The organism is Candidatus Woesearchaeota archaeon (genome assembly GCA_016187565.1).
Taxonomy (GTDB): domain Archaea; phylum Nanobdellota; class Nanobdellia; order Woesearchaeales; family JACPJR01; genus JACPJR01.
On record JACPJR010000014.1, the window covers coordinates 1 to 115,343 of the forward strand.

The following is a 115,343-nucleotide window of genomic DNA, read 5'->3' on the forward strand; positions in this document are numbered from 1 at the left end:
AACAACATTGGTGCAGGACGAGGGAGGGTTCCTTAGGGGAAACCCGAGTAGCACAAAATTTCTGCTGAAATTTTGGGCGTCTGCACCTCTATTGTTGTTATTTTCAATTCAGGCGTTAGAAACAATTTTTGGATGAAGCCGGCGCCATCCAAACTCTTTTAAAGATCTCCCTTCTCCTTTATGATGATGGATTACAAAGAAGCTTTAGATTATCTTACGTTCCTAGAAAAAGAACGACGGATAAAATTAGGCCTTGATAATGTTCGCGCATTACTTGCTTCGCTGGGCAATCCCCAAACAAAGTTCAAATCTGTTCATGTTGGTGGGACAAATGGCAAGGGATCGGTCTGTGCGATGCTTGATGCGGTTTTGCAGCAAAGTGGCTATAAGGTAGGCAGGTACACCTCTCCTCACCTCGTTCAGGTTAATGAACGGTTTACCATCAATGGCATGACTATTTCGAATGATGATTTTGCCCATCATCTGAGCATGGTTAAGGCAGAAGTAACAACCCAAACCTATTTTGAGGTGACAACTGCTCTCGCGTTTCTTTACTTTGCTGACAAAGGTGTTGACATTGCTTGTATTGAAGTTGGTCTTGGGGGAAGATTAGATGCAACTAATGTGGTCACTCCGCAAGTTTCAGTGATTACCACTATTGCGTTAGAGCATACAGAGTGGCTGGGAAATTCTGTCGAAGCAATTGCAGGGGAAAAAGCAGGGATTATTAAGCCTCATGTCCCTGTTGTTACGGCTACAAGCGGTAGAGCTTTGAAGGTCATCACCCAAAAAGCACAGGAACAACAGGCACCCTTACAGGTTGTTTCTTCACGCCGTGCAAGGGGATACAAAACCAGTCTTATCGGCAGATTTCAGCGTCAGAATCTTGCGGTTGTGCTTGAAGTCATTGACTGTTTACGTGGACAAGGATTTACGCTTCCTGAAACAGACGTCCGTAAGGGCCTTCTGCAAACAACCTGGCCAGGTCGCTTCCAGTTTTTGCAAGAAAATCTTCTGGTTGATTGTGCCCATAATCCCGCAGGTATTGCTGTTCTTGTTTCTGCATTAAGAGAGCTTCAACGCAAAAAGTCATTTGCAAACGTTTTTCTCATCTTTGGCGTGCTCAAGGATAAGGATTATAGCTCCATGATCAAACCACTTCTTCCGCTTGTTACTACCATGATCCTTGTCCGGCCAAATACTGAACGAGCCCTTGATCCTGAAGAACTTAAGGCACATATCCAATCTTTAGGGCTTGGGCCCACCCCTATGCTTCTGGTCATACCTTATCTCAAAGAAGCGATGGCATATGTGCAACAACAGACGACATCGAAAGATCTTGTTATTATTACTGGCTCGATTTATTTAGTGGGAGAGATATTTTCGTTGTTTGATACCAAGCACCACGTTTTCTGTTAAACGAAACTTTTATATATAAATTGTTATATCTATTGATATAACATGAATAATGGGTCAATTTTAATGGGGAAGGAGAATATTTTGAGATACCCAAGGTTGGATACTGTTCTCATGGTAGAGGAATTTATAAAGCACCATGATGGCGAATTCAAAAAAAGAAAATTATGGGAATCCTTGCCCAAAAAAATGATGTATCAAACATTCTGCGTTGTTATTGATTACTTATTCTATTCAAGAAAGATTTCAATTGATGCAGAGGGGAAACTAGGATGGATCTATTATCCTGAAATTGCCAAAGAATACTACGTTAAATTTGGTTTGGGACGAAACAAATGAAATTACCTTCAACAACAAGATTCTTTGATGATGCTATCAAGGAAGCATTTTACAAGCTGGAAAAAGGCGATGACTCAGAACGCGAATTATTTCGACTACTGAATCAGGCAATGGACAATATCGAGCAAAATGCTTTCTGTGGGATTCAAATACCTAAACGACTTATTCCTAGACAATATTTTGATAAGGGGATAAAGAATTTATGGAAGTATGATCTGCCTCGTGGCTGGAGATTGATGTACTCAATTGTGAACGAGGAAGTTGTTGTGGTTAGTATTATTCTCGAATGGTTTGACCATAAGGAGTATGAGAGAAAATTCAACTACTAATTTGAACTATCAAACCGAAAACTGTCCTTATTTGCGGGCTTTAATTAATTGAGTTTAATATTCTATCCGCGAAGCAACTCTTCAATGGACTTGATCACTTCCTCTTCTTCAGGTTTTCGTTGTTTTTTATTCTTTTTTTCCTCAACGTCCATTGGTTCTTGTTGCTTTTCTGCAAACGGTCGTGGCTCTTCAACGTTCAGTGAAGAAGGAAGCGTCCATTCATCCTCGTCTTTTTTTTCCTTTTCTTTAGGAAGATGTTGATTTATCTTATGCTCAAATTCTGATTCCTTTTCTTTCTTCTGTTCTTCTGGCAGTTTATTGTCCTGCTGATACCCTGATTTGAGTGGGTCATTTGATGCCTCTATATTCTGATAACGTTGCTGGGATTGGTATCCTGAGCTGATTTCATTCTCCTGGTGAGCATAGTGGCTACCCATGCCAGGTCCATGATCTTCCATAATGGCTCTGACACCAGCTGAAGCTCCATAATGTCGCTGCATCCAGGGTTCATCATCGTGATGGCTGTGGTAAACCATGACGGAGAACAAACAAGAAAGGGCATATAAATCTTTGGATTAAGAAATCAAAAAGCTAAAAAGAAAAAATAAAGAAAATGTTTAATTGTTTACTTATCCTTGAACTCTTCCTTTGACATCAACGGTTGCAGTTTTGGTGAATTCTGCACCGCTTGCGGTTTTATAATACACAATGTCAAACACCAGAGTTTCGGATGTTCCTTCAGTATATCCAACCCCTAATGCACTAAAGACTGCTTCATTCAAGGTTAATGTTGCACCGTCATTATATGCTTGGTCGACCAGTAATGTCGCAGTATGTACAGATCCATTAGCAAGTGTGACATTGATCTCGGTAATGTTAATTGGTACACCACCTGCATATCGAAGATTTACGGTAAAGTCACCTGTTTTGATAATAGAATCAGTACATCCAAAGGGTGCAGCAACCGTACATTGATCACCTTGGAATCTTCCGGGATTCAACACACCAAAATAGGCAAGGGCTGCAATCACAATCAGCACAACTAAAATTGCCCAGCCATACGTCATTAAGAACTCCATAGCAGCTTGAGCTCGTCTTCTCATAATTCCTACCTCCTTTTTTCTCTTGCTATCGTTATCTTTTTAGATCTCTCGGGATAAACAGACAGTCCTTATTTGTATTCTATCTCGTCCTCCTATATAAACCTTTCGTAAATAAAAACATTTAAAAACTTGAAAGGATGCATGAAAAAAGACAATAAAAAACAGGTGGGATATGAGAACAAGAGGTATGAGAACTGCACAGGCCGCTGTAGAATTAATCGTTGTCCTAGGAATTGGTCTCATTGTCTTTCTGAGTATTCTTTCACTGAGTTATGAAACTTCAAATCGTGTTGGCGGAGCATTTCAAAGCACAAAGGCCTCTACGGTTGTTGATGATCTCGCAGATGCTGCTACTCTTGTCTACCAGCAAGGTAGTGGTTCAAAAACCACGGTTTTTGTGACTATTCCTTCAGATGTTTCTTCTATTGTTGTGGAGGGAAAAACCATTACCATGACGCTCATCGTGGCAGGAGAAGAACGAGTTGTCTACCGCAGTACTGACTTTAATGTTTCTGGTTCTGTTCCTACTACGGCTGGAAATCATTGGATAGCTATTGAAGCCCAATCAGCACAGGTTGTTATTGGGGATCTCATGCCTCCTACGGTTATTGATACTGCTCCTTCTGGTTTTATAGCGGTTACTAGTACAACGCTGAGTGCAACAACCGATAAGCGGGCAGCCTGTAAGTATAGTTTGCTTGATGAAAACTACAGCAGTATGCCGACAACCTTCAATGGTCAGGAAACAACCCATACTGCTTCAATAGGACCGCTCGGAGAGGGAGCTTACACCTACTATGTACGATGCGCTGATATCAGCGGAAATGTTATGAACTCCTCAGCCCTCATTCAGTTTACGGTTGATGTAACTCCTGACACGGTAAAGCCAGTTATTAACAACCTCCAAGCATTACCAAACCCTGTTGCTCCTGGTCAAACCATTACCATTACGGCAAATGTTACTGACAATAACAACGCAGTCCATACGGTTCTGATCCAACTGAATGGAATAAATCATACCATGACCATGGCAGGAGATCTTTACTCTTATGCTGGTTTCAATACTACGGAGGTGGTTGGAACATACAATTATACTATTTATGCGAATGATACGTCAAACAACACCGCTATTCCTGTCACTGGAAATTTTAGTGTGGCATGGGTTCCCCAAAAAGTACTGCTTACGTATTTTGATGCTACCACACCGAACTACCCCAAATCTCGTTTATGGAACGGCTCAGCGATCTCAGCAGAGCAATTCGCTTTATCAGTTGGCAGTACGAACAGTGGCTGGCATATCCTTAAAGCAGCCAGAACACGGCAGGAACAGATCTTGGTTACCAAAGATACGAACGATGACATCAATGTCCAAGTTTGGAATGGTTCTCTCTGGCATAATCTTTCAGAGATCTCTACTGATAGTGGGAGTACAAGCTATCGAAGTTTTGACGTTGCCTATGAACAGCAATCTGACCGTGCCATGATTGTTTTTCGTGATAATACGAATGGAAACGTTCCCCATTATGTATTGTGGAATGGTAGCTCGTATAGCTCCGAAGGAACAGCCCTTGACGGAGGGAATAATGTCCAATGGATTCGTTTAGCAGCAAAACCTGAAACCAATGAGATTCTACTTGTTACGTTAGATAGTGCTGGCGATCTCAATGTTCAACAGTGGGATGGTACTGCGTGGGGAGACCTTACTGAAATTGAAACTGATGCGGAAACAACAGATTTTCAGAGTTTTGATGTTGCCTATGAACAAGTAAGTGGCCGTGCGCTTCTTGCCTGGATGCCTCTTGATGAAAGCCAACCCCATTATCGTCTCTGGAATGGCTCGACATGGACACCGGAAACCATAGCAAATGATATGGGTTCTTCAGATGTACGGTGGGTTAGCCTGGTAGCAAAGCCCGCAAGCAATGAATTAGCACTTGCAACCGTCGATGCTGGAAATGATCTGAATGTGCAGCTGTGGAACGGCAATGTTTTTGGCACGGTTACTGAGCTCGATAATAGCATTGAATCTTCCGCACAACGTTCCTTTGCGCTTGCCTACCAACAGAACAAGACCGATCTCATGGTCGTTTATGGTGATAGCAGTGATAATGTTCCTGTGTATTATAGGTACAATGGGTCTTGGTTTGGTCCGTTTGATGCGCTCAATATCGGAGCATCTCCTCGTTGGCTGACCATGGATGCAAACCCTCATACCGATGAGATGGGTCTTCTCGTCCTTGATAGCGCGAATGATGTCAGTATCCAACGCTGGAATGGATCTGGATGGATAGATTATGCTGAACTCGAAACGTCTTCAGAGAATCAGTATGGCATGCCTATTGCTTTAGTTTACTCTGGTTTTGATGAAGGTTTTATTGTTGATCAAACACCACCATTACTCCTGAATCTCGCTGCTCAGTTTATTACCAGCTCTTCTGCAGTTATTTCTTGGGAGACTGATGAAGCAGCAAATGCAATCCTCGCGTATGGAACATCCGTGAGCTTGGACACTGTTGTTACGAATAGCAGTTTAGGATTCAATCATAGCTTTGCCCTCTCGGGATTACTTGAGAATACGCTCTATTACTACCAAGTCACGAGTTGTGATGCGAACAATAACTGCAATCAATCGTCCGTATACAACTTCACCACGCTTTCAGTTTACCGTGCCATGGTTACCTACTTTGATAGTGTGAATACCACTACTCCACGCTATCGTCTCTGGAATAGCAGTTTGGGTGCTGAACAATCTGCCTCTAGTGTTACAGGAACACCGATCTGGCATCTTCTTCGTTCAAATCCAATGATTAACGAAAAGATCTTGGGTGTGCTTGATACAACAAATAGTATCGCTGCCCAAATCTGGAATGGTAGTGCATGGAGCTCTGCGCAACAACTTTCTGCTAATGGAGGAGGAACCAGCACTCGTTCCTTTGACATTGCGTATGAACAGGATACTGGCAGAGCACTGGTTGTCTATCCACAGGGAAGTCAGCCAGCCATTCCTAAATACCGTCTTTGGAATGGAACTTCTTGGCTACCAGAAGCAAGTACCGGAGTTGTGGGAACAGGAATCTTGCGCTGGGTACGATTAATAGAAAAGCCAGCTTCTTCAGAACTCATCTTAATGACCCTGGACAGTAATAGCGACCTCTATGCTCAGGTATGGAATGGTTCTCTGTGGAGTTTTGTAACCCTTCTTGAATCGACTATTGAATCACCATCTTACCAGGCATTTGATGGAGCTTATGAACAACAATCAGGAAATGCATTACTCGTGTGGGCAGAGAAGGATAGTGCTACACCAAAATATTCCACATGGAATGGAACTGCTTTCTCGAATGAGGCAGCTGGCAAGAGTACGGGGTCGACAGACCTTTTCTGGCTCAAGCTTGCTCCTGACTCTCAATCAGATACCATGCTCTTGGGTATTCTTGACGGCGGAAGGGATATGAATGTTCAGATATGGAACAGCAGTGGTTTTAGCACCGATGTTGAGCTTGATAGTGATATTGAAACCTTTAGCCAGCGTGCCTTTGACGTGGTCTATGAATACAATACCTCACGAGCAGTGCTTGTATACGGCGATCGTAATGATGATGTCCCGGTGTATTACCTCTATAATGGTACGCTTGCTGGCCCTTACGATGCTCTCGACGTAGGTGGCGATCCTGCATGGGTACACCTTGCATCAAGTCCTTACACTAATGAAATCCTTATGCTTACTCTTGAGAATCAAAACGATGATGTTTCATTCCAGCGATGGAATTCAAGCACGTGGAGTGATTACACTGAAATAGAAACTTCCTCTTCACTTACTGGAGAACAGATGGCATTGAGTTATGATCGCTATTCATAATTGTTATTACGAGCGAGCATCTATTTGCTCAATAAATTATGCGAGTGAGTATATCATGACGATTCCTCAAACCATAATGATAAAAAATACAGACAAGCGATCACAGATCAGTTTGGACCTTCTCATTGTCTTGGGAGTTTCCCTGATTGTTTTTCTTATTATTCTCTCTCTTGTTTTCCAACGCAATATAACGGTAGAGGCAGGAAAGACACGGCTTTATGCAAAAGCTGTTGCAGATCGTGTTGCCCATGCCATTACTGCTGTTGCACGTGCAGGCCATGGAACCGAGATGATTCTTTCGTTATCTCCAACATTAGGAGACAGCACTCCTTATGAGATTCAGGTTTATCCCTCAGCTCATCGCGTGCAGATTTCATGGTACTCACATGGTGAGCAACAGACATACAGTGCACCACTTACGACTGCAAATATCACCGGTACTGTCAATACGTCTCGTGATCTGATCATAACCAATAATGCTGGAGGAGTCTCTCTGACTTGGTAAATATCATGGTAAAATCAGCATCAAATAGGCTCTTGAGAAGATTAAGAAAAAAGGGACAACTTTTTTCTCTTGATATGGTGATCTCTTTTCTTATCTTTATCTCCCTTCTGTTGAGCGGTGCCTGGTTATGGGATCAGCAGCGAGAAACGATTACTTTACGAGAGCTTCACTATGACCTTGCCTTCCAAGCCAATAATGCACTGGCGAGTTTAGTAGAAACGCCGGGAAACCCTCAAAACTGGAGTGCTCTTGATCCAGCAGTTGTAAACAGCTCGACAGTTCTTTCTCTTGGTCTTGCACCATCCCCAAGTTTTCATGATCTTCCCAATAAACCAGGAAGGGTTATGGCAGGTACTTTAGGAGGATCATGGGTCATAGACCCTGCAAAACTTGAGTCTCTTACTACCATCAATTCCTCTACTACCAAAAAGATACTTGGTATTCTGGGACCAAACTATGATTATTTTCTTCAGATTAAGGTATGGAATGGAACAACGTATACAGAAAACACGACCTTAGGGACAGTACCTGAATCAACTGCAACAGAGGTTGTTATGGTTGATCGTTTTGCATTACTCAATAATAACTGGGCGCAGCTTACCATGACCCTTTGGAAGGGTTGTGAGGGGGTTGTATGTCCATGATACAAAAGAATCGTGGCATCATCTTTACGTTAGACAGTATTCTCGCCCTGACGCTTGCCCTGAGCATGATTACCGCTTCACTTTTCTACCTAGGAAAAACAGATGACTCTTCCTTTGATGAGCAGGGCTTACGTCAGTTGTCTCTTGATAGTTTGGCAGTTCTGGAAAAAAGTGGTACTTTGCTCTTGGCGATGACAACCTCCCAAGAATCTCTCGAGTCTTTTGTTGATGCGCTTCCTCAGCAGGTGTGTGCAAACATTACACTTTTCGATGCCGAAAGCATTGCACAACACTCAGTTCAAAAAAAGGACTGCCAAGAGCAGGAAACAACAACAAAGAAGAGTGTTACTCGTCGTGTCTTTATTGTTAACCATGAGGTGTACTATGCTGAGATGCGTGCCTGGTATGAGTAAGAATGATGGTATGAACAACCAGAGTAAACCTACGCTGATGTACAACAAGCGTGGCGTTCTTTTTACGGTCATTACTCTTTTCTTGTTTTCTACTATTTTTTGGTTGGCAAAGGCGTCTTTGGACCGTTACAAGACATTGGAAAGTGATAGTATTGCCTTTCAAGGAGTTTCAGAAATGTTGTATTTTGAAGATGATCTCGTTAGTAATCTCTATCCTGATCTCTTGGGAACTCATGTCATTAATCTTAGCCGAGAAGATACCTTTCGGGTAAGCCTCCAACAGTATGACTTGTCGCCAAACATTAATCACACCGCATTGCTGCAAAATTACACTGCCTTTGTACAGACATCCTATGCGCAATTAAATAATCTTAATATAACGCTTTCTGGATTAACACCTGCATTTACGCTGCTACCCTTTGGAGCAGCTTATGAACTCAATGGCGGTACACTTTTACTTTCTCATCAAAACATCTCTCCATTGAACAATATTACCCTTGCTCTTCAGGTTGATACCCCTTATTATGTTGCCGTTAATAGTTCCCCTTCCAGTGACGGGGGTGTTGGTTTCCATGTTACCATTACCTCTCCGAAAGGAAGTTATGTCACAACCCCCCTCTTGGATCCAAGCATTGTCCATAATCCGATTACCGTGAATTTTACCAATGGAGCAGGCATCCAAATCTTCTTTGGTCCTTACAATGGCCAAAATGGTACAGTCCGTATCATTGCAACAGATCTCCAGGCAAATATTACTCAGTTCGATCTCGATTATGATCTGCCTATGGAGAAGGTTTATATCCTCAGCGGCAATATGACGTTGCAACGAGTTGGACAAAACGTTAGTAAACATTCTTCCATTATCGTAGCACAGGAATAGCTCTCCAAAAGAGTAAAATACTTATAGGAGGAGGTCTGATATATAAATAACTGAGGCACAGCAATGGAAAAGAGGACGCAGGTGCTGTTTCGGCACTTCTTGGGTGCAATGGTAGCGCTCTTTTTAGTTCTCTTCGTCTATCTCAAAGTTAGGTATAATGATGCGTCGAGCTCATTTATCCTTGTTCTTATCCTTTCTTCTGCATTTCTTATGCTCGGTCTTTTATTGTTCCATCTCCGCTATCAGTACTATGTCGGAATGACCTTTATGGTCTTTGGTATTATCTTGGTGAGCAATACGCTTTTATTCAGCATCATCTCTCGTAGCTTTGATCTCTTTATGGCTGCAGAGCTTACTATTGGCATATTACTTCTTGTCGATGGAAGAAATCTTTCCGCAGGGAATCCTTGCGTCTTTAGTATCCAATGTCTATAAATATGCTCCTTAAATCAGTCTGAGTATGACTTTTTTGCCTTTTTAAGCCTTATGAATTTAGAGTCTAGATCCACCCTTCATAAGCTATTAATAAATGGGTGCGCTTATTCTTTTGAGAAAGCACACACCAACCCCCACATTACGGTGATGCTGGCTTCATGGTTTTAGCCGCCTCTTTTTCCATGGAGCCAGTTGCTTTCTTTTTATCTTTTCTCGCTTACTGTCTTTGATAGTCCATTTTGGTTAATCAGTTGCGAAAGTACTGTGCTAACATTTTAACTTCTGCGTTTGGTACCTTTCTTAGAGATACGCTTATTGGTCGAAAAATGACCATAGTCCCCCCAGTTATTCCTACACACAACCTATTTTTTAGATGATTCCAAGCCACACTTGATCTTTTGCAATAGTCTTCATAACTTCTCCACGGTCTTAAGAATCTATCCCCAGGAATATAGGGGATTAACATATATTCCTTTCTTCCATCTGTTCGAATTACTACGTTTGGTGAACTGATTTCTACCTCTGGACCAAAGAATTCTCTTAATTCACCACCAGGATCTCTTTTATCTCTTGTTAACTCGTAGCTTAATCCCACTTTCGGATTATAATCCCCAGATATTCTTAAAATATCATAGTATCCATTATATCTACTAATGTGATGAGTCCATGCAATAGTAACTTCTTTTCCATCCATAATCTCCGCATATGCGCTCAGGAGACGATCTTTTTGGGCACGTCTAACTATTTTTTCGGTATTCATTGATGCATATGGTGTAGATTCTGAGGTTACCTCCTGCAGTAAATCGTCAATAGTTGTTATGGTTACTGTTTTCATTTTTTCCTCTTGCCTTGTTTATTACTCTTTAGTAGTTTGTCATTTGTTTTTATATATTTCCATCCCCTATAGGGGTGGAAATGGTAACATTTATAAATAATCTCATCTCTGTCAACGATATGGAAAATCTACTTGAAAAGATAGGGTTAACACAAAATGAGACTAAAGTCTACTTAGCACTTAATGAATTAGGTACAACAACGATCGGACCGATTGTAGATCGTGCTGGGATTACAAATTCAAAGATTTACATAACATTAGAAAAATTAATTCAGAAAGGCCTCGTAGCCCACCTTTTAATAAATCATGTTAAGCACTACAAAGCCTCTCCACCAGAGCGGCTATTGGATTTTTTAGAGGAAAAAAAGAAGAAAATAAGTACGCAGGAGTTGGAGATAAAAAACATCATCCCCCAATTATTACTCAAGCAACAGACTGGTTTAAAAGAGAGAGAGGTGGAAGTTTATGAGGGATTTAATGGAATTAAAACAGTAAGGGAGAGAATTTTGAACATTCTCAAAAAAAAGGATGAGTTATTAATTTTAGGGGCTTCTAAATTTTCTACAAGCCAGTATGAACATTATTGGGAGAATTTTCATAAAAGAAGAATTGCTCAAAACATTTCTTGTCGGTATTTAATGTATGAAGAATTAAGAAAAACTCTTGGCAAGAAAAGAGAAACATGGAGATTAACTACAGTAAAGTACATCCAAAATCCCCCAGAAAATCCTATTCGGGTTGATGTTTATAGTGATTATGTTGATATTGCGATAGATGCAGTATCTCCGTTCGTTATTTCGATAAAATCTAAGGACGTCAATGGTTCATTTCGAGCATATTTTGAGAGTTTATGGAAAGTATCGAGAAAGTAAGATGTTACTGAAATACCTGTCAGTATAAACAATCTTTATATATCTCTCTGGTTTTGACTATTTATGAGCCTCAAACAAAAGGGTATTAATGCTGAGCGAGATCTCATTCATAAGTTCTGGGCATTGGGATGGGCGTGTATAAGGAGCGCAGGTTCTGGTTCGATGAGACATCCTTCGCCTGATATTCTTGTAGGCAATGTGCTCAGAAAACTTGCTATTGAGGCTAAAGTATGCGGGAGTAACCAAAAGTATTTTGATCACGAAGAGATTGAACAGCTCAAGGAGTTTGCCACAACCTTTGGAGCTGAACCATGGGTAGCAATCAAGTTTTTAACCAAAAAAGATTGGCTTTTTCTTACACTTGAAGATCTCCAACCAACCGGAAAACATTATGTTGCTTCTCTTGAGCTTGCCGAACGGAGAGGATTACTGCTTGAGGAAGTTGTTGAGCGGTCTCAACCAGCATCATTTTGAATTATTAAAATACTTTAATAGCATCTTCAATATGGGCGAGATAAGATACAAAAGGCGGTTTTCTACGATATGTTCCTTAAGACATAGTCACCATCTTTTTCATAAAAAATTGCTCCAAAAAATGGCTCGCCCGCTTCATACAGAGGTGGTTGACTTGCTTGATTAAGAATGCCTACGAGTTCTTCAGCAGCATCTTCATTTGTTTTGCTAGGATAGGTTGCTTGGAGCATATAGTTCATGTTGTACTCTTGCTCAGCTTGTCGAGCAATACCAGTTAATATTTCATCGCCTCTTACGTTACCCATACATTCAGTTAAAGAAAGCTCTAACTCAGATGGTGTTCCAATCCCCCCACGAATCTTTTGCAACTCATCTTCAATTTCTGTTTTTGAAGCCTTACAAGAGAAGAATCCATATGCTTTCCCAGGAGAACGTTCGTTTTCAGGTGTCATCCTAATTACGGTGTATTAACAAGTATATAAACCTTCCGTTTTGTAACTACTATGTTGGGACTAAACTTGGAGGGGGGAACCTATTTTTTCATTCTTCTTTCTGGCCATACATCAAATTAACCATGAGAGCTAAATATATATCTCGTGATTCTCCTTTTCCTTTCACCCTGCGGACAGCTCCAACAACAGCCTTTGCTGGAAGTTTTTGCTCTTCGAGCTTCAGCGTATTCCCTAGAGCGAGCGCTCTCAGAAAACGGCGAAAATAAGGCCAAGGCTTTGGTTGATTATATGCTCCAATTGCCTCTTCAAATGCAGCTGCTGCTACAATCGCACTTTCGAGATTGGTGTTTCCTTCTGCAAGTTCTTTTTCTAAATGTCTGTGGGCTCTAATAAGGTCTATTACCTGCGTTGTCAAGATTCTATGGGGAAACTGTCGTGCTCCTTCATTGTAGCCATATGCCTCTGCAGTAGTATGTTCTCCAATGGTTTCATCCATCAGATGATCGTAGAAGCTGCCCCTCATTTCTGGTGCAAAGAGTAGCCCTTCCTGGTTGAGGACATACATAACAGCATTATAAAAAAAGTCTCCCTCATGTTGCCGGGGTGTGGCATAAAATCTATGGATTGTTTTTCCCAACATCGTTTCTGGCATATAGCCATAGCTAACTTGTTGGAGGAGCTCGAGAGGTTTGTGTTGGAAGGTAAATACCGGCTCATGAGGGGTAATACCTAACTCTTGTTCTGCTTTTGCAATGCACTCTCGTAGTAGTTGTTCACTGGTATCAATGACCTTTCCCCGGGCATAAGGACTCTCCTGGTGTTTAAATCGTGACATGTTGGGGCAAGAAAATAGGCTCTGCTTATAAAATTGAGTGGGTATCTTTATAAATCATCTCTTCTTTCTCATCTAAAATGGTCCTTGACAGCTTAAGCAGTTCACTAAAAACAACCCTGAAAAAGATTGCCAATGCGCTTTTTGTTGATGAAAAGCTCGTGAATGAGCTGATTAAAGATATCCAACGAGCCTTGCTCCAATCTGACGTTAATGTTCAGCTAGTTTTTGATCTCTCCAAAAAGATCAAGCAACGGGCATTAGAAGAAAAACATCCTCCAGGATTGTCAAAAAAGGAATACCTCATCAAGATAGTTTATGAAGAATTAGTAATTTTCCTTGGAAAAGAAGGCTCAAAAATTGAAATAAAGCAAAAACCTTATTTTATTATGTTAATGGGGCTTTTTGGATCGGGAAAAACAACAACAACAGGTAAATTAGCCAAATATTTTATGAAAAGGGGTTATAAGGTTGCTTTAGTTGGTTTAGATATCCACAGACCTGCTGCTCTTGATCAACTCGAGCAGATTGGTAATCAAGTAAATGCTCCAGTTTTTATCGACCGCAAGCTAAAGGATCCTGTTTTAATTTGGCGTACCTATGCTCCATCACTGGAAAAATATGACCTTGTTTTAATTGACACCGCAGGCCGAGATGCTCTTTCTGCCGATCTTATCGAAGAAATTGAAGCCCTACAGGCAGTTATCCAGCCTCACGAAAATATTTTGGTCTTAAGTGCAGATATTGGTCAGGCAGCCCAAAAACAGGCACAACAATTTCATGCCTCTTGCGGCATTACTGGCGTTATTATCACGAAAATGGATGGCACGGCAAAAGGAGGGGGAGCCTTAACCGCTTGTGCGGTAACCGGGGCGCCAGTAACATTCATCGGGGTCGGAGAAAAACTTGATGACCTTGAAGAGTTCCGTCCCGAAGGCTTTGTTTCCCGACTTCTTGGTATGGGAGACTTAGAAGCATTACTTGAAAAGGCACAAGAAGTTATGGATGAGGAAGAAGCAAAGGATTTGGGTAAAAAATTCCTCAAGGGGCAGTTCAATCTTCTTGATTTGTACGAGCAGATGGCTGCTATGAAACAGATGGGTCCGCTCTCCAAGGTCCTTGAGATGGTTCCTGGCTTTGGTCAGCTTCAGTTACCTAAGGATATGCTCCAAGTGCAGGAGGGAAAACTGGAGAAATGGCGTTACCTCATGGATTCTTGTACAAAAGAGGAACTCGAAGATCCGGAAATAATAAGTACCGGAAGGGTTGAACGTATTGCTCAAGGTTCAGGAACCTCTCCCAGTGAAGTACGAGAACTCTTAAAGCAGTACAAACAAAGCAAGAAAATGGTCAAAATGCTCGGCGGTTCATCAGGGTCACCAAAGGAGATGGAAAAAATGATGAAAAAACTCCAGAAAGGTACCCCTCAGGTACGGTATTCTTCGAGGTAATGCAGAAAATTAAAAAGATAACTTTATAAATCTCACCATAATTCCCTTCTTACCTCTTAAAATAATGGGGCTATAGGGTAGCCTGGCTTATCCTTTCTGGTTTGGGACCAGACGACCCCGGTTCAAAACAGCCTTACCGTCGGTAAGACTGAGAATGTCCGGGTAGCCCCATTTGTTGCAGAGATTATAGACAGAGATTGAGGATAAAGTCCTCGTAAAATACGAGCAAAAGATGATGATGGTGAACCATGGGGCTTGGTAAAGGATTTGGATCGGTAAAACGTTTGGGCGTTCGATATGGACGACGTATTAGAGCACGATTAGCTCAAGTTGAGTATCTTCAGAAACAAAAGCAAGCTTGTCCTTTTTGTCATAAGTATAAAGTAAGTCGCGTGGCTGCTGGTATCTATTTGTGTAATGGTTGCAAACGTAAATTTGCCGGAGGAGCCTATACTATTAAAGGCGCTATTCTTGAGTCAGCTCTTGCTGAAGGAGAAAAGACAACACCAGAGGAGCAATTACGGTTACGTGAATCTACCCCTAAGGAATCAAAAGAAGAGTCCTCGAAAGAGGAGATAACAGAAGAGGCATAAGATGGCTGAGTATCGTTGTTTTGATTGCAATAAACAAATTGGTCCGGATTACCTACGAAAAAAAGTCCGTTGTCCTTACTGTGGAAGCAAGGTCCTTTTCAAGCCTCGCACCTCAGTCACAACGGTTAAGGCACGATGATCTATACGGTTGCTCTCTCTATCCTCGATGCTCCTCCAGAGCTGAGAGATCTCTTGCGAATAGATCACCAGAAAGCCGAGCGTTCAGAAATAAAAATTCTGCAACAAAAAAAAGGTCTTTTACTTCGTATTACTGCACAAGATGCAGTGGCACTTCGTGCCACCATGAACACAATTACCCAGCTTCTTTCAGTACATGAGAAGCTACAGCGAGTTGAAAATGGATGTATCTAAAGAAACTGAGAAAAAAATTGCTCAGTTACAACTTCTTGAACAGAATCTGCAGAGTCTTTTAATGCAGAAGCAGCAGTTCCAAACCCAGGAAATGGAGATAGCATCTGCCCTTGAAGAGCTTGAGAAAACAACAAAAAGCTATAAGATTGTTGGTAATATTATGGTAGTTGTACCTCAAGAAGATTTGAAACGCGAACTTACAACGAAGAGAGAAACAGTAACTATTCGTATTAAAAATATAGAAAAACAAGAAACAGCAGTCCGAGAAAAAGCAAAGAAACTTCAAACCGAAGTCCTCGGAAAAATGCAAGAAGAAGGTGATGCACATGCCACAGAACATAAACATTAACCAGAAAGTTATCCATGATATCCTTCACGAACTTGCAGATTTACTCGAGGATCCAAGTGTTCCCAAAAATGTAAAGATCCATCTGCTGAAGGCGCAGAACTCCTTAAAAAGCAACACAGAGCTTTCACTTAAAATTAATCAGGCGCAACATGAGCTTGATGAAATTGGCGATGATCCTAACCTTCAGGCATATACGAGAACACAAGTCTGGAATGTGGTTAGTTTATTAGAGAAATTGAGTGATTAAGCTTTAGCGTTCGTCTGCTTCTGCTTTTTTACGGTTATACCTGATTTCTTGAGGCTACTATGAGAGATACTCATGATATCTCCATGTTCTGTTTGGATCTTTGTTTCTACCAGAGTGATAGAAACTACCTTTCCCACGAGATCTTTCATCTGAATTTCATCTCCGACATCAAAACGCTTCTCCTTCTTGAACTGCATACCTGCGATAATATTCGGAATAAAATCATTGATCGCAAGAGCAAGTGCGATAAAAACAAGGATAATAATACCTCCTATAGCGACATTAAACACCACAAGTTCAAGCCCAAGTGTTCTGAGTGCAAGAACAATGAAAAGAACATAGAGTAAATAGGTAAGCAATTTACTAAAGATTCCCTCGACGTCCCATTTCATAGCTGTTGCTGCCTCAACCATTTCATTGAGTTTAACCTGGTTGAGGAGCTTTTTTGCTAACCTTCCAAGAATGATACCAATGATAAACCCTATTAACAGAATAACGACTGCAAGAACCAGTTTTGTCGTCATTCCTGCGAGTAAGGTACTGACATAAGAAATTCCTTTTGTTGAGGCATTCGTTATATTGGCCATAAGGTCTTGAAGCAAGAGCAGTTTTATAAATCTTGTGCCCAAACCTTTTTAAACAGTGCTTGTTTTCTCACGCCTGAAGGAGGAAAGAACGTGTCAGCAAAAGAGCCCGCAAAAGAGTCGTCAGTGAAAAAAAAAATTAAGGCAAGAAAGAAGCCAGAGACAGAGTCCTCTGAAATCTCTCCAAAAGACGTGCAAAAAGAACCGCAACAAGAACAGAAAATATCACCAGAGCAGCAGAATCAACCAATCTCCGAATCTATTCAGCCGGTCATGAATATTGGCCTTGTTGGTCATGTTGATCATGGTAAAACAACCTTAACCGAACGTCTTTCGGGAAAATGGACAGATACGCATTCTGAAGAAATACGACGCGGTATTACTATTCGTTTGGGCTATGCGAGTGCTACCTTCTTTAAATGTCCTCAATGTGAAGAGCCTCAATGTTACCGTGTGAAAGCGATATGTCCTCATTGTCAGGCAAAAACAATCCCTCTTCGAAAGATTTCTTTTGTCGACGCTCCAGGCCATGAAAGTTTAATGGCCACTATGCTCTCAGGAGCAGCAATTATGGATGGTGCTCTGTTACTGGTCTCAGCGAACGAACATTGTCCGCAACCACAGACTAGGGAACATTTAATGGCCCTTACGATTGTGGGTATTACCAACATTGTCGTGGTCCAAAATAAGATTGATCTGGTAAGTAAGGAACAAGCCGTGGCAAATTATGCAGAAATTAAGGCCTTCTTAAAAGGAACGCCTTATGAAAATGCACCTATTGTTCCTATTTCAGCTCAACACAGTTTGAACATTGATGTTCTTATCCAGACTATTGAGCAAGCATTACCAACCCCAAAACGAGACCCTACGAAAGATCCTTTGTTCTTTGTTGCCCGATCCTTTGATATTAATCGGCCAGGAACATCTATTCGTACTATTCGAGGAGGAGTTTTAGGAGGTGCACTTGCACAGGGCAGATTAGTACAAGGCCAGGAAATTGAGATTCGTCCTGGATACATGGTTGAAGAGCAAAACAAACAAGTTTGGAAAAGCTTGATAACAACGATTGTTTCCTTAAATGCAGGTGATCAAGAGCTTCAAGAACTCGTACCTGGAGGAACAGCAGGTATTCTAACAACCCTTGATCCATCAGTTGTTAAATCTGATAAACTCAGCGGAAATGTTGTTGGCATGAAAGGTAAATTACCAACAGTTTTGAATGATATCTCGCTTGAGATCCATCTCTTGGAACGTGTCGTGGGAACAAAAGAGGATCTCATTGTTGAACCCCTTAAATTAGGTGAGGCTCTTATGCTGAATGCAAATGCTGCAGCAACCGTGGGTATTGTGACTGCATTACGTAAACGCGTCATTTCTTGTCGACTTAAACTTCCTTTATGTACCTATCCAGGTTCTCGAGTTACTATCTCCAGAAGGATTGGCAATAGGTTCCGTTTAATTGGGTACGGTATTCTGCAGTAAACATAAGTTATTTAAAATCTTAGCTGTTGGCCCATACTATGGGCATACTTAAAGCAGATCTCCATCTTCACAGTGGTGCTGATCCGAGAGACAAGCTAACCTATACCAACGAAGAACTTATTGATTATCTGGCTGCACATGGCTATGAGGTCATGGCGCTTACGCTTCATGATGGGTATGGCTATTCTCCAGCATTAGCAAGCTATGCACAAGCAAAAGGTATCTTACTCCTTCCCGGTATTGAGCGAACTATTGAGGGAAAGGACGTTTTAATCTATAATCTGACGAAAGATGAAGCCATACAGGTAAGAACCTTTCAAGATTTGCGTGCTCTGAAACAAAAGAATTCAGCTGTTTTTGTTGTTGCACCCCATCCTTATTATTTCATTGACAAATGCCTTGGTCAGAAGCTTATCCAGCACATTGATCTTTTCGATGCTGTTGAACATTGCCACTTTTACCTCTCTTGGCTCAATCCCAACAAAAAAGTAATACAGGTTGCTCGCCGTTATAATAAACCGCTTTTGGGAACCTCTGATGCTCACGCCTTTATGCAGATTGGTCATACCTATACAAAAATTCGGGCAGAAAAGACTCCAGAGGCAATAGCACAGGCTATCAGAAAGCAAGAGATAGAACTGGTGAGCAGACCACTGTCACTCTTTTTGTTCCTCAGGATTTTGTTTCATCTGTTTACCCGGGCGTTTACGCAAAAAAAATTTGCTACCGAAAAGTTTATATAGATGGATGCTCCTCTCTAATAAGTACACTTTAAACCTAAAGGACTACAAAATAAGGTTGGAAAGAGGGGGACTGGCGTGAGATTTGATCAGCTTGAACGGAGTCTTAAATCATCATTTTCTGCAGTACGACGAGATATCGAGCACGTGAAACATGCTCAACAGAAAGAAACTAGCGTACATGCTACGTATCTCAAGCAGCTTCAAGAAGAAAATACGATTTTAAAGCATAGTCTTGCCGAGCTCAAGGAACAACTTGAAGATGCACAACGCGCCTCAAGTAAACTTGCTGAGAATCTTAACAGCGTTGAGGATACCTTCAAAAAGCGCATCGAAGTTACCTTAGATGAGCTCCATGCTGAGCTTCAGTCAAAAGAACAGCAGAAAAAGCAAGCCAAGGTCATTGCAGATCTCCAACGAAAATGGGCTACATTTGAATCACTTCGAGAACATGTTGAACGCTCAAGTGTTGATTACCGAGTTCTTGAGCATACCTTTCTTTCGAAACAGGATTTTCGCGACGCGCAGCGTAAACAAGAACAGTTCAGAGAACAAGTTATCAAGCAATCGGTCTTGAAAAAAGACTTTCAAGAACAAAGAGAGGTTTTTAGTATCCAGTTGCAACAGATGAAGACTGAGCTCGAGGAACTTGAGGAGAGTTATCAAGAGCTTATGAAAAGCACAGCAACCTTCACACTCAAAAAAGATCATGAGCAACAGGTGAAGCAGGTAACACAGCAGCTTCAGGATCTCGTCAATCGTTTGCAAGCCTTGAAAGAAACCCAGCAACAGTTTAAGCAGCTTGCTCCTGAGGTTGACTCCTTAAAAAAGAAACACGAAGCGGTTAACCTCCAAGCATTGCAAAAAGAGGTTCAGCATCTCAAAACACAGATCATTTCAAAGAACGATGTCCTTGAAGAACTTGAGAAAACAAATACCAGTCTTCAATCATTGAAACAAGAGGTTGAGCTTGTTGATGAGATGCACCAGACTATTCTTGATCTTAAGGAGACATCAGCTTCAAAGAAGGAGATTGATCAGGAACTAGAGCAACTGAACGATCGCATTACTCAATTGATGGAAACCATTCGAAAAGGCGTTCAGGAGTATACTGTTACTGAGCCAGAGATGGTAGCAGCCCAGACAACCATAGCAGCAAAGATGACAAAGCATGAATCGTCAGGAGTTGCACGTAAGGTTGGAAATGCTATCCTTGATTTTTTTACCGAAGAAGTGGAGCTTGAGGTTAATGAAAATCAAACGCAGCAACGAAAAGAAAAAGACACGGTAAAAAGTGAAAAAATTTCGCTCAAGGCAAACAAGAAACATGAAGAGCGTAAAGGAAAAGAATCTGAAAAACAAAACAAAGAGTCATGGTTCAAACGTGTTGGTAAATCCTTTTCTCATTTTTTCGCCCAAGTAGTCGAGGATGAAGATGAAACCGTAGCAGAACCAAAACAACGTGCGAAAAAAGCAGGAAAAAAACCAAAAGCCTCAAAAAAAATCTCAGTTTCACCAAAAGAACAAATAGAAAAAACAAAACGATTCAGTGAGAGAGAAGCACCAAAGCCAGAAGCAAAAGTACAGAAAAAGTCAGCCAATGCAAAACCAGTTTCAGGAAAAGAAACACCAAAACGGCAAGCAAAAAAAGAAGAAAAGCTTCCTAAAGGCTGGAAGAAAGTTGAAAAGGTCAAACGAGTTGGTAAGGACGACGCACCGTACTATTACCAGGATGACTCACCTTAGTTCTTTTCGTTGTTTAATAATTTAGTATGAATATGTTTAGTTAGAAAGAGAAACGATTTCTATCTTTGGCTCTTCGGTTTTTTTCTGTTCTTCTTGTTCTTGCAGTTCTGAAGGAAGTCTCTGGATGTTCGTGGATGCTTCTTTCTGCTCGGTCATCGTTTCTTTAGTAATTTTAGTAATCTCTTCTGTCGCTGCTGAAGGCATGGCATCATTTTCTTCAGCTTGATTCTTCTCTTGTTCTTTTTCTTGTTCAAGAATGCGAAGCGTTAGTTGGAGTGCATTGCTTATCTGCTCTTCGAGTGTCTTTTTATTGCCGCTCAAGTCAATTTTGTTTACCTGTTCTTGTAGCTTCAAAATCTTTTCTTTTGCTTTTTCTTGTTGTCTCTGCAGATATTCTAAACGATACTCTGCATCAATCATATTTTTACGAGCCATATTCTGGGCAATCTTTCGTTCAAGCTCTGCACGTTTTTTTTGCTTCTCTTTGCATTGGAGGATGAGACTGAGGAGGTATTCTTTGGACAGTGCATCAATGGTCTCAAGTATTTTCTCTTTTTTCTTATCCTTTAATTCAATGGCTCCGGAGATAATGTCCTCTTTAATCTTAGGAAAGAAGTTAACGATCTTTACTTCTTCATCGGTATACAGTGCTGCGAGTGGATCAGTAAGATAATTGCTAAGTGTTAAGGATTCATTCAGGTATTCATACTTTTTGAGTGCCGGTAACACCATCGAAAATTGAAGATTAATGGTTGATTCCAGCTCTTTAAGAGTATTCTCCACTTTCTCACGCTCTGTAATGAGATTTTCATACATTTGGTAATCTGCTGCATCTTTACTTTTCGCTACGTTTAACTGAATTTTCTCTTTTTTCTGTTCCATTTCCTTCAATGCTTCTTGTTCGAGATTCATCTTAACAATAAACTCATGTTGGATTGTAATCCTTTCTCGGAGCTCTGCAATACTCGCGTTAATCTCATGCAGTTTTTCCATTCTTGATTGAGCCATTACTACGTTGATTTGCTGAATAATATCGCTTATCTCTTTCATACTCTTCATAGCCTTTCCCGATTCATGGGCAAAAAACTCTTGAAGCACGAGATAATTTTTTTGGGTCGATGTTCCAACACGGTTGATTTCGGCATTAAACCACACTAAGAAATCAGCAATATCCTGAGATCTTTCAGGTTGAGGCAACTTTAATCGTTCCAAGAATAATTGGTACTGCTTTACATAACTCTCTCGGTTTCCCTGCATAACATCAATTGCCCGTTGAGCAATATTCTTATTTTGGAGCTCGGCATTTTGTAACAGCAAAAACTGCTCATTTGCAGCAGTAATTTTTTCAGGCAACTGCGCAAGAAGCGGTTCTACCTGTTCCTTGAGTTTCTCTTGGTGTTTCTGGATTTGCTTCTCAAACCAATTGGGAAGGTCCTCAACATGAATGGCAATATCAGGTATTGCTTCTTCTTTTTGCTGCTTTGTTTGAAAGAGGCTTTTCAAGAACTTAAGCATGGTTATCCCCTCTGGGGTAGTTGTCGAGGTATATAAACTTTTTCAATTGATTCCGTCGTTTTAAAAACATTTATATAGGTTCTTTTTTTTGAAGTCTCCATGATATTACGTAGAAACTCCCGTTTTTCTTTGTACTCTTTTTTCTTTTGTGCTCGAATGCAGTTCCTTGTTCTTTTGTTGGTGCTTCTGCTGTTCCTCACTGCCTGCTCTTCTTTCTCACAGACTTCTGGAGTTGAAAGGAGTGTTGCGTCAATGCGTCAACAGGAAAATAAAAACAAGCAACTTGATGGTGTTCGTATTTATAATCTCCATGAACATATGCAGTATACTGAACTTGGTGAAAAATTCCTTAATGTTATGGATAGGGCAAATATCACCATGACGGTTCTTGTGGGAAGTCCTGAAGCAACCGTCCTTGAGGGGAGATCGGGCTTCACCGGATATGATGAGAACAATGCAGATCTTTTGCAGCTTGCTCGTCAGTATCCTGACCAGTATCAACTCTTTTGTACGATTTATCCGAAGGATCCGGAAAAATTGGAAAAGCTCAAACAGTGTATGAAGCAGGGAAGTAAAGGATTGAAGCTCTACAGCGGTCATTCGGTGATGTTTTATGATTATCCCCTGAATGCAACAGACATGTATCCGGTGTATGCGTATCTTGAAGAAAACCATATCCCTGTTATCTGGCATGTCAATGCAGGAAAGCCACAACTCTACGCAGAATTTGTCCAAGTCTTGGATGATTTTCCTGATTTAGTCATTAGTTGTCCTCATTTCTGTTTATCCAGCATTAATCTTACAAGACTTGCTGAACTCATGGAAAAATATCCTCATCTCTATACTGATATCTCGTTTGGATTTTTTGTTGAAGACGGTCTTAAACGGATCTCAACTGACCCTCAGAAATATAAGGATTTTTTCACTCGCTATGCAAGCAGAACCATGTTTGGCACTGATATGGTCATTACTGAAAATTCCAAGAAAACTGAGGATTGGATGTATAATCTTACTATGTGTTATCGTGATGTGCTTGAGAAAGAGCGTTATAACTGTTCTGTTGGTGACGACCTGCATTTAGAATTAGATGGATTAGTGCTTTCTGAGGATGTCTTAGCTGAAGTTTACCAAAACGCACCAGAACGATTTTTGGGAATTGTTCAATCATAATACGTAAACGTGAAATTCGGAAAGACCTTACTCCCTTCTTCCTTCCAAAACTTTCGTCCATCGGTACATTGCCTCAACTCTTTCCAAAGAAAGCCGTGGAAATGCTGGCTGAAACATTTCATGTATTTGTTTTGGTTCTAATCCAGCAATAGCTGCCATCCGTAGGGTTTCCTGTAATTTTCTGTCATCATAAATTCGTGCCCAGGCACACACACTACCAATCTCCTTTAAAGAAAGTGCAGGAAATCGTGGATGAAAGAGGTCATAAATCTCTCTGGTGCTAAGACCAGCAACATATGCCAAGCGCATGGTATCCTTATCCGCTACTGTTGGGCCCCCCATAAAATCTCCAAGATCTTCTTCAGTCCATCCAGGGAGTTTATCAGTGAACAAATCAAAAAGATCAGCAATGCTGTATCCTTGTTGATGGAGCATTCGTATTTGTCCGTCTACAAGGAATGCCGGTCTATGGTTGTCTCTATCACTTCCTGTAGCTTTTTTGCCACTTACTTCTCGTAGGATGTTCTTATCCATTTTCTCAGTTCTTTCTGCTACCTGTTGTGTTGCCACAACAACGCGTTCCCAGTACTGTTCTCGCACATGATCAACCCCTTGAGAGTCAATGAACAAGGCTCCCAAATCCTGGTCTCTGAAACGTCGGTAATGTTTGCTATTCCCAATCTCACGTAATCGCTGTCCTGCTCGGAAATGTTCTAACCCTGGATATGATTCAAGGCCACTGAGGTCTTCTGGATCAATCCCAGCATCGTGAAGTGCTGTTCGAAGTGTTTTGAACTGTTCAGCATCACTGGTACAAAGCTGATCATGCCATCGGCCTATCGCAAGTAATGAATCAAGACCATAGGCTTGAGTTCTCTCTCGCTGTGGTTCTGTTAATCTTCTTTGGAGAGCAAAGGCATGGAGCATCATTGGAGTAGAGCTCATGCTGATGTAGGTATAGACATCATACGCGGTGATTAACCATGCATGCATACGGTTTGCTAAAAATCCTGCTCGGAAAGCATCTTCCCTTGTTTTTGCTCCATATTTTTCTACTCCTATACCTGCATACATTTCAAAGGGACCAACACTACTCGCAATGGCAAGTTTTACTGCATCACGATAGGTCTCTTCTTGATGATATATCAATGCAGGAAAACGTGTTGCGAATGTTTCGAGACTTTCAAGTCCTCTTATGACTTCAATTGAATCTAGGGAAGGATCTTCTTCATCGAGCTGCGTTACGGCATGGGTTATATCAGAAAATGAAACTCGTCGAAGAAGCGGAAATTGCGTATGAACATAGACATCAGCAAAAAGGCCTAAGCGTGCTTCGCCTAATCTCGAGCCTGCTTTCGGAGAAGCTCCCTGAAGAATGAGTTCAAGGGCACGAATGCCTGTAAGTGTCAGTGCTTGTGCATCTTTTTCGTGTTGATCTAGTTTTTGGTGAAGACTCTTGCTTCCCATGACATATGCCAGAGTCCTGGCATCATTTTGGGCCAAGCCAGGAACAAAGGTATTTAAGAGGGCTAATCTTCCTTGATACTGAGGATTTTCTCTCCGTGCCTGAGTATTGATAAAGAGTACTGCATGATCTCCAAGATGCTGAGCTTCAACGTCAAAGAGTTCATCAAGCATCTTCACTACCATTGGTCCATAGGTTGAGAGGTAATCAAGCGAAACAACATCCAATGGATGACTACCAAGTTCTTTTGGTGGATATCTTAAAAAATCAATTTCTGTGCTACAACTATGGTTAATCGGTAATCCTTTTTCACGTGCAGTTGCTTCTGCAGCATGAAGGATGTTAGGATTATGATCAATCGCGAAAAGAGATGTTGGTTGGAATCCGGCTCTGAGGTAGACCTGTTCTGCTTCGATAGGGGTAGGACCACTTAAATAAAGTGCACGAAGCTTGTCTCGTGCTTTGGGAAACTGCTTACAGAGAAATTGATACATAAATTCGCGTGATCCTGCTTTTGCCTGGTCATAGGCAAATTGGGCAGGATCATAGGATGGTGAAACAACCACTTGGGCCATGATCTTACCGTTTTACTCTGTTTTTTCTTTTTTAACTGATCCGCCTTGTTGTGCAGCGAGGTAGGGATATCTCATAAACCTTTTGCAGTGCAAACAGTAGTATACCATTTTTCCTTGGTACAACCGTACACGACAATTCTTCCCAGGAACAAGAAATGAATAGCAATAATGACAAAACTGTCGTTTCCATTCTCGTGGAATGCTTACTTTGTACTTCATAGCAATGGTTCTTGCAAGCAGAACATAGCGATGAGCAAGTTGTGGATCTTCTTTACTTGCCTCCTTTGCTTGAAGAAACAGGATATCAATACGCTCTTGAGCAACCCTTTTCTGTCCCTCAGGCTTTTTCCGATGCCGTTGTTTTTCCCTTGTTTTGTGTAATCCAGGTTTTACGGTTTGTTCCTTGACATGCATAAGTACCTTAATGACCAAAAACTATATAAATTTAAGGGGAAAAGTAGTCTGTTATAGAGATCTGTAAGCATAAAGTAGAAAGCGGATCTTTATGGAGTTATGATGACCAAACATAAAGAACAACGGGTTGGAGTTTTTGTTGATGTCCAAAATTTGTATTATTCGGCAAAGCATCTTTACCGAGCAAAGGTTAATTACATTGAGCTTCTCAAAACTGCCGTGAACAATCGTAAGCTTGTTCGTGCATTTGCCTATGTCATTAAAGCAGACATGAAAGATGAAGAGAATTTTTTTGAGGTCTTAGAAAAGATTGGCTTTGAAGTGAGGGCAAAGGATTTACAGATATTTTATGGTGGCGCAAAAAAAGGAGACTGGGATGTAGGCATTGCCATGGATACTATCCGGCTCGCTGAAAAGGTTGATACCATTGTCCTTTCGAGTGGTGATGGAGATTTTAAGGATCTTGTTGAGTATCTAAAATCGCATGGATGTCGGGTAGAGGTTATGGCGTTTGGGAAAAGTTCTTCCTCATTGTTGAAGCAAGTGGTTGATGACTTTATTGATTTAGATCAAAACCCAAAGAAATATTTACGGTATGATCCTAAAATTAGGGTGCCTCCCTGAGTTTTCTTTACGTTGTTCTTTTGCTCGAACTTGAGGTATGATGGAAAAAAAAGCAGATACTATCGTTGAATCTAAAAAAACAATTCATGACCAGATTAAGGAATTCCAGGATGAGCTAGTGAAAACGCCGTACAATAAAAGTACGCAGCATCATATTGGATTGGTCAAGGCCAAGATAGCTAAGCTCAAAGAAAAGCTAGAGACAAGAGCAAGGCAGTCCAAAAAAGGTGAAGGCTACTCAGTCAAAAAGACAAATGATGGGACGGTTGTTATTGTTGGATTTCCTTCAGTAGGAAAATCCACGCTGCTCAATGCGCTTACTAATGCAAACTCTCCTGTTGCTGCCTATGAGTTTACAACCTTGACCGTCATTCCAGGATTGATGGAATATAAACATGCAAAAATCCAGATCTTAGATATTCCAGGGATTGTCCATGGTGCAGCCTCAGGCAGAGGAAGAGGGAAAGAGGTTCTTGGCGTCATGCGGAGTGCAGATATGTTACTGATTATTATCGATGTCTTTCATCCTGAACATTATCGTGCATTGATCAATGAAATTTTTGAAGCAGGTATTCGGATTAACCAACAAAAACCAGAGGTTAAAGTTACCAAACGAGCAAAAGATGGGATTCGGATAGGAAATACCGTTCCTCTCACCAAGCTGACGCATGAAACCATCCAGGCTATTTTTAGGGAATTTAAGTATGCGAATGCCGATGTCCTTATTCGTGAAGATATTAGTGATGATCAGCTGATTGATGTTATTAACGGAAATCGTGTCTACATGCCTGCTATTTTCGTGCTCAATAAAATTGATGCGGTTATTCCTGAACGATTGCAGCAACTACAGAAGGCATTTCCTTTGGATCTTTCTATATCTGCAGAAACAAAATACGGTATCTCAGAACTCAAAGAGCTTATTTTTACCAGATTGAAGCTTATGAAAATCTATCTGAAAGAGCCACAGAAAGAAGCTGATCTTAAGGTGCCTCTCATTATTAAGCAGGGTGCAACGATTACTGATGTGTGTCAGAAATTACATAAGGATTTCATCATGAAGTTCAAATTTGCCCGTGTGTGGGGCTCTTCGCGATTCCCCGGACAACGGTTGTTACGTACTGATTATGTCCTCCATGACAATGATATCTTAGAACTCCACCTCAAATAGGAGGTCATTTAAAGTAAACTGTTCAAGATTACAGCGCCATAAATGGCGCTGACGAAGTTGGGGGTTGCCCCCTCCGGGGTAACGAGTAGGATTTGCTTTGCAAATCCGTCAGCCGCCACTGGCGTGGCACGCTGCTTATTACTCTGATTCACAATGTTATCATGAAGCCGTTTATTGCACTCGGTATCGAAAGTACTGCACGCGAATAAATAGGAGATAAATAACTATAAAATACATCGTTATATCGTCGTAGAATCTCCGAGAGACGTGTAAGGCAGAGATACTTTTGGTGTCGGGATTGTTACAAGAGATGGAAGGATTTTAGCGAATGAAAAAGATAGCTATAGCTCTCCGAGCGGGGGAATGATTCCTCATAAAGTAGCAGATCATCATGTTCAGGTTTGTGATATTGTTTTGGAGCGTGCCTTATTAAAGGCAAAGCTCAGCATGAAGGACATTTCTCTGATTGTTTTTTCTCAAGGTCCGGGCTTAGGACATGCCCTACGCATTGGTGCTTTTGCTGCACGAACTTTAGCCGTCCGTTTTCATCTTCCGATTATTGGCGTAGATCATTGTATTGCGCATTTAGCTATTGGTGAATTAGTTACCTCTGCGAAAGATCCTGTACTCCTGTATGCGTCAGGCGCAAACACCCAGATTATTGCTTATGAGGGTAAAAAATATCGTATCTTTGGAGAAACTCTTGATCAAGGGATAGGTAATTTTCTTGATTCCTTTGCCCGTTATGCAGGCTTGGGATTCCCTGGTGGACCAAAGATTGATGCCCTTGCGAGAAAGGGAAAACATTACATTGCTTTGCCTTATACCGTCAAGGGAATGGACGTTAGTTTTGGTGGTCTCTTGACCAATGTCAAGCAGAAATACGATTCCCGAAAATATACGCTTGAAGATCTTGCGTATTCTATTCAAGAAACCGTTTTTGCCATGGTAGTAGAGGTTGCTGAGCGTGCCTTAGCTCACTGCAAGAAAAAAGAACTCCTGCTTGCAGGTGGTGTTGCATGTAATCAACGGCTTCAACAGATGTGTTCATTGATGTGTCAAGGACGTTCTGCACAATGTTTTGTTCCCCAGAATGAATACCTTCTGGACAATGGAGCCATGATTACCTGGCTGGGCATCTTAATACATCAATCAGGAAAGCGGATGGAGCTCCCTGAAACAGTCATTAAACCGTATGAACGGACTGATGATATTGAGGTAACATGGAAGTAAGGTTATTGTGACCAGATATAACAAACGTCAGTGAATCTTTGGATGAAACCATCTAACAAAAAATATATAAATGAGACCTACCTTCTTCCGAATATAACTTACTACGTACTATAATAGAAAACCTAAATGTTTAATATTATTTGTTAGGTTTTCTAGTATATAATAAAGGAAAAACCATATTAAAAACGATTGTCCTCTATTATATTACAGAACAAACGTATTCACCAAGGAGGGAGACCATGAAATTATTTTTAGATACTGCCGATGTTCAAGAGATTCGGGAAGCCAATTCCTGGGGAATTCTCGATGGCGTAACCACCAATCCATCACTTATTGCAAAGACCGGAAGATCATTTAAGGAGGTTGTAAAGGAAATCACCACTATTGTTGATGGTCCTATTAGTGCAGAAACGATTTCTGAGGATGCAAAGGGAATGATCGCTGAGGCAAAAGACCTCGCCAAGATCCATAAGAACATTTATGTCAAAGTCCCTATGTCCATCGAAGGGTTAAAGGCAGTGAAGGAATGTACCAAGCTCGGCATTAAGACAAATGTTACCTTGGTCTTTACCCCAAATCAAGCATTACTTGCAGCAAAAGCAGGCGCTACCTTTGTCAGTCCTTTTATTGGACGCTTGGATGATATCAGCCATGAAGGTATGGATATCATTGCTGAGATCGTCGTTATCTTCAGCAACTATGACTATCCAACTCAAGTGCTTGTTGCCAGTGTCCGGCACCCAAACCATGTAAAAGAGGCTGCAATGCTCGGTGCAGGTATCTGTACCCTTCCCTTCAATGTTCTTCAAAAGATGGTTCAGCATCCACTCACCGATAAAGGGATTGCAACATTCTTGGCAGATTACAAGAAAATTCCTAAGAAATAGCATTGTTCTTCTACCACCCCAACTTGCGGTCACAAATGGTGACTTCAAACTATCGAGTTAGTCTTACAAAGAATCTTAAGATTTTGTTTTGCTATCCTTTCCTTTAATATCCTTCAATGTTGTCTCGAGGAAGACGTGTTTTCTGAAGAGTTTGCATCCTGAACAATCACCTTCTTTACACTCTTTGGGAATGGCACATCCCATCTCTTTTGCCAGCAATTTTATCTCCATGAAGAGTTGTTTAAGTCGTGCTCCTTCTTTGGTTAAGCGGTAATATACTCGATTATTCTTTGTTTCTCGTATAATAAGATGAAACTCGCTGAGTTCTTTCAGTCGTTTCGATAATAAGGTTGGATTAACCGATCGATCTGCCATGGCATCCAACTCATTGAAGCTTAGGGGTTCTTCGTTAATATTGTAGAAGAGTGCATAGGTCCATTTCTTTCCAAAGAGATGATGGAGGTCTACTATCCCACATTTTTCTCTGGCTTGCTGCATATGACTACAAAAAAGTGTAGGTATTATTTAAATATTATTGAGGCTTGATGAATATCTTCTTTGTTAAGGGGGATTTTTCATGTAGGGAGATTGCTCTTGAGCATTACTCTCCCCAAAGCAGGTGAACACTATGGAGAAGAAAGAATCCCATTTGGTGTGGGTTAAAAAGCGTGATGGAAGACTGGTTGAATTCAATAAAGAGCGTATTTTGCATGCTATTATCAAGGCATCACAGGCTGTTGGTGGTTCTGACCTTAAAGAAGCAGAGTTATTAACTGACAAGGTTGTCACTGTTCTTGAATATAAGTTTGGTGCAGATAATGTTCCGAGTGTTGAGGATATCCAAGATATTGTCGAAAAAATCCTCATTAAGACCGGTCATGCAAAGACGGCAAAGGCATATATCCTTTATCGAAAGCAGCATGAAAAAATACGAACGACGAAAGGAACCTTTCTTGAAGTCAAGGAATCAATGGATGAGTATCTCCAAAAAACTGACTGGCGAGTCTATGAAAACAGTAATGCAGATTACTCCTTTTCTGGTCTTATGTCACACGTGTCAGGAAAGATTATTGCAAATTATGCCCTGAATGAAATCTATTCTGACCGGGTGGCAAGTGCCCATCGTAATGCTGATATCCATATCCATGATCTTGGCTTTGGTGTTGTCGGCTACTGCTGTGGATGGTCATTAAAGAATCTTTTGCTTATGGGTTTTGGTGGTGTCTCTCGAAAGATACGCTCAAAACCACCCAAACATCTTGAAGTCGTTATCATTCAAATGGTTAATTTTATGGGAACCATGCAGATGGAACATGCCGGTGCGCAGGCATTTTCTTCTGTTGATACCCTTCTTGCTCCCTTTGTCAAGACCGATAACCTTGATTATCGGACCGTCAAACAGAATGTCCAGATGTTGATTTTTTCCCTGAATGTGCCCAGTAGATGGGGATGCCAGGCACCTTTTACGAATGTTACCTTTGACTGGGCTGTTCCCGAGGATATGTTCGATGAGCCTGCGATTGTTGGAGGCGAACAACAAAACTTTACTTACGGCGAATGCCAAAAAGAGATGGATATGATTAACAAGGCATTTATTGAGGTAATGTTGGAAGGGGATGCTGATGGTAGAACCTTCTTTTATCCTATTCCGACCTATAATATTACCAAAGATTTTGATTGGGATAGTGAAAATGCCAATCTTCTCTTTGAAATGACGTCTAAGTACGGAACGCCTTATTTTCAGAATTTTGTGAATAGCTCATTAAAGCCTTCAGATATCCGGAGTATGTGTTGTCGATTGCAGCTTGATCTTAAAGAACTTCGTAACAAAATGGGCGGTCTTTTTGGAGCAGGGGATCAAACCGGAAGTATTGGTGTAGTAACTATCAACCTTGCCCGTCTAGGGTATTTGTCGCATAGTGAAGAACAGTTTCTCGAACGCCTTGATCTCATGCTAGATATTGCCAAAGAAAGTCTTGAGACAAAGCGAAGAATTGTTGAGGCAAACCTTAAGGCAGGACTCATGCCCTTTACCAGGAAATTCTTAGGGAGCTACCGTAGCCATTTCTCAACGATTGGTATTAATGGTATGCACGAAGCACTCCTTAACTTACTGGGAAAAGGAATTGAAACCCCTGAAGGGAAGGCATTTGCAGTAAAGACTCTTGGTTTTATTCGTGAAAAAATGCGCGTATTTCAAGAGCAGACAGGGAATCTGTATAATCTTGAGGCCGTACCCTGTGAATCCGCTACGTATCGTTTTGCAAAGAAAGACGTGGAAACCTATCCTGACATCATTACTGCGGGAACAAAGGAACGGCCGTATTATACGAATTCAACGCATCTGCCCGTAAACCATACTGAGGATGTCTTTGAATCACTGGAACATCAGGATGCCTTGCAAACCCTGTATACTGGAGGTACGGTCCTCCATTGTTTCTTGGGCGAACGTCTCGACAATTTCCAGACAACGAAAAAACTGGTCAAAACCATTGCCCATAATTTCCATCTTCCGTATTTTACCATTACACCCACCTTTAGTGTTTGTCCTGAGCATGGATACATTAAAGGAGAGCACTTTACCTGTCCCTGTTCAGTAAGTGATGCAAACACGCATGAAGTAAAGGATGGAAAATCCTCGGTTACTCTGGAGGTGAGAGTATGAGATGCAACAAGAAAACAGAAGTCTACAGCAGGATTGTCGGTTATTTTCGTCCAGTCGAAAACTGGAACATTGGAAAAAAACAAGAATTTACCGATCGTGTTGAATACACAGAACCTGCGAGCTTAAAGCATGCAACCCTCCTGGAGCATTAGTCCTGCTTGTCCGGCTTATGATAGTCATTTACCGACTGGTGTGCCCTCCGTAGGGAAGTATCCTCCGCTCAAAGGACTTCAGAAGACAACACTGATAGACTACCCGGGGATGATTGCCTGTACGGTCTTTTTGGGTGGGTGCAACTTCAGGTGTGGTTATTGCTATAATTCCGATTTGGTATTACGTTCGTTACATCTACCGACTCTTTCTCCCGAAGATTTTTTTTCTTTTCTCACGAAGAGAAAAACATACCTTGAAGGGGTTTGCATTACCGGTGGCGAACCAACCCTCTATGGAGCTTCTCTGGTGACATTTTGTCAAAAGATCAAAGAGCTTGGTTTTCTGATAAAGCTCGATACCAATGGTACCAATACTGCTTTGCTCAAGGAACTTCTTGCCCAAGATCTTATAGATTATATTGCCATGGACATCAAGGCTTCGCTCGACAGGTATGAGCAGGTTGCAGGTGTAGCTGTTGATACCCATGCACTTCAGGAAAGCATTTCCATTATCATGCATACAACCACGTATGAATTTCGGACCACTGTGGTGCCTGATGTCATAAATGCAGAGGTCATCCATGGGATTGGGAAGTTAATTAACGGAGCAAAGCAGCATTTCATCCAACAGTTTCGACCGGATGGAAAGACCATTGATCCTCGCTATCAGCAACTACAGCCGCTTTCTCTTGAAACCTTGAAAACCTTTCAAACGATTTTGCAAGGTTATGTCACCAACGTTGGTATTCGAGCGTGATTGAAGACGTGAATGTATATTTACACGTTATCGTGGTGTTGTGATCAATGCCTTACTTTTTGCCAAGCAAATATTTATAAAGATAGGATTACTTATTTCTCAGATTCTCGTGAGAGAGGCACTGTGGCAGTAATGAACCATAGCAGGGAAAAAGAGGGAATTCAATGAACCGTTTTTTAGGAACGCTCCAGCATTTTCTTCGAGTTTCTTCGTTAAAATTGTCACTGCTTTTCTTCCTAGTCCTTTCTTCCTATAATATGATTTTTACCTTAAGTTTTCAAGAAGGCACTTTTTTCCATATGCTGATTGGATTGGTTTCATTACCCTTTTTCCCAATCCTTTTTGTGATTTATGAGATTGTCAAGCTCCTTCCCTGTGATACCTTTGAAGTGTTGGGAGTTTGTGCAACGGCAGCTTCAACAACACGTTTTATCATCATCCTTTTCCTTTCCTATCTTGGAGCATGTTTTATAGCGCTCCTTTGGGAAAAATGGAAAGCACTACAGCCAGATAAAACAAAAGTACTCCAAGGTCCTGAGGATCAAAGCCATGCACGTAGTGTCTTTATTGTGCAGATACTCTTAATGTACGTTGCTGCAGCACTTTTTATTTCAGTGGTTTATACACTAGAACAATTACTTTAAGGAAACGAATGATCCGATCCATTAATAAGATTGCGAGTTGAGGTTGTAATGTTAACTGACGACCTTATTGCCTATGTCAAGGCACAAAAGGAGCAAGGAAAGACAAAAGAACATATACTCTGTGAAGGACTTGACAAGGGCTTTCATGAGCAGGAGTTGGAAGAAGCTTGTGATTACTTACGTTGGCGTTCTGCAAATCCAAAACTTCAGGATACTTCATTTGTTCAGCGTACGGTTATGGCAGTAGCACTTCCTATCCGTGCTCTTCCAGATCGTCCTCTCTTAAGAAAACTTTTGGGAGGTTCATATCCAAAAATTCGACCATATCTCACAACCCTTGTTTTTATCGAGCTTTTTGTTATTGTTCTTGGCGTTCTTGCCTTACTGAGCATCCAACTCGCCATTCCTTACCGAACTACTTCTCTTGATTCTCGGTCTCAAGTTTCGCTCGATGATGACAGCCCATTATCAGGGAGTGCGTATCAAACCCTTCTTCGTGAAGAAAAAACCTGTGGCAATGGTATCCTTGACTCTGGAGAGGTATGTGATCTCGCAATAACAGACACTTGTGGAACCTGTGATGATCAGAATGCATGCACGGTAAATGTTAAGAGAGGAACAGACTGCCAGACAACATGTACTTTTGAAGCCATTACCACCTGTACCTCAAATGATGGATGCTGCCCTGAAGGATGCTCAACCATTGATAATGATTGCGTAACAAAACAATGCACTACTAATAATCAATGTGATGATGCAAATTCCTGTACCATTGATCAGTGTTTGTCTTCTCAAATCTGTTGGTATAACCCAATTACCCAATGTGTTACTGGTGATGGTTGTTGTGCTTCAGGGTGTCATGGATTAACAGATGCAGACTGTAGTAAAAAGATGTCGTGATCCTCACAAATTTCCCGTAATGAAACTTGTTGAGAAAGATGTGAAATAACTCCATCAAGATGGAGTCTACCAAACTCTGCTAATAGTTCATCAATGTCATCTTCTCTCATTAAGTCTACAATGCTATCTGCCATAACCCTATCTCTCTTATCTACCAAAGATGTTCTATACGAAAAATTTGCAAATTGACTTGGATCATAGGGTGTTTCGTTTTTTCCTCCATAATATGCTAATGGGGCAGTTAATGGAGAAAAAAAGCATTGAGCAAAGTATTTTATTCTTTCCCCAGTAGACATATTCGTAAATGGATCATCTGCTTTTTCTAAAGCATGAACATTGTAGCCTCTTTCTTCAGCAATATCTCTAATCGAATCATACCATCTTCCATTTCCTAAATGTTGATAAAACAACGTTATTTCAAGAGGTTTAAAACATGCTAACGCATAAAGTAGATTTCCAAATGACATATTCTGTAAATGACCACTTCCTGATTCCTCTGCAAAGTGTTGATGTTCATCAACCAGCTTCTGTGCCATTTCATATTCTGTTTTGTTATAATCATGATTTTCCCCAACCAGTGTTAACTCTTTCTCCTCGCCATCAATATCAATGTGGTATCTCCTTACTTCAAGATATTGGACAGTTTTTCCTTGTTCTATTCTTAGGGAATTATATCTAACGAAATCATAACCAACATGAGCAGATACTGCTACATATGAAGCTACGTACAGTCCGATTCCCTGTTTCCATACAATGTTCGCAATCTTTTTAACGTCTATGTTCACATTATTAACCTCACATTATACCCTTATTCTAGAGCCGGATTTTTTCTTCTCGCTACGACAATATGGTTAGTTTCATTGTAACTTACGACATATCCTCTCTCAATAAGTTTCATGACTCTATTTAAATCAACAATCCTAGCTCCTAATTGTACGTCAATAGCAGTTGCTGCTATTCTTTCTAATTCCTGTTCAGTCATTCCTAGCGAGTCGCGTGCAAAGTTACTCAAAAGATCACAGTCAACACCTTGTCGCGGTGCATTAATATTGGCATCATAATTTTGATTCATCTTTCTCACATACCAGTTGCACAAGAGATTCTGTGATCGTGAAGGTGTAGGAGAAATAGTCTCATGGCAACAACCTTTTCCCGCTATCATCGGGACGTCATGTTCTGTTCCATACTGAATAACTTTATCTGCAAGTGTTCCACAAGCCTTGTGAAAGGTCACTACATCAAATGCACGAGTTCCCCATCTGAATCGGTAAACGTCTCGTTCAAGAAAATGTACTCGTGAATTTCTTTCTCCTCTGGCTCTTTTTTTTGCTTTTGCAATGTACTTCTGGATATCATCAAATCCATAGACTTCTACTTCAGGAAAAAGCTCTGCTATTTTTAATGTTCCTTTTCCTGATCCACAACAAAAATCAGCAAGATAAGTGGGAACCATTTGTTGTTCTCTAGCTCCTTGTTCAAGTCCTTCCAAGAGTGGATGATTTCCTTCCCAAAACTCTCGATATGTTGCTCGAGAAAGTTCTCTAACAAAGCCGCCATAGTCCCGTGGGAAATGATAGTTAACTCTCCGCATCTCTGCCAAGCCTGTTTCCAGGTCAGCTCTTACTGCCTCCTCGCGTTGTGGTATTAACGGTAGCCGTCCCATACTCTGGCAAACCTTGTATGCTTTATAAACGTTTATAGTGTAACTTTTTGACTAGCACAAACTATTTAAATCGCAACTCTTTTTACTTTCGAATGATCTTTGTCCTTCAAGAACTCATTGACATGCTGATTATGATTGCCTTTATTGGCTTTATTTTCAGCGATCTCTTTAAGCCTGCACGACAACTGATTGATCAAACTGCTGTATCCTCAGGATTTGACTGGCATGATTTTTTCTTTGGTTGTGCTGTAGCCGCACCAGCTATTGTTTTTCATGAACTTGCACATAAGTTCGTTGCCCTGAGTTATGGAGTTCAAGCAACCTTTCATGCGGCCTATCTTTGGCTTTTGGTTGGATTAGTTCTCAAATTATTACATGTTGGGTTTATTTTCTTTGTTCCCGGCTACGTCAGTTATTATACTGCCGGGTTAAGTTCATTAAATGTATCTGTCATTGCCTTTGCAGGGCCTTTTATGAACCTTGTCTTATGGCTCGGTTCATGGTTCATGATTAAACAACGTTTAGTGAAAAAGAAAAAGACCTTGCTTCTTATGCATGCAACAAAACAGATTAATATGTTTTTGTTCTTCTTCAATATGCTCCCCATTCCACCATTTGATGGCTATCAAGTCTTTGCCGGATTGTTTAAACTATTTTTTTGATCAAAGTTTATTTGATCCTAGAGATACTTTACCGTAAATACCCTGACTTGTAAATACCATAAATTTCCGCAAACATATCCACTAACCTTTGTTGATCATAGTTCTGTAATAATCTTGTTATCCCGGATCCATCCTGAAATTTCTCTTTTGTTGTACCCTCAATGAATCCATCAAGGTCTTCTCCCACAAACATTGCATGAACAAGATGCTGTTTGATGGTGTCATAGCTCGTTATATGTGGTATTCTAGTCATTACTCTTGCGATTTCTCTGGTAAAGTAGGGAGATTCTAACCGTATGCCATACTGTGCAAACATCTTTCCCATACGAGCCGTAGCATGCTTTGCTAATCCACCACGGCCTAATTCTCGATCCAATTTCTTTACCCCAAAGGTCAAGGCCTCTCGAAAATGAACATCTCCTTTATCTTCAGTACCATATCCTGAATCCCGTGGATTAAGCCCATAATCATTGATCATTTCATTAGGCCCTTCACCGCAGAAAACCGTTGTTATGCCCTCAGCTTGAATAGCTCGGCCTATCAGGGACATTGCTACGGCACAAAACATATTGTCTTTCTTTGGATTTCCGCTTACTTTTAATGATTCTCGTACGACATTCTCCAACACTATGCCCTCAGCGATTCTTTTTGTATACTGTTGTTCTCTTTCTGGATTGTATCTTTCCAGAGTTATTGTTATGCCTGTTTCATCCTCGCTTACCTTGACTTCTGTTAGATCAAGATAAAATCGTTTGGCAAGTTCTCTGCTTCTTACCACGTCTGGGTTATCGTCATCAACTTTTAAGGTGTATGCAATAATTCTTTTCTGTCGTGTTTGATCCCTTTCCTGTTCCCTAACTTGGGAAAGCACGTAACCAATGCTCATACTGTCGAGCCCACCTGAAAGCAGTAATCCAATATGAGTGTCATCAATTGTTGCCATTCTTTCTGCCACTGATCTATCTAAGAGTCTTCGTACTTTCTTTCCTACGTCAGCAATGTTCCTATAATCGATAGAGTCTGAGGATAAGGTTGGTGGATCATACTTCTCCAATGTTGGTCCTCTTTCTTCATCGAGTGGCGAGGCTGAAGCAAAGGTGGCATTATTGACCGTAACTCGGGTATTGTTTGATACTGCCCGTACCCATTCCCAGCTAAACACCCTTTCCTTCTTCTCCAAATAATCCTTGAGATCTGCAATATTGTGACCAACAATAAGCTCACCTGCATTTATGTCAATATAATAGTGAAGGGGATTCTCTCCAAGAAAGTCTCGTTCAAGGACTACGTTGTTTCTGGTTTCTTTCATTGTTGAGAAGCGATACCCAACACTGGGGAATATACCCTTTTGTCGAATATCAATTACTCTAAAGGATTGGGCCATATTACTCCTTTGAAGTTACACTGACTATATTAAACTATTTCCTATTTTTTTTTACAAAATCGTTAAATTTATATTAAAAAAGCGATTTATTATAGTTATGTCCCTCTCGCTTGATGTGAAAAATAGAAAGATCCTCTACGAGCTCGATATCAATTCCCGACAATCAAACTCTGAAATCGCTAAAAAAGTAGGGCTTTCCAAACAGGTTGTTGGTTTCAGAATTAAACGACTTATCAAAGAAAAACTCATTTCTTTTTTTTATTCCGTCATAGACATTTCAAAACTTGGATTTACCGTTCATAAAAACTTTCTTAGACTCCAAAACCTTGACAAAGGAAAAGAAAAAGAATTACTTGCATTTTTAGTCAATCATCAGAATGTTGTTTGGGTTGCTCATTGTGATGGGAGGTTTGATCTTGCCTTTGGTACCTGGGCCAAGGATATGGCATTTCTTGATAAGACTATAACAGAATTGAACAAGTTGTTTGGGGCTTATATTGCTGAGCGACAAATCGCTACCATCATTCGAGGTGAATACTTTATTCGTGATTATTTAGCTCATGCAAAAGAACCCAGTGCGTATCGTGAATCTTTTTTTGGTGCTGTCCCTACTCCTCTCACACTGGATACCTATGATTGGAAGATACTATTCCTTCTTGGGAAAAACTCACGAACATCTGCTGTTTCTCTTGCAAAAGAAGTTTCCTTGAGTGCTGATGCTGTTGCAACACGAATAAGAAAACTAGAAAGATCAGGGGTCATACGCCATTATAACATTGTTCCTAATGAAGCCTGTTATCCTTTCCTGCACTATAAAGTCCTTATTGGATTTAGAAACATCACTGAACAACGACAGCAGGCATTACGTGAATACTGCAGATTGAATCCACATATTGTTTATATTGTGAAGTCCTTGGGCCCTTGGGAATTTGAAATTGATATGGAGGTTCTAGATGCAGAGCAATTTCGGGAAATTATGATGGAGATTAAGACAACATTCAATGATATTCTCAAAGATTATTCTACCCTGCACATCTATCAGGTGTATAAGTACAATTTCTGTCCGAGTATTCAACCATAAGATCTCCCATTTCTCAGTAGCGTCTGAATATTAGCATTAGCTGCAACAACCGTTACTGAACTATCTGCTCTAAAGTTTACGAGAGAAACTTCATCATGGCCTTGGTAATAATGACCTCCTTCTGTTCTTGAACGAAGAGCGCTTCCACAGGTTCCTTCTTGCGTTCGTTCCAGAAGATAACTAATGAATCCCCCATGAGTGTTGACTACCCATGTACTCATTCCCTGACGAGCATAGGTTGTTCCCATTGCAAGAATCTCTTGAACCCGTTCTTGGATGCTTTCGAGACTCTCAATACCAAAATGCTCTTCGAGTTGCCTTCTCAAAGGCGGAGGTAGAAGTTCGATACCAGGTCTAATCCTTCTTACTATCTCACCCAATCCTCTTTCTCGGCATTGTGCAACTACTTGCTCTGCACTACAGCCTTGTAGTGATCCATAATGTACTTCTCTCAGAAATCCATGGGTGGCATATCCTTGGTGATCGGCTGTTGCTGCAAATCGTTGTGCATAATCAAGTGTATCTGTTCCTCTTCTAAGATCGGTTGAATCAATCTTTGCTGGTTGAAAATAATCCAACAGTAATCCAATATTTCTGGCATCGACTGTTCTTCCTCTTTCCGTCAGGGTTCCATCACGCTGTCCATCAATTTCTCTGTTTCTGTTTGCAACGGTTTCCCCATGTCTCAATAAAACAGCAAGCATTCATGCGTGCCATTTAAACTTATTAATAAATATTCTGTTTCACCCTTAGTATCTCCGATTGGTGAGTTAGATTTTCGTCGATTTCTTCTTTGGTGCCAAAAAAACTCCAGCAATGCTACTATAGTTACAAAAATAAAACACTCACCACATAGCCGATGAGAACACCGACCACCAAACCGAAAAGCAGCTCAATATAAAACCATTCGCTTTTAAACAGCTTCAAGAGTTCATCACGCTTGACATATTTTTGCAGCCAAATGATACGTTGTTCAACAACGAGCATCATGTCTTCTCTTCGTTGAATGTTTCTTATCTGTTCTGCAAGCTCCTCATCTTGAATAACCCATTTAACCCATTCATAAAAATCATTTTTTTCATTGTTAACATGATGGTAAAACATCTCGTCCGGCATAGCCGCAAGCGCATCGTCAAGTTCTTCTAGACTTCTTAATTCGTGCCCCATATGCAAGCGAAAATATTGGTGGCTATCTTCAATGGGTTGTAAGATCTCTTGTGCTTTTTGTTGTTCCATAATCTCAACCTCGGAATAGTTAATATTTTATAGTCAATATTTTACTTATCTTTCTCCAAACATTTTTCTAGACTTGGATTTTTCTCAACATATGTCGCATTATTGATTTTTGAAGATGATGTCTACCGGGGTTTTCAAGGATTTGATTTGCAAGATCAATCTCATGATAAACATCATGAATCCAGTTGTAAAAATCATTGCGAGATTCATTAACATGATGATGGTAAATATCATCTCCCATAGTATCAAGAGCATCGACGAGCTCTAATAAATTCTTCAACCGTCGACCATCCATTAACACAAAATGAACATCTTCATGAACATCATGAAACAGCTTATTATTAGTAAGAGTTCGCGTTACATCAAGGAGAGTTTCATCAAGCGGCACATCAATGTGCTTCACTGTTGTTATAGGAATGTGAACCTCTTTTTTTGCCGTACTTTGATCCTTGAGTAACGTTTCATTAGGTATTGTTCCATTTGTTTCATGCTTGATAGGAGCTATTCTATGCTTATGCTCTGCTATTGTTTTGTTTCCAGATCTATGTTTTCTCCCCATAGGGATCACCTCATTTCTTGACTCGTCAACTCGTTCATCACCTACTGGCTAATATCATATTAGGCTAGGTAATTCTTTTTTTTAGATCAGCAATAATATTCATAAACGTGATGTATGCTTCATAAGGACTGTCATACGGGTTGAAATACTTGTGAACATCCCCGTCAGCAAACCATTTCGTGCACATGTAGTAAAAATGATCGCTGGTTTGCAGTCGACGCCAGTCTTTCAAAAGCTCCGGATTTTTTGACGCTTTAATTGGTGCTTCCAGTGTGTAAAGTTCTCGAATTGCAGCTTGTTGCATAGTATTTCCCAGCCATGCACTCACATCACGCTCAATATCAGCCCACGAAATAGGATTATGGATATCAAGTTCTCCTACCGGTTCAAATTGATGGATAACTTCACTGGGCAAAAGAAAAAAGTTATCAGAATGCTTTAAGATCTCGTGAGGAAGATGCTCGAGAAATGCAAAAATGCCTGTCTCTTCCCATTGATGTTCACCGAGTGTTTCATAATCCATGAAAAGATTAACAATATGACCATTCCCATTAATAGCAGAAAGCCACTGACTAAATTTTGGCGCGGTTAATGGCCATTCGCTCCAATCACGACTACTGAAGCGGAAGGCAATATCATCAGATAATCGGTAATTCTTAAGCAGCAATTTCAATGCATTTGTTGTTTTTGCGCGGTAGAGAAAATTAGGACTTTTCCATCCGAGAATATGATCAGCACCCTCTGCAAGAACACCTTGATACCCCATTTTTTCAACATGATGGGCAAGCTCATTATTATAGATCAGTTCAGTATTTCGAAAAATAACTGGTGTCTTCCCAAAGGTCTGCTGCATCAGTTCATGATGCTGTTGAACCTGTTCATTGAATTCATCTCTCGCATAGAGATATGCTAAAGAATGGTAATATGTTTCTCCCAAGAATTCAACACATCCTGTTGCAGCAAGCTGACGAAAACTTTCAAGAACTTCGGGAACGTAATGAGCACATTGTTCAAGAAATATACCGGTAATACTAAAGGAAACTTTAAAGGAACCATTATTTTCTTTGATAAGTCGATGTAAAAGTGCATTTGCAGGGAGATAACACTTTTTTGCAACCTTCTGCATAATCGTCTTATTTTTTTCCTCATCAAAATACTGATGATTATGACCTATATCAAACACTCGGTAATTTCGTAACCGACAGGGTTGATGAACTTGAAAATAAAAACAAACGCCAACGATCTTAACTCACCTCTCGTGAAGCTATTTGCTGAAAGACTTGTTCATAAACAGAGACGCATCGTGTAGCAGCAGTATCCCATTGAAATGTTTGTACCTCATCTTTCCCATTCATGCTTAAACAATCATGAAGTGGCTGATGGTGAATAACCGCGTGCATTGCATTAACCAAAGCATCAACATCCCAAAAGTCAACCTTTAAGCAATGATGTAAGACTTCAGAAACACCTGACTGCTTTGAAATAATGACCGGAACATTATGATACTGTGCCTCAAGAGGCGTTATGCCAAAAGGTTCAGAAACAGAGGGCATAACATAAACATCTGCCATACGATACATTTTACTAACGTCTTCTCCACGAAGCTGGCCCGTAAAGAAAATCTTGTGTCCAATGCCTAATTCTGCTGCCTTACTGATAAGATACCCTTCCATATCTCCGCTTCCAGCCATAATAAAAGTAACCTTGTCATCTAGCTCTAAGACCTTTTTAGCTGCATACAAGAAATAATCTGGACCTTTTTGGAGTGTCATTCTACCGAGAAATAACACTACCTTATCATCAGTCCACCGAGAGCTAAACTCATCCAAGGACGGAGAAAAAAATGAATTATCAAGTGCATTGTAAACAACAGAAATCTTTTCAGGCGGAATGCCGTAATGCTGGACAATCATGTTTTTGGTGTAGTTACTTACCGTAATAATATGATCAGCAGCATGCATTCCTGTACGCTCTATGGCATAAACTGCTTGATTGCAATTTCCACCTCCACGGTCAAATTCAGTTGCATGAATATGGACGACCATGGGTTTATGTGTTTCCTGCTTAACAAGCATAGCTGCAGGAAAGGTCATCCAATCATGGGCATGAATAATCTCAAAAGGATGATCCTTTACCAGCTCTGCAATAGCCATGGCATACCGGTAAACCTCCTGAAAGAGGTCCTTGCCATAAAGAGACTTCCCCTCGTGAGCATTCTTTCGTACGAGATAAGCATCGGGACTATCATAAGGAACAAAAAAAGCAGGAACTCCACGAATCATCCTGAAATGATCTGAAGGAACAAGAAAGTTAACATGAGGTATGACGATGCCTTCAGGTTGCTGAGGAAGGACAATGGTAATATCGACGCCATTATTGACTAAACCTTTGGTGAGACCGTGGCAGGCAGTACCAAGTCCGCCTTGATTAAAGGGAGGGAATTCCCACCCGAACATAAGGACACGCATTTTACTCTTAAATACCTCTTTTTTCTGTGCCCGATACTGACAAAAAGATGCTATACGATACTAAAACATCTTAGTCCTAACATTATGAGGAACTAAGAGCATACTTTCTATTGGTTCGGCTTATACTCGGTGTTTTACTAATGCAGCTGGGCACATTGAAGAAGATCTCCTTTATTAAGCTTTCTCTTTAACGGGAAAGTAGTAAGAATACGAAAAGGAATATTTTTATAGAAGACCTTTCCTGTTTATGAAAGAAATCAATGAAAGACCGGTGAAAGAGGTGAGGGCAATGGACATCACAGGAAAGATCGATTCAATGCTTGTCGAAAAACGACATTTTTCTCCATCGCAGGCATTTCGAAAGAATGCTCATATAGGTTCTTATGAAGAATATCAGAAAAGATATCAACAGTCTATCAAAGATCCAGAGCAATTCTGGGGAACCATTGCCAAAGAATTAGAATGGTACAAACCTTGGAGGAAGGTCTTCGCCTCTCCTAAGAAACCCTTTGTCCAGTGGTTTGTTGGAGGAAAAACAAATGTCTGTGCTAATTGTCTAGACAGACACCTCACGACAAAGGTAAAAGATAAAATAGCTATTCTCTGGGAAGGAGAAAATGGAGAAAAACGGTCCTATACCTACGAACAGTTACATCGTGAAGTCTGCCGATTCGCGAATCTAATGAAGGCAAAGAACATCACCAAAGGAGACCGTGTCTGTATCTATATGCCCATGATCCCTGAACTCGCTATTGCCATGCTCGCTTGTGCAAGAGTTGGTGCTATTCATAGCGTTATTTTTGGCGGATTCAGCGCAGCATCGATAAAAAAAAGAGCACAAGATAGTGAAGCAGCCATGATCATTACTGCAGACGGAGGCTTTCGCCATGGAAAAGTCATACCCTTAAAACCAAATGTTGATGACGCATTACAAGACTGTCCATCCGTAAAAAAAGTCATTGTTTTTCAATGGGCAAAAAATAAGGTTGCTATGAAAAAAGGAAGAGATAGTTGGTGGCATGAGGAAATAAATCAACACCAACAAAATGGTATGCCTAAACCAGAACCAATGGATGCAGAGGACCCGTTGTTTATTCTTTACACCAGTGGTACGACAGGAAATCCCAAAGGAGTTATCCATGCAACTGGCGGGTATATGGTGTATGCCTACCTCACTACTAAATATATTTTTGATCTTAAAGACAACGATATTCACTGGTGCACGGCAGATTGTGGCTGGGTTACCGGACATACCTATCTTGTTTATGGCCCGCTGCTCAATGGAGCAACAACCGTTATGTTTGAAGGTGTTCCCAACTATCCACAACCAGACAGATTTTGGGAGATCGTTGAACGATACAAAGTGACCATCTTCTATACAGCACCTACTGCAATCAGAGCAATGATGAAAGACGGAGATACCTGGCCAAAGAAACATAATCTCAGTTCACTACGGCTCTTGGGCAGTGTGGGAGAGCCTATTAATCCCGAAGCATGGATGTGGTATTACACGGTAATAGGAAACAAAAAATGCCCTATTGTTGATACCTGGTGGCAGACAGAAACAGGAGGAATTCTTATTACACCGCTTCCTGGTGCTATTGATCTCAAACCTGGATCTGCAACCCTTCCCTTTTTTGGTATTGAGCCAGCTGTTCTCAAAGAAGATGGAAGTGAAGCAGGAACAAACGAAGGAGGCTATCTTGTCATCAAGAATTCATGGCCTGCAATAGCAAGAAGTGTTTGGAAGGATCCAGAACGGTATGTCAAAACCTATTTCAGCAAATTTAAGAATATGTATTTGACCGGGGATGGCGCAAAAAAAGATGAAAACGGATATTTTTGGATTATGGGAAGAATCGATGATGTTGTCAATGTCTCGGGTCATCGTATTGGCACCGCAGAGGTAGAAAGTGCTTTGGTAAGCCATACATCAGTGGCTGAAGCTGCTGTTGTACCCATGCCACACAACGTTAAGGGTCAAGCCCTCTATGCTTTTGTCACCCTCAAAACAGGAAAGCAAAAATCGGATAAACTCAAGGAAGAGCTCAGTCTTCATGTTAGAAAAGAGATCGGACCTATTGCACAGCCGGATAAAATCCAATTTGCAGACTCACTGCCAAAAACAAGAAGCGGAAAAATCATGCGCAGGATTTTACGGGCAATTGCAGAGGGAAGTACTGAATTGGGTGATACCACAACACTTGCCGATCCCAGTGTCGTTGAGCAGTTACTCAAAGAACGGCAATAATAAAGATTTAAATACTTTGTTGGTTTTGGATGTATACACTGGTCACAAAGACAGAAGTAGATTAAAAAAAGAAGGGGGTTATCCTATGGACAAAGCAAAACAGTTCATTCTCTGGTTTAACCAACTTGGCATTGAAGATGTTCCATTCGTGGGAGGAAAAAATGCTTCGCTTGGTGAAATGTACCGTCATCTCACGCCCAAAGGTATTAACATTCCCAATGGCTTTGCTGTTACTGCTCATGCATATCACTATCTTCTGAAAAATGCGGGGATTGAAACTAGAATCAAAGAAACGCTCTCGGATCTGAATACACGAAATATGCGTAATCTATCACAACGCGGACATAAAGTGAGAGAACTCATTAAATCAGTTGAGTTTCCTAAAGAACTTCAGAACGAGTTGTTTGCTGCGTATGAGAAACTGTGTAAACAGTACGGCGAAGATACTGACGTTGCTGTTCGAAGCTCAGCAACAGCAGAAGATCTTCCTGACGCAAGTTTTGCAGGACAACAGGAAACATACCTCAATATTAAAGGAAAGCATGCGCTCCTTGAAGCATGCAAGAAATGTTTTGCTTCGCTCTTTACCAATAGGGCAATCTCCTATCGGGTTGATAAAGGCTTTGATCATTTTGCCGTGGGATTATCTATTGGTATCCAAAAAATGGTTCGCTCTGATTTAGCAGGTAGCGGTGTTATGTTCTCTATTGATACCGAGTCTGGTTTCAAGAATGTCGTCTTCATTACCGCAGCCTATGGGTTAGGAGAAAACGTTGTCCAAGGTGCGGTAAATCCTGATGAATACTATGTCTTTAAGCCGACCTTAAAGCAAGGGTATAAGCCCATTCTTTCCAAAAAGCTTGGAGAAAAAGCGGTAAAGATGATCTATGATCTTCATGGGAATAAAAACACGATCAATGTCCAAGTCGATGCCGTAGATCGTATGCGCTATGTGCTCAGCAATGAAGAAATCCTAACATTAGCTCGTTGGGCATGCACTATCGAAGATCACTATAGTAAAAAGGCAGGGAACTATAAACCCATGGACATGGAATGGGCAAAAGATGGATCAACAAATGAGTTATTCATTGTTCAAGCACGTCCTGAGACCGTTCACTCACAAAAAACACGCAATGTGTATGAAAGATACAAACTCCAAGAGAAAGGAAAAGTCCTTGTTACGGGAAGCAGCGTCGGTGACAAAATAGGTGCAGGAAAGGCTACTATCATCAAAAATGTTAGTGAGATTGGTCGTTTCAAAAAAGGCCAGGTTCTTGTTACCGATATGACTGACCCTGATTGGGAACCGGTTATGAAAATTGCAGCAGCAATTGTCACGAATAGGGGTGGAAGGACGTGTCATGCAGCCATCATCAGTCGTGAATTAGGCATACCCTGCATGGTAGGCACCGATAATGGCACAGACGTCATAAAACAAGGACAAGGAGTAACCGTAGATTGCTCACAAGGAGAAACTGGCTTCGTTTATGAGGGACAACTTAAGTTTGATATCGAACGAATGAACCTAGATGAAGTACCACAGACAAAAACAAAAATCATGATGAACGTTGGTAATCCGGAAAAGGCATTTGACCTCAGTTTTTTACCCAGCCAAGGTGTGGGGCTTGCGCGTCAAGAATTCATCATCAGCAACTACATCAAGGTACATCCTCTTGCCATAGTCCATTTCAACCAGTTGAAGGATGAAAGCCTCAAAGAGCAGATTGAGTCGCTTACCAAAGGATACCCAGATAAAACCAGTTTTTATGTAAGCAAACTTGCCCATGGGATTGCAATGATCGGTGCTGCATTCTATCCGCACGATGTTATTGTCCGTTTAAGTGATTTTCGGAGCAATGAATATGCAGATCTTGTTGGTGGGCGTCTCTATGAACCTACAGAACGTAATCCCATGATTGGCTGGAGAGGCGCTTCCAGGTACTATGATGACCGTTATCGTGAAGCATTTGGGCTAGAATGTAAAGCACTTGCTTTAGTGAGAGATCTGATGGGCCTTACCAATGTTAAGATCATGATACCATTCTGCCGAACAGTTGAGGAAGGAAAAAAGGTGTTGGTAGAGATGGAAAAATATGGACTGAAACGTGGAAAGAACGGGTTAGAAGTATATGTGATGTGTGAAATACCCTCGAACGTTATTCTCGCAGACCTCTTCGCTGATATTTTTGATGGGTTTAGTATTGGTAGTAACGACCTTACGCAGCTAACGCTCGGACTCGATAGGGATTCAGAACTTGTCGCTCATATCTTTGACGAGCGTAACGAAGCAGTACGAAGGCTTATTAAGCAAGTCATAACTGTAGCAAAAAAGAAAAAAAGAAAAATTGGTATCTGTGGAGATGCTCCAAGCTCATTTCCAGAGATTGCAGAATTTCTTGTTGATTGTGGCATTGACAGTATTTCATTAAGTCCTGATGCTATCATCAAAACAACATTGACCATTGCTGCAGAAGAAAAGAAGCGAAAAAAGAAACAACTGAAGTAACGATTGTAAAAAGGCAATCATAACATTCAAGAAAAAGATAAAAGAAAAAATAAAGAAGTTTATGCTTCCTTCTTTTGTTCTCCCTTCTTCTTTGATTTAAAGAAGAGTACACCAAGCCCTCCAACAACAAGGACGACAACAACTATCCAGATCCAACGTTGACTCGTTGGTGGTTCTTCCTGTACTGTTGGTTGTGGTTCGAGAGGCGGTTCTTGCTCTGGGGTTGGCTCAAGAGGCTGCGTTGTTTCTGGAACAGGTTCTTCCACAGGAACTTCCTGTTGCGTTAAGGATTCTGTTCCTGGTTTTGCTGCAATGGCAAAGACACTGAAGCCTGGAGAACCTGCCCAGTACTTAACCATGGTATCGTCGCTACTCTCTTTCTCAGTAACCAAACGTTTCCAGCCATTATCGTTGCGAAGGAGAACAATATCCTCTTCTGCAAGATTATTTTCGGTGAGCCACGCCTTTGGCACTGCAAAGCGAATGATAACGCTGGTTATTCGTTCAGGGCTAATTGCTTCAGTTCCAATCTCCAGGTACTTATAGACCGTACCACTGTAAACATTAACCGTCTCTGGCTCTCCTTCAAGTGCTGCAACCGTAAATCCAAGAGTACCAACAGCCTTATCAAGGGTAAAGACAATCTCACTCACCGGTATGTTGGTGTCAGCAACCTTAACTTTATTTGCTCCTTGATTCAAGTTGCTAAGGATAAACTGGGCTTTTGCTGCAGCAGTTCCTGCACTTGGTGCAGGAGGACTAATACTACTCTGTGGTCCTGATCCTCCAGATCCTGGAGAGACTGAGCCTCCACTGGATGTACCTTGATCTTGACTCTCACTGGTACAACTGGTTGAGTTAGATCCAGCGTATGCTACACCACAACTGTTACTGTCAACCCAACCTCCGGTACAATACTTCACATTATTCGTACACGTACCCCATCCGGAACACGACCAACTGGCATTGCAATCGTCTCCTCCATAGAGACTAAATCCCAAAAGCCCGGTAGCAAACTCCCATTGGGTGGTGTTATCCGTACTGTTGTAACCCATTCGTGTTGCATTTGTGGTAACATCAAACTTGTCGGTAACATTAGTTTCAGAATAATGGTACAGTTTCGTACCTTCTCCCTGAACCTTAATACGAACACGTTGTGGCCTCCACTCTTGGATAAGTGCCGTATAAACAGAACCACTTAAACCAATAAGGGAACTGTTAGATCCACGACTTCCATTGGTTTGGTTATACAAGATTGCTGTAGAGAGATTGCTAAAGGATGTTGCCGGTGTGCTGGTAATATCAACACCAACAAGCTGAATCTCCCACGGAACAGACGAGCTTGGATTGTTCAAAACAACGGTTGTGTTTTGTCCCTGACTGTAGTTGATCTGTTGTGCCTGGGTTGAGGAATTGCTGAGATTTATGTTGACTTGTGAAGCTCCGCCCCCTAAATCAAATCTCATGTTGAGTCTTCCCCGTGGATTGGTTATATCCTGAACTGGTGGAGTAAAGGCAAAGTCCAGCACAGGAAAACATTTAGGACAATCAGTTGCAGTTGCTGCGGCAGCTGTAGTTGCGTTGAGACAAGCACTCTTGTAGGTATTGTTAACCTGATCGGCTCCTGCATATTTGTAGTAGTAGGTCATATTTGCCGACAACCCAAACCCAAGCCTTGCTTGATCAAGGAATACCTTGTGACTGCTCGAGTAGGGGAACGCAAAGTAGGGCTCGGTAACCGTTATGTTTAACGCAGTACAATTCTGATCGTTGTAAAACTCAACAGATCCTGTTGAAGCTTCGTCAGTTATCCACTTGATTTCAAGAGCGTCAGGGAACTTTAAATCCTTCTGCATCTTAATAGTAGGTGCTCGCTTATCATTGGTAAAGTTAACCACATTCCTACAGGCAAAATCAAAGGAACAACTCGGATCTGCACAATCAGCCTGCCCATTCTGATCATTGTCAAGACCATCACGGCATTCAGGGCCTCCTTCAAGACGTACATACCCATAACGGAGGAAGTCGCTGCAATCTGGATCTTGCTCAGCAGTAATATTATCTCCGTCATAGTCTACACCGACTAAATCACATCGTTCTTTTTTGACATCAAATGCACCTGGGGTGTAATAGACCGGACCGTTGTCAAGGACGTCGCTCGGATTAGTTGCGCCCCTATTTCCTCCCGCAGTGGTCACGTAGAGACGCACAGGCACGGTTGTGTTGTACAACTGATTGTAATTCAAGAGGTCTGACTTCTTGACATTCATGCTGATTCCCTGGATAAACTGACAATCCCGTCGGTAATCTGCCGAGAGAACAATGGACGATGCCTGCCAGCTGTTATTTGCACAAATCCTGGCAACACGCTTCTCGTTAGCGCCTGTACCATTCCATTCGCTTACCAAGCTGAAGTAAAACTCAAAGCCGGTAAAATTGTTTTCCATACTTCTACAGTTATTGGTGACGTTGTTATCACTATCCATGTAGACAAACATGCTCACATTATCAGTACCAGTTGCTCCTAGAGTTTCCCGACAACGGGCTGCTCCAGAAACATTGGTTACCGTTACACCAAAGCTAAATGCCTTAGGCTTGTCCTTTAATCCAAAGTCACGCATATTAACCGACCCGGGTGTAGCATCGCCACTTTGGTCGGTTCCAAGGATGATGGGCCTTCCCGGATCTCCGCCCTCTTCCATCATACGATTGGCCATCAGCATAAAGTCTCCACCATCAGCACTAAAAAACGTATTCAGATTCCGGCTTCCAGATTTAAAGTCCTTAAACATATCTGCACCACAGGCTGGGTCACTTAACCATGGCTGATTCGTGTTGAAACAGTCTGTATCTTTACAATCAATCATACCATCATTGTCATTATCAATGCTGTCAGCACAGAATTCAACGGTCTGGCCTACAGGCTTACAGAAATGATACGTAGACTCCCATTCACAGGTTCGTGGACTGCCGAGACAGGTGTTGTTATCGCTGCTGTTCCCTTGAACAAAACACATACGGCAGTCATCAACACAAGATTTCGTTAAGTTACTTTCACAATGCACTTCTGTTCCCCAGGTATTCTTACGGGTTACCATGGTACAGCCTGCTTGGCTGTTCTGACATTTTGTTGCAACCTGATCAGGGGAGGTAAACTCACAGGCCTTACAATCCGTATCACAGCTTCCCATGTTTCCGAAGGAACTAAAACGATTATCGTCTTCACAAATACCAACACCATTCGGTGCATGCGAGTCTAAGCGCCAGCGACAGAATCCTAAGGTAGAGTTTTCACAGGCAGATTGCGCGAGTGCTGCTGTTGGCCATGCAGTTGATCCATTTTGTTCGCAGGCAAAACATGCCCCATTACAACTCTTCCTCTCAGACCCAAAGCCCATTTCACACTCATTCAAAGTCTTGGTATTTCCCGTAGGATCAGTAAACGTACGCTGTTTCCAAAAGCCACCTGCAGCAATGCACGATGCTTCACTGCTAATTTGATCAAAGGAGCGATCAAACATCTCAGCGCCTTGCTCGAACATATTGTCTGCCTTGAATTCACAGAATCCGTTTCGCCATTCACACGGCATTTGATAGGTAGCTGCTGCAGCACTACAATCTGTTTGTGTTCGTGCTCCCTGACAGCCAGTATTAAAGGGGTTATCGGTTCTTATCCGATCAAAGCAGCTGTTGTTCTGCGCACCTTCGCATTTACTCGAGCTAGCGTTCCACGCACAACAATTCGGTAAGAGGGTAAAGCTACCACAGGCAGTGCTATTAGTCGTACAAACACTTTGATTGACCTGCCCCGTAACCTGACAGCCTAGAGGTCCACACTCAGTGATATTAGTCGTCTGAATCTCACAGACTTCGACACCAACAATACTTGCACAGGCAATTCCTCTCGTGGCATTATAGCCTGCTGCTGACCTACAGCTACTTGTCGTTGCGTTCCACACACAAATCGAGCTATTAAATGCATTACAGATGTTTTGGGTAAAAACTTGATTACACGACACTACCTGCTCTTGTTTATAGAGATCCTGACCAAACGTTTGTGTAGCACAATTTAATCCGGTGAAATTCCAGAAACAAGGAGCGCCAAACTGGCTTGCTAAGGAACATTCATTTTGCGTTGTCCGTGAGGTACAGATACTTCCAGCAAAATCATCATGGAAGAATTGATCCTGTGGTGGCTGTTGTTGTTGCTCTGGCTGTTGTTGTTGCTCTGGCTGTTGCTGTTGTGCGCCGAAGACACAACCACTTTGGGTACTAAATGAAGTAGATTTGTTTCCAAGCGTAATATTGATTGCACTGGCATTAAAACTGTTTACTTTAAGACTCAAACAGGTTGTATTCTGCTGGCTAACGACAACGTAAAATGCACCTGCTTGAGGAGTCAAGCCATGTTGCCAACTTGCATTCGAGAACCCTGGTGCTGTAGTGATAGTTGCAAGACTACTCGCACTCGTCATTCTGATTACTTTGCTTCGTACGTCAATATCAGCAACATTATCTCCATTACGATCGTTATAACGAGCATCTGCCCAAGGTTCGCTCGTTTTCAACATCTGTGCACCAGTTGCTGAAATATTAATGCTCTGGGTGTTTCCTGGAATGGTTGTATCCCAGAGAGGAATAACCGCAGTGACTTGCTGTTGTCCTTGCTGTTGTTGCTGCTGTTGTTGTTGTTGTTGGCCAAAGACACAGCCAGCTTGGGTACTAAACGAGGTAGATTTGTTTCCTAACGTTATATTCATTGCAGTATCCGAGGCATTGGCATAGACTACCTTAAGCTGAAACAACTCGTGTTCAATTCATTAACAACAACGTAAAATGAATTGGCTATAGGAGCCAAACGCGTTTTCCAACTGGTGTTAGCAAATCCTGGCGTAGAATTAATCTGGCTAACATCGTTAACACCAGTAATTTTGATAACCCTACTTCGTGGATCCAAATCAGCAATACCATCTGCATTAGTATCCAGATAGCGCATATCTGCCCATGGATTGGTTGTCTTTAACATTTGAGGACCATTTGCTGAAATATTAAGACTGTCCGTGGCTCCTCCTAGACTTTCGTTCCAACGTCGAATAGCTACGGTTACTGCTCCTTGTTGTCCCTGTGGTTGTTGCTGCTGTTGGCTGGCAACATAATTAGCAGATTCACCAACACCGATCAAGGCGAATTTACTTCCAGGGTTACTACTCACGCTATTTATCGTAAACTTAAAGCACTTGGTACCATTAGCACTAATGATGATATAATGGCTACTCTGATTGGCAACAAGGCTTCCAGAATATTGACCGCTTTCTGTTGCTGGCGCGGTTGTTATCGAAGCCAAGCTAGCATTAGCACTTCTTAAGATATAACCACTCGTTGGAGCAAGTTCTGGAGTACTATCCGCGGGTAGACTCGTATCTAAGTAACGAAGATCTCCAAAACTGTTATTCTTCAAAGCGCCGGTATGATTTTCAAGTGAAATATTCAATCCGAGTTTAAGCCCACCAACATTCCATTCTTTTAATTGAGAGGTGAACCGACAACCAGTTGATTGGCTATAGTCCATTCCCGCTGCAAATCTTCCTGTTGAAACATTGTTCGGGTTTACTTCTGCAATGGTAAATTTATAACATTTGCCATCCTTAGCATAAACTCCGTATATCCCATTGACTACAGGAGTACTGTTTGTAACCCATTCAGGACCAAGCTGAAGAGGATCAGCCATAGCATTAACCGTCATTCGGCCTGTCGATGACCATTCTTCAAAGATAGTACCATTATAGACTGCCAAAAATCTCCCAGCTCCTCCAGAGAGTTGATTGGCCGCTAATGGAACGGGTTGTACATACATCAGGTCAACAGCAGGAGATCCTATTTGAGGCGTGTAGTCTCCATTGGATACTTTCGTAAAATTAACTGATCCGCCAGCTCCATCATTATATTGCCCGATGGTAACAGCAGTTGAAGGAAGTACCAAAACACCTGCTCCTCCAAGCTGCTCATAATCAAGGACAACATTATTATCATTAACCGTCGTCACCTTAAGTTTAAAATAATCCCCTGCAGAGGTCTTGACAACATAAACTCCATCACTCTGTACACCTATCGTGGAGAAATAGGTATCACCTTGAGGAACCTGGGTAAGGGTATCATAATTAGTAGTAACCTTCATCACACCGCCAGCATCCAGAAGAAAGAATTTTTCATTATCAGACGTTTTGGAAAGATAGAGATCATTATGGCCATTAACAACACCTGCACCAAAGGCAAGACCTTTTTCTGAATCAGTATACGTACTGAGAGCTACGCCTTGTTCTGCAATAGCCATACCGGTAACCTCATTACAACCTGGACCACTGCATGACTTATTCTCAACCGTATAAATCAGTGCACCCAAACTAATGATAAAAACCACGAGAATTGCCGCTATAAAGAATCGTTTTTCTACCGCCATTTTTCCGACCTCTTTTCCATTTTTGGACTATTAGATTTGCAAAAAGTTATATTAGTATACGGATTTGGTATAGGACATATAAATACCTTTCGGTTTTAAATTTTTTGCGGGCAGAAATAATCATACGGATACCATGCCTATTCTATACTCTATTATTCGGCATGTGTTTAAGCAGGTAATGCAAGATCGGAGGGGTTATAAGGGTAGAAATAACGATCATAATAACAATAATAGCATACACCTGATCATTGATAACACCAAGTCCTTTTCCAATGGTTGCAAAGATTAAACCTACTTCTCCTCGAGGAACCATCCCCCAGCCAACAAGCCATTTATTCACGTTGCCCGCAGCCAAGCCAGCACATAACTTTCCGAGAACAGCAACAAGCGTTACACCTAAAGCAATAAGGAGTATCTTCAGATCAAAAAGTACGGTAAGATCAACAACAACGCCCGTCATTACAAAGAATAAAGGAACAAAGATGAGTGTTATTGGCTCTATAAGATCAATAATATGCCGGTCAGCATGTTTTTGGATAATGGCATACAACCCACCTGACATTCCAGACACTTCAGACATTCCGGATACAGAAGGACTTTCTGTTTTAGCACGTTCTGCTTTGAGATGCTCTTTTTTTATCTCTTCGACAATCTCAGGTTCTCTGAAATAGCGAAAGTGTACCGGCTCTAAAATAAGCCCTGCTGCAAATGCTCCAACAAGAGGAGCTAGTCCAATGAGTTGTGCGATATAAGAAATAATAAGCCCAAAAGCAATGGTTAAGGTTAGCTTCATACCAATGCCTGTATGAATCTTTGAAAATCCCTGTCCTAAGAGAGAAGCAAAAAAGGATCCTAAGAGTATAGCTCCTGCCAAGAAAAGAACTGCCTTAAGCGTAATCCAGCTAATCTGGAGCAAACTAACTGCACCAGAAGTAACAATGGCAGAGACGACTGCCAAGATGATTAACCCCAAAACGTCGTCAATAACCGCAGCGCCTAAAACAATCTGTGCCTCCTTCATGGTTAATTTTCCGAGGTCTTTGAATACACGGGCAGTGATGCTTACTGAGGTGGCGGTTAAGGTTGCACCTAAGAAAAGATAGACTTGAAATGAGGACTCAGGAAAGAGCAGTGGACCTACTACCAAGGTTGCTAACAGAAAGGGGACGGCAACACCAATGCAAGCCACAAGCAAGGCCCTCCATCCAACTTTCTTCATCTCATGAATGCTCGATTCTAATCCCACATGGAATAAGAGAAGAACAATCCCAAATTCAGCAAGGAAAGCAATGAATGGATCAGTTTTAATCGGCTCAAAAACAGAGACGCCAAGTAAGGCGAGATTTCCTAAGAGAATACCAATAAGAATTTCACCAAGAACAGAGGGCTGTCCTAATCTTTCAACAAGACCTGAGATCTTTGCTGCAAGAAGCAAAACAGCAATCCAAAAAAAAGTGAGCCCATAATTGTGATTACTCGTCACCTTACCAGAATCTGCAAAAGCATAATTCATCAGCAACGTTGCTACAAGGATTATAGCGATGAGTAATAACCTGCGCTGTTTTCTCTGAGCTTGGTTTGACGGATCCATAAAAGAGAAGTAAAAACAAAATCCTTTATATTACTTGTGCGCTAGGGGCGATTTGGGAATGAGGGTAGTGTTACTCCTCTCAAGAAGCAAGAAAGCTATAAAAGCAAGAGAATAACAAGATGAAGAATATCTTTAAAAAAACAGTTTATAGTAAAGTAAGCTTGGTAACGTAGTACCAATAATGGCGTGCATCCTCTATGACGTAAACCCCTGAGTGTACTACTTTACATTATAGCACGCGAGGTCGATGATGAATCCAAATGCGTCATATCTTTTTGAAGTATCGTGGGAAGTGTGCAATAAAGTTGGCGGTATTTACACGGTTGTCAAAACAAAGGCAGGGCTTCTGAATAAGCTGTACCCACAATATTATCTTATTGGTCCATATTTTGAAGACAAAGCAAAGGTAGAGATGAACGAATGTCCTGCTCCAGCATTCTGCCAAGAAGCTGTCAGCGTGCTGAAACAACAAGGCATACGATGCTATTTTGGCAAATGGCAGGTTCGGGGAGAGCCGTCGGTAATTCTCATTGATTTCCATGGATTACTCCCGCAGAAAGATGCCATCAAACGAAAATTATGGGATACCTACCAGATTGATTCTCTCCACACAGGGTGGGACTTTGAGGAACCAATGCTCTGGGCATGGGCTGTTGGCATGTTCCTTGAACTGGTTGCTCCGCAACTCAAAGGAAAACCTTCAGTCGTCCATACGCATGAATGGCTAAGTGGGTTTACGCTGTTGTACGTGAAGATGCAGAAGTTGCCCTTTGCTACCGTATTCACAACCCATGCTACTATGTTAGGAAGGACCCTTGCCTCTGCGAGCGATCTCTACACGATATTACCAACCATAGATCCGACTCGAGAAGCATATGCGCACGGAATTCAAGCTAAATTTACCACAGAAAAGGCCTGTGCTCAGCAGGCTGATATATTTACAACCGTCTCTGAGACAACGGCGCTTGAGGCAGAAAAAATATTGGGAAGAAAACCAGAAGTACTCGTACTCAATGGTTTGGACTTTGAAAAGTTTTTTACCTTTGAGGAAGCTGCTATCGCTCACCGGAGGAATCGTGAAAAAATTCGAGAATTCCTCAGTTATTTCTTCTTTCCCTACTACACCTTTGATTTAGACCATACCCTTGCTTTTTTCATTGTCGGCAGATATGAATTTCGCAATAAAGGCATCGACATTTTCATCAAAGCGTTAGGGAAACTTAACCAATCCCTAAAAAAATCACAACCTGAAGGAACCCCTGAAAGGACTATTGTTGTTTTCTTTTGGATTCCTCAAGAAACGTTTGGCATTAAAACTGAACTGCTTGAAAGTAAAACGTTTTATAAGCACATTAAAGATTTTGTCGTGCGCAGTGGGGAGGACATGGAAACAGATATCATTCAAGCCATTGTATCCCGTAAAGAGCTCAGCGAAGGGATCATCTTCTCGAATGAATTCAAGCTCAAAAATAAACGACACCTGCTCAGCTTTATCAAGAATGGAAATCCTCCTTTTTGTACTCACCGTATTGACCATGAGGAAAATGATACTATCATTAGACAATTTAAGCAGGAAGGATTACTCAACCGTCAAGAAGATACCGTTAAAGTCATCCTCTACCCGGTTTATTTGACCGGTGTTGACGGACTTCTGGATCTGCCGTATTATGATGCGATGAGCGGCTGCCATTTAGGCGTTTTTCCTTCTTACTATGAACCGTGGGGATATACGCCTTTAGAGTCGGCTGCATTAAGCGTACCTGCCATTACTTCTGATCTCAGTGGCTTTGGAAAATTCATTGCTCCGTTTGTGCAGGGCGAAAGCAATAGCGGAATTTTTGTGTTACCGCGAGAGAATAAATCTGAAGAAGAAGTCATTGAAAATTTTACAAAACTTTTGGAACAGTATGCATTGCTCGACAGACATGAACGAGTAAAGAATAAAATCAATGCGAATATTTTTTCTGCACGTGCAGACTGGAACATTCTTATTGCTCATTACATTCGAGCACACAATTTAGCCATTGAAAGAAAATGCCAGAACTAAGAAAAGACTACATCCTTGAACAATGGGCAATTATTGCCACAGAACGAGGAAAGAGACCTGATGAATTTCGCCATAGCGAACAGCAGCAAAAGATTCCAAACTATCAAAAAACATGCTTTTTCTGTCCAGGAAATGAACATATGACGCCTCCTGAAATCACCAGAATAACCAAAGAAACAGGTACGGTGGGTAAGAATGGGAACGGTGAGGATAAGGCAGGATGGCTGATCCGTGTTTTTCCCAACAAGTTTCCTGCAGTCGTGGCAGAAGGGAATCCGCAAATACAGACCCATAATACTTTTTTTACCTTTGCATCTGCCTATGGTTATCATGAAGTTGTTGTTGAGACTCCAGAGCATGATAAACAGCTTGCAGACTTATCAGAAGAGCATATTGCAAAAGTGTTTTTCGTGTATCAAGAGAGGATTACTGCGCTAAACGCAAAGCAACATATCCCGTATGTCCAAGTGTTCAAGAATTATGGAGCTGAAGCCGGTACTTCAATCCAACATACCCATTCACAGATCATTGCCTATAATGTCCTTCCTCAGAGAATTCAGGAAAAAATACATGCAATAAAAAACTATAACTCCTGTCCATACTGTGCTATTATACAGACAGAGAAGAATTCCTACCGTGCTGTTTTTGAAACTCCTGAAGTAGTCTGTTTTACACCATACGCGTCGAGATTTCCCTTTGAGATTTGGCTGTTTTCCAAACGCCATGTCCAAGGGATGGACGAGCTCTCCCCAGAGGAAATGAAGAGCCTTGCAGTTCTACTGAAGAAAATACTCCAGAAACTTCAACACCTCAATGCATCGTACAATATGGTCATAAACTACGCTCCTGAGGGAACTAACCTTCATTTCCATATCGAGATCTTACCACGCCTAACAACCTGGGCAGGATTTGAGCTTGGCACAGGAACAACTATCAATCCAGTAACACCTGAAGAAGCAGCAACATTTTACCGAGATTCTGGTACATAATCACGCATTACTGTTAAAACCTGAGCCCATTTCTGTTCGAGATCTCGCTGATAGGCACGAACCTTTCCGGTCTCAGTGTATGAACGATTCGCACGAACAACTAATACCTTATTTCTCCTATTACGATCATTACTATCAACAAGATCCACAATCTCAACAGAAGGAAGGGCTGTTACCTGCGCATGAAATCTGTTGTATGCCTCATTGCTTTCATCTGCTCGAAAAATAATATACCCTGCATGGTCCCCGACAAATGTTGAATCGCCCCCTGCAAGAGAATCTAAGGTATACCTTCTTTTAAGCCTTTGCTTACAACCACGTTGAACAAAAGCTCCATGATCCTTCGGAGTCCCAGAGTGAGACCAATCACTTACATAAGCAAAGGGAAGCCTGTTGAGGGTTGCTACAACTTCCCGTACATTACTCTCGATGGCGTTGAGATAACCTTCACTACCCCATGCCCAGACTTTATTTCTCCCATACTGTCTACGAAACTCTTTTTCTTCGGCAAAACTCGTAAATGGTTTCGTAGGTAGATAGTCTAGGAGAGAGGTGTCTCCGTCGTCTACAACACCATTATTTCCTTGGTAAAACCCTTTTTCTGGAAAAGCAGGGCTCACAGTAAATAACCTCTGGTTGGGATCATACTTTATTCCCCTAACCCTTGGAGGAGATTTTGCTCGATCATAATTAAAAGTAAAGTAACCCAGTCCTGTAAGGCCTTGACGGACCTCCTCCATGGTTGTTGGTTTTCTTTTGGTTAGTGAACGGGAAGTCAAAAAATCAATGATATGCTCAGGAAAATTATCAGGCACAGAAAGAACCATCAGGAGTTTTTTACGATAGATCCCATCGTTATGACGGGCAATAAACTCTACTTCCATATAATCCGTCCGGTCAGTACGGAAAACAACATCCTCAATCGTATGGAGATCGTATTTTCCCGATGCAATAATCCTCTCGATATTCATAGAGTTGGGGTAATGGAGGGCATTATTATATAAATGTTTCTATTTGTTACTACTTATAAGAAACTAAACTGAATACACCTCGGTGTTTGAAATACTCAAATCAAAGCTTCATCAAAGAACAAGACTCGTTCCGTATCTCGAAAAACAAAGCTTTAAATATAGCAAATGACACCATTTTTATAGATACAACTCTGTCATTTGATTATTACGAAAATTGGGGGCATTTCATGCAGGTTATCATTCCACTCGCAGGAAAAGGTACAAGGCTACAACCCTTAACAAACACGACGCCAAAACCATTGCTCAATGTTGCGGGAAAGCCAGTTTTAGCGCACATTCTTGATAAACTAGCTGCATTAGATATTGAGGAGTATGTATTCATTATTGGCCACCTTGGTGAACAGGTTAGAGAATATATTACTCTGAACTATTCTCTGAATGCGCGATTTATCGAGCAAAGAGAGATGAAAGGACAGGCCCATGCTATCGCACTGGCAAAGCCTTATATCCATAGTCCGGTGTTAATTGTTTTCGTTGATACTATCTTTGAGGCAAATCTTAACCAGCTTGAGAATCTTTCTGCCGATGGTGCGATCTATGTCAAGGAGGTTGAGGATGCTCGGAAATTTGGTGTTGTGATCCATGACGCTGCACAACGAGTAACCCAATTTATCGAAAAACCAGAACACCCACCAAACAATTTAGTCAATATTGGTCTTTATTACATCAAAGAACACCAAAAATTATTTTCCAGTATAGGACACATGATGAAACAAGGAAAACATCTCAACGGTGAGTTCTATCTTGTTGATGCCCTTCAGAGGATGGTTGAGACAGGTACGCATTTTACCGTACTTCCCGTGCAGACATGGCTTGACTGTGGAAACCCAGAGACATTATTGGCAACAAACAGGTATCTCTTGACACAGATGCAGCCGTCGCTGACTGATACCGTTCTTCCCTATCAAGAGAATGGTACAGCACACACGAAAAGTATCACCATTATACCGCCAGTTCACATTGGTAATAATGTTGTCCTCAAAAATGTGACCATTGGTCCTTATGTAACGCTTGAGAATGGCGTCATCATCGAAGATAGCACGATCAAAGATAGTATTGTCCACAAGAATGCGATGCTTACGCAAGCAGTATTAACCAAGGCAATTATTGGAAAACACGCACATGTACGAGCGGTAACACAAGAAGGCTTAATGGTTGGTGATCAGCAAAATACGATGGCAGAGCATGGTACTTATTCATTATGATCGTACTAGCGGTACGATAAAAAAAGAGGTAGCAGGGGCTCCTTTTGGTATGCTCATAAACCAGAAGGGGTCTTTTCTTTGTCAAACAACACAAGAGAATAGCTCACGCTTTCAGGGATTTTTCTTGAGACATCATGAGACGATGTACAAGGTAATAGAAACACTCATGCCCGAGCATGACCCTGCAGACGTGCTCAGTTCTCAGGGGCCGTGTCTCTATCGTAAAAAAAATGCACGTACAGAAAAAATTTTTCTTGACCAGGAGAATGCTGTTCTCTATGAAATAAAAGAGTTCTCGGGGAAAATAACACTTACGCTTGATTGTCGTAAGATCTATGATTACCATGATCAAGGAAGAATATATACCTTCAGCGAAGAAAATGGTACACTCGTCGTCTCATACCATAAATGGAAGAACGAAAGTAGCAAGGACCTTGACTATGAAATCCATCTGGCAATAATCACCGGAACGCCCTATACCCGACGAGAGAAATGGGTAAAACGTGTATATCCCCTGGATAAAGGAAGGAATTCATCTCCGTTCGAATTGTATACGTATGAAGCAGTAACATACACCGTCAAGAGATATGCACGAATTATTCTTGGTTGTGGCATTTCAAAAGAAGAGGCAATCAAGAACGCAATGCTTCTCGCACGAAACTATGAAGCAAAAGAACGTCATGCCTCATCCTGGTGGATGCACGTGACTCAGGGAAAAGTAACATCACCTATTCCTAACGAAGAAACTGAAGAAAGAGTAGCGTATGAACAGGCGCTTGGATCACTTCATGCCTTAACCATGACCCTCGAAGGAATAGAAAAGCCTCACACCAAGGGTATTGTTGCAGGACTGCCCTGGTTTTTTCAGCTCTGGTCACGTGATGAAGCAGTAAGTCTTGGTGCACTTATCAAAGAAGGATATTATTACGAAACAAAAGAGATACTGTACCGGCATTTGCGCTCTATCGATCTCCAAGGAAGAATGCCTGCCCGTTTTCCCGTCGGAGAGAAGACTGCAGACAGTACTGGATGGACGTTTTCTCGACTCTATGATCTTCTCGAGACACTGCAAAATGAACGAGAGCTTGAGCGATATTTTATTTTTGAAGATATCGAACTGCTCTATGAAAAGCTTGAAGAGGTTATTGTAGCATTACTCAAAAATCATACGGTTCAGCAACTTGCAGTTAATGGACCAGGAGAAACATGGATGGATAGTGTGTATGGCAATGACACCAGAAAAGGTGCCTGTATCGAGATCCAAGCATTACGATTAAAGATGTACCGATGCATGCAGCTCCTCTCTAAAAAACTCGGAAAAAGAAAAGAAGCACAACTCTACTACGATCTTGAGCAGGCAATGCATAAAAAAGTAAAAAGTCTCTTCTGGCATGACCCTGTTCTTGCCGATAGAGTAGATGAAACCATTGACACAACCATACGACCGAACATCTTTCTAGCGTACTCCGTTTACCCAGAATTGCTGAGTAACGAAGAGTGGAAACGCTGTTTGAGGATCACGCTTGAAAAGCTCTGGCTGCCCTGGGGAGGCATAAGCACCATCGCTAAGGATCATCTTTTATTTTGTTCTCATTCGACCGGTGAAGATAGTAAGAGTTATCATCGAGGAGATTCCTGGTTTTGGATAAACAATCTTGCTGCCTGTTGTCTGCACAAGGTTGATAGGAAAGAATTCCGTACGTACATCGAAAACATAAAGAAAGCCAGTACTGAAGCAATGCTCTATCATGGAAGTATAGGTAATGCTCCTGAACTAAGTTCTGCGTCATCATTACGTGCAGAAGGATGTTGGAATCAAGCATGGAGCAACGCCACGTACATTGAGCTTATGCATGAGATACATACTAGAAAAGTGTAAATGAATTTTAGATATTACAGCGCCACAGATTCACGAAAAATGTTTCTTAATGGTCGTAAGAAGATGTTGGGGTTTTTCAATAAGATAATCTGGCTTTGAGGCTGCTAACAATGATCGAGAGTTGTATCCCCAGCTGACTGAAATAATTGGAATCTGCGCTTTTCTTGCTGCAATAATATCACGCTGTTCATCGCCGATATAGACAACCTCATCCGGACGAAGCTTTTGACGGGCTATGAAATGCTTCAGAGAACGATGTTTCCCAAGGACCGAGCAATCTCCTTGAACCGATAAAAAAATTGAAGCAAGACCAACACGTTCCAGAAAGACAAGAATACTCGATGCCTTGTTCGACGAAAGAATAACAAGGGGATATGTCAGATGCAGTTTCATTAAAACAGGTTTCATGCCAGGTATAAGTTTGACGTTCTCAACGCTATTGTAAAACCGCTTTTTAAAATCATGAACAATAAGTGGAATTTCAAAAAAAGGGATCTGTAATTCATGGATAACCTCTCTGAGTGTCATCCCTCGTAACTTTTCAACATCAGAAATTTTCTTGGTGTGATATTTTCTTGCTAACTCATTGTAAATGGTTATACCAACGTTCTCAGAATCTACTAATGTCCCATCAAAATCAAAGAGGATGTATTTGATCATGCTTAGAATGTTCTGAACAGAAGCAGTAGAGGTATATTAATGCTCCGATTTGTTTGTGCATGGAAAAATAAAAATGCGTCGGCCGGGACTTTCGTTCCGAAGGATTAACCTTTCAGGCATTCGAATTTCCGTTGTGGAACCATGTTTCCACCTTCCCGGATCAAAGGCTTGGAAGGCCTCTATCCTAGCCATTAGACTACCGACGCGTGAGGGGCATGAAAAGAGGTTTCTATATAAAGGTTATTGTCTTTTTGAACATCCCTCCTGTATACAGTAAGGCCTCTGTTTCTGGATAATGTAGTATCAGTTATTCTCTTATAAACATTTACAAAAGATTTATAGGTGTGAGCAGATTTCCTTGTCATAGGGGATGTTCATTGAAAATAGATCCAATTGAATTACCAAATCATTTTTTCACATTAATGAGAGCTTTAGATGTCCGCATACTTGCATATAGTATACAGTCCGGGGGTGAAGGTGTTGAGTCAGTAGTAGAGTTCTTTACTACAAGGGAGGGGTTGGATAAACTTGCAAGCACATACCGCGCTGAAATTGTTCTTCATGGACGTACACCGATTGACGAGATATTCTTTACATCTTCCTCTGTGCCTGAACCAGGGTATGCCGATAGTAGGCCACTCTTCAGACATACAACAAATTCCGCATTTACAAAAGAACCAATAAATATTGAAGACAAATATATACTTTTTCCCTATTCTCCTTCAAATTACGGGGAAGAGCTATAATCCTTTGTCTATTCTCTTCTTTTTCTTACGAATAAGGTCCCTCTGCTTTCTAAACCAGATTTTTGCTGTTGCTGAACGAATTCTTGCGCAAAGATTGTGACTTCCCTTAATCTGGAATGTACTTCAGGATATGGAAGGTGGAAAACCCAAAATAATCAACATCATTAATGACATCATGAAATTGTGTTTTAAGTTCGTTGATAAGATTGATCAGTTCAGGAAGATCCTTGACAATTACCTCCATTTCAAAGTCAGCACCGCCAATGCTTTTATTGACTTGATAGATATGAGGATGCATCTTACAGACTTGAAAGAGTTCTTTATTTCGTTGTGTCGATACTAAATGAAGATCAACACGGTAAGAAACATGATGGAATAAGTAAAGAGCAACAAAAGATAACAACGCTGAAACATGGAGTAAAGAGCGTTAGTGTTGTTTCTGCGTTAGTTTAGCACGTTTGAGTTCTTCCCGAAATTGTGTAAGAAATATATCAAAATCTTGCTTCTTGACAACAACGCCACAGGCATGTTCATGTCCGCCACCTCTGCCTTGGAGTCCATGAAGTGCAGCAGTAATTAGCGGGGGTAAAATGTAATGAGAAGCCCGGACACTACACTTCAGTTCATCATCTTTTTCACGACCAATAATAATGACTTTATCCGGGTACATATAGAGGGCCTCGTTTGAAAGCTCCTTGGTCAAGCTTACCTCATCATCATCATAAGAGTAGAGTAAAACCTCGTCTTGCGTTGCTGACGCTTTTATTTGCTGAAGCTGTGCATCGTAACTTTCCTGTATTTTCTTTGCTCGTTTAAAGAGATATTTCCCTTGAGAGGTTGTCTGGCGAAGGATCTCGTAAGGATCTTCGATTCTCGTCATAATCTTAATTGCTTGGTAAACATCGTGCGTCCGACCCTTCAACATAAAGGCCAAGACACGGATGAGCTCTCCGACGGGCGTACTAAAAAGAGCCTGATCTGGCTGATGAATCCCGTCAGGGAGTAAGTCAGGATACTGCTGCGAAAAAGACGGAGTAAGATGCATCTGCCAATCTGAAATAACACCACAAACTGCTATCCATAGGTCTTGTTGGACAACATCATAACAGATTTTTGAAATACAAGTATTATCCTCTGGATGTTGCTTTCGGGGATTATAGTAATGGACCTGTTTTCGTTCAAGAACTGCATGGTGGTCAATCCAGTACACCGGAACATGAACCTTCTCAAGAAACTCTTCTTCAACCACGGCAATATCCAAAATAAAGATACAATCTGGGTTATACTCCTGCACTTTCCTGACAAAGGTTTCGTCAATGACAGGAGTAGTATTCACCACAACTCCTTTTCCCTCATGAATAAACCGATAGAAGAGAAGAAATGAGCAAAGGCCATCGGGATCACCGTGAAAAAAAAACAAGGGCTTATGGCATTGGGTAAGCTGCTCTCTAATCTCGCGGACCTGTTTCAGCGGAAGTGTCTTATGTGCTGATCTCATCGATTGGGTGAAGATACCGCCCTATTTAAGCTTAATGTCACAGAAATACGACTGCGAAGTGATAAATAAGAGAAAGATTTAAATAGAAGTTCCGTTCCTGCCCCTATAACGTCCCTCAAGAGTAGTTATAGGGGAGTATAGGTGAGAATATGGACGACGACTTAGAATATCTTGCAGACGAAGAAGACCGACGATCAAAAACAAGAAAGGATTTTGCAAAGATCCTCAGCAAGGACGACCTCTCTGACTTTGAAATGGACGCATTATTTTTAGACGAATAAGTATACGTCTTGTGGATATTTCCTGAGAAGCAGAGAAGGAAAAATACCGAAAATACATAAAGCATAAAATAAGGAAATACTTCCTTTTACCCTTCTGGTTTTTCGTTTTTTATAATGTGTATATCACCGTACTATGAAAGATTCAGGATACAAACGCAAATTGGAAAATAAAGAGCCTTCCCTGCTTGACGAGTTGCGACCATCGAACTGGTCTTTTCGTGAGCGATTGTTCTTGATAGGGACACTAGCAGCGTGGTTTACCGGTCTTACTATTGACTACCTCCTTAGTCATCACGATCAACAAACACCTTCTGGAGTGGCTCATTCTCATCGCTACTCTCAAACACATACTCCTCAGAAATCACTCGAGAGATCAGTACAGGAATCACGAGAAGAATCAGTACCGGAACCTTTGTTTGCCAATGAACGAGATGGTGTTGCCTATAGACCAATCGTGCGTGAAGCAATCAATGATTATTTTAGTGATTATGATTTCAGAGGACACGAACAAGAACTAAAAACAGGTATAGAAAGGCTTGTGCTCAGTATGTTTATTCAGGAATCAAGGGTTAGCCATTTTGACGAGAATGGACGAGTAATACACTCACCAAAAGGGGCAGTGGGTGTGGGCCAACATATGCGAATTAATGTACAGGATTTAGGAAACCGTGGTTATGAATTTACCTGGCGGGGTGTGCAACGTCCCAGGCAGAACGCACAGGCAACTGTTGCCACGGTCCGTGAAAGATTTAGGGATTTTAACATAAGACCTGAAGGAGATCATTTTAAGGAATCAGATCTCTACAAAGTAGGTGCTTCGTACAATGGGGGAGTAACCAGAGTAACAGAGGCTTGCGAACGATCAAGAAGTACTGATTTTGAACAATACCTCAGTCCACGTTATGTCGGTGGTGCTAGTGGAGAAACGCTCCCCTATACACGAGGGCTCGTTGCCTTGATGGCAATGTATGATCCAGCACAGGTCACTGACGCAGGAATTCTTACTGCTCATTTTGGTCCTTATACCGATCCTCTTCACCACGAAAATGGATTCAGATATTGGATTACCTTTCTTCCTGCAGAGGCAGGTGTAGCAGGAGATCCAGTCTATGCCCCTTATCCGGGGAAAGTTGTTTTTGCAGGAAAAAAAAGAGAGGCAACAGGATACGGAAAGTATATCAAATTAGCATTAGAAGGAGAAGGGATTAAGGAAGGAGCCTATGTTTATCTCATGGATCTCGATGAGATTAAGGTAAGGAGAGGTAGCAAGGTTACTGCGGGCCAACAGATTGGAACCATGGGTGATTCCGGCATTGACTATGTTGCAGCACGCCTGATGATTACCTTTGAAGGACAGAATTATCGTGTTCAGACAGCGAGAAGTAATCATCCGAGGTACATTGACCCTGGTTTATTTTATGCTGGACCATCACGGTTAGCTACAGTAACAGAAGAGGCACCACCAGAGATAGAATCCAAAGAAAGTTCAGTGATGGGCTTACCGATAACAGGAATAACACATCTCATCGGAGTTGCCAAAGAAACTCCACGAGAAGCATGGCTCGATGGCCGAGAGCGTGTTGTCAAAGAGTGCTTAGCACTCAGGGATTATTCTGCTGCAATTGAAGTGTATAAAACTATGCTCCCTGTTGTTGACAATCGTTCTCCTATTGAAGAAAAGATAAGGACGCTTGAGCACGCCTATCAAAAATAAGTTTGCATCAAACCACTTCTTGTTCATAATTATTATATATTTCTCATCCATTCCCGTTGTGATGAAACCACCTTGGTTTAAAGCTTTACCATTATTAAGCAACCATGAAGAGCACTTCTCACGACAGGTGTATTTTCCATTGAAAAGCCGTTTGTTTGAAAAGCTACAAACAGAAACAGCGACAGGATTCCAGGGAAGTAGTCCGAATGTTTTTGTGGGGAGGTTTGGATATCCCCAGGTAAATGTCGGCATTCTTAGCCCTCCAGAACAACATGAGGAAGCATGGAAACATGATGCACCAAAATACTGGGCTGGAGAGAATTATCGCATTCCCCAAGTTATTGATTTACGAGGTTCATTGATCAATGCACGCTTTGGCGCACACATTACCGACGCGCGCAAAACACAGAAACTTCTGGAGCTATGCAAAGAAATAGGAATGGCAAAGAAGCCAGTTGATGTTGAGGTTAACTTGAGTGAAAAACCGCAGCTGAGAATAAATCAAGAGCCCCGTTTAGGAGTTTATGGGCCAAAGGGAAAGTTGAAAAGTGCTGTTATTACAAGCAATCCATCGATTGGGCAAAAAGTAGAAAAAGTGGTTGCTGAGGATGATCTTAAGGCAAATGAAGGCATGATGTACCTGTACAAAGCAGGCTATGATGAACAATTTTTAACAAAACTTCTTTCCATTGGCAATCTTGGTATAAAGGCTGAACGAAAACTTGTTCCAACACGATGGTCTATTACTGCATCTGATGACATTATTGCAAAAAATCTTCTCAAAAAAGTACGAGATTTCCCGTTGACCGAGCATATGGCTTACTTTGGTGGCTATCTCGGCAATTATTACCTGATTCTTTTTTTTCCACAGATGTGGGGATATGAGCTTTTCGAGACCTATGCACCACAAACAAACAGCGAGATAAAATATTCAACAGATTATGAAGGTTATGCAGGAAGAACAACCTATGCAGAACATACGGTTGGAGGATACTATGCATGCCGTCTTGCTCTTGTAGAAAAATTGATGGCAATGAAACACCAGGCAGCGGTACTAGCACTACGTTTTATTACCGATGACTACTACACCCCGCTTGGCGTTTGGGTCGTGAGACAGAGCACACGAAAAGCCTTGGAAAGTAAACCCATTTCCTTCTCTGATAAAGAGTTACTGATCCACTATGTACGAATTTTTGTCAAAAAAAGATTCCACATGGACGCTGACCAGCTTCTTAACAAAAGCCTTCTCCTCAAAACAATAACACAAAAAAGATTAGACGCGTTTGTTTAACCGTACTCACTATAAGAACTATAGGAGAAGAGTTTTTAATTTCGCAATATTTAATAAGATGAACTTGTAAATTAAGCAATATGATGAGAAAAGTTGTTGTTATTAGTGGTGGAACAGAAGGGATAGGTAAAGCAACCGTTGTTCAACTTCTTAGTGAAGGATTCAATGTTGTGACGTTTTCAAGAGAGAATAATAGATGTAAGAGTTTGAACAATGAATTAAAGAAAAATTTCGATTCTGAGACATTTATAGTTATGCAGGCTGATGTTACCAATGAAAAAGACATGAGTAATATCGTGAATAAAGCGATTCAAAAATTCAAGAAAATCGATGTGTTGATTAATAATGCAGGCTTTGGATATTTTGTTGCTTGTGATAGAGTAGATATAAAAAGATTTCAAGAGATGGTACAAACAAATATAGTTGGTGTAGCATTGCTAACAAAATTAACAGTTCCCTATCTGAAAAAGCAAAATTCTGGATTAATAATAAATCTCGTTTCAATCTCTGGAAAAATGGCATTTGCGCAAGGTGAGTTTTACAGTGCTACAAAGTTTGCCTTAATGGGTTATTCAGAAGGGATAAGGAAAGAGCTAAAAGATTATGGAATAAAAGTAAGCACCTTATGCCCTGGAATGATAAAGACAAATTTCTTTGATGAAAAAGAGCTTGAGAGGCGTAAAAAACTTAACAGTGGCCAACTCCCAACATTTCTGGAAGTCGAAGATGTTGTCAGAGTAATTAGTTTTGTTTGTCATCAGTCCCCCCATTCTGATATTCAAGATGTAACAATAATGCCTTTTTAGTACAGGCTATCGTTTTCTTAGTGTTTGGCTCATCGGAAAAATTCACGGTAAGTATATACTTTGATAGTTTATATATTACTTTTTTTATATTTTTTTACTATTTATCTAGTAACATTTAAATATTAGTATAAATTAAGTAATACTATGATAATCTATAACCCCCATAATATAAGAGTAATGGAAGAAAGAATCAAAAGAGCACAAGTCCTCTTAGATCAAATGCCAATGAAATACTGCTTCATAACAGGATCGTTCATTCATAAGGAAAAATATAGGGATATTGATCTCTTTGTGATAACGAGATCAAAAAAAGAAATAAAAAAGAACAGTAAACAGGTAAAAATAGCTATTATTGACTTTAATGATTTGTATTCGTTATTCTATCATTCTGTCTCAAAAAGTTGTATCGCAAAAAATATTCTTCCAATGAAACCACTTAAAATTACCATGTCAGATTACTGGCATGTTGTCAACGAAGCAGTTCCTACGCTTCTCAATCAAAAAAACAAATTTCATAAAGATGTTCGTTTTCTTGTCCTTTACACTGAATATTTTAAGACAAAGGAAGTCTTGGATACGTTTCAATTAGATAAGAGAATTAAGCTTTTTAGAAACTATGAGGAGGTCTTAAAATACATTAAAGAACATGTTCCAGAGGTAATAAATCAACAGAGAAAAAAATCTTATTTAAAAAGATTCTTTTATACACAATCAGGGTACTATAGAGATCTTCGTGATTATGATGCACAAAACTTTTTATATGATCTCACGCACACAATAACAAAAGGTTTCTCACATGGTTAGTCCTGAAGATTTCAAAAATAAAGTCGAAAAGCTGATTTTACAAAGTTATAAAGTAGAATTCTTAGGTAAAAACTTTGATCAGATAGTATCTCTCCTTACAGACACCAAAGCTGAGAAGATCTATCAATGGGTCGAAGAAGTAGTAAGGAACAAAATTCAGCCAATTCTTGTTGGATCAAAAAAAGCGTACAAAGAATGGACAGTAAGCGAACTTCTTACATTTCGCTATCCCCTTCGCATAGGAAACACTGATTACAGAATTATGTTCGTGAAAGTAAAAAATTCGATTTATATTGAGTTTCATTTAGGAGATCATCATTATTATGACAAAGTAAGAAAAGATCTTGATCTGAAGAAAGGAAGTTACTAATCCGATTTTCATGGATTTGATCATGTGCACCATGAAACAATCACATAGTTATATAAATCAGAGAAACCTGTGAATCAATATGGTCACCAAAATAAAAGAATTATACCGATGTGAAGAATGCAAATTGTTCTATAAAGATAGTTCATTTGCTAAAAAGTGTGAAGCGTGGTGTAGAAAAAATAAGTCCTGTAACCTAGAAATCACGAAACATGCGACGACTGCCTGAAATTGAGTGCTACGCCAATGCATCATCCATGAAAAAGGTACAGGTATCTAAGAAGACCTTCTCTTGAAAATGCCTTTATTGATCTGTTTTGCCCATTGCATGCTTTCCTTTGCAGAAAGACCGAGAACAATACGCTTGTAAGGAGCATTCTGTAATTCAACAGTTAATCCATACATTCCATGTTTAACATACCAAAATTCTTTTCCTTTATCTGTCCAAAATGTTCCTGCCTTCAGAAAAAAAGGAATGTATGTACCAACCCGAAACCATGTCCAATGTTTCCAAGGAATAGAAGCATCAGCTAAAAGAATACAGTTCCTCGGGATGGTTAATGTGCCTTTTAGAGCAGCTACTTTCTCGAGACCTGCAAAAACAATCACGAGCGTATCTTGAGTAAGACGTATCTCCATTCTCAAGCGAGAGTTACCCTTGCTTAAATAATTATGGATAACAATCAGGAAGTATAATAAACGATTAGTTTAAACTATTTAGCATTACAGCGGCAATAATGGCGGTGCGACGGTCATTTTGTAACGCAAAATGCCCTACGAGTCACCCCATAAGGGACCCCGACTCATCGCACGCCACGCAAACTCATGAAAATCCGTTGGATTTTCAGGATCCTCGAAAACTAAGTTTCCGGGAAACCGGAAATTCAAAGAATTTCCCAGTTCACCGAAAATGCCATGCATTTTCGCGTGTTTACCAAAGTTTGATCAATGGGTGTAACATGAAGTTGCACGTCGCGGCCTTCGTGTTGCCTTAATAGCCGCGCCGAAGAGCTTCATGCTCTTCCTTGCGTGTCAACTGAGCGTAACCAGTTGCGGGGTGTGCGTAGGATTGCTCGCTGAGCAAATACTTAAAAAGAACTAATGATTTCCCTGATTGATGGCTGATATATCTGACCTCACCGGTGGGATTCCAGCACTGGAAGCATTTGCAGAACAAGCAATGAGTATGCATGATGCCGCGATTGCAACTGCACGTACCTCACGCGTTGATATGTCGGTCTATCCCGATATTGTACAGGAGTTAGGATCACTTGCTGACCGAGTTACTGGAGAAGTACCGGGCTATGTCCTTGGTCGTAAGACTGGTCGTTGGGATGTTGATACCACCAAAAGAACACTTACCTTTCATCCTCTTCATGAAAGAGGCATTGAGAATGCACCCGTTTATATTCAGGGGATCTTTTATGGAGCTGCTGGTGTTCTCCATCTGCTTCCACGAGCGAGTATTATTGCAGCTCTTCGTGCTGAATTTGAACGTGAACACCCTTTCCGTCCAGAGGATCACTATTCTGGACTTCTCGCTTTACGGGAGTCTTTACACGACACGCAAGTGTATGGGATTGAAATCTCTCTTCAAGAAGATCATGAGCTTGGCAGAGCCTTTGCTCTAGCGATTGAGCAAAGTCCCCTACGAGACCAGCTTTTGGAACGGACTACGGTAGCAAATAGTGTACCAAGAGAGTATGGTTTTGAGCGAAAGATCTTGTATGTACCCGTAACAGAAGCGGAAAGACAGGACGTTATTCTTCTTTAGGGATTTATTATAGTCTTAATTTTGCATGCTCAATACAACCGTAGGGTTAGGGATGATGCTCGAGGTGAAATCCAAAACCTATAAATATCAGTATTACGATATAGTTTTTTATTGGATCTGTGCAAATGGGTCCTTGGATGAGCTAGAACAGCTTGTTCAGCAATGATTTTGAGACACTATTGCATAGAACAGCCCGACACGAGAGTACTCAATGGAGCTTACGCTGATTGCAAGCAATGAGCTTGGGAGTTAGTGTTTCGGGCAACAATCCTTTTAACACTTACAAAGTTTCATTTGGAGCAAGCATTCAAGTTCATTTGTTCCTAAATCACCTAAACTCTCTGATTTAAGGGGAAAAAGGCCGAATTTTGCCTGTTTCATTAGTTTAGTAGCTTGATCTGCTTGTTCTTAGAGTGCTTACGATTATTGCGAAAGCAATCAATAAGTAAAAACAGTAAATAAACAGTAAACACAACTATCAAAGTGAGAATCATGCTCATCTTTTCATTACCTCTTTATGAACGGTATGATTAGAGATACGAGTAGAGAGCTCTTTCTCGCTTTGTTGTGGAGGGAAGACCATGGCAAAGATTAGCCAAGTATCGGCAAAGTATATCATTCATTCCAGTATTGATATCGAAGGCGTTGTTGACCGGCCTGATGTTATCGGTGCAATATTTGGACAAACTGAAGGGCTTCTTGGTGCAGACCTTGAGCTAAGAGAGCTTCAACGGAGTGGACGTATCGGTCGTATTGAGGTAAACGTTGATACCAGAGGAGGAAAAACTAAAGGTAACATTGTTATTCCTTCAAGCCTTGATAAAGCAGAGACGGCTATTGTTGGTGCTGCCCTAGAGATTATCCAACGAATTGGCCCTTGTAATGCCAAGATTAGGGTTGAAAACATCGAAGATGTTCGTATTTCAAAGCGAACCTTTGTCATCAATAGAGCAAAGGAACTTCTCAAAAATCTTATGGACAGTGTCATGCCTGATTCTCAGGAACTGGCAGATGAGGTTGCTTACTCTGTCCGTGTTATGGAAATTCAGGAATATGGTAATGACCGTCTTCCTGCAGGACCAACGGTTGATGAGTCTGATGAGGTTATTGTCGTTGAAGGACGGGCAGATGTCCTTAACTTGTTAAAGCATGGCATTAAAAATTCTATTGCTATTAATGGAACCAATGTCCCTGAAACCCTCATTGACTTAAGCAAAAAAAAGGTTCTGACTGCCTTTGTTGACGGTGATCGTGGTGGAGATCTCATCATCAAGGAACTGATCAGTGTTGCTGAGATCGATTATGTGACCAAGGCTCCCGACGGAAAAGAAGTTGAGGAGATAACCAAGAAAGAGATTCATAAAGCACTGAGAAGTAAAGTCTCTGTGGAGCAAATTAAGCTAGAGGGTAATGGAAAGCCACAGTTCAGTAGCAAGCCAAAGCTCCGTCCGCTTATGAGACAACCTATTGATGAACAACAGCCACAACCGCAGGCACAAGTGCAGAGACCACAGCAACCACGGTATCCTCCACAACAGAGACCTCAATCCCCGCCGCAGGGAAGGTTATCTGATGAGGAAAAGAAAAAGTTTAAGGATTTACTTGAGGATCTCATCGGAACACGAGGAGCCTATATCCTTGATGATAAGCTGAATATCCTTGGAAAAGTGCCGTACAGCGAACTCTTGCCAACCATCAAGAACTTAGATTCAAAGGTCTATGCAGTTATCTTTGATGGTGTTGTTGATAAGACCCTTGTTACTGTTGCAGAAAAGATCAATGTCACGTATCTGATAGCAATGGACACGAAAGTGAAGGGTTCAGAAACACGCATTACCTTGTTGACTGAAGCGAACTTAGCATAAAGCATTGTTGGCTGTTCGTTTAAGCACAAAGAAATGTTTTTTATATGAAAGCCCTTCAGTTACCGAAGGGCAGCGTTCTTTCATGAAAACTATCTTTCCTTCGATAAGCACGGTCAGAAGCCCATCGCTATTCATCCAGAGGACGAGGGCTAATATCAGTCGTTAAAGCCCTATAGAGCAGAAGTCGAGGCAATGGTTGTCCGTCTTCTGAACAATCTCTCTGCTCAAATGTTGTTGGCGTGATAAATATCTCCTCTTCTCTTCCTCCCTTAGGAAGACTTCGTAGGTACACAATGTCTATGGGTGTCGAGACCGTATCAATAGGGGCTAGGTGTATGAATGCTTTATTTCTCCAGAGACCTTTTTTATAATGACTAGGAAGTCCTTCTGGACAAGTAACCTTGGTTCTATCATCAAAGGCTTGATGAAGTCGTTGAAGAAGCCATTCATCACGGTTAGCAATATACCCACTTGACCACCACATATTGGTCACTACCATGAGATCAATGTCTGGCCGTATCCCTTGTTTGGTGATTTGCCCTCCAATAACATACACCGAAAAAAAAGCACAGCCTGTTTTATATGCACCAGTCTCTTGATCCTGCTGTTCAAATGCCCAATCATTCTCGTCAGGCTCTCCTCGGTAGCCTTCCTCTGACTCTCGTCGTAATTCCTCGTCAGACTCCGTATCGCGAAAATAGTCATTCGCTAAAGCGTCAACGGTGTGGATAAGCGTCTGAACATTCCCCTTGTCTTTAGGGGTTAGCCTTGCAAGAAACTGGTCTCTTTGCGCAATCTCCTCGAGGGTTAAGGTTTTGTCTACCTGTCTCATGGAGTCGTTTGACCGTAGTTAGCAGTTGGTGTGACATTTCCCTTTGCTGGTTCTTTGTACTTCAGGGTTATATCTGCCTTTTCTTTCAGGTCTTCAAGAAGCTCTGCCAATTTGAGCTGTTGTTCCTGCTGCGCGAGATAGGTCGTAATACCTTCCTCTACCTCTTCAAAAGGAATCGTGTCTGCTTCCCGCTGGATGATGTGGTATCCAAACTGCGTTTGTGTGACATCAGATATTTCGCCAACAGCAAGAGCAAAGGCAGCTTTCTCAAATTCAGGAACCATCTGTCCCTTTCCAAAAAATCCAAGGTCACCACCATTTCTGGCTGAACCATCAATGCTGTTTTTTTGTGCTAAGAGAGCAAAATCTTCTCCTTCTTCTAATCGTGTACGGAGTTTATTTGCCTCTTCTTCATCGGCAACGAGAATATGACGTGCCCGTATTTGGCCCTCCTGTGCACTAAAGAATGCGCTGTTATTATCATAGTACGCTTGGGCAGTGTCATCATTAACAATAATGGACTTGAAGATGGTTTCGTTAAGATACTTCGCAACCGTAATTTGGATGGCGATTTTCTCCTTGAAATCTTCTAAGGTTAAGTTCTGCTGGTGTAATAATTCAGTAAATGTTTCAGGTGAGGGGAATTGAAGGAGAAGGTTTCTGAGGAAATCATCAACTTCTTCTTTGTTTGCTGAAAAGCCCTTTGCCTTGGCTTCCTGGACAAGTAATCGTTGCCCAATTAACTGTTCTAAGAGCTCACTCTTGGTCATGGTTTGTTGGTAAAAGGGTGCAATCCTATTATATTCAAGCTCGAGTTCATCAATCGTTATCACTTCTCCATTTACCGTGGCAGCTTCCTCAGGCCCTTTTGCCCGTCCTGCCAGAAGAAAGATAACCAATGCTACAATAACGATAAGACCGATAATTGCTGAAACTATTTTGTATGATTGGCGTTTGTTTTCAGTGTTATTTCCTTCACTCGATTTTCCTTGTTTTTTGTCTTTCATTTTTCATCCCCTTCACCCCTTTCGGAAGAGGGGCATGCTCTTTTCAATATAAATTTAATGGTTTTGTCAGTGGGAGAGAACGATAGCTGTGGAATAACCTAAGATTGAGTTGAGGTGCGAGAACCATATGCTTCTGGATTTAGGGTTAGCCCATCTTTTGCGGCAATGACATCACCTTTTGTTCTCTTTTTGATGGTTCTTGCCTCGTGAAGCGGATCCTCATTCATCATCTTGATACCAAAATGAGTAATGATGGTTAACCGTGGTTTTACCTGCTCTAGGATGGCAATAGCATCTTCGGTACAGAGATGAAATTCTTTTCTGAGATCGTCTGGATTCTGGACATTGAGGATGAGGATATCAGCTCCCTTGTAATGATCAATAAGGCTTGTATCATAACCCGTATCAGCGCTATACACTAAGGTAAATAATGATGTCATAAACTTAAATCCTACGGTATGTGGATCCGTATGCTTTGCTGGCAGGGAAACAATCTCCACGTCATTGATAGCTATTTTTTTATGTGGCTCCATAATGATGAACCGTTCAAGACAGTTTTTATGGAAGGGGGTAATGTACGGAGGCGAGTTTTCCGTACCTTCAAAAAGAGTTTTATTACCGATCAGCACGCCTTTCCGGTCCAACCCGGCGTGAGTCATAGCCTCGATAACTGCATTGACGTCATTGCAATGGTTAATATGATTATGAGAAACAAGAACCGCTGTGGTATTTCTCGGATGAATGTCAAACTGTTTCATCCGAACTAAAGAACCAGGACCAGGGTCAATATGGAATTGATTATCATCTATTTCAAGAACAATGCCCCCAGAAGCACGTACCTGTCTTCCAACAACAATAGCATCTCCCCCTGTTCCGAGAAAGGTGAGCTTTGCCGTCATTATATCAAGAATATCTTCTTCGTTAATAAACGTTTCTTAATTAAGGTGGTCAAAACTTAGAAATCACGAGAATAATTTAGTCTAACTCTGTTTTTGATTGACTAATTCGCTCAAAACCTTTTTTTGTGCCACATCGTTATCAATACCATACAGCCTTAATTGTGCAGGATCCCAACCAGTGGGATACATAACACAGTTATTTCCATGACTAATTACCGTTCCATGCTCTCCATAAAACTCTCCACCTGATCCAAGTCCTCTTGCATAATCTTCCAAAACAGCTCTTCTTGATTCTTGCAATCGTCTATCAGTTCTGTAACCTTCGGTAAGATGCCCAACTCCCAGAGCAATGGTCAAACTTGCAGCAGTGGCAAGCGCTGTTGTTCTTCTCCAGAGGGCTCTAGTTTTTTGTTCATTTTGTTCAAGATTTCCTAAGCGATTTCTCAGTCCTTCTAACCCATCTTCATAATTGTCATACCATACATATTGAACATTTCCAAATGCCTTAGCAGCGCCATCAATAAACGTACAGTAATCATGACCCTTTTCTAAAAGCAAAATAAGATTTTTCCCTCTTGCTGTAGTCCAACCAAGTTCCCAATGTGTTGATCGTGCAGATGGTTTACCAAGGACTGCAACAACTAACCCAGCTTCTTTATTCCATCGATTATCAATAGGTGTACATTCAGAAGAAGGCCTCATATGTTCTCCATAATCTTCTGTCCGGTGAGCACTATAAACTTGATAATGATGACGTTCCAATTCTTGAATGACACTCTCAAAAAGTCTACGTTTTTCAGGATCAAATTCATGAGTACTTTTATCGATGTATCCTCGAATTGGTCCAATGACCATAGCTTTCTTTGCCATAGGTCTTAGTCTCTTATAAGTAGTATATAAAGTTTTTGTTTCAAAAAAATCCTTCCTTTATTCTCAGCTATACATTTGGATATTATGATCCAGTTGCAGAAACTTTTTTAAATGGAAAAGACTTTCCCCCTCAAAGGGTGGTAAAAAATGCGTGCAATGTATGTTTCGTATTTGCTCCATGTTCCTCTGTTTATATTTCTCTTAGTTCCTTTTATGCACGAAGTCATGGCTGCATCATGTACACAGCCGTATGATAGCGGAGACTGGATCATCCGTGGCAATCTTTCCTGTGAAAATGTCCAGTATGTTATCCAGGGAAACATTACCTTTCTTGATGATGCTGTTGTGACCTGGCGTAATGTAACGCTCTTTATCAATGCAACGAGCAATGGGTCACATGTCATCAGAAGTTTGCCAAATGCACAAATTTCATGGCTTGATCTTGATGGTGATTTACGAACCACAAATGATAAGACCAAATTAGTAAGCCTTAATCCTCAGAATCATTACTATATTGAACTCTTTAATCCTCGAAGTGTTCAGTTGAGAAATGTCGAAATTGCCCATGTTGGCGATCGTGATTTGTTTGACAATACCAGCGAGGGAAGAGGCTTAAGTATTACCATAGAGAATGGTCAAGGAAAAACGATTGACATACAGGGGGCAGACATTCATGACAGTTCCGTTGGTGTTTATATCAATGGAAATCCAAGTTCACCAGTGCAGGTGTATGCTACAGATAATACGCTTCGTAATATCACGTATATTGGCTTTTCCCTAAACGGGGTTACAAACTCGACTTTTGAAAGAAATAGCTTTGATGGTGTTGCTTTTCATCGTGGCATAATGTGTTCGTTGTGTATGTACAGTTTGTTTTTGAATAACCATTTTAGGAATGCCCCTGAAGGTGGTGGTATGCTCTTAACCCAACCTTTTCCCAACCAGATTATTGGTAACACGTTTGGCGAGGGACTTTTACACTCTATTACCTTAAGTGGAACAAATGGGGTTGTTGTTGAAAATAATATCTTTCGTGATCAGCAGCTTAATGATCTTCGAAGTGACGTTATTGCATTAATTGATGCAAATAACTCACATATACAATATAATACCTTTACTAACAATACCAGAGGTATACAATATTATGGTGGTAGTGCACCTGAAACAAACAGTATTAGTAGCAATACCTTTCAGAACAATACCTGGAATGTTCTCTTGGCATTTTCAGTTCGTGATCAACGACTTCCTTACAATTATTGGGGTACAACCAATTGTACGTTAATTGATGACCATCTCTGTGATGACGCTAAAGAGGGTTGTAGTGCAGGCCATATTTATACTGACCCTATTCTGAATGCGCCTTATCCTTATGGAAATGCTGTTCTCTGTGATAATGGTGATCCTCCTACCACACCGAGAAATGATCTGCCTCTCTACCCATGGAGCAATGATACCCTTATTCTTGTGGATCCTTTGAATGATACCTCTCTAGGATTCTATAATATCCATATGGTTTATCTTGCTACTGATGAAGAGAATATCTATGTGAGAGTTTCATTACAGAATCTGTCTGATGGAGCAGGGATTAGAGCATGCTCCGGAAGTCAAGGAGAAGAATACGCGCTCACGGTTGTCTTAGACACCTCTCCTTTTTGTGGATGGTTTAGTGTTGACCAGTATGTCCAAAGCGATGGCTGGGGCAATACTTCTTTATCCAAGATGGATATAAGCCAGCGATATAATTATTCTATGCTCAACCCATTTATGCCGCAAACTGCCCTTACCAACTTGCCTATTGCCATTAATTGCAACAATCAAAGTATGGATTTTATGGTACCCAAAACATCCTTACGGGATTATCAAGGAACACTTCGTGTCGGTATTTTTACCTTCCTTATAACCAGAGATTTGGATGGCAGGAAAGGTATGTACCTGCAAGACGACACGCTTAACAAAGGGCTGTTACGGTATACTGAACCGTGATCTTTTCATTTTCTTTTTTCTTATCTATCTTTCATAAGATTGCCTTTTAGGTAGTATAACCCAAAATTTTTTAAAGGTGGTTCTCTTTCTAAAGAGTTTATGGAATGGAAAAGAGGCTGGTGTTTGTTCTTTGTTCTCCTGGGACTAGGCATACTTCTTTCTCTTATTTCAAGCCTTCCTGTTCGCGCAGATAATGTCAACTTTAATGGGACTTCTCTGGTCATCGCTAATGATGGTGGTATGTTTACCTGTGAAAATATGTCTACTTTCCTCAATAATAATACTCTTATTCAATGGGTCAATGCTTCGAGGATATGTTATCTGAACCAGTCACTTACGGTTGATGGTAAGCTGAACATCACCAATGAAACCTGGTATTTTACCAAGCGAAAGCCCTCTACGTCAAGCGTAAATCAAAGTGTTTTTATTAATGGAAATCTGACTTTAAGAAATGCGACCTTACAGGTAAATGGTTCAGTACAAGAGTATGGCTATATGTTTACCTTTACAAGCACAAGTACCGCAACGATTGATACCGTGCGGTTTAGACATTTTGGATCTCCGCTTGTTGAACAAGAATACGGGATTGACGTTCAAAATGCAAACATCTCCTTTACGAATGTGGACTTTAAAGACGGATATAATGCTGTTCATTATTCAGGACTGACTCCTTCAAATATAGTGATCTCCTCATCAAACTTTACCAATCTTACCGGAAAGGGGCTTTGGTTTGTTGCTGGCACGAATGTTAACATAACCGGAAACTTCTTTGCCAATAATCTTTACAATGCAAGCATCTACATCATGCCATCAGTAGCATTTTCTAATCTACGAATTTGGAATAACACCTTTGTTAATTTGACCAACCAATCCTCTAACAAAGCATCGGGAATTTATCTTACACCACTAGCGACAACCAATAACATAACCATAGCCAATAACACCTTTAATAATACCCGTGTAGGCGTCTGGTTTTACACTGATGTACAGACCGGTGATAACTATGTCATTGAGAACAACACATTTCAGGGTGGGTGTAGCGGTGGTAGTGGTGTTGATGTAGGCTCCTGTATTATCCTTCGATTTCCCTTAAGTAATGGTCGAGGATATCGTATGGTGAATAACACCTTTATCCAAGGGGATAGAGCTTTCTTTATCTATGGCATTATGAATGCTACCATAGCCTACAATACCATGACGGGAATGACTGGAAATGGTATTATCTCCAGCTTTGGTGATGGTACAAGTACCGTGCTTTATACAAACATATCCTACAATAATATTAGCAATCTTGTTGCTCCGCTTTCTGGAGGACCGGGAGTAGCATTTTATTTTTATTCTCCTTTTCACAATAACACGGTTCAGTACAATACCTTTCAGAACGTGAGTGCTGCTCTGCAACTGCTTAATGATACCGGTGGAGGAAATCTCATCAGCAGGAATTCCTTTTATGATGCTTCAGCAACTGAAACAACATGGATTCAATGGAATGCCTCGCCTACTGATAATTTTTTTAATGATTCTTTGTACGGAAACTGGTACGAAAGTGGGATATCACGGGGAGCTGCCGGAACAGCAACAGGGCTTTTGAGTATGACCTGGAATTCAAGTATCCCAACCGTAGCTAGAAACTGGCGAGATCAGAAACCAGTTGCCTGTCCCAATGGTTGGAACTCGAATGTGGCTTGTTTATCTTTACGCAGCCCAGCAAATAACAGTGGTTCTTCAAGCACGGTTTTTGTTGCACAAACATTTGGTAACACTAATGTTACTAACTGTACTCTTTACACGAATAACAGCGGTTCTTGGACCGCAAGTGCTTCAAACAGTTCAGTAACTACAGGTCTAAATGTCAGTATGAACTTTACGGTTACCCAGCTCCCTGTTATTTGGAATATTGTTTGTACGCAAAGTGATGGTGTAAATATTACCTCTTCTGATAATTACACGCTTCGAAACAATGTTCCCTTGTTTGTTTCAAACTACCGTCAGAATCTTACGAGTAATGACGCATCAGTTATGGATACCATGATCATGAGCGGCCAGAATGAGAACAACACCGCAGGACTATCCCAATGGAATTTCATTGGCCGTTCGCTAGGTGGGCCTTTTAGTCTACAAAAGATGCGCACACTCATCAAATGGTCCCCTCTTAATCTTTCGGGAATTACCTCTTCGAATGTTACGTTGTATCTCCGTCAAACAGCAGCGACAAACATCGGTGGAAATGTCTTAAACAGGGAAGTCGTTGTTAAGGCTTTCCTTGCCAATGCTTCATGGGCTGAGGGAACTGGATCTCCTGGTCAGTCTGGCATCCCAAGGAATAATGCCACATTGAATGGTACAACCTGGAACCATCGATGGTTTGAGCTCAACTGGACAGAAACTGGTGGAGATTTTGATTCTTCTCTTTCGGTTAATAGAACACTCTTAAGTAATGCAACAGGTTACACGAGTTTTAATATTACCTCCTTTATACTCTTATGGCATAATGGAACCTATGAAAATAACGGTCTTTTGCTTAAATCTACCAATGAGAGTTCGAGCAGTGATTATATCTCCGTATCTTCGAGTGAGTCATCTACGTTTCCCTATGTTGAGTACACCCTGCGCATTGCTGATGTACTTCTCAATACAAGCGCTAATACGACCATTAATGTGAGTGGTGTTTTTACTGATCCTGATAACCAGACATTATCGTATAGTTGTAATGCGACATTGGCAAGTTGCAGTTTCAATGATAGCATTCTTACCGTAGCCGCAGGAACAACAACGGGTGTAGAATCTATTGTCATTACAGCCAATGATAGTCTCCTGAATGCAACATCGAATACCTTCACGCTTAACGTAACTTCTCCTTCATCTCTATCTAATGATTCCTCACCCCCATCTGGAGGAGGTAATTCTTATGGAGGATCAGTTGGATCCGACACACGTTCTCTGCGTGACTCTATTGTTTGGTCGCTTGATAATATCTCTCCTGGCGTGCCTTATGGAATAACTTTTTTCAGCTTTCATTCATTGACCAAGCTAACTATTGTTCCTGCAGTTCGTATCCATGATGCATCGCTTGACATTCGAGAGTTAACACGTTTACCAGACTCTTTCCTTCCATCCGCTACCTTTACTGGAACCACCTATCAATCTTTTCAGGTAGCACTCCAAAATGTTAAGAATGAAGATGTTGCAGAAGCCTATCTCCAATTTAAGGTGCCAAAAGCATGGATTGATGAGCATGGTTCTATGGAAAATGTTTCCGTGTACCGTTTTGTTGAAGAAAATGCAACCTGGACTGAACTGTATCCAGCAGTTGTTGCTCTTACCGATGATAACATTTTGTTTTCGGTGAGCCTTCCTCACTTCAGTTATTTTGTTATTGCAATGCATACGGTTCAGGATACACCTGTTTCTCTTAACGAGTCTGAACAACAAGTGCCTCTTTCTGAGGAATCTTTCGAACAGCAAGCAGAACGGCCTTCTTTATCTGAAGAAAGAGAAGATCATCAAGAAGGACCTTTACGTCAAAACAACGAGTTTCAATCACCCCAGAACACCTCTTCTTCTCCCACAAAAAGAGGAGTAATGTTTTTTGCACTATTCACGCTACTCGCTATTGTTATTGCAGGAGGGATTTATTTCTATACCCGTCGTCCTAAAGAACGACTACCTGAGGAACAGATGCCTATCCAAACGCCCTAGAGATTCTATGTTTTCCTTATCCTTATCAGTGATCTTTTTCTTACGTGCCCAAAGATTTATTAATCTGAGGGTTCTTGTTCACCAGTAGTTTAGTTTACGAGGAGTAAAAAAGAGGTACCATGGCATTTTGGTCGATACTTGTTTCAGGGCTTACCTACTTTTGGGGGCTCTTTGTGGTTTGGTTAAGTATTTTCTTTGCTCCATTTAAGAATTTCGAAATGCTCTGGATCATTGTTCCTATCTGGATCAATTGGTTTTTTGCCGAGTGGTTTCAAGAGAAAAAAAGCACCTCTTTTGGAAATGCTATCTCGAATGGAGCCGTAGTTCTTTGGGTGGGTATTGACTGGATCCGCCGTCTTGTTAATTTGATTGCTGCAGGTCAACTTACCCTTTCAGTAACGCTCTTCCTTAAATTCTTTATCGCTTTTCTTGCTCTGGGGTATGGACTCTTGATTATTATTGAAGGGATTAAAACACGACAATTTATCCACTATGTCGGAAGGGTACGAGATACAACCTATGTACTTCTTATGCTGAGTCCTTTTTTTTACGATGTTGTGGATCTTACCTGGAAGACTACCTTTGTTATGATTTTGTTCTTTCCCGCATGGTATTTCATCATAGAAGCCATTGCACGCTATGCCCCAAATCCTAAAACCTATGATGATGAAGGTAGTTTACAACAGAAATCAATGCCTCAAGATCTTGGAAATTTAAAATTCTAAATATTTAAGAAAATATTAGAACCATTCCCATTCTTTAAAGATCCACAGCATGAGAATGGTAATCATTGCCATAGTAAAGAGAATTATCCAAAATGCATACGGAGAATCTTCAAGAGGAAGTCTAACATTCATGCCATAAATTCCCGAAATTAAGGTTGGTACCATCACCACAAGAGCAAGTGCCGTTAGTTTCTTGATGAATTCGTTCAATCGTGTGGTTATTCGAATATTTTGAAGATTGAAGAGGTTGGTAATGACTTCACGCTGGATCTTTTCTCTATCTAGAATTTGAAGTGCGTCATAATATAATTCCTCAAAGGCACGTTTATTTGTGGTTGTGAAATGCTTGTAATATGCCTTACGCAAGGCATTCAGCACTTCAATGTTTGCAATAAGTGCTTGATTAAAAAAAGAAGAAGTAACACTCAGACTATACAACCGTTCAAAAGCGATTTCTCCAATTTGCTCTTCTTTCTTTTTAACGGTCTCGACACTGTCAGTTACCCGATCAATATGGGAAAGAAAGTCATCGTTTATCTTATCAAACACATAGTAGAAGAAGAATCCCGGTGTTTTACGAAACAAAAATCTCGCTCGTTTTTTCAGGATCATCTCCTCGAGATCTTCAAGGATCGGGAGAGGTGTTTTTTCAATGGTAATGATCTGGTTGTTAATCTGGAAAAAAGATACCGGAATGGTAATAACCTCGGTTTTCATGCGGTAGGGTGCACGATAAATAATCTCGACATACTTGGTTATATTTAACTTCGGACGTTGATCCTCTTCAATAGATTCTCTAAACTCCTCAATGGGAATTTCAGAAAGGTCGCTTAATATCTTGAGATCTTCTTCGACAGGATTCACACACCGTACCCAGGTTAACATCCGTGGATTTACTTCTTCAAGCGGAATACTGACAACGTCTTCTTTGATTAAGGTATATGCCCGCATGTCGCTAGAGTACTCTCGGCGTATAAAAAGGTTTCTAAAATCCTTTTTCTATCAGTTGAGAACTAGTAGTCGGGATTTACAGATTTTTCACGACCGTATTGTTGTAGAAATGCTTCAGTTGTTGTAAACCCGCTCAGCAGAGGAATTTCACCGACAAATTTCATCCGTTCAAGAACTTTATCTCTTTCTCTGGATACTAATCGTCGCGGTTCTTTGAGCGATGCATCTTCGATCATCGTTATGTGATGCTGTCCTATCCATAATTCCTCGGCCGTGGTTTTCAGACAGGGAAGATAGCTCCCTGCTAAGAAAACGGTTCTACACACACCAATTTCACGGTATGCCTGTCCTTTAGAGAGGCTTCCTCCTCCGTTAAATGGTGTTAAGACGACAGATTCAATGTCTCCCTTAACCAATCGTTGTCGTGAATCATGGACATACAGTTCAGGGAAATCAAAAATAACAGTTTGAATTTTTTGTGGATCTCTTTCAGTGAGTAATCGCTCCAGATTTCTGAAATAGGTTCTCTCATCCTCTCCATGGGGAGATTCACGTGAACCATCAATAAGTATATGTCCAGCATAGGCGTGATTAATTACAAGTACTGCATCAGCAGTTATGCTCCTTTTGTGGCGATCAATATCCTGTTGTGCTTCACCAGGCAATGCACTTGTGGAAAGATTATCCCATCCATGCTTATTCACATGCATAGTATAAGCACTATGGCTCAAAATTCTCTGGAGTACCGCTTTCCATTTCTCTTGAAAATCGGTTTCGTTGGTTGTCATAGCAAGAAAAGAAATATTTTCCAATTAACTTGTTTTAAATTAAAATTATCAGTGGAAATATAGCAAAAGACACAATAATTCTATTTCTTTTTTTCAGGTAATGCTAGTTTAAGGTTGAGCTCCTCGAGCTGGTCTTTTGCAACCTCAGATGGAGCTTCGTCAAGCAAAGAAATACAATGCTTGTTCTTTGGAAATGCAATAACCTCACGAATAGATTCATTGTTGGTCATTAAAGCGACTAATCGATCAAGACCAAAGGCAATGCCTCCATGAGGGGGGGCTCCATAACGAAATGCTTCGAGAAGGAATCCGAATTTTGCTTCTGCTTCCTTCTTACTAATGCCCAGCAAGGTGAACACTTTTTCTTGAACATCCCGTTGATGAATACGAATGCTTCCTCCTCCTACTTCGACGCCATTGAGGACTAAATCATAAGCTTTTGCTCGAATCTTCGCGAGTTCTTCATGCTTGTTTGATCCAAGATAGACCATATCCTCATCCTTAGGACTAGTAAACGGATGATGGACAGCAACATGTCGTTGTTGGTCCTCGTCATATTCAAGCAGAGGAAAATCAGTAATCCAGCAGAAATTCCATTCTTTGTCATTGATAAGCTGTAATCGTTTCCCTAGTTCTAAACGTAGATGGCCTAAGGCAACATTAGTCGTATGATGCTTGTGGTCTGCCACAAATAACAGCAGATCTCCTTCTTTTGCTTTTGTTTCCTTTGCCACTGCCTTAAGTACATCTTCGGGAAAGAATTTGACAATGGAACTTTCGAGCCTTCCTTCTTTTGTCATCTTCATCCAGGCCAGTCCACCAGAACCATGGATTTTGACGGTCTCGGTGAGTTCCTCAATATCTTTGCGTGAGAATGTTGCACAGCCAGGAGCGTTAATACATTTTACCGAGCCATTGGCCTTAAGCACATTCAGGAATACTGAAAAGTTACTCTTCTCCATAATCTGAGAGACATCATGTAAGGGCAACGCAAATCGAAGATCGGGTTTATCACTTCCGTAGATATTCATTGCCTCTTGATAGGTCATGCGTCTGAAAGGAATTTTCAGTTCAACATCAAGGACTTTTTTGAAAAGTTCTTTCACTAAGCCTTCATTCAACATAAAAATATCTTCTTCTTCAACAAAACTCATCTCAATATCAATCTGGGTAAATTCTGGCTGTCTATCCGCTCGTAGGTCTTCATCTCTAAAACAACGGGCAATCTGGAAATATCTGTCTAACCCACTGACCATGAAGAGTTGCTTGAAGAGTTGTGGCGATTGGGGCAAGGCAAAGAACTTTCCTGGATGTACTCGTGAGGGAACGAGGTAATCACGTGCTCCTTCAGGAGTAGAGCGTGCCAGCATTGGTGTTTCTATCTCAAGAAATTGATGCGCATCAAGGTACTGTCTCGTCACTTGGTAGACCTTGTGGCGAAGGACTAAGTTTTTCTGCATCAAAGGCCTTCGTAAATCAATGTAACGGTATTTTAACCTGATTTCTTCATTACTGTTTGCTCGATCGTCAACCTCAAGTGGCGGGGTGTCTGCTTTGCTGAGTAAACTAACCTCATCAACAAGTACCTCAATCTGTCCTGTTGCTAACTTTAGATTCTCCAACCGCTCGCCCCTTGGTCGTACAGTCCCTTTAATCTGGAGAACATCCTCTCGACTTACCTTTTCTGCAATTTGGTGAACAGCTTTTTGATGCTTGGGATCAAAAACAACCTGCGTAAGTCCATACCTATCTCGCAGATCAATAAAGATTATTCCTCCATGGTCTCGCCTACTCTGATTCCAGCCACAGAGCATAACCTTCTTTTTGTTATCATTAAGGCGTAATTCTCCACAGGTATGGGTTCTCATGGGCATTGTTATCACCTATTTATCAGGAATAGTTATAAAGAGTGGGAAGGTACCCACTACAGAGGAACTATAACCTCTCCAGTATTTTCTCTTCTCTATTTAAAGATTGTGCAAAATTTATGGAACTGAAGGAATAAAATGAGAACTCTGAAACTTGAAGACAATGTTTCAAGGAGAGAATAATTTATATATTCGATGTTTATCTTATAAAGAATATGTCTCCAAAAAACATTCGAGTCACTAATGAGGAGTTTTATATTGCAACTGAGTGGAGTATTATTACCGCGATTAGGGGAGTAGAGAAGTCTCTGAAAGACGTTGCATTACAGGCAGCAACTGATGTTGGTGTTGAAGTTGATCGTAGCAGGGTTGTAGAAGGGTATTATGGTATACCTCTTGAATTGCATGAAGAAGGTTTGGATAGTTTAAGGGAGTTCTTCTTTACAGTTAAAGCACTCCAAAAAGGTGTCCCTAACGGAACAGTACGATCCGAAGCATTACAAAGATTGGATAAACTCTATCATAGTCCTGCGTTCGGAACTGGTCCAGAACGACCAACTGTTTACCATCCTGAACCTCCAATGGGTTGGGAGTTTAGGGAACATGAACCTCGTTTCCTCTCAGGTGTTGTTGATGGAATTTATCTTGCAATGAGGGAGAACGGTTGGAATTCTCGAGATCATAATACCCAAGCCATAGTAAGAGAGGCTGTAGAATTGCAACGCACAGGGAAACTTGGAGTCAATCTTGTAGCACTGGCAACACTGGTTGATGATAAGGAACATCAGTATGATGGACAGATTGATCCCGTCTGTCTGACGTACTCGTTATTCACCACGGTTCTTTCAAGAGCAGAGGCGAGAGGTGGTGGCGCACCAGTCAAGTTTACGTATCAGTGGAATGTTGATTCGGAAGTAGAGGAACTTGGTGCTGCGGTTGTGAATGCTTATAATCAAGCGTTTGCACAGGCTCTTCCGAAAGAAAGAATCCAAGCAACACCATTCCATAAAGCTGATGCAGAAAGATGCAGTTATGCTGCAAATGCTAGCGATTTGCGGTTAGGAAGGGAACGGATTGTAAGGGTTGATAGTCATGATATTGAAGGAATCTTGCATTGGGCAGTGCGGTGGAATGGAAAGAGATACGTAACACTTACCTTTACATCTCCGGAGATTGTTGATCCTGTTGCCTATAAAAAAGATCCTCGGATAATTGATGCGTATAGTCCGAAACCAACAATTGGTTGAGGTGAAGCATACGATTTTTGCCACAACTAATGTATGGATGTTCTCTTGTATTGTTGTCAGAGAAGCAACATGAAACAAGCCTTATCTTCATTGGAATTGTATTATCTCTGTCAAGAGTTTCAAGAGTTAGTTAGTGGAAAAGTCGACAAGATCTATCAGCCGAGTAAGGAAGAGTTTCTCTTTTCTTTCCATGTGCCGAATAAAGGAAAGAAAATGCTCAAAGTATTTTTACCTGGATTCTGTTATCTGACAGATTACAAAGGTCAACAGCCAGATAAGCCTTCCGGATTTTGTCTTTTCCTTCGTCGTCATTTAACCAATGCACGGCTTCAAGAAGTAACGCAGCTTGCTTTTGAAAGAATCCTTTTTTTTACCTTTACGACAAAGGATGATGTGATAACCTTAATTATAGAACTTATTCCACCCGGCAATGTTATCCTTTGTAATAAAGAACATAAGATAATATCTGCTGCAACAACACAAACAAGAAAAGACCGTACGGTTCGTGGTGGTGTGTTGTACGAGGCACTTCATCAGCCGTATAATTTTTTAATCTTAACAAAGGAAGATTTACAACAGGTAGTTGAAAAAAGCACCAAAGATAGCCTGGTGAAAACCCTAGCACTTGATCTTGGTTTAGGTGGGATTTATGCAGAGGAGCTCTGTCTTCGTGCACTAGTGGACAAGCAAAAAAAGATCTTTACCGTACAAGAGATGCATCAACTCTTTACTGCAATGACAACCCTGCGAACCATGCAGATCAATGCACAAATTGTCACTGATGAGCATAACGCTGTTCATGACATTACTCCTTTTATTCTCTTGCGCTATGCACAAGAAAAAGCATTTGTTCTCAAGCCAATGCAAAGCTATAATGCCGCATTGGATGAATGTTTAACAGAGAGAAAAATGGTTGAGGTGAAAAAAAAGACTCTCTCTCATTATGATACCTCCATTGGAAAATTACAGCTGATTCTTCAGGAACAGGAAGAAAAAGTCAAAGAATATGAGAAGAGCGAAGCCTTGTATAAAAGTTACGGAGAACTCTTATATCAACATTATTCTCTGGTGCAGAGTCTCTTGCAAGAGTTAAACAAGGCCAGAAAGGAACATTCCTGGGAAGAGATTAAAGAAAAGGCAAAAGGCCATCCGCACATTAAACAGATCCTTGAAAAAGAAGGAAAGATTGTTCTTGCATTGGAGTAAATGGTAATAACAAAGTAGTTTATGTTGCTATTCAAAAACACAAAGTGGTGGTCCAACAGAGACAAACTCTTTTTGAAAGAGGGAGACCTCAATTACTCTATTATTAGGAAAGTTTTCCTCTATTTCTTGTAATTTCTCCCTCAGTTGGTATGGATCTTTAACGAATAATCCAAATTCCAGAAATGGATCTCCGACATATTCAGCAAGAAAGGAAACATGGGTATGTTGTGTTAGATAATTGATGAGTTTTTGTTTTTCATCAATGTTTTTATTTATAATAAAAATGCTATATTGAAATAATCCTAATTTTGAAATATCAACAAAAAGAGAATAATTTTCTATATGCCCGCTTGCCTCTAATTGTTTCATTCTTTTTGTGATGGCAGGAGCTGTTAAAGAAATTTTTTGAGACAGCGCAACACTACCAATCCTTGAGTTTTTAGCTAGTTCTTTGAGGATAATTTTATCTTTGTTATCAATACTATAACCTTTATATTGTTTATTACTTCGTTGTTTAGGCGATGCTCCAAAATACTTTTCATAAAAAAACAGCGATCTTCTATGAAGTGTAAAGCGATGGTCTATAATCGCGTCTTTGAATGTATTATATATTTGAAGGAATCTCTCATCTAATTCTGCATTTGTTTTAGCGGTTATAGAAAGACCAAAACTCCAGACTCCGGAGAGTTCTGCCACCCAAGAGACGAACGGTGTTTCTGCTAGGAATTGTTTAAATCTTTTTTGATGGGTTGCTTTAACATTCACAAAAACGGCAGCGCCAACAAAACCAAGTTTCTCTCTATTTATTTCAGTGACAAAATCGAGAATGATACCTTCTTTCTTTAATCGGTTGAGGCGATACGTGGCAACCTCCCGCGAAACTTTCAGTTTTTTTGCTAGTTGGGTAAGAGGAATTCTTGAATCTTGCATTAAGATTCTGAGTAAATAGGTGTCTATTTTGTCCATTATTTACATAATAAACGTTTAGTACTATATAAACTTTATTAGTGTAAGTTTTCTGCTAACATGTTTTATATATCTTATCCTATAGCCATTTATTAGTGGTTACAATAAATAGACTCGAAAGTTTAGAACCCGTACGCAAACAAGCAACTCATGTTCATGTAAATAGGGATAAGGTCAGAGATTTTGCGGGAAGTTTTGATAGAACAAGACTCGCTCATTGGTTATGTGTTTCTCCATTTGATTTAGATCAGTTGGATGAAAAAGAAAAACTTGGCTTTTTATTTACGCTTAACGCAATGAGTTTTAGTTACTGGGGAACTCCTAAATGGAGAGTTGTATATCAGGGAATGGAATATGATGGTGCAAAGGCAATGATCGCTTGTTTAGGAAGAGCAAGAGAAAATGGCGTTTGTTTTAATCCTGATTATTTAGCCAATATTCAGCGAGAGGATTTAGAAAACATTTTGCGAGGGAATGTTGAGATCCCCTTATTGGACGAACGGCTATATATTTTAAAGGAAGTTGGCGCTGTTACCCAAAGAAGTTTCAGAGGTGATTTTAGATACATTGTTGACAGATCGCAGGGTGATGCTTTACACCTCGTTGATTTACTTGTAGGTCATTTTCCATCTTTTGAGGATTCGGCAATTTATGGAGGAAGAAAAGTCGAGTTTAGCAAGCGGGCACAGTTATTAGCATCTGATGTGGATTATTTGTTTGATAGCTTAGATAATAGCCATAGATTAACTGCTTGTGCAGATTACAAACTTCCTCAAGTATTACGGCGCTATGGTATTTTAGCGTATTCTGCTGAGTTACAAAGCAGCATTAGAGTAGGAAAGGAAATTCCAGCACACAGCGAAGAGGAAGTAGAGATAAGGGCACATACCATTCATGCAGTAGAGTTAATAAAAGCAGATATTACCGGTGTAACCTCTCGTCAAGTCAATGATTATGTATGGTTGGAAGGACAGATAAAACTACCAACCGATGAGCCCTACCATCTCACCCGAACAACAGCGTATTAAATCCCAAATCGATATGTTTTTATATCCCAGTCACATTTAGCAGATAGTATGGCTGAAACAATAACTAGAGAAGTGGCGGAAGATTTAAGAGAAATTAAGAACGATTTAAGGTACATTAAGGAGCATATGGTGGATATTGATTCAATATTGTCAGATGATGACAGGATTGCTATGAGGCAAGCTAGAAGAGAGCTTAAAGAAGGAAAGACAACAACACTATCTGCTCTAAAAAAAGAGCTTGGGCTATAATGTTCACTATTGAATTCTCAAACAAGTCCAAGAAATTTCTCAAAAGATCTGACAAACAGCTAGCTGTAAGAATAATTGAAAAGATAGAATTGCTAAAACATAATCCAGTGATTCATGACTCAAAAAAAATTATTGGACAAGATAGGGCTTTCAGGATACGTATTGGAGATTATAGGGTATTGTATGAAATTGATTGGAATAACAACATAATTCTTGTTGATAAGATAGATAAAAGATCAAGAGCTTATGATTAGCTCCTTAGCCCCCCTTTACCCAATCACCGGTAACTTATGTTTTTCAAAGACAAGTAAGCCTGCACCGATAACACCGGCATCATCACCGAGCTTGTTCTTTACAATGCGTACTGATCTTCCTAGGGGAGGATACACTAATTGTTGAAATTCCTTGTTGAGTTGTTTGTAGTAGGAAAGGTTACTTAAACCACCGCCCATGACAATGCGTTCAGGATTCAGAATATTGGTGAGACAGGCTAAATTCCACGCAAGATAGTGGATCATTTCATGGTATACTGTTCGTGCAAGAGGATCTTTTGATTGGACAAGGGTAAAGACAGTAGGATCTTTTATTTTTCCACCATGAGCTTTGTACCTCCTCACAAGGTTTGGTCCAGAAATCCAATCCTCCATAGTTGACTCCTTTGGGTATGTTTTTTTTGCATACGGACTGATATGCATATGACCTGGCTCACCTGCCCCTCCGAGAAAACCTTTATAGATTTTTTTATCGATAATGATCCCTAATCCATATCCTGTTCCTTGAATAACCCCGAGCATATGTCTGGTGTTTTTTCCTGCTCCTAACCTATTCTCAGCAAAAGCAAAACAGTTGGCATCGTTTTCTATGATTACTGGAAATCCTATTTTTTCGGAAAGATGTTTTTGCACAGGGACATGCATCAGGCTTGGGATGTTATAACATGACGCTAATTTTCCATTGGGCATGACAAACCCGGGTGTTCCAATACCTATCCCTCTGATCTTTTTTGTGGCTCTTAATCTTCTCGAGAAACTGATAATGTTCGCTATTATTTCATTTCCTCCTTTCCTTGCTTCGGTGGGAACAAGCATTTTGGTAATGACATGTCCCTGTGCATCCAGAAGAGCGCCAGACATTTTTGTTCCGCCAATATCAATACCTACTGCATAGTCCATGTACTCTTATGAGCTTTTAGAATATTTAAATCTTTAGCTGCAAACCCTTTTTTTGGATGAAGCTGCTGTAAACATTAGAAACATTAAAAAACATCTTGTCCCTTTTTGATGGTATGATTCAGAATCAGACAAAAAAGACAACACTTGTTGCTAACGTAATCTATGCTCGTACTTCCTGGCAGAAGGCACGGGGATTGATGTTTCAAAAACCGCTTCAAAACACAGCACTTATTTTCCCCTTTACAAAAGAAAAATTGGTTCCCTTACATATGTGCTTTGTTTCTTTTCCCATAGATGTGCTTTTCTTAAACAAAGACAAACAGATCGTCGAAATAAAAGAAAACTTTACACCATGGCATTTCTATAAGCCGAAAAAGAAAGCAAGCTTTGTTATCGAGCTTCCCCAGGGTGTTGTTCAAAAAAGTTGTTCTCAGGTTGGTGATAGTATTTTATTTTGAGCTTTAGGGATGATTCGATTTGCTTTTTACATTGATAACGCCTTTTTCCGTCACAAGAATGTCCATAGCCACATCCCATGGATCAACCGGAATCTTTTCCTGAATTTGGCAGGCAAACGCTACTCCTATCTTGAGAAATTCTTTATCCTCTAAGAACTTATCATAATATCCCTTGCCATAGCCGAGACGATAACCGTGTCGGTCAAAGCCAAGACCAGGAATAAGCGCAACATCAATAACACTCGGATCACATTCGTCAAGGCTTCCTAGTTCTGGTTCAAGTACGTCGTAGCTGCCTGGCTTTAAGTCATTAAGACTTTTAATCTGGGCAATTCCCAACTCCCTTTTTTCAGGATGCATAAAAGGTACGTACATCTTTCTTTGTTTTTGACGAAGCATGTCTCTGATCATCGTCAGCGTTTCTACTTCACTTTTGAAAGAAACATAGAATAAAATATCGTGAGCTTTCTTTAGTTGTGGGAGTTCAAAAAGAAGATCTTTAATCTGTTGACTCTTTGTGTGTCTTTGTGAGATTGGAATGGATTTTCTTTGCTCTTGAAGATGTTTGCGTAGTGTTTCCTTGTCGATGTTCATGGCTCTTTTGATTCTTTTGTTGTTTTTGTTTTCACTTTCAACAGTTTGTTCATATGATCGACGCGTTTCTTGAGTAATTCTTTTGTTCCAATATCTTCTCTGAAAAACACCTTTCCTTTTACCTTGCTTACAGCATCTTGGACAATTTTTTCAGCTTCTTCAATACTCGGAGCGATACCAACCATGGCAATTGCTCGCGAAGAGCTCATGATCAGTTTTCCATTGTGCTCGTCAACTGAGGCATAATATTTGCGTGCTTTTTTTCCACATGCAGAGATATCGATGACTGCTCCTTTTACTGGATGCGTTGGATACCCTTCAGGAACAAGGTATTTGCAAACCGTTGCTTTTTGTGCAAATGCTAAGGTAATCGTATCTAATTTTCCTTTGGTGAGAGCATCGGCAACCTTCACAAAGTCGTTTTTAATAATAGGCAATACATTCATTGCTTCAGGATCGCCAAATCGAGCATTGTACTCGATGAGCTTTACTCCGGTATTGGTGAGCATAAAACCACCATACAGGATACCTTTATAGTGTTCACCAGTCTCTTTGGTTAATGCATGAGCAACCTGTTCGGTAATGGTCACAGCCTCTTGTATATGCTCTTTCTTCAGGAAAGGCAAGAGATGATCTGCACATGAATAAGATCCCATGCCTCCGGTGTTGGGCCCAGTGTCATTGCTGTATGCACGTTTATGATCTTGTGCCGGTGGCATTGCAAGCACGGTTTTTCCATCAGTCAAACATTGTAGGCTAAATTCCTCTCCGTCAAGTTTCTCCTCAACAACGACTGTTTCCTGTTTTGCAAAAAGCTCTTTACAATAATCCAAAGCCTCTTGGATATCGTGGAAGTGATCGCCCTGTACCTTTACTCCTTTTCCGCCAGTTAATCCATCAGGCTTAACAACAATGCCGGAAAGTTGTTGCATAAAGAATTCAAGTCCAGCATCATGAGAAAATACCTTATATGCTGGCAAGCCCTTGATCTGATACTTCTTCATCAAATCGCGCAAGAACGATTTACTGGTTTCGACCTGTGCCAGTACACGCGTCGGTCCAATGCATCTGATATGGAATCCGTGCAGAAAATCAACAATGCCTGCTGCTAAGGGTGCTTCAGGACCAATGACCGCTATTTCTGGCATTACCTCATCAATGAATTCTTTGAGTTTATCAAAATCATCCAGCTTTCCCAGCATGTATTTTTGAGAACAAGCTATAATCCCTGGATTATTTGCATGCATCCACGAAAATAACGTAGCATCAGGACTTCGGGTAATCCATTCTGCAAGAGCATGCTCTCGTGCACCGTTTCCCACCAGTAATACATGAACCATGGTAACACCTTACCTTTATCCTTAACAGCTCTTTGCCAGTATCCGTTGTTCTTCAATGGCTTTGAGAACCTCTGGCGTTACATCTCCTGTTGGATAATTCCCATCAAAACAGGCTGTACAGAAGGCTTTGATTGCCGGATTGCCTGCGCGAGATGCCTTGATCATCCCTTCCATGGTCTGATAAAAGAGTGCATCTGCACCAATAATTTTTTTGATCTCTTCAATACTATGATCTCTTGCAATAAACTCTCTCCTTGTTTGCATATCAATACCATAGACGTCTGGATATCGTATCGGTGGACAGCTTGAAGCAAAGTACACTTTTCTTGCACCAGCATTGCGCACCATTTGAATAATCCGTTTAGAGGTAGTTCCCCGAACAATGCTATCATCAACAAGAAGTACTCTTTTTCCTTTGAGTTCAATGGTTACTGGCGTTAGTTTGAACTTGACTGAAACCTCTCTGAGCTCTTGACTGTGCATAATGAATGTCCTGCCAATATATCTGTTTTTGAGTAATCCTTCTCGATACTTTACCTTGAGTTTTGCTGCCAGTGCTAATGCGCATGCCCGTGAAGTGTCTGGTACAGGAACAACAACATCAATAGGAACATTTGCCTTTGCAACGACTTTGGCTAGTTCCTTTCCTAATCGTAATCTTGTTTTGTAGACACTGATTTTGTCAATGATTGAATCTGGACGAGCGAAATAGACATACTCAAAAATGCATGGCGTTCCCTTATTAGGGCCAACCTGTTTGTGATGGACATTACCTTCTCTATCGATAAAAAATGCTTCTCCTGCAGCCACATCCCTGACAATACTGTAACCAAGTGCAGACAAGGCACACGATTCTGAGGCAAACATATAGTTCTCTTTTCCATTCACTGTTTTTTTTCCTAAAATCAGGGGTCGAATGCCATGAGGATCGCGGACAGCATAGAGTCCTTTATTTCCGATAAGCCCGACCATCGAATAACTGCCTTTGACGTTTTGGAAGAGATAGGCAACTGCTTTGTAGAAATTTTGAACTGAGAACTCTTTTTTTGCATGTTCCAGAAGTCCTTCTGCCAGAATATTAAGGATGGCTTCAGAATCAGAACTGGACTGTAATTGCCTATGGAGTTTGTTGATAAGGAGATCTCGTAACTGTCCATAATTAGTCGAGTTTCCATTATGGGCAATGGAGATACCGTACGGATGCGTCAGAATAAATGGTTGTGCCTCTTGCGCTGACAGGGCATAACCTGCAGTTGGATAGCGAACATGACCAATACCCATGGTTCCTTTTAAGTTCTTTAATTTCCGTTCGGTAAATACTTCTTGGACAAGTCCTAGACCTTTCTCTAAATGGAAACAGTCTGTACAGGTGTTAATCCCTGCTGCATCCTGTCCTCGGTGCTGGAGCATGATTAATCCTGCATACAGTTCAGGAGCAACATTCTCTTGACCAATAATTCCGATAATACCACACATCTGACCCTCGTTTTCTTGTATTTTCTTAGGTTTTCTCGTCTTATAAATAGTGAACGGAGTATATAAAGCTTGTGTATGAAGTGAATACTTGTCTAAACCTGTGAATCATAAACTGCACGCCACCACAAGGGCGGCTGACGGATTTGCTCGTTGAGCAAATCCTACGCAACACCCCGGAGGGGGCAAGCCCCGTTGCGTCAGCGCCCAACTGGTTACGCTCAGTTGACACGCAAGGGAGAGCATGAAACTCTCCGACGCGGCTATACTGGCAGCACGCGGGCCGCGGTGTGTAACTTCAGGTTACACCCATTTGATCAAACTTTGGTAAACACGCGAAAATGCATGGCATTTTCGGTGAACTGGGAAATTCTTTGAATTTCCGGTTTCCCGGAAACTTAGTTTTCGAGGATCCTGAAAATCCAACGGATTTTCATGAGTTTCGTCGCACCGCCTACAGCGGCGCTGTAATCGTAAAAGATTTACTTTGGAGTTTACTGTAGAGTCTGTTGTCGTTGTGGACCAACAGAGACTATGCCTATCTTTACGTGGAGTAACTGGCTGATCTTCTCGAGGTATGCCTGTGCTTGTTTGGGTAACTCATGCACGTTATGAAGTGTCGTGATATCACACTGCCATCCTGGAACATCAACATAGTTTACCTTAACATCCTGCAATAGGGATTGGTCATTCGGGAAATGAACGATACTTTTTTTGTGGGCTTCATACCCAACGCCCAGCTTAATGGTGGAGAGTGTGCTCAACACGTCGAGTTTGGTGATAATAAGTGTTGTAATACCATTCAGTTGGACACTATAGCGGAGTGCAACGATATCAAGCCAGCCACAACGCCTTGGTCGTCCGGTGGTAGCACCAAATTCATGACCTATCTCTTGGAGTTGTTTTCCTGTAGTGTCAGTTAGCTCGGTTGGAAAGGGACCTGCACCGACTCGGGTTGTATAGGCTTTGACAACCCCATACACCTTCTGAATTGCTTGCGGTGGGATACCTAATCCTGTAATTACTGAACCCACTGAAGGGTTTGAGGAGGTTACATAGGGATAGGTTCCATGGTCTACGTCTAAAAGAGTACCCTGAGCACCTTCAGCCAAGATTTTCTTTTTCTGGGTAATTGCTTCACGAAGCAGATGACCGGTGTCGGTAATGTAAGCGTGTAATGTCTTGCCGTAGTTTAAAAAATCCTTGAGCATCCTTTCTTGGTTGAAACCCTCATCGGGATGGTAGTATGAAGAAAAGTTGACTCCTTGGATACCTGATTCCATAATGGTAAGCAGCGTCTGCCTGTTGATACCATAAACGTTTTGTATGAGCAACGCTTTTTCTTTAATCTGATGGTTGAGCTTCTTCGCGAGGACTTCTTTGTTGAGCAAGTCCTGAACAAGAATACCTGCCCGGCTTGCCTTGTCTTCATAACAAGGGCCGATGCCTCTTACGGTAGTACCAATCTTTTCCTTTCCTCGTTGGTACTCACGAACAGCATCAAGAACACGGTGATAGGGCATGATGACATGGGCATGATCACTCACGAACAAACGTCGCTCGATCACTATTCCTTTTTCTTTGAGCTGCGACATCTCCTCAAGAAGGGTGATGGGATCAAGAACAACACCATTGCCAATCACGCACGTCTTTCCGTTATGTAATATTCCAGAAGGAATGAGATGAAAGACAAACGTTTCATTATTGACCATAATGGTATGGCCTGCATTTGCTCCACCCTGGAAGCGTGCGATAATATCATACTGTTCAGAAAGATAGTCTACAATCTTTCCTTTGCCTTCATCACCCCACTGACAGCCAAGGATTACATCAACCATATCACTTGAATGTAGGGGTTATATAAAAAGGTATTGGGAAATAAAAATCACTCGGTGTTGTTTTTTCTTGGTTAGGGATCCACTACCGTTAGTTAGTTTCACCCTAGTTCAGCATCAAGTTCTTTTACTCGGGAGAGATAATCTGCCAATGAAACGGTTTCACAGACAACCTCTTCTGGAAGTGAAGAAGGGCTGTGATGAATTGCATATCTATCCCAGTTACTAAGGACGACGATGGTCTCTCCTACATCATTCCACGTTCGTAGATGCACTACGCGTGGGTGAGTTGAATCTTTTCCTGTATCTTTTGCATCATAAGCAACATCAAGAGTTCCACAGCCTTGGCGGTCTAATCCAATATGGTATCCTTTTTCTCTGAAGAACTCTCCCATTGCACCAAATCCTACGCAGAGGTTTACGTATGACGCACTTTCTTCGACTGCTGGTGAGAGCCGTACACCTGCTTGTATAAGTTGTTCAAGCGGTGCAATAAGTTCTGGCATGTTAATTCCCTCCTCTATTGTTTCTTAGTTGTTCTAATCTTCCAAGCTGTGCTTGCGAGGCATTGTAGGCTCTCTCAGCAGTTGAGGCTTCTATCCGTTGACGCATGGCTTCTCGTGCATCTGGTTCTGAATCCTTAAAGACGCCCATGAGGAATAATTTTCCGCTTGTTTCCTGATCTGCAGGATGAATCTCAAACCCATTTCTCGTAACCTTGTACCACGGATTACTGTTCTTCAAATCACTGAATCCATTACTTGATCCCATTGCAATATAATCTCCCGAAGAGAGGGTTCTGTTTTTGTCCCAGTCATAGACTTCTACTTGCATAGTCTCGTTAGGTGCAGCAAGAGTAAGACTGTAGAGTGTTGCTTCTTTCCGTCCTTGGTTATTTGTTCCTTCTTTGTAAGGATTATTTGTTCCTTCTTTGTAAGGAGTAGCCTTTCCTGATCTGAATGCGTCACCTGCTACTTCTGCAATGAGTGCGTATTGTGGCGTACCTGCTGCATAACTTGTAGGGGCCTGCGCCTGTGCGTTGAGCGGAGCAGCAGTTATGTATGCTGCAATTAGTCCATTGACAAGGGTATTGAGTCTCATGCTTTCACCTGTATGTTTTGTAAAGAGTACAAATTGATTTTATTTATTGCCGTTCGATGTCGCAACTGGTGTTTCTGCTAACGCTAAAATATCACATTCCATTCCTGTATATCCGCCACCATCTACTTTAAAGTAAACACCAAACCCTGTCAAATTTCCATATTCAAGAAGAGGTGATAAACCAATCGCTGGATGCTTAGTGCCATAATCAACAATTCTGTCTGTTAACTCGCAGGTATAGGGTACGGGTTTGTCAGTATTTAATAGGTGATATCCAGGAAGCCGTTTTTCAATTTCGCTTTGCGGTTTTGGAGTAGTAGCATCCATTGCTTGAGGTGCTGTATCTCCGCCACATCCACTTAACCCTAAGACTAATGCTCCAATGCCAAGCGCCTGTTGTATTTTGTTCATGGTTTTACCTCTTACCTTTATTGATCTCTGAACCGTTGGTGGACTTCTACGCCTCATGAAGATGTTGCCCTAGTTTTTGTATTTGTCCTTGAGAGACGTCGTAGGTTGCTCGAGCAATGAGGTCTTCCACCTTTAGAATCACGGCATCTCGTTTTTGATCTAGTACCTCTCGTCCTCCAGGTATGGCCATACTCATTTTCGAGTATACATCCTCAATAGTTATTCCATTTGCAGGATGAATCTCGACACCATTATTCGTAACCCTATACCATGGATTATCGTACTTCAAATCGCTTGAGATACTATTGGGTACACCTATGGTAATCTCATCTCCGGTAGAGAGGGTTCTGTTTTGGTCAAAATCATCGATTCTTACAACAAGATCACTAGACGGAGAAACAGCAAATTTTGCCTGGTACGTCAGTCCTTCTTTAATTCCTTCTTTAGTCCAAACCATATACTGACTGTCTTCCCCTGATTGAAATGCCACTCTAGCTGCTTTTTGAAGGGTCTGGTATTCAGACGAGGTAGCCGCGTAGGTGGTTGGTGCTTGCATCGGTGCATTCACTTGATCACCAGTCTGCGTCTGTGCGTTACTTGGTGTAAGAGCTACATACATTCCAATTAATCCATTGACAAGATTGTTTAGTTTCATTGTTTCACTGGTCTTAATATTATCATTTGTGTCCCTTGCCATAGTCTGTCGAGTTGTTCTTGAGAGCTCTGATATGTTCTACGTGCAAATTGAGCCTCTAAATCTTTACTAGGAGCGTCGGTATCACTTTTCTGGGAGGTACTGTCTACTACAGTTCCCCAGTACATCATATCTGAGACTGAAGGGATTATGGTTAATCCATTGTTGGTAGCAATGTATGATGGATGAAACGCATCTAATCTTGTTCCAATTCCAGGTTCTCCTACCATCACCACATCTCCAACTGAAAGGGTACGGTTCTTATCGAAGTCATAGACTCCTACTTGAAGGGTATCATTCGGGGTAGTAAAGATACGTGCATAACAGGGACCTTCTCTTACTTCTTCATTCAGATCAATTCCATTCCCATCAATGTTAAAAGTTCTTATCTTGGAAGAAGTAGGAGGAATTCCTGAGCTAAGGGCGTCATTGGTTACTTTTCCAATGAGCAAGTACTGCTCTGAACCTTTTGCGTAATGAGGAGCAGTTTGTGTCTGCGCCTGTGCGTTGAGCGGAGCAAGAGCAAATCCAGCTCCAATTAATCCATTTACAATCTGGTTTAGTTGCATTGTTTTTCACCTGTTGGTTTAGTTTACTGACTTAATAACGAAGAAATGGGTTGGCTCTGTGGCGTCTTTCCCGAGGAACAAGGTCATTAAAAAGATTTTCGGGAAGAGGATCCATGCTTACTCTCGTAATTGGTCCATAGATTCCCGCGATGGTATCACTCGTATATCCTACTCCAGAGAGATAATTACCTACAACAACATCTCCTGTTCCGTCAGCTTTCCATGGGAAGTAGAAATTGTTAGCGGGTTGTTTTGAAACTCGGAAAGTGATAAGCGTCGGTATTCCTGATGCAGCGCTAGGCCCATTTATCACCTGCGCATCTGGGTATTGTTCTAATAATGTGTCTAATGTGGCCATCAATCCAGACGTGTTTGCGGTGTGAATTTCTGGGATGTTATCAAAACGGCTTTTTCTCGCTGATAGTGGTAGTTGTATTACCAAGCTTCCGACAAGCGGTTGAGATTGGCTGCTTTCATCTGGATGTCCTTCTATAAGCTTTTGATAGACACGTATATGTTGCATAGTATCACTCCCAATTCAACTGTTTTACTTGATGTACCTTTGCAGGTTGTGTAGGGAGAATTGCTTTCCTATATAAAGGTTTCCCTTTTTGTCACTCAACGGTGGCACTTCCCCCCGTGCCCCATCTACTAATTACTAATGAGTAAATCTAGATATAAGTACTCATTACTGATTAGTGTACGTACATCTCAATAAAATTACCGACGTTGGATGAGAAGAAGTTATTTTATTATTTTTGAGATCGTGGATATTATTTGGGAATATTTACCCTCATTTATTTTACAAATCCTTTTGATTATTTGCTGTTTGCTTGCAGTGAAAATCATGTTGCATCTAACAAAACTATCGATAGCGAGTGAGCCTTCACGTGTTTCACCTGCTTTAATTTCTACCGCATATGTATCTCTTTTAACTTTTTGAGAGGTTATTTGACAAAGGATAACATCTTCATCCATTTCATCAGAGATAACCAAGCAGGGCCTTACTTTCCTTTCGCTTAAATCAGTATACGGAAAAGGAAAAATCACTATATCTCCTTTTGTAAATGTTTCCATGCAGTATCCTCTTCTGCTGAGAGCCAGTTCTTTGCCAATGATTTTTCGCTTGCTTTGGAGGTAAACAAACCTCCAATGAGTTCGTTTTCTTCCTCAAACAGTTTTTCTCTCATTGTTTCTCTAATAAAATCTTGTAAGCTATCAAATCCTCTAACTTCTGCAACTGTTTTGGCTGCGTTAAACATTTTTTCAGACAATTTTAGACTTATTTGGGTACTCATAAATACCGATAAATACTCATTGGTATATAAATGTACCTGTTAGACTGTTTTTTTGAGACAAATGTTATGAATCAACACAAGGTAATAAGTCTTTTCAATAAAAATCCGAAAAAACATCGCCTCCTTTCACTTCGGCTTATGATTACCAATGTGGAAGACATAACGTAAACCAACCTGTCCCTTGCCAATCGATGTTTCTAGTACCTGCCGTCCTGGTTCAATCACCGTCTGTAAGGTTCCGGTTGTGTTCGTTGTTCCGTCTGGATTTCGGACAAAATCAACTGCTCCTCGTACTCGATCAGCAAGTCCTACTCCGAGGGTTAAGCCTACTCCTGACCCATTATAGGCTACCTCATTCCCATTTACCCCAACGCTACCCCACACTCGTGGATCAACAGTTACTCTACCGTAATCCCCGGTCATATAAACGGTTGGCTCAAGTCCAACACCAGAATCATGCAGCGAAACTCCAAAGCCAACTTGGGCATTGGCTGTCCAATGTTGAGGAAGTGCATCATCGATTAAAAGTCCAAGGCCACCACCAACTGCTGTTAATTCTCCGTTCTGTGTTGGAAGAGCAATTGCTGCAAACAGATCATCCCCAAAATACTTGAGGATTGGCTTATAGCTCGTTCCTGCTGGCGTAATAGCTATCCGCTGGTCTGCATGGGTTCTTGTCGGCGCTCTCTGGCCGTCATACATTTCTGCCTGTGCAGGTCCTGCTAGTGCGCTGAGCATTCCTGCAGTATAAAGTCCTTTTTTCATTGTTTGGTTCATGGTTTTCATCCTCCTATTCGTAATGTACCTCTACTTTCTCTTCTTCAAACATCTCGACAATCTCTCTCCAATTCATGATGGTTCACCTATGGTTCGTCACGGTTTATCTTGTAATCACCTTATAGTGGCAAAATCTACTCTTTAGTAAGAACGAACTTCTTTATTAATTCTTGTGGTGGTAAATACCACCAAAAAAGAAACATTCTTAAATAACTGTTCATTGAATCAAATTCTGAGCAAACCCCTGAGAGATTAATTCATTAAAAAAGATATAATTTAATTGTAAAATCTCATTTTAAAATACTCTCAAAAAAGATATGCAAACGATCCCTCTCCATGACCATCTGAAAATCTATCAACAAACCTATGAGGAGATTCTGGATGAATGCCGAAGAACTACGACATAAGCATTACGATGATAAGCGTAAAGAACTGGGATTTAAGAAAAGTTCTTATTATGGGAGTTGAAAAGAATGTACGAATCAATCCTTCGAGATATTGGCTTAAGCCCGAATGAAGCACGAGTGTATGAAGCACTCCTCCAGCTTGGTGAGGCCTCTGTTCAGACAATCTCAACAAAGGCACAAGTTCATCGACGGAATGTGTATGATTCTTTAGTTAAACTTACGGATAAGGGGCTTGTCTCGCTTGCTATTGAGAAAGGTGAGGGGAATTATCGGGCAACTGATCCCCAACGACTCCTCATCATCCTTAAGGAGAAAGAAGACAACTTGACAAAGGTTTTGCCTGACCTTAAACTGCGTTACCATACCTTGCCTCAAAAGGAACAGGCCTATATCTACCGAGGGGTTAAGGGATTCCGTAACTACATGCAGGACATCCTTGATGTGGGTGAGGATTTCTATTGTATTGGTGCAAAGGGTGGCTGGTTTGACCCTCGATTACGGGCGTTCAGAGTTCGCTTCTATCGAGAATTGAGGGAGAAAGGCATTCATTGTTATCACTTGTTCGATTATGAGATGAAACACCATGTTGGAAAAGGCATAGAAAGTCCTGTTCCTGAGCATCTGCATGAGGCGCGTTTTCTCCCTCCCCAGAGTTCAACAAACTGTGCGATTGATTTTTTTGGTGATAGGATCGTAACCTTTACTGGCTTAACAATAAACCATCTTGACGATGATATGGTTCAGTTTGTTCTCATCAGTAGAAAGCTCGTTGAAGGTTACAAAAAATGGTTTTGGTTTATGTGGGACCATTGTGCTGAGGAATAACAGTAGATTTATATACCACTCGTCATTTTAATCTACCAAATGATAGAAAAATCTACTAATCAAATAGTACTTAGTATCTTTTTTGAAAATCCCACCACAGAATTTTACCTCAGAGAGCTCTCACGCCGTCTTAAACTCTCAATGCCAACTATCGTTTCAGTTACGGATATGCTGGCAAAGGACAAACTGGTTATCAAGATAAAGGGCAAAGCACTTACGATTGTTAGGGCAAATAGGGAAAACATTACTTTTATTCGGTATAAGCGTTTATATAACCTGCAACAAATATATAGTTCGGGTATTGTTGATGACCTTACTGAACGCTATAATCATCCCAAAGCTATTGTTCTCTTTGGAAGCTATGCTCGGGGAGATGATACAGAGTTGAGCGATATTGACATTGCGGTAATGACCCACAAACAGTTGCAATTGCCTCTTGAGGACTACCAGAAGCAGCTCCATCGCCCCATGAGTATCCATGAGATTGATCTTATGAAGCTGAGTGAAGAGTTTAAAGCAAACCTTGCAAATGGGATTGTCCTAGAGGGATTTTGGTGAGAGATTTTGCCTATTATCTAAAAAATGGAAGTGTAAAAAAACAGAAACCTGACGCACATTTATCAAAAGCTACCTTCAAGGAAAGTTGCGAACGGTTTGCCCTTGCGACGAATCTATGGGGACGCGAAAAACCAAAGTATGTTCTTGAGAATGCTTATGAAGCAATGAGAGAGGCTGCAGATGCAGTCCTTTATGAAGAAGGCTTTAAGTCTTACTCACATGAGGCATCGATTGTTTATCTTCTAAAGAAAGGATTTAGCCAGCAAGAAGTGTCTGAGTTTGATCGTTTTCGAAAGATACGAAATAGCATTAAGTACTATGGAGGAGATTGTGATCCGGTAGATGCTCAGCAGGCTATTCTGTTAGCAAAAAGTCTTATTCCAAAAATACAAAAGCTCTTATCATGAACGAAATTTAGCAATGAAGAAAAGCACGAAATTATTATATAGGTCAGAAGATTCTTGCTTTTCATGGAAATAGATTATTCTTCCAAGCAGATTGCTTTTACCAAAGAACTTAATGCTTTAGATCGATTTGTCATTTCCTTTACTGATATCTTGAACAAGCAAAAGATTCACTATGTCATTGTCTCAGGCTACGTTGCTATCCTTTTTGGGAGAAATAGGGCTTCTGAGGATGTTGACATTTTTATCGAAAAGATGAGCTTTGCTGCGTTTAGCTGTCTATGGGAAAAGCTTAAAGAGTTTTTTATTTGTTTGCAGACTGATAATCCTAAGCGTGCATATGAGGAGTATCTCCAAGAAGGATACGCTCTTCGTTTTTCTTTTCTTCATGCATTTATCCCAAATATGGAACTTAAATTCCCCAAAACTGATATTGATCGTTGGACTCTCAGTCAAAAAAAGAAAACTCTGGTAAACAATAACCCCCTTTATATTTCATCAATTGAGATGCAGATCGCTTTTAAATTGTCTCTCGGAAGCGAGAAGGACATCGAGGATGCTCGTTATCTCTACAATATTTTCGAGGAATTTCTTGATAAAGATCTGCTTGATCAATGTCTTCGCAACCTTAATATACCAAAACGTGCTCTTCAATATCTACCATGAAAATTCCAACAATTACTGCTGAAGAAATGGAAGCTTTTAAGAAGGAAAATTTTAAGCAGCGACTCAAGTTTATTGATGAGTATGCGGCATGGGTTAAAAAGACACCAAACAAGGTATGGAGTTCACAGCAGAAGAAAATTATTGGTGAATGAGAGCTATCGTTTTCTTATTTTAGTCACAAAGAACCCTTCAGTGTCATTATCCTGGGGCCAGATGCGCAAGCATTTCTCTACCTTAGATGTGTAGGTTTTTCCTTCAAACTCCATGATAGCAGGACTTGTTTTGAGCGGGAGGGTAATTTCCTCAAGCATTGCATCAAGATGGTTTGTCAAAAAGGTATCAATGACCCCTTCATTCTCCTCGGGTTCACACGAACAGGTACTGTAGACTAGAACCCCATTGTCATGAAGAAGTGCAAATGCCCGTTCCAAGAGTTTTTGCTGGACTCGTGCAAGCCGTTTGACCATCCCGGGATTCCACATGGTGAGAATTTTAAAACTCTTCCGTATAGCTCCTGTTCCTGAACATGGCGCATCGAGAAGTATTTTATCGAACATGAGCTGAGGAAATCGCATGCCATTATTCAGCGTAATGACGGTATTCGTAATCCCCATTCGTTGGATATTAATTCCCAGTGCTTTGAGTCGTTCCCCACTCACATCGTTTGCTATAATTACTCCGGTATTTTCCATCATTGCGGCTATCTGCGATGTTTTTGATCCTGGAGATGCACAGACATCAAGTACAACGTCTCCTTTGGTCGGTTGCAGAACCACTGGAGGAATCATACTGGCTGCTTCCTGGATGTATATATAGCCTAATTGGTGTTCTACCGTATTGCCAATGTCGCGTCGATACTCTTCCCCTTTTCCTTTGTGGTCAATCCAGAATCCATCAGCACACCAAGGAATAGGTGTTAAGCTCCATTCTTTTTGCAATCTATCTTTTACTTCTGCGATGGATCTTTTGAGCGTATTTACCCGAAGAGAACGTCGTAAGAACCGCCGAGAATACTCTTCAAAGAGAGGATAGTCTGTTAATTGTTGATATCGTTCAATAAATGCGGGCTTAAAGACAACTCTTTCCATAAGGTATGGAGCTTCTTACGTTATAAAAAAGTTCCTGTTTTGCTTTTCTTCATCTTTCCTCGTATGTTTATAATCTTTATAAAAAGCTTTAAATATCCGTTCGTCTTGGGTCTGCGGATGCAGTCCAGACAAGATATGACGTTTCGAGCATTCCAGTACTTGCTCAACAAGAACATTTGTGAAGTTTCTATTCTGCAAAAGAGAGGAGTACGCTTACGGAAGTATAAATGGGTTGAATTTGAGGCTTCCTAAGTTATCACTTTTTCTTTGCCTGTTGTGTTGAGAGAAATTCACTGAGTGGAAAGAGTTTTTTACAGCGTTGGCACTGAAAAACAAGCTCTCCTGTCGGTGTTGGGAAGTCAGAGTCTTCTATCTTCTTTGACTTACACTTGGGACAGGCCATTTCTTCTTCCTGTAGCTGGAAAAAGGCATTACAGGTCCTGCAGAAATAATGATTTTCTTTATAGCCGATTATTTTATGTGCCGGTGTGTCGCAAAATGGACAAAAATTGAGTTCAGGCATAATCCATCTGAAAGGTGGTCTGAAGAGACTTCTATTTAAGCCTTTCTGAAGAAAGTTTTATAAATAACCCATATTTCCACTCTTTTGATAGAAGATGGCAAAGCTCAGAAAATTTTGTTCATATAGACGCTTAGAACGTCCGTACACCAGAAAATCAAAATATCGGGAAAAAAGTTATATCCGTGCTAGTCCGGCCAGTAAAGTCGTTCGTTATGAAATGGGAACCGTAGATCAACATTTTAGTACTCGATTAGAGCTCGTTGCAAAGACCGCTCTGCAAATTCGCCATAATGCTATTGAGTCTGCCCGACAGTCGAGTAACCGTTATTTGGAGAAAATAATGGGTAAAGGAAACTATCATATGAAAATTATGATCTATCCTCATCATATTCTTCGTGAAAACCCTCTCGCATCCGGTGCAGGTGCAGACCGTATGAGCACAGGAATGAAATTAAGCTTTGGAAAGCCTATTGGATCTGCAGCTCAGGTGAAGAGAGGTCAAACCTTGATTTTATTACGCTGTGAAAAACAACATCTTGAAGCTGCACGAGAAGCAATGCGACGAGCAGCCAATAAATTCCCCTGTTCATGCAGTGTACGGGTTAGTTAAGTTTTTGATTCTAAGGAATTTTTTTGTCAGTTCTCTTTTAAATAACTTTCTTTTCAATGATGAGAAAGTCCTACAACAAAAATACTAGTAATACTCCCTAGTGAAAGGATACGCCGTCTGAACACTTTTTTCCGTAAGCTCGCCACGGAGATTTTCCATCATACGCTTTTTTACTTCTGTTTTTGGATAATTGCTGAGTAGCCAGGCAAGCTTCAGGAAGGTTGTTTCAGCAGTCATATCAGAATAATTCCCTAGAATTCCGATTGCTTGCGCATTGCGCTGGTCGTCATACACGTTCAGAACAATTCTTCCAAAAATAGTTTGTGCAGCCTCGACAATAATGACGCCACGTTGCGTTAGCGTTTTCAGCGCTTCATAGATCTTTCCTGATTCTGCTGTTGTTGCATCCTTTTGGGTTATGGGAAGACAACCCAATCCCGTTGATTCAATGACCAGGCCATCATAATCTTTGTAAAAGAGAAATTGTTCAGCGTACATATGGGTGTGCATTTTTAGAATAGCAACCTTAAGATCTTCCTTAAATGGTTTTACTGTTACTTTCCGAGTAGCTTTTTTTCCATAGTGTGTAGCATAATAGTCGATCTGTTTGGTTACATAGTTAACCCGTGCCCAGGGGGAGGTATTAATAGGCTTAAAGGCATCTCTCCGAGAGGTATGCATCTTGCGTGTTTTTGTTGCGGGTAAGATCAAACAATTTTCATCATCACTTTTTTCATGCATACAGATGCCAACCTCTCCAAAATCAGTATGAGTAATAAAGAAGACCGCATTCGTCATGTTCAGTGCTGCATCCGTACTTCCTCGGTCAGAACTCCGTTGTGCTCCAACGATAATCACTGGTTTTCCAAGGTCTTCGAGAGCAAAGGCAAGTGCTGCACTAGTATAGTGTAAGGTATCGGTTCCTTGACTGATGATGATTCCCTCAGCCCCGTTCTCAATTTCTTCTGCAACAGCTTTTGCAAGTAAATTGTAATGCACAAATCGCATATCTTGAGACCAAATATTACAAATAAGTCGTGAGCGGATATTGGCAAATTCTTTTAATTCAGGAAACATGGCAATAATCTCTTCAGAGGTAAATTGTGGTTTTACTCCTCCAGTAACATAGTCAACCTTTGAGGCAATGGTGCCACCAACATGGAGGATTGTAACCGTCGGTTTCTCTCCTTGCTCTTTCTTTTTTTGTTTTGTTTGGGTTTCTGCTTTTATTTTTTTTGAAGAACTTTTCGATGTATTCTTTTCAGGGCTTTTTTTCTCAGTCTCTTTTTTTTCAGGAAGCTGTGCTTTGGTTATCGATTTAATCTTTTGTTTGTTGATCCCGATATTATACCCGTCTTTCAACTTTACAACAATGAACGATGATGATTCTTGTGGCATCAATCTTCCTGTGAGGGTTGTGTTCTCCAACGTAATCGTTACCCAATCTCCGGTGGTGTAGGCTGTCTGGCTCATTTCTTATCACTCCTAAAGTCCGGTACGGACGTCAATAAAAATAGTTTCTATGTTAAAGCGTTTTTGCAGGAGCTTTGCTAACGCCAAAACTCCAAAGCGTTCTGAAGCATAATGGCCGAGAGAGACAACATTTATTTTTCTCTCTTTTATCTCATGATAATGGTGATGCAGTACTTCTCCGGTAAGCAATACGTCAAGATTATTTTCTGCAGTTTCTGAAAGAGCAAATGCCCCACTTCCTGAGACAATACCTATTTTTTTTACTCTTTTGTTACCAAACGTATAGGATGTTGGCGTAGATGCTAGCTTTTTCTTGATGAGTTTCATCAACTGTTCAAAAGAGAGCTCGTGCTTTAATGTTCCCTGTACACCCCAGATACTTCCTTTGTAATTCCCAAACGGTTTGATCTGCTTTAATCCAAGGAGTTTTGCCATCTGGGCATTATTTCCATAGGAACGATGGCAATCAAGAGGAAGGTGGGCAGCATACAAGCTCATTTCGTTTTTTATAAGAAAACGTAATCTTTTGTATAACAGCCCAGTAATCGGCTGTACACCTCCCCAGAATAGACCATGGTGTACTATAAGCATATCACTGTTGTTTTGCTGAGCCTTGGTAAAGGTTTCAAGACTTGCATCGACGGCAATTGCTATTTTCTTGATGTTTTGTCTTCCCTCAACCTGTAATCCATTGATCGCTCCTTCTTGAAGGTCTTTTACGTGCAACTCTTTATCTAAGAATACTACTATCTGTTGTAAGGTTGTCATCTGCAGTCCTGTCATCTTGAAAATAAAAACACGCAAGAATACATAAAGGTTTCGCTCAGATACGGGTTTGGCTAGATACCTTATTACGGCTTTATACTATAATAGAAAACCTAAATTTTTAATATTATTTGTTAGGTTTTCTAGTATATAATAGAGGAAAAAACATATTAAATACTATTGTCCTCTATTATACAAAAGTTAATTGTTATAGCAGAGGACACTAATAACCGTAACTTTATGTCCTTTGCTTTAAATTCTTGTCACTCAAGTGCTTTTTTAATAGCGGTGTATACTTCAGGATAACGTGCAGTATTGAGAAGTTCGGTATGCAACAGTTTGAATCGTTCGCACGTGCCATTAATGAGTGTGGTATGTGCACCTTCGAGCAGGGCATCTTCTTGAAGGACGATGCCATCTCCTTGTTGCCCATCCATATCACAGCCAGTACCAACAATATTATAGATGGGAATTGTAGGTATTTCTTCTCGATTAAGCTTGTTCATAAATAAACTATTGGCATTCATATCACGGCATTCAAGTTCTCCTCCAAACACCGTACAGTACTTTGCAACATCTCCTTTAATTCCTTTGTTCGGTGTGCCTACTACGATGAGCTTTGCAACAGCATCAGTACCAAAGATCTGGAGATACCGTCGAGCAACAAGACCTCCCATACTGTGTGCGATAATAACTATCTTTGGTTTTCCTGTACGCTGTTGAATGGTATCAATAAGTTCTTTGAGGCGAATCGCATAGGTATCAATATTCTCGCTCTTTGTCTGAACAATGACATAGTCCTCTTGTTCCTGAAAAAGATCAAGATAGTAACTTGCTTTCAGTGTTACGGGAACATTAAAGACGCTGAGTGGTGGAATCGCTTCAGAGGAAGAAGTGGTGAGTGATATTGCTCCTCCGTTAATGTATCCTTCTTGCTCAAGTTCTTTTTGCAGATCGTTAAAGATATCAAGGCTGTAATCTGCTGCTGTCTCTGCGCTTAATGCATGTCCATGCAAGAAAACAAGAGGGAATGTTTCTGGATCATTTTGACAGCTAGGATCATTACAGCACGGATTGCATTGCTTAAATACACAACATTGCGCCGATGAAAGTGAAAAAGAGATGTTCAACAGTGGACCAAGTCTTTCAGGTACTACAAGTATGTTTTCTGGTTGTGGTCCTAACGCAGGAAGTTTTGTTGTAACCTCCTCACACGCTGCAGGTTGATTTCTCATCAATAATTCTTCTATTGTTGTGTTGGTCATATTTGTTGTATTCTCTTGAGCCAGTATATTTGCGAGAGCAATCTCGGTAGTATTTATTTCTGTTAGAATAATTTCTTTGAGTGCGAGACTGTCCGGCGCATCGAGAGGTAATCCCTCGAGATAGTCCTGCAAGATTTCCTTTTTTGTATTCTGAAAGAGCAGAAGGGTATCTATCGCGGTGCTCTTTGTTTTATCTACTTCAATTATTCCTTCTCCATTTTCTCCTTCTCCATTTATCGAGGAATTATAGATCTCTTCATAGAATCTATGCAACTCCGCCATATCGTTACAGGTTTTTTCAGCATCAACCGATGTTTGGTTTTCCCATTTACTTATTGATGATTGTAATGACGGTTTTTCACAATTGATATTCAAACGACAAGCCAACTCATAATCAACATCGCTCTGAATGATCTTTGTCATGGTTTCATACTGGATTGCACTTGGTATCGCTTCATAACTGTTCTGTGTGTTATTAAATATATAGTCAACAACAACCTGTTTTTGTTCACGTGAAGTGCGTTGACTAACAAATTGTTGCACTGACGAAAAATCCTCAGTTTCCTGCTTAATCTCTTGTGCTTGTTCATCATCTAAGAGATATAGCTGCTGAAGTTCTTCAAGCCAGTGGTGGCTCTGATTGAGTTTTTTTATAACCTCATTATATTCAGCAACCATACTGGTGAGATTATTGAACATCTCCTCTGCTTGCTGGGCATAGAGGCTTGCAGTGGGAATAAACGAAACATATTCGTCTTTGACGCTTTGATATCTTTCTGCGCG

The 115,343-nt window shown here is 40.9% G+C and carries 112 protein-coding genes, 2 tRNA genes and 1 pseudogene; 61 read left to right on the forward strand and 54 right to left on the reverse strand.

Annotation, left to right across the window (positions count from 1 at the left end; all coding sequences use genetic code 11):
• Positions 1–186: 186 nt before the first annotated feature.
• The 3 genes from HYW21_04295 (at position 187) to HYW21_04305 (ending at position 2,084) form a co-directional block, all read left to right on the forward strand.
• Positions 187–1,419 (forward strand): bifunctional folylpolyglutamate synthase/dihydrofolate synthase, encoded by a 1,233-nt coding sequence (locus tag HYW21_04295; GenBank protein MBI2548544.1) that lies wholly within the window; start codon positions 187–189, stop codon positions 1,417–1,419.
• Between the two features lie 63 nt (positions 1,420–1,482).
• Positions 1,483–1,755, forward strand: a complete 273-nt coding sequence (locus HYW21_04300; protein MBI2548545.1) for a hypothetical protein — start codon at positions 1,483–1,485, stop codon at positions 1,753–1,755.
• On the forward strand, positions 1,752–2,084 hold the full coding sequence (locus HYW21_04305; GenBank protein ID MBI2548546.1) for a hypothetical protein: 333 nt from the start codon (positions 1,752–1,754) through the stop codon (positions 2,082–2,084). The genes HYW21_04300 and HYW21_04305 overlap by 4 nt, the downstream gene beginning before the upstream one ends.
• A gap of 62 nt (positions 2,085–2,146) precedes the next feature.
• Here the strand turns inward: HYW21_04305 and HYW21_04310 are convergent, their stop codons facing one another.
• Positions 2,147–2,620, reverse strand: coding sequence for a hypothetical protein (locus tag HYW21_04310; GenBank protein ID MBI2548547.1), 474 nt, complete (start codon positions 2,618–2,620; stop codon positions 2,147–2,149).
• Positions 2,621–2,713: 93 nt separating this feature from the next.
• Positions 2,714–3,187, reverse strand: a complete 474-nt coding sequence (locus HYW21_04315; GenBank protein ID MBI2548548.1) for a hypothetical protein — start codon at positions 3,185–3,187, stop codon at positions 2,714–2,716.
• Between the two features lie 172 nt (positions 3,188–3,359).
• Here HYW21_04315 and HYW21_04320 point away from each other — a divergent pair, with 172 nt between their 5' ends.
• From HYW21_04320 to HYW21_04345, 6 genes are all read left to right on the forward strand, one after another.
• Positions 3,360–7,046 carry a fibronectin type III domain-containing protein gene (locus tag HYW21_04320; protein ID MBI2548549.1) on the forward strand — a complete coding sequence of 1,229 codons (3,687 nt, stop codon included), beginning with the start codon at positions 3,360–3,362 and terminating at the stop codon, positions 7,044–7,046.
• Positions 7,047–7,101: 55 nt separating this feature from the next.
• On the forward strand, positions 7,102–7,551 hold the full coding sequence (locus tag HYW21_04325; GenBank protein MBI2548550.1) for a hypothetical protein: 450 nt from the start codon (positions 7,102–7,104) through the stop codon (positions 7,549–7,551).
• Between the two features lie 74 nt (positions 7,552–7,625).
• On the forward strand, positions 7,626–8,195 hold the full coding sequence (locus tag HYW21_04330) for a hypothetical protein (protein MBI2548551.1): 570 nt from the start codon (positions 7,626–7,628) through the stop codon (positions 8,193–8,195).
• Positions 8,186–8,608, forward strand: coding sequence for a hypothetical protein (locus HYW21_04335; protein MBI2548552.1), 423 nt, complete (start codon positions 8,186–8,188; stop codon positions 8,606–8,608). Before HYW21_04330 ends, HYW21_04335 begins: the two co-directional genes overlap by 10 nt.
• The gene (locus HYW21_04340; GenBank protein ID MBI2548553.1) at positions 8,601–9,488 is read left to right on the forward strand and encodes a hypothetical protein; all 888 of its coding nucleotides are present in this window, start codon (positions 8,601–8,603) and stop codon (positions 9,486–9,488) included. Before HYW21_04335 ends, HYW21_04340 begins: the two co-directional genes overlap by 8 nt.
• Positions 9,489–9,551: 63 nt before the next feature.
• On the forward strand, positions 9,552–9,923 hold the full coding sequence (locus HYW21_04345) for a hypothetical protein (protein ID MBI2548554.1): 372 nt from the start codon (positions 9,552–9,554) through the stop codon (positions 9,921–9,923).
• 247 nt (positions 9,924–10,170) lie between these two features.
• On the opposite strand, the gene HYW21_04350 is transcribed toward HYW21_04345, so the two are convergent.
• Positions 10,171–10,758, reverse strand: a complete 588-nt coding sequence (locus HYW21_04350; GenBank protein MBI2548555.1) for a hypothetical protein — start codon at positions 10,756–10,758, stop codon at positions 10,171–10,173.
• 119 nt (positions 10,759–10,877) lie between these two features.
• Here HYW21_04350 and HYW21_04355 point away from each other — a divergent pair, with 119 nt between their 5' ends.
• Both HYW21_04355 and HYW21_04360 read left to right on the forward strand, forming a co-directional pair.
• On the forward strand, positions 10,878–11,630 hold the full coding sequence (locus HYW21_04355) for a hypothetical protein (GenBank protein MBI2548556.1): 753 nt from the start codon (positions 10,878–10,880) through the stop codon (positions 11,628–11,630).
• Positions 11,631–11,693: 63 nt separating this feature from the next.
• On the forward strand, positions 11,694–12,104 hold the full coding sequence (locus tag HYW21_04360) for a Holliday junction resolvase (protein ID MBI2548557.1): 411 nt from the start codon (positions 11,694–11,696) through the stop codon (positions 12,102–12,104).
• Between the two features lie 62 nt (positions 12,105–12,166).
• On the opposite strand, the gene HYW21_04365 is transcribed toward HYW21_04360, so the two are convergent.
• Together HYW21_04365 and HYW21_04370 are read right to left on the reverse strand one after the other, a co-directional pair.
• Positions 12,167–12,556: a hypothetical protein gene (locus HYW21_04365; GenBank protein ID MBI2548558.1), complete on the reverse strand. Its 390-nt coding sequence runs from the start codon at positions 12,554–12,556 to the stop codon at positions 12,167–12,169.
• 88 nt (positions 12,557–12,644) lie between these two features.
• Complete coding sequence (locus HYW21_04370; GenBank protein ID MBI2548559.1) at positions 12,645–13,391, reverse strand: hypothetical protein; 747 nt, start codon at positions 13,389–13,391, stop codon at positions 12,645–12,647.
• Between the two features lie 77 nt (positions 13,392–13,468).
• Between HYW21_04370 and ffh the strand changes: the two genes are divergently transcribed.
• From ffh to HYW21_04405, 7 genes are all read left to right on the forward strand, one after another.
• The gene (gene ffh, locus HYW21_04375) at positions 13,469–14,839 is read left to right on the forward strand and encodes a signal recognition particle protein (GenBank protein ID MBI2548560.1); all 1,371 of its coding nucleotides are present in this window, start codon (positions 13,469–13,471) and stop codon (positions 14,837–14,839) included.
• A 66-nt stretch (positions 14,840–14,905) separates the two neighbouring features.
• Positions 14,906–15,010, forward strand: a tRNA-Pro gene (locus HYW21_04380).
• A 77-nt stretch (positions 15,011–15,087) separates the two neighbouring features.
• Positions 15,088–15,432: a 50S ribosomal protein L37ae gene (locus HYW21_04385; protein ID MBI2548561.1), complete on the forward strand. Its 345-nt coding sequence runs from the start codon at positions 15,088–15,090 to the stop codon at positions 15,430–15,432.
• Position 15,433: 1 nt separating this feature from the next.
• Positions 15,434–15,571: a DNA-directed RNA polymerase subunit P gene (locus HYW21_04390; protein ID MBI2548562.1), complete on the forward strand. Its 138-nt coding sequence runs from the start codon at positions 15,434–15,436 to the stop codon at positions 15,569–15,571.
• On the forward strand, positions 15,568–15,804 hold the full coding sequence (locus tag HYW21_04395) for a hypothetical protein (protein ID MBI2548563.1): 237 nt from the start codon (positions 15,568–15,570) through the stop codon (positions 15,802–15,804). Before HYW21_04390 ends, HYW21_04395 begins: the two co-directional genes overlap by 4 nt.
• Entirely contained in the window at positions 15,791–16,153 is a 363-nt protein-coding gene (locus HYW21_04400; GenBank protein MBI2548564.1) for a prefoldin subunit, read from the forward strand. Before HYW21_04395 ends, HYW21_04400 begins: the two co-directional genes overlap by 14 nt.
• Positions 16,131–16,400 (forward strand): UPF0147 family protein, encoded by a 270-nt coding sequence (locus HYW21_04405; protein ID MBI2548565.1) that lies wholly within the window; start codon positions 16,131–16,133, stop codon positions 16,398–16,400. Before HYW21_04400 ends, HYW21_04405 begins: the two co-directional genes overlap by 23 nt.
• Here HYW21_04405 and HYW21_04410 read toward each other — a convergent pair.
• Positions 16,397–16,987 carry a mechanosensitive ion channel gene (locus HYW21_04410; protein ID MBI2548566.1) on the reverse strand — a complete coding sequence of 197 codons (591 nt, stop codon included), beginning with the start codon at positions 16,985–16,987 and terminating at the stop codon, positions 16,397–16,399. The genes HYW21_04405 and HYW21_04410 overlap by 4 nt on opposite strands.
• A gap of 246 nt (positions 16,988–17,233) precedes the next feature.
• Here HYW21_04410 and HYW21_04415 point away from each other — a divergent pair, with 246 nt between their 5' ends.
• The 3 genes from HYW21_04415 (at position 17,234) to HYW21_04425 (ending at position 20,952) form a co-directional block, all read left to right on the forward strand.
• A complete protein-coding gene (locus HYW21_04415; GenBank protein MBI2548567.1) occupies positions 17,234–18,466 on the forward strand; it encodes a translation initiation factor IF-2 subunit gamma in 1,233 nt (410 codons plus the stop codon).
• 38 nt (positions 18,467–18,504) lie between these two features.
• Positions 18,505–19,209: a PHP domain-containing protein gene (locus tag HYW21_04420; protein ID MBI2548568.1), complete on the forward strand. Its 705-nt coding sequence runs from the start codon at positions 18,505–18,507 to the stop codon at positions 19,207–19,209.
• 75 nt (positions 19,210–19,284) lie between these two features.
• The gene (locus HYW21_04425) at positions 19,285–20,952 is read left to right on the forward strand and encodes a hypothetical protein (protein MBI2548569.1); all 1,668 of its coding nucleotides are present in this window, start codon (positions 19,285–19,287) and stop codon (positions 20,950–20,952) included.
• A gap of 36 nt (positions 20,953–20,988) precedes the next feature.
• On the opposite strand, the gene HYW21_04430 is transcribed toward HYW21_04425, so the two are convergent.
• Positions 20,989–22,467, reverse strand: coding sequence for a hypothetical protein (locus HYW21_04430; protein ID MBI2548570.1), 1,479 nt, complete (start codon positions 22,465–22,467; stop codon positions 20,989–20,991).
• A gap of 99 nt (positions 22,468–22,566) precedes the next feature.
• Here HYW21_04430 and HYW21_04435 point away from each other — a divergent pair, with 99 nt between their 5' ends.
• Positions 22,567–23,637, forward strand: coding sequence for an amidohydrolase family protein (locus tag HYW21_04435; GenBank protein MBI2548571.1), 1,071 nt, complete (start codon positions 22,567–22,569; stop codon positions 23,635–23,637).
• Positions 23,638–23,664: 27 nt separating this feature from the next.
• On the opposite strand, the gene HYW21_04440 is transcribed toward HYW21_04435, so the two are convergent.
• Positions 23,665–25,677, reverse strand: coding sequence for a hypothetical protein (locus tag HYW21_04440; GenBank protein ID MBI2548572.1), 2,013 nt, complete (start codon positions 25,675–25,677; stop codon positions 23,665–23,667).
• Between the two features lie 12 nt (positions 25,678–25,689).
• On the reverse strand, positions 25,690–26,091 hold the full coding sequence (locus HYW21_04445) for a ribonuclease P (GenBank protein ID MBI2548573.1): 402 nt from the start codon (positions 26,089–26,091) through the stop codon (positions 25,690–25,692).
• 102 nt (positions 26,092–26,193) lie between these two features.
• On the opposite strand from HYW21_04445, the gene HYW21_04450 reads away from it, so the two are divergent.
• The 4 genes from HYW21_04450 to fsa all read left to right on the forward strand — a co-directional run bounded on the left by HYW21_04450 (position 26,194) and on the right by fsa (position 30,003).
• Positions 26,194–26,715, forward strand: coding sequence for an NYN domain-containing protein (locus HYW21_04450; protein ID MBI2548574.1), 522 nt, complete (start codon positions 26,194–26,196; stop codon positions 26,713–26,715).
• 40 nt (positions 26,716–26,755) lie between these two features.
• On the forward strand, positions 26,756–27,883 hold the full coding sequence (locus HYW21_04455; GenBank protein MBI2548575.1) for a GTP-binding protein: 1,128 nt from the start codon (positions 26,756–26,758) through the stop codon (positions 27,881–27,883).
• Positions 27,884–28,180: 297 nt separating this feature from the next.
• Positions 28,181–29,116, forward strand: coding sequence for a tRNA (adenosine(37)-N6)-threonylcarbamoyltransferase complex transferase subunit TsaD (tsaD, locus tag HYW21_04460; protein MBI2548576.1), 936 nt, complete (start codon positions 28,181–28,183; stop codon positions 29,114–29,116).
• Positions 29,117–29,355: 239 nt separating this feature from the next.
• Positions 29,356–30,003 carry a fructose-6-phosphate aldolase gene (gene fsa, locus HYW21_04465; GenBank protein MBI2548577.1) on the forward strand — a complete coding sequence of 216 codons (648 nt, stop codon included), beginning with the start codon at positions 29,356–29,358 and terminating at the stop codon, positions 30,001–30,003.
• 75 nt (positions 30,004–30,078) lie between these two features.
• On the opposite strand, the gene HYW21_04470 is transcribed toward fsa, so the two are convergent.
• Positions 30,079–30,501, reverse strand: a complete 423-nt coding sequence (locus HYW21_04470) for a helix-turn-helix transcriptional regulator (protein ID MBI2548578.1) — start codon at positions 30,499–30,501, stop codon at positions 30,079–30,081.
• Positions 30,502–30,631: 130 nt separating this feature from the next.
• Here HYW21_04470 and HYW21_04475 point away from each other — a divergent pair.
• From HYW21_04475 to HYW21_04490, 4 genes and pseudogenes are all read left to right on the forward strand, one after another.
• Positions 30,632–32,820, forward strand: a pseudogene (locus HYW21_04475) (ribonucleoside triphosphate reductase).
• Positions 32,798–33,577: an anaerobic ribonucleoside-triphosphate reductase activating protein gene (locus HYW21_04480; GenBank protein ID MBI2548579.1), complete on the forward strand. Its 780-nt coding sequence runs from the start codon at positions 32,798–32,800 to the stop codon at positions 33,575–33,577. The pseudogene HYW21_04475 and the gene HYW21_04480 overlap by 23 nt, the downstream one beginning before the upstream one ends.
• A 164-nt stretch (positions 33,578–33,741) precedes the next feature.
• On the forward strand, positions 33,742–34,221 hold the full coding sequence (locus tag HYW21_04485; protein ID MBI2548580.1) for a hypothetical protein: 480 nt from the start codon (positions 33,742–33,744) through the stop codon (positions 34,219–34,221).
• 48 nt (positions 34,222–34,269) lie between these two features.
• Positions 34,270–35,121 (forward strand): hypothetical protein, encoded by an 852-nt coding sequence (locus HYW21_04490; GenBank protein MBI2548581.1) that lies wholly within the window; start codon positions 34,270–34,272, stop codon positions 35,119–35,121.
• Here the strand turns inward: HYW21_04490 and HYW21_04495 are convergent.
• Both HYW21_04495 and HYW21_04500 read right to left on the reverse strand, forming a co-directional pair.
• A complete protein-coding gene (locus tag HYW21_04495; protein MBI2548582.1) occupies positions 35,079–35,906 on the reverse strand; it encodes a hypothetical protein in 828 nt (275 codons plus the stop codon). The two genes, HYW21_04490 and HYW21_04495, sit on opposite strands and share 43 nt — an antisense overlap.
• A 23-nt stretch (positions 35,907–35,929) precedes the next feature.
• Positions 35,930–36,784, reverse strand: a complete 855-nt coding sequence (locus tag HYW21_04500) for a methyltransferase domain-containing protein (protein ID MBI2548583.1) — start codon at positions 36,782–36,784, stop codon at positions 35,930–35,932.
• Between the two features lie 92 nt (positions 36,785–36,876).
• On the opposite strand from HYW21_04500, the gene HYW21_04505 reads away from it, so the two are divergent.
• Positions 36,877–37,446, forward strand: coding sequence for a M50 family metallopeptidase (locus HYW21_04505; GenBank protein ID MBI2548584.1), 570 nt, complete (start codon positions 36,877–36,879; stop codon positions 37,444–37,446).
• Positions 37,447–37,474: 28 nt separating this feature from the next.
• Here HYW21_04505 and HYW21_04510 read toward each other — a convergent pair whose 3' ends face one another.
• Positions 37,475–38,830 carry an asparagine synthase gene (locus HYW21_04510; protein ID MBI2548585.1) on the reverse strand — a complete coding sequence of 452 codons (1,356 nt, stop codon included), beginning with the start codon at positions 38,828–38,830 and terminating at the stop codon, positions 37,475–37,477.
• Positions 38,831–38,927: 97 nt separating this feature from the next.
• Between HYW21_04510 and HYW21_04515 the strand changes: the two genes are divergently transcribed.
• Positions 38,928–39,911 (forward strand): Lrp/AsnC family transcriptional regulator, encoded by a 984-nt coding sequence (locus HYW21_04515; GenBank protein ID MBI2548586.1) that lies wholly within the window; start codon positions 38,928–38,930, stop codon positions 39,909–39,911.
• Here HYW21_04515 and HYW21_04520 read toward each other — a convergent pair.
• The 5 genes from HYW21_04520 to HYW21_04540 all read right to left on the reverse strand — a co-directional run bounded on the left by HYW21_04520 (position 39,902) and on the right by HYW21_04540 (position 44,174).
• Positions 39,902–40,615 (reverse strand): phosphoglycerate mutase family protein, encoded by a 714-nt coding sequence (locus HYW21_04520; GenBank protein MBI2548587.1) that lies wholly within the window; start codon positions 40,613–40,615, stop codon positions 39,902–39,904. The two genes, HYW21_04515 and HYW21_04520, sit on opposite strands and share 10 nt — an antisense overlap.
• 124 nt (positions 40,616–40,739) lie before the next feature.
• Entirely contained in the window at positions 40,740–41,147 is a 408-nt protein-coding gene (locus HYW21_04525) for a hypothetical protein (protein ID MBI2548588.1), read from the reverse strand.
• Positions 41,148–41,214: 67 nt separating this feature from the next.
• A complete protein-coding gene (locus HYW21_04530; protein MBI2548589.1) occupies positions 41,215–41,706 on the reverse strand; it encodes a hypothetical protein in 492 nt (163 codons plus the stop codon).
• 64 nt (positions 41,707–41,770) lie between these two features.
• On the reverse strand, positions 41,771–42,949 hold the full coding sequence (locus HYW21_04535; GenBank protein MBI2548590.1) for an alpha-amylase: 1,179 nt from the start codon (positions 42,947–42,949) through the stop codon (positions 41,771–41,773).
• Position 42,950: 1 nt separating this feature from the next.
• Positions 42,951–44,174, reverse strand: coding sequence for a glycosyltransferase family 4 protein (locus tag HYW21_04540; protein MBI2548591.1), 1,224 nt, complete (start codon positions 44,172–44,174; stop codon positions 42,951–42,953).
• A 289-nt stretch (positions 44,175–44,463) separates the two neighbouring features.
• On the opposite strand from HYW21_04540, the gene acs reads away from it, so the two are divergent.
• Positions 44,464–46,425 (forward strand): acetate--CoA ligase, encoded by a 1,962-nt coding sequence (gene acs, locus HYW21_04545; GenBank protein MBI2548592.1) that lies wholly within the window; start codon positions 44,464–44,466, stop codon positions 46,423–46,425.
• 85 nt (positions 46,426–46,510) lie between these two features.
• Entirely contained in the window at positions 46,511–48,931 is a 2,421-nt protein-coding gene (ppsA, locus tag HYW21_04550; protein ID MBI2548593.1) for a phosphoenolpyruvate synthase, read from the forward strand.
• Between the two features lie 59 nt (positions 48,932–48,990).
• On the opposite strand, the gene HYW21_04555 is transcribed toward ppsA, so the two are convergent.
• The 3 genes from HYW21_04555 to HYW21_04565 form a co-directional block, all read right to left on the reverse strand.
• Positions 48,991–53,736 (reverse strand): PGF-pre-PGF domain-containing protein, encoded by a 4,746-nt coding sequence (locus tag HYW21_04555; protein MBI2548594.1) that lies wholly within the window; start codon positions 53,734–53,736, stop codon positions 48,991–48,993.
• A complete protein-coding gene (locus HYW21_04560) occupies positions 53,718–55,388 on the reverse strand; it encodes a hypothetical protein (protein ID MBI2548595.1) in 1,671 nt (556 codons plus the stop codon). Before HYW21_04560 ends, HYW21_04555 begins: the two co-directional genes overlap by 19 nt.
• A 142-nt stretch (positions 55,389–55,530) precedes the next feature.
• On the reverse strand, positions 55,531–56,901 hold the full coding sequence (locus HYW21_04565) for a cation:proton antiporter (GenBank protein MBI2548596.1): 1,371 nt from the start codon (positions 56,899–56,901) through the stop codon (positions 55,531–55,533).
• A gap of 328 nt (positions 56,902–57,229) precedes the next feature.
• Here HYW21_04565 and HYW21_04570 point away from each other — a divergent pair, with 328 nt between their 5' ends.
• Together HYW21_04570 and galT are read left to right on the forward strand one after the other, a co-directional pair.
• On the forward strand, positions 57,230–59,026 hold the full coding sequence (locus HYW21_04570) for a glycosyltransferase (GenBank protein ID MBI2548597.1): 1,797 nt from the start codon (positions 57,230–57,232) through the stop codon (positions 59,024–59,026).
• Positions 59,014–60,015 (forward strand): galactose-1-phosphate uridylyltransferase, encoded by a 1,002-nt coding sequence (gene galT / locus HYW21_04575; GenBank protein ID MBI2548598.1) that lies wholly within the window; start codon positions 59,014–59,016, stop codon positions 60,013–60,015. The genes HYW21_04570 and galT overlap by 13 nt, the downstream gene beginning before the upstream one ends.
• Here galT and HYW21_04580 read toward each other — a convergent pair.
• Positions 59,994–60,986: a hypothetical protein gene (locus HYW21_04580; GenBank protein ID MBI2548599.1), complete on the reverse strand. Its 993-nt coding sequence runs from the start codon at positions 60,984–60,986 to the stop codon at positions 59,994–59,996. The genes galT and HYW21_04580 overlap by 22 nt on opposite strands.
• A gap of 227 nt (positions 60,987–61,213) precedes the next feature.
• On the opposite strand from HYW21_04580, the gene HYW21_04585 reads away from it, so the two are divergent.
• On the forward strand, positions 61,214–62,251 hold the full coding sequence (locus tag HYW21_04585) for an NTP transferase domain-containing protein (protein MBI2548600.1): 1,038 nt from the start codon (positions 61,214–61,216) through the stop codon (positions 62,249–62,251).
• On the forward strand, positions 62,232–64,130 hold the full coding sequence (locus tag HYW21_04590; GenBank protein MBI2548601.1) for a hypothetical protein: 1,899 nt from the start codon (positions 62,232–62,234) through the stop codon (positions 64,128–64,130). Before HYW21_04585 ends, HYW21_04590 begins: the two co-directional genes overlap by 20 nt.
• A 30-nt stretch (positions 64,131–64,160) precedes the next feature.
• Here HYW21_04590 and HYW21_04595 read toward each other — a convergent pair whose 3' ends face one another.
• Positions 64,161–64,790: an HAD-IA family hydrolase gene (locus tag HYW21_04595; protein ID MBI2548602.1), complete on the reverse strand. Its 630-nt coding sequence runs from the start codon at positions 64,788–64,790 to the stop codon at positions 64,161–64,163.
• A 74-nt stretch (positions 64,791–64,864) separates the two neighbouring features.
• A tRNA-Gly gene (locus HYW21_04600) sits at positions 64,865–64,996 on the reverse strand.
• 171 nt (positions 64,997–65,167) lie between these two features.
• Between HYW21_04600 and HYW21_04605 the strand changes: the two genes are divergently transcribed.
• A complete protein-coding gene (locus HYW21_04605) occupies positions 65,168–65,536 on the forward strand; it encodes a hypothetical protein (protein MBI2548603.1) in 369 nt (122 codons plus the stop codon).
• Between the two features lie 106 nt (positions 65,537–65,642).
• On the opposite strand, the gene HYW21_04610 is transcribed toward HYW21_04605, so the two are convergent.
• Together HYW21_04610 and HYW21_04615 are read right to left on the reverse strand one after the other, a co-directional pair.
• Positions 65,643–65,834 carry a hypothetical protein gene (locus tag HYW21_04610; GenBank protein ID MBI2548604.1) on the reverse strand — a complete coding sequence of 64 codons (192 nt, stop codon included), beginning with the start codon at positions 65,832–65,834 and terminating at the stop codon, positions 65,643–65,645.
• Positions 65,835–65,963: 129 nt separating this feature from the next.
• Positions 65,964–67,034, reverse strand: coding sequence for a DHH family phosphoesterase (locus tag HYW21_04615; protein MBI2548605.1), 1,071 nt, complete (start codon positions 67,032–67,034; stop codon positions 65,964–65,966).
• A gap of 414 nt (positions 67,035–67,448) precedes the next feature.
• Between HYW21_04615 and HYW21_04620 the strand changes: the two genes are divergently transcribed.
• The 5 genes from HYW21_04620 to HYW21_04640 all read left to right on the forward strand — a co-directional run bounded on the left by HYW21_04620 (position 67,449) and on the right by HYW21_04640 (position 72,300).
• Entirely contained in the window at positions 67,449–69,029 is a 1,581-nt protein-coding gene (locus tag HYW21_04620; GenBank protein MBI2548606.1) for a M23 family metallopeptidase, read from the forward strand.
• A gap of 61 nt (positions 69,030–69,090) precedes the next feature.
• Positions 69,091–70,320: a hypothetical protein gene (locus tag HYW21_04625; GenBank protein ID MBI2548607.1), complete on the forward strand. Its 1,230-nt coding sequence runs from the start codon at positions 69,091–69,093 to the stop codon at positions 70,318–70,320.
• Positions 70,321–70,400: 80 nt separating this feature from the next.
• The gene (locus HYW21_04630; GenBank protein ID MBI2548608.1) at positions 70,401–71,126 is read left to right on the forward strand and encodes an SDR family oxidoreductase; all 726 of its coding nucleotides are present in this window, start codon (positions 70,401–70,403) and stop codon (positions 71,124–71,126) included.
• A gap of 144 nt (positions 71,127–71,270) precedes the next feature.
• Positions 71,271–71,930, forward strand: coding sequence for a hypothetical protein (locus HYW21_04635; protein MBI2548609.1), 660 nt, complete (start codon positions 71,271–71,273; stop codon positions 71,928–71,930).
• Entirely contained in the window at positions 71,923–72,300 is a 378-nt protein-coding gene (locus HYW21_04640) for a hypothetical protein (GenBank protein MBI2548610.1), read from the forward strand. The genes HYW21_04635 and HYW21_04640 overlap by 8 nt, the downstream gene beginning before the upstream one ends.
• Positions 72,301–72,573: 273 nt before the next feature.
• On the opposite strand, the gene HYW21_04645 is transcribed toward HYW21_04640, so the two are convergent.
• On the reverse strand, positions 72,574–72,936 hold the full coding sequence (locus HYW21_04645) for a hypothetical protein (protein MBI2548611.1): 363 nt from the start codon (positions 72,934–72,936) through the stop codon (positions 72,574–72,576).
• Between the two features lie 478 nt (positions 72,937–73,414).
• Between HYW21_04645 and HYW21_04650 the strand changes: the two genes are divergently transcribed.
• Together HYW21_04650 and HYW21_04655 are read left to right on the forward strand one after the other, a co-directional pair.
• The gene (locus HYW21_04650; protein MBI2548612.1) at positions 73,415–74,071 is read left to right on the forward strand and encodes a hypothetical protein; all 657 of its coding nucleotides are present in this window, start codon (positions 73,415–73,417) and stop codon (positions 74,069–74,071) included.
• 581 nt (positions 74,072–74,652) lie between these two features.
• Positions 74,653–75,936 (forward strand): DNA primase, encoded by a 1,284-nt coding sequence (locus HYW21_04655; GenBank protein MBI2548613.1) that lies wholly within the window; start codon positions 74,653–74,655, stop codon positions 75,934–75,936.
• Between the two features lie 127 nt (positions 75,937–76,063).
• Here the strand turns inward: HYW21_04655 and HYW21_04660 are convergent, their stop codons facing one another.
• The 4 genes from HYW21_04660 to HYW21_04675 form a co-directional block, all read right to left on the reverse strand.
• Positions 76,064–76,768, reverse strand: a complete 705-nt coding sequence (locus HYW21_04660) for a hypothetical protein (protein ID MBI2548614.1) — start codon at positions 76,766–76,768, stop codon at positions 76,064–76,066.
• Positions 76,765–77,775: a peptidylprolyl isomerase gene (locus HYW21_04665; GenBank protein MBI2548615.1), complete on the reverse strand. Its 1,011-nt coding sequence runs from the start codon at positions 77,773–77,775 to the stop codon at positions 76,765–76,767. The genes HYW21_04660 and HYW21_04665 overlap by 4 nt, the downstream gene beginning before the upstream one ends.
• Positions 77,776–77,873: 98 nt before the next feature.
• Positions 77,874–78,674 (reverse strand): MBL fold metallo-hydrolase, encoded by an 801-nt coding sequence (locus tag HYW21_04670; protein MBI2548616.1) that lies wholly within the window; start codon positions 78,672–78,674, stop codon positions 77,874–77,876.
• An 81-nt stretch (positions 78,675–78,755) separates the two neighbouring features.
• On the reverse strand, positions 78,756–79,544 hold the full coding sequence (locus tag HYW21_04675; GenBank protein MBI2548617.1) for a hypothetical protein: 789 nt from the start codon (positions 79,542–79,544) through the stop codon (positions 78,756–78,758).
• A 147-nt stretch (positions 79,545–79,691) separates the two neighbouring features.
• Between HYW21_04675 and HYW21_04680 the strand changes: the two genes are divergently transcribed.
• The 3 genes from HYW21_04680 (at position 79,692) to HYW21_04690 (ending at position 85,951) form a co-directional block, all read left to right on the forward strand.
• Entirely contained in the window at positions 79,692–81,527 is a 1,836-nt protein-coding gene (locus tag HYW21_04680) for a right-handed parallel beta-helix repeat-containing protein (GenBank protein MBI2548618.1), read from the forward strand.
• Between the two features lie 99 nt (positions 81,528–81,626).
• Positions 81,627–85,226 (forward strand): right-handed parallel beta-helix repeat-containing protein, encoded by a 3,600-nt coding sequence (locus HYW21_04685; protein ID MBI2548619.1) that lies wholly within the window; start codon positions 81,627–81,629, stop codon positions 85,224–85,226.
• 119 nt (positions 85,227–85,345) lie between these two features.
• Positions 85,346–85,951, forward strand: a complete 606-nt coding sequence (locus HYW21_04690; protein ID MBI2548620.1) for a hypothetical protein — start codon at positions 85,346–85,348, stop codon at positions 85,949–85,951.
• Positions 85,952–85,966: 15 nt separating this feature from the next.
• Here the strand turns inward: HYW21_04690 and HYW21_04695 are convergent, their stop codons facing one another.
• From HYW21_04695 to aspS, 3 genes are all read right to left on the reverse strand, one after another.
• Positions 85,967–86,902: a magnesium transporter CorA family protein gene (locus HYW21_04695; GenBank protein MBI2548621.1), complete on the reverse strand. Its 936-nt coding sequence runs from the start codon at positions 86,900–86,902 to the stop codon at positions 85,967–85,969.
• A gap of 62 nt (positions 86,903–86,964) precedes the next feature.
• On the reverse strand, positions 86,965–87,690 hold the full coding sequence (locus HYW21_04700) for a hypothetical protein (protein MBI2548622.1): 726 nt from the start codon (positions 87,688–87,690) through the stop codon (positions 86,965–86,967).
• Positions 87,691–87,770: 80 nt separating this feature from the next.
• Positions 87,771–89,564 carry an aspartate--tRNA ligase gene (aspS, locus tag HYW21_04705; GenBank protein ID MBI2548623.1) on the reverse strand — a complete coding sequence of 598 codons (1,794 nt, stop codon included), beginning with the start codon at positions 89,562–89,564 and terminating at the stop codon, positions 87,771–87,773.
• Positions 89,565–89,773: 209 nt separating this feature from the next.
• On the opposite strand from aspS, the gene HYW21_04710 reads away from it, so the two are divergent.
• Both HYW21_04710 and HYW21_04715 read left to right on the forward strand, forming a co-directional pair.
• On the forward strand, positions 89,774–90,805 hold the full coding sequence (locus HYW21_04710; GenBank protein ID MBI2548624.1) for a hypothetical protein: 1,032 nt from the start codon (positions 89,774–89,776) through the stop codon (positions 90,803–90,805).
• A gap of 69 nt (positions 90,806–90,874) precedes the next feature.
• Positions 90,875–92,011 carry an NFACT family protein gene (locus tag HYW21_04715; GenBank protein MBI2548625.1) on the forward strand — a complete coding sequence of 379 codons (1,137 nt, stop codon included), beginning with the start codon at positions 90,875–90,877 and terminating at the stop codon, positions 92,009–92,011.
• A 27-nt stretch (positions 92,012–92,038) separates the two neighbouring features.
• Here HYW21_04715 and HYW21_04720 read toward each other — a convergent pair whose 3' ends face one another.
• Positions 92,039–92,977, reverse strand: coding sequence for a winged helix-turn-helix transcriptional regulator (locus tag HYW21_04720; GenBank protein MBI2548626.1), 939 nt, complete (start codon positions 92,975–92,977; stop codon positions 92,039–92,041).
• 95 nt (positions 92,978–93,072) lie between these two features.
• On the opposite strand from HYW21_04720, the gene HYW21_04725 reads away from it, so the two are divergent.
• The 3 genes from HYW21_04725 to HYW21_04735 are packed head-to-tail and all read left to right on the forward strand — an operon-like array spanning position 93,073 to position 94,508.
• Complete coding sequence (locus HYW21_04725; GenBank protein MBI2548627.1) at positions 93,073–94,005, forward strand: hypothetical protein; 933 nt, start codon at positions 93,073–93,075, stop codon at positions 94,003–94,005.
• A 48-nt stretch (positions 94,006–94,053) separates the two neighbouring features.
• Positions 94,054–94,254 (forward strand): hypothetical protein, encoded by a 201-nt coding sequence (locus HYW21_04730; GenBank protein MBI2548628.1) that lies wholly within the window; start codon positions 94,054–94,056, stop codon positions 94,252–94,254.
• Positions 94,254–94,508: a type II toxin-antitoxin system RelE/ParE family toxin gene (locus tag HYW21_04735; GenBank protein ID MBI2548629.1), complete on the forward strand. Its 255-nt coding sequence runs from the start codon at positions 94,254–94,256 to the stop codon at positions 94,506–94,508. The genes HYW21_04730 and HYW21_04735 overlap by 1 nt, the downstream gene beginning before the upstream one ends.
• Positions 94,509–94,523: 15 nt before the next feature.
• Here HYW21_04735 and HYW21_04740 read toward each other — a convergent pair whose 3' ends face one another.
• On the reverse strand, positions 94,524–95,426 hold the full coding sequence (locus HYW21_04740) for an ROK family protein (GenBank protein MBI2548630.1): 903 nt from the start codon (positions 95,424–95,426) through the stop codon (positions 94,524–94,526).
• Positions 95,427–95,539: 113 nt separating this feature from the next.
• Here HYW21_04740 and HYW21_04745 point away from each other — a divergent pair, with 113 nt between their 5' ends.
• Positions 95,540–95,884, forward strand: coding sequence for a DUF192 domain-containing protein (locus HYW21_04745; GenBank protein ID MBI2548631.1), 345 nt, complete (start codon positions 95,540–95,542; stop codon positions 95,882–95,884).
• Positions 95,885–95,887: 3 nt separating this feature from the next.
• On the opposite strand, the gene HYW21_04750 is transcribed toward HYW21_04745, so the two are convergent.
• The 13 genes from HYW21_04750 to HYW21_04810 all read right to left on the reverse strand — a co-directional run bounded on the left by HYW21_04750 (position 95,888) and on the right by HYW21_04810 (position 105,976).
• Positions 95,888–96,478, reverse strand: a complete 591-nt coding sequence (locus tag HYW21_04750) for a 5-formyltetrahydrofolate cyclo-ligase (GenBank protein ID MBI2548632.1) — start codon at positions 96,476–96,478, stop codon at positions 95,888–95,890.
• Positions 96,475–97,818 carry a phosphoribosylamine--glycine ligase gene (gene purD / locus HYW21_04755; protein ID MBI2548633.1) on the reverse strand — a complete coding sequence of 448 codons (1,344 nt, stop codon included), beginning with the start codon at positions 97,816–97,818 and terminating at the stop codon, positions 96,475–96,477. Before purD ends, HYW21_04750 begins: the two co-directional genes overlap by 4 nt.
• 21 nt (positions 97,819–97,839) lie before the next feature.
• The gene (gene purF, locus HYW21_04760; protein MBI2548634.1) at positions 97,840–99,294 is read right to left on the reverse strand and encodes an amidophosphoribosyltransferase; all 1,455 of its coding nucleotides are present in this window, start codon (positions 99,292–99,294) and stop codon (positions 97,840–97,842) included.
• Positions 99,295–99,785: 491 nt separating this feature from the next.
• Positions 99,786–101,129: an adenylosuccinate synthase gene (locus HYW21_04765; protein MBI2548635.1), complete on the reverse strand. Its 1,344-nt coding sequence runs from the start codon at positions 101,127–101,129 to the stop codon at positions 99,786–99,788.
• Positions 101,130–101,227: 98 nt separating this feature from the next.
• Positions 101,228–101,632 (reverse strand): hypothetical protein, encoded by a 405-nt coding sequence (locus HYW21_04770; protein ID MBI2548636.1) that lies wholly within the window; start codon positions 101,630–101,632, stop codon positions 101,228–101,230.
• A gap of 1 nt (position 101,633) precedes the next feature.
• A complete protein-coding gene (locus HYW21_04775; GenBank protein ID MBI2548637.1) occupies positions 101,634–102,227 on the reverse strand; it encodes a hypothetical protein in 594 nt (197 codons plus the stop codon).
• Positions 102,228–102,266: 39 nt separating this feature from the next.
• On the reverse strand, positions 102,267–102,695 hold the full coding sequence (locus tag HYW21_04780; protein MBI2548638.1) for a hypothetical protein: 429 nt from the start codon (positions 102,693–102,695) through the stop codon (positions 102,267–102,269).
• The gene (locus HYW21_04785; GenBank protein ID MBI2548639.1) at positions 102,685–103,335 is read right to left on the reverse strand and encodes a hypothetical protein; all 651 of its coding nucleotides are present in this window, start codon (positions 103,333–103,335) and stop codon (positions 102,685–102,687) included. The genes HYW21_04780 and HYW21_04785 overlap by 11 nt, the downstream gene beginning before the upstream one ends.
• Positions 103,290–103,901 carry a hypothetical protein gene (locus HYW21_04790; GenBank protein MBI2548640.1) on the reverse strand — a complete coding sequence of 204 codons (612 nt, stop codon included), beginning with the start codon at positions 103,899–103,901 and terminating at the stop codon, positions 103,290–103,292. The genes HYW21_04785 and HYW21_04790 overlap by 46 nt, the downstream gene beginning before the upstream one ends.
• A gap of 31 nt (positions 103,902–103,932) precedes the next feature.
• Positions 103,933–104,424, reverse strand: a complete 492-nt coding sequence (locus tag HYW21_04795; protein ID MBI2548641.1) for a hypothetical protein — start codon at positions 104,422–104,424, stop codon at positions 103,933–103,935.
• A gap of 221 nt (positions 104,425–104,645) precedes the next feature.
• A complete protein-coding gene (locus HYW21_04800) occupies positions 104,646–104,978 on the reverse strand; it encodes a type II toxin-antitoxin system PemK/MazF family toxin (GenBank protein MBI2548642.1) in 333 nt (110 codons plus the stop codon).
• Positions 104,951–105,199, reverse strand: a complete 249-nt coding sequence (locus tag HYW21_04805) for a hypothetical protein (protein MBI2548643.1) — start codon at positions 105,197–105,199, stop codon at positions 104,951–104,953. Before HYW21_04805 ends, HYW21_04800 begins: the two co-directional genes overlap by 28 nt.
• A 126-nt stretch (positions 105,200–105,325) precedes the next feature.
• The gene (locus tag HYW21_04810; protein MBI2548644.1) at positions 105,326–105,976 is read right to left on the reverse strand and encodes a hypothetical protein; all 651 of its coding nucleotides are present in this window, start codon (positions 105,974–105,976) and stop codon (positions 105,326–105,328) included.
• 473 nt (positions 105,977–106,449) lie between these two features.
• Between HYW21_04810 and HYW21_04815 the strand changes: the two genes are divergently transcribed.
• The 5 genes from HYW21_04815 to HYW21_04835 all read left to right on the forward strand — a co-directional run bounded on the left by HYW21_04815 (position 106,450) and on the right by HYW21_04835 (position 108,988).
• Entirely contained in the window at positions 106,450–107,208 is a 759-nt protein-coding gene (locus HYW21_04815; GenBank protein ID MBI2548645.1) for a hypothetical protein, read from the forward strand.
• Between the two features lie 39 nt (positions 107,209–107,247).
• Positions 107,248–107,766, forward strand: a complete 519-nt coding sequence (locus HYW21_04820) for a nucleotidyltransferase domain-containing protein (protein MBI2548646.1) — start codon at positions 107,248–107,250, stop codon at positions 107,764–107,766.
• A complete protein-coding gene (locus HYW21_04825; protein MBI2548647.1) occupies positions 107,763–108,173 on the forward strand; it encodes a hypothetical protein in 411 nt (136 codons plus the stop codon). Before HYW21_04820 ends, HYW21_04825 begins: the two co-directional genes overlap by 4 nt.
• Positions 108,174–108,236: 63 nt before the next feature.
• Positions 108,237–108,836, forward strand: coding sequence for a hypothetical protein (locus HYW21_04830; GenBank protein ID MBI2548648.1), 600 nt, complete (start codon positions 108,237–108,239; stop codon positions 108,834–108,836).
• On the forward strand, positions 108,833–108,988 hold the full coding sequence (locus tag HYW21_04835) for a hypothetical protein (GenBank protein ID MBI2548649.1): 156 nt from the start codon (positions 108,833–108,835) through the stop codon (positions 108,986–108,988). Before HYW21_04830 ends, HYW21_04835 begins: the two co-directional genes overlap by 4 nt.
• A 3-nt stretch (positions 108,989–108,991) precedes the next feature.
• Here the strand turns inward: HYW21_04835 and HYW21_04840 are convergent, their stop codons facing one another.
• Together HYW21_04840 and HYW21_04845 are read right to left on the reverse strand one after the other, a co-directional pair.
• Entirely contained in the window at positions 108,992–109,924 is a 933-nt protein-coding gene (locus tag HYW21_04840; GenBank protein ID MBI2548650.1) for an RsmB/NOP family class I SAM-dependent RNA methyltransferase, read from the reverse strand.
• A gap of 256 nt (positions 109,925–110,180) precedes the next feature.
• Entirely contained in the window at positions 110,181–110,447 is a 267-nt protein-coding gene (locus tag HYW21_04845; protein MBI2548651.1) for a hypothetical protein, read from the reverse strand.
• Positions 110,448–110,541: 94 nt separating this feature from the next.
• Here HYW21_04845 and HYW21_04850 point away from each other — a divergent pair, with 94 nt between their 5' ends.
• Entirely contained in the window at positions 110,542–111,057 is a 516-nt protein-coding gene (locus tag HYW21_04850) for a 50S ribosomal protein L16 (GenBank protein ID MBI2548652.1), read from the forward strand.
• An 84-nt stretch (positions 111,058–111,141) separates the two neighbouring features.
• On the opposite strand, the gene gatD is transcribed toward HYW21_04850, so the two are convergent.
• From gatD to HYW21_04865, 3 genes are all read right to left on the reverse strand, one after another.
• Positions 111,142–112,530 (reverse strand): Glu-tRNA(Gln) amidotransferase subunit GatD, encoded by a 1,389-nt coding sequence (gatD, locus tag HYW21_04855; GenBank protein ID MBI2548653.1) that lies wholly within the window; start codon positions 112,528–112,530, stop codon positions 111,142–111,144.
• Positions 112,531–112,542: 12 nt separating this feature from the next.
• Positions 112,543–113,313 carry a Nif3-like dinuclear metal center hexameric protein gene (locus HYW21_04860; protein ID MBI2548654.1) on the reverse strand — a complete coding sequence of 257 codons (771 nt, stop codon included), beginning with the start codon at positions 113,311–113,313 and terminating at the stop codon, positions 112,543–112,545.
• Between the two features lie 245 nt (positions 113,314–113,558).
• A complete protein-coding gene (locus HYW21_04865; GenBank protein MBI2548655.1) occupies positions 113,559–114,530 on the reverse strand; it encodes an alpha/beta fold hydrolase in 972 nt (323 codons plus the stop codon).
• Positions 114,531–115,343: the final 813 nt, after the last annotated feature.

Bases quoted from the DNA above. Each gene is read 5' to 3' on its own strand.
- HYW21_04310 (MBI2548547.1), bottom strand. From the start codon at position 2,620: ATGGTTTACCACAGCCATCACGATGATGAACCCTGGATGCAGCGACAT.
- HYW21_04570 (MBI2548597.1), top strand. From the start codon at position 57,230: ATGAATCCAAATGCGTCATATCTTTTTGAAGTATCGTGGGAAGTGTGC.
- HYW21_04500 (MBI2548583.1), bottom strand. From the start codon at position 36,784: ATGGGACGGCTACCGTTAATACCACAACGCGAGGAGGCAGTAAGAGCT.
- fsa (MBI2548577.1), top strand. From the start codon at position 29,356: ATGAAATTATTTTTAGATACTGCCGATGTTCAAGAGATTCGGGAAGCC.
- HYW21_04440 (MBI2548572.1), bottom strand. From the start codon at position 25,677: ATGGCCCAAGTGGTTGTTTCACCATCCTATGATCCTGCCCAATTTGCC.
- ppsA (MBI2548593.1), top strand. From the start codon at position 46,511: ATGGACAAAGCAAAACAGTTCATTCTCTGGTTTAACCAACTTGGCATT.
- HYW21_04860 (MBI2548654.1), bottom strand. From the start codon at position 113,313: ATGACAGGACTGCAGATGACAACCTTACAACAGATAGTAGTATTCTTA.
- HYW21_04770 (MBI2548636.1), bottom strand. From the start codon at position 101,632: ATGCCAGAACTTATTGCACCGCTTGAACAACTTATACAAGCAGGTGTA.
- HYW21_04785 (MBI2548639.1), bottom strand. From the start codon at position 103,335: ATGGCAAGGGACACAAATGATAATATTAAGACCAGTGAAACAATGAAA.
- HYW21_04810 (MBI2548644.1), bottom strand. From the start codon at position 105,976: ATGAACCAAACAATGAAAAAAGGACTTTATACTGCAGGAATGCTCAGC.
- HYW21_04650 (MBI2548612.1), top strand. From the start codon at position 73,415: ATGGCTGATATATCTGACCTCACCGGTGGGATTCCAGCACTGGAAGCA.
- HYW21_04775 (MBI2548637.1), bottom strand. From the start codon at position 102,227: ATGAGACTCAATACCCTTGTCAATGGACTAATTGCAGCATACATAACT.
- HYW21_04710 (MBI2548624.1), top strand. From the start codon at position 89,774: ATGTCTCCAAAAAACATTCGAGTCACTAATGAGGAGTTTTATATTGCA.
- HYW21_04505 (MBI2548584.1), top strand. From the start codon at position 36,877: ATGATCTTTGTCCTTCAAGAACTCATTGACATGCTGATTATGATTGCC.
- HYW21_04420 (MBI2548568.1), top strand. From the start codon at position 18,505: ATGGGCATACTTAAAGCAGATCTCCATCTTCACAGTGGTGCTGATCCG.
- galT (MBI2548598.1), top strand. From the start codon at position 59,014: ATGCCAGAACTAAGAAAAGACTACATCCTTGAACAATGGGCAATTATT.
- HYW21_04390 (MBI2548562.1), top strand. From the start codon at position 15,434: ATGGCTGAGTATCGTTGTTTTGATTGCAATAAACAAATTGGTCCGGAT.
- HYW21_04620 (MBI2548606.1), top strand. From the start codon at position 67,449: ATGAAAGATTCAGGATACAAACGCAAATTGGAAAATAAAGAGCCTTCC.
- HYW21_04740 (MBI2548630.1), bottom strand. From the start codon at position 95,426: ATGGACTATGCAGTAGGTATTGATATTGGCGGAACAAAAATGTCTGGC.
- HYW21_04320 (MBI2548549.1), top strand. From the start codon at position 3,360: ATGAGAACAAGAGGTATGAGAACTGCACAGGCCGCTGTAGAATTAATC.
- HYW21_04430 (MBI2548570.1), bottom strand. From the start codon at position 22,467: ATGCTTAAGTTCTTGAAAAGCCTCTTTCAAACAAAGCAGCAAAAAGAA.
- HYW21_04520 (MBI2548587.1), bottom strand. From the start codon at position 40,615: ATGCTTGCTGTTTTATTGAGACATGGGGAAACCGTTGCAAACAGAAAC.
- HYW21_04830 (MBI2548648.1), top strand. From the start codon at position 108,237: ATGGAAATAGATTATTCTTCCAAGCAGATTGCTTTTACCAAAGAACTT.
- HYW21_04395 (MBI2548563.1), top strand. From the start codon at position 15,568: ATGATCTATACGGTTGCTCTCTCTATCCTCGATGCTCCTCCAGAGCTG.
- HYW21_04690 (MBI2548620.1), top strand. From the start codon at position 85,346: ATGGCATTTTGGTCGATACTTGTTTCAGGGCTTACCTACTTTTGGGGG.
- HYW21_04585 (MBI2548600.1), top strand. From the start codon at position 61,214: ATGCAGGTTATCATTCCACTCGCAGGAAAAGGTACAAGGCTACAACCC.
- HYW21_04815 (MBI2548645.1), top strand. From the start codon at position 106,450: ATGTACGAATCAATCCTTCGAGATATTGGCTTAAGCCCGAATGAAGCA.
- HYW21_04675 (MBI2548617.1), bottom strand. From the start codon at position 79,544: ATGGCAAAGAAAGCTATGGTCATTGGACCAATTCGAGGATACATCGAT.
- HYW21_04295 (MBI2548544.1), top strand. From the start codon at position 187: ATGGATTACAAAGAAGCTTTAGATTATCTTACGTTCCTAGAAAAAGAA.
- HYW21_04745 (MBI2548631.1), top strand. From the start codon at position 95,540: ATGATTCAGAATCAGACAAAAAAGACAACACTTGTTGCTAACGTAATC.
- HYW21_04715 (MBI2548625.1), top strand. From the start codon at position 90,875: ATGAAACAAGCCTTATCTTCATTGGAATTGTATTATCTCTGTCAAGAG.
- HYW21_04410 (MBI2548566.1), bottom strand. From the start codon at position 16,987: ATGGCCAATATAACGAATGCCTCAACAAAAGGAATTTCTTATGTCAGT.
- HYW21_04305 (MBI2548546.1), top strand. From the start codon at position 1,752: ATGAAATTACCTTCAACAACAAGATTCTTTGATGATGCTATCAAGGAA.
- HYW21_04345 (MBI2548554.1), top strand. From the start codon at position 9,552: ATGGAAAAGAGGACGCAGGTGCTGTTTCGGCACTTCTTGGGTGCAATG.
- HYW21_04590 (MBI2548601.1), top strand. From the start codon at position 62,232: ATGGTACTTATTCATTATGATCGTACTAGCGGTACGATAAAAAAAGAG.
- HYW21_04510 (MBI2548585.1), bottom strand. From the start codon at position 38,830: ATGGCCCAATCCTTTAGAGTAATTGATATTCGACAAAAGGGTATATTC.
- HYW21_04300 (MBI2548545.1), top strand. From the start codon at position 1,483: ATGGGGAAGGAGAATATTTTGAGATACCCAAGGTTGGATACTGTTCTC.
- HYW21_04445 (MBI2548573.1), bottom strand. From the start codon at position 26,091: ATGCATGTCAAGGAACAAACCGTAAAACCTGGATTACACAAAACAAGG.
- HYW21_04635 (MBI2548609.1), top strand. From the start codon at position 71,271: ATGATAATCTATAACCCCCATAATATAAGAGTAATGGAAGAAAGAATC.
- HYW21_04525 (MBI2548588.1), bottom strand. From the start codon at position 41,147: ATGGAACAACAAAAAGCACAAGAGATCTTACAACCCATTGAAGATAGC.
- HYW21_04360 (MBI2548557.1), top strand. From the start codon at position 11,694: ATGAGCCTCAAACAAAAGGGTATTAATGCTGAGCGAGATCTCATTCAT.
- HYW21_04730 (MBI2548628.1), top strand. From the start codon at position 94,054: ATGGCTGAAACAATAACTAGAGAAGTGGCGGAAGATTTAAGAGAAATT.
- HYW21_04490 (MBI2548581.1), top strand. From the start codon at position 34,270: ATGTTAACTGACGACCTTATTGCCTATGTCAAGGCACAAAAGGAGCAA.
- HYW21_04315 (MBI2548548.1), bottom strand. From the start codon at position 3,187: ATGAGAAGACGAGCTCAAGCTGCTATGGAGTTCTTAATGACGTATGGC.
- purF (MBI2548634.1), bottom strand. From the start codon at position 99,294: ATGTGTGGTATTATCGGAATTATTGGTCAAGAGAATGTTGCTCCTGAA.
- HYW21_04845 (MBI2548651.1), bottom strand. From the start codon at position 110,447: ATGCCTGAACTCAATTTTTGTCCATTTTGCGACACACCGGCACATAAA.
- HYW21_04655 (MBI2548613.1), top strand. From the start codon at position 74,653: ATGGCAAAGATTAGCCAAGTATCGGCAAAGTATATCATTCATTCCAGT.
- HYW21_04665 (MBI2548615.1), bottom strand. From the start codon at position 77,775: ATGAAAGACAAAAAACAAGGAAAATCGAGTGAAGGAAATAACACTGAA.
- HYW21_04670 (MBI2548616.1), bottom strand. From the start codon at position 78,674: ATGACGGCAAAGCTCACCTTTCTCGGAACAGGGGGAGATGCTATTGTT.
- HYW21_04720 (MBI2548626.1), bottom strand. From the start codon at position 92,977: ATGGACAAAATAGACACCTATTTACTCAGAATCTTAATGCAAGATTCA.
- HYW21_04685 (MBI2548619.1), top strand. From the start codon at position 81,627: ATGGAATGGAAAAGAGGCTGGTGTTTGTTCTTTGTTCTCCTGGGACTA.
- HYW21_04850 (MBI2548652.1), top strand. From the start codon at position 110,542: ATGGCAAAGCTCAGAAAATTTTGTTCATATAGACGCTTAGAACGTCCG.
- HYW21_04800 (MBI2548642.1), bottom strand. From the start codon at position 104,978: ATGGAAACATTTACAAAAGGAGATATAGTGATTTTTCCTTTTCCGTAT.
- HYW21_04645 (MBI2548611.1), bottom strand. From the start codon at position 72,936: ATGGAGATACGTCTTACTCAAGATACGCTCGTGATTGTTTTTGCAGGT.
- HYW21_04595 (MBI2548602.1), bottom strand. From the start codon at position 64,790: ATGATCAAATACATCCTCTTTGATTTTGATGGGACATTAGTAGATTCT.
- HYW21_04400 (MBI2548564.1), top strand. From the start codon at position 15,791: ATGGATGTATCTAAAGAAACTGAGAAAAAAATTGCTCAGTTACAACTT.
- HYW21_04370 (MBI2548559.1), bottom strand. From the start codon at position 13,391: ATGTCACGATTTAAACACCAGGAGAGTCCTTATGCCCGGGGAAAGGTC.
- acs (MBI2548592.1), top strand. From the start codon at position 44,464: ATGGACATCACAGGAAAGATCGATTCAATGCTTGTCGAAAAACGACAT.
- HYW21_04625 (MBI2548607.1), top strand. From the start codon at position 69,091: ATGAAACCACCTTGGTTTAAAGCTTTACCATTATTAAGCAACCATGAA.
- HYW21_04335 (MBI2548552.1), top strand. From the start codon at position 8,186: ATGTCCATGATACAAAAGAATCGTGGCATCATCTTTACGTTAGACAGT.
- HYW21_04330 (MBI2548551.1), top strand. From the start codon at position 7,626: ATGGTGATCTCTTTTCTTATCTTTATCTCCCTTCTGTTGAGCGGTGCC.
- HYW21_04835 (MBI2548649.1), top strand. From the start codon at position 108,833: ATGAAAATTCCAACAATTACTGCTGAAGAAATGGAAGCTTTTAAGAAG.
- HYW21_04820 (MBI2548646.1), top strand. From the start codon at position 107,248: ATGATAGAAAAATCTACTAATCAAATAGTACTTAGTATCTTTTTTGAA.
- HYW21_04325 (MBI2548550.1), top strand. From the start codon at position 7,102: ATGACGATTCCTCAAACCATAATGATAAAAAATACAGACAAGCGATCA.
- HYW21_04765 (MBI2548635.1), bottom strand. From the start codon at position 101,129: ATGGTTGATGTAATCCTTGGCTGTCAGTGGGGTGATGAAGGCAAAGGA.
- HYW21_04795 (MBI2548641.1), bottom strand. From the start codon at position 104,424: ATGCAACATATACGTGTCTATCAAAAGCTTATAGAAGGACATCCAGAT.
- HYW21_04405 (MBI2548565.1), top strand. From the start codon at position 16,131: ATGCCACAGAACATAAACATTAACCAGAAAGTTATCCATGATATCCTT.
- aspS (MBI2548623.1), bottom strand. From the start codon at position 89,564: ATGCCCATGAGAACCCATACCTGTGGAGAATTACGCCTTAATGATAAC.
- HYW21_04355 (MBI2548556.1), top strand. From the start codon at position 10,878: ATGGAAAATCTACTTGAAAAGATAGGGTTAACACAAAATGAGACTAAA.
- HYW21_04470 (MBI2548578.1), bottom strand. From the start codon at position 30,501: ATGCAGCAAGCCAGAGAAAAATGTGGGATAGTAGACCTCCATCATCTC.
- HYW21_04565 (MBI2548596.1), bottom strand. From the start codon at position 56,901: ATGAATTATGCTTTTGCAGATTCTGGTAAGGTGACGAGTAATCACAAT.
- HYW21_04530 (MBI2548589.1), bottom strand. From the start codon at position 41,706: ATGGGGAGAAAACATAGATCTGGAAACAAAACAATAGCAGAGCATAAG.
- purD (MBI2548633.1), bottom strand. From the start codon at position 97,818: ATGGTTCATGTATTACTGGTGGGAAACGGTGCACGAGAGCATGCTCTT.
- HYW21_04560 (MBI2548595.1), bottom strand. From the start codon at position 55,388: ATGGCGGTAGAAAAACGATTCTTTATAGCGGCAATTCTCGTGGTTTTT.
- HYW21_04640 (MBI2548610.1), top strand. From the start codon at position 71,923: ATGGTTAGTCCTGAAGATTTCAAAAATAAAGTCGAAAAGCTGATTTTA.
- HYW21_04630 (MBI2548608.1), top strand. From the start codon at position 70,401: ATGATGAGAAAAGTTGTTGTTATTAGTGGTGGAACAGAAGGGATAGGT.
- HYW21_04790 (MBI2548640.1), bottom strand. From the start codon at position 103,901: ATGCAACTAAACCAGATTGTAAATGGATTAATTGGAGCTGGATTTGCT.
- HYW21_04435 (MBI2548571.1), top strand. From the start codon at position 22,567: ATGATATTACGTAGAAACTCCCGTTTTTCTTTGTACTCTTTTTTCTTT.
- HYW21_04540 (MBI2548591.1), bottom strand. From the start codon at position 44,174: ATGCGTGTCCTTATGTTCGGGTGGGAATTCCCTCCCTTTAATCAAGGC.
- HYW21_04805 (MBI2548643.1), bottom strand. From the start codon at position 105,199: ATGAGTACCCAAATAAGTCTAAAATTGTCTGAAAAAATGTTTAACGCA.
- HYW21_04865 (MBI2548655.1), bottom strand. From the start codon at position 114,530: ATGAGAAATCAACCTGCAGCGTGTGAGGAGGTTACAACAAAACTTCCT.
- HYW21_04515 (MBI2548586.1), top strand. From the start codon at position 38,928: ATGTCCCTCTCGCTTGATGTGAAAAATAGAAAGATCCTCTACGAGCTC.
- HYW21_04455 (MBI2548575.1), top strand. From the start codon at position 26,756: ATGGAAAAAAAAGCAGATACTATCGTTGAATCTAAAAAAACAATTCAT.
- HYW21_04735 (MBI2548629.1), top strand. From the start codon at position 94,254: ATGTTCACTATTGAATTCTCAAACAAGTCCAAGAAATTTCTCAAAAGA.
- HYW21_04680 (MBI2548618.1), top strand. From the start codon at position 79,692: ATGCGTGCAATGTATGTTTCGTATTTGCTCCATGTTCCTCTGTTTATA.
- HYW21_04610 (MBI2548604.1), bottom strand. From the start codon at position 65,834: ATGCATCCTCATATCTATCAAGTCAATAAAAGCATTGGCGGTGCTGAC.
- HYW21_04840 (MBI2548650.1), bottom strand. From the start codon at position 109,924: ATGGAAAGAGTTGTCTTTAAGCCCGCATTTATTGAACGATATCAACAA.
- HYW21_04660 (MBI2548614.1), bottom strand. From the start codon at position 76,768: ATGAGACAGGTAGACAAAACCTTAACCCTCGAGGAGATTGCGCAAAGA.
- HYW21_04580 (MBI2548599.1), bottom strand. From the start codon at position 60,986: ATGAATATCGAGAGGATTATTGCATCGGGAAAATACGATCTCCATACG.
- HYW21_04350 (MBI2548555.1), bottom strand. From the start codon at position 10,758: ATGAAAACAGTAACCATAACAACTATTGACGATTTACTGCAGGAGGTA.
- HYW21_04615 (MBI2548605.1), bottom strand. From the start codon at position 67,034: ATGAGATCAGCACATAAGACACTTCCGCTGAAACAGGTCCGCGAGATT.
- HYW21_04485 (MBI2548580.1), top strand. From the start codon at position 33,742: ATGAACCGTTTTTTAGGAACGCTCCAGCATTTTCTTCGAGTTTCTTCG.
- HYW21_04365 (MBI2548558.1), bottom strand. From the start codon at position 12,556: ATGACACCTGAAAACGAACGTTCTCCTGGGAAAGCATATGGATTCTTC.
- gatD (MBI2548653.1), bottom strand. From the start codon at position 112,530: ATGAGCCAGACAGCCTACACCACCGGAGATTGGGTAACGATTACGTTG.
- HYW21_04385 (MBI2548561.1), top strand. From the start codon at position 15,088: ATGGGGCTTGGTAAAGGATTTGGATCGGTAAAACGTTTGGGCGTTCGA.
- HYW21_04750 (MBI2548632.1), bottom strand. From the start codon at position 96,478: ATGAACATCGACAAGGAAACACTACGCAAACATCTTCAAGAGCAAAGA.
- HYW21_04780 (MBI2548638.1), bottom strand. From the start codon at position 102,695: ATGAGGCGTAGAAGTCCACCAACGGTTCAGAGATCAATAAAGGTAAGA.
- HYW21_04450 (MBI2548574.1), top strand. From the start codon at position 26,194: ATGACCAAACATAAAGAACAACGGGTTGGAGTTTTTGTTGATGTCCAA.
- HYW21_04480 (MBI2548579.1), top strand. From the start codon at position 32,798: ATGCAACCCTCCTGGAGCATTAGTCCTGCTTGTCCGGCTTATGATAGT.
- HYW21_04695 (MBI2548621.1), bottom strand. From the start codon at position 86,902: ATGCGGGCATATACCTTAATCAAAGAAGACGTTGTCAGTATTCCGCTT.
- HYW21_04700 (MBI2548622.1), bottom strand. From the start codon at position 87,690: ATGACAACCAACGAAACCGATTTTCAAGAGAAATGGAAAGCGGTACTC.
- HYW21_04340 (MBI2548553.1), top strand. From the start codon at position 8,601: ATGAGTAAGAATGATGGTATGAACAACCAGAGTAAACCTACGCTGATG.
- ffh (MBI2548560.1), top strand. From the start codon at position 13,469: ATGGTCCTTGACAGCTTAAGCAGTTCACTAAAAACAACCCTGAAAAAG.